Origin of the sequence: Klebsiella terrigena (genome assembly GCF_012029655.1) — a bacterium.
In the GTDB taxonomy this organism is placed as follows: domain Bacteria; phylum Pseudomonadota; class Gammaproteobacteria; order Enterobacterales; family Enterobacteriaceae; genus Klebsiella; species Klebsiella terrigena.
On record NZ_CP050508.1, the window covers coordinates 1,822,972 to 1,938,314 of the forward strand.

The 115,343-nt window shown below is 55.8% G+C and carries 103 protein-coding genes, 3 tRNA genes, 4 pseudogenes and 1 other annotated feature (2 of these 111 only partly in view); of the genes and pseudogenes, 62 read left to right on the top strand and 48 right to left on the bottom strand.

The window, feature by feature from the left end; translation table 11 throughout:
• From rfbA to HCK03_RS08580, 7 genes are all read left to right on the top strand, one after another.
• Positions 1-833, top strand: partial view of a glucose-1-phosphate thymidylyltransferase RfbA gene (gene rfbA / locus HCK03_RS08550; RefSeq protein ID WP_041146377.1) — the 3' portion only. 37 nt of this gene lie to the left of the window's left edge; only the last 833 of its 870 coding nucleotides appear in the window; its start codon lies beyond the left edge, outside the window; it ends in the stop codon at positions 831-833.
• Positions 834-865: 32 nt separating this feature from the next.
• Positions 866-1,756: a dTDP-4-dehydrorhamnose reductase gene (rfbD, locus tag HCK03_RS08555; protein ID WP_076945663.1), complete on the top strand. Its 891-nt coding sequence runs from the start codon at positions 866-868 to the stop codon at positions 1,754-1,756.
• Positions 1,757-1,770: 14 nt separating this feature from the next.
• Positions 1,771-2,325 (top strand): dTDP-4-dehydrorhamnose 3,5-epimerase, encoded by a 555-nt coding sequence (gene rfbC, locus HCK03_RS08560; protein WP_041146375.1) that lies wholly within the window; start codon positions 1,771-1,773, stop codon positions 2,323-2,325.
• Positions 2,326-2,430: 105 nt separating this feature from the next.
• Positions 2,431-3,261, top strand: coding sequence for a glycosyltransferase family 2 protein (locus tag HCK03_RS08565; RefSeq protein ID WP_041146374.1), 831 nt, complete (start codon positions 2,431-2,433; stop codon positions 3,259-3,261).
• Between the two features lie 30 nt (positions 3,262-3,291).
• Complete coding sequence (locus HCK03_RS08570; RefSeq protein WP_041146373.1) at positions 3,292-4,125, top strand: ABC transporter permease; 834 nt, start codon at positions 3,292-3,294, stop codon at positions 4,123-4,125.
• The gene (locus HCK03_RS08575; protein ID WP_167692408.1) at positions 4,115-5,443 is read left to right on the top strand and encodes an ABC transporter ATP-binding protein; all 1,329 of its coding nucleotides are present in this window, start codon (positions 4,115-4,117) and stop codon (positions 5,441-5,443) included. Before HCK03_RS08570 ends, HCK03_RS08575 begins: the two co-directional genes overlap by 11 nt.
• Complete coding sequence (locus HCK03_RS08580) at positions 5,443-8,766, top strand: GT99 family glycosyltransferase N-terminal domain-containing protein (protein ID WP_228283766.1); 3,324 nt, start codon at positions 5,443-5,445, stop codon at positions 8,764-8,766. The genes HCK03_RS08575 and HCK03_RS08580 overlap by 1 nt, the downstream gene beginning before the upstream one ends.
• Before the next feature lie 110 nt (positions 8,767-8,876).
• On the opposite strand, the gene hisIE is transcribed toward HCK03_RS08580, so the two are convergent.
• From hisIE to hisL, 9 genes are all read right to left on the bottom strand, one after another.
• On the bottom strand, positions 8,877-9,476 hold the full coding sequence (gene hisIE, locus HCK03_RS08585; protein WP_041146370.1) for a bifunctional phosphoribosyl-AMP cyclohydrolase/phosphoribosyl-ATP diphosphatase HisIE: 600 nt from the start codon (positions 9,474-9,476) through the stop codon (positions 8,877-8,879).
• Entirely contained in the window at positions 9,470-10,246 is a 777-nt protein-coding gene (hisF, locus tag HCK03_RS08590; protein WP_076945659.1) for an imidazole glycerol phosphate synthase subunit HisF, read from the bottom strand. Before hisF ends, hisIE begins: the two co-directional genes overlap by 7 nt.
• Complete coding sequence (gene hisA / locus HCK03_RS08595; RefSeq protein WP_076945658.1) at positions 10,228-10,965, bottom strand: 1-(5-phosphoribosyl)-5-[(5-phosphoribosylamino)methylideneamino]imidazole-4-carboxamide isomerase; 738 nt, start codon at positions 10,963-10,965, stop codon at positions 10,228-10,230. Before hisA ends, hisF begins: the two co-directional genes overlap by 19 nt.
• Complete coding sequence (hisH, locus tag HCK03_RS08600; RefSeq protein WP_041146367.1) at positions 10,965-11,555, bottom strand: imidazole glycerol phosphate synthase subunit HisH; 591 nt, start codon at positions 11,553-11,555, stop codon at positions 10,965-10,967. The genes hisA and hisH overlap by 1 nt, the downstream gene beginning before the upstream one ends.
• Positions 11,555-12,622: a bifunctional histidinol-phosphatase/imidazoleglycerol-phosphate dehydratase HisB gene (hisB, locus tag HCK03_RS08605; RefSeq protein WP_118842210.1), complete on the bottom strand. Its 1,068-nt coding sequence runs from the start codon at positions 12,620-12,622 to the stop codon at positions 11,555-11,557. The genes hisH and hisB overlap by 1 nt, the downstream gene beginning before the upstream one ends.
• Positions 12,619-13,680 carry a histidinol-phosphate transaminase gene (gene hisC, locus HCK03_RS08610; RefSeq protein ID WP_167691405.1) on the bottom strand — a complete coding sequence of 354 codons (1,062 nt, stop codon included), beginning with the start codon at positions 13,678-13,680 and terminating at the stop codon, positions 12,619-12,621. Before hisC ends, hisB begins: the two co-directional genes overlap by 4 nt.
• Positions 13,677-14,981 (bottom strand): histidinol dehydrogenase, encoded by a 1,305-nt coding sequence (hisD, locus tag HCK03_RS08615; RefSeq protein ID WP_167691406.1) that lies wholly within the window; start codon positions 14,979-14,981, stop codon positions 13,677-13,679. Before hisD ends, hisC begins: the two co-directional genes overlap by 4 nt.
• Positions 14,982-15,038: 57 nt before the next feature.
• The gene (hisG, locus tag HCK03_RS08620; protein ID WP_041146363.1) at positions 15,039-15,938 is read right to left on the bottom strand and encodes an ATP phosphoribosyltransferase; all 900 of its coding nucleotides are present in this window, start codon (positions 15,936-15,938) and stop codon (positions 15,039-15,041) included.
• Between the two features lie 46 nt (positions 15,939-15,984).
• Positions 15,985-16,107, bottom strand: a sequence feature (His leader region).
• Positions 16,083-16,133 carry a his operon leader peptide gene (gene hisL, locus HCK03_RS08625; protein ID WP_115193915.1) on the bottom strand — a complete coding sequence of 17 codons (51 nt, stop codon included), beginning with the start codon at positions 16,131-16,133 and terminating at the stop codon, positions 16,083-16,085. It overlaps the preceding feature by 25 nt.
• A gap of 175 nt (positions 16,134-16,308) precedes the next feature.
• Between hisL and HCK03_RS08630 the strand changes: the two genes are divergently transcribed.
• The 3 genes from HCK03_RS08630 (at position 16,309) to HCK03_RS08645 (ending at position 19,710) form a co-directional block, all read left to right on the top strand.
• Positions 16,309-17,133, top strand: a complete 825-nt coding sequence (locus tag HCK03_RS08630) for an SDR family oxidoreductase (RefSeq protein WP_041146362.1) — start codon at positions 16,309-16,311, stop codon at positions 17,131-17,133.
• A gap of 38 nt (positions 17,134-17,171) precedes the next feature.
• Positions 17,172-18,062 carry a LysR family transcriptional regulator gene (locus HCK03_RS08635; RefSeq protein WP_167691407.1) on the top strand — a complete coding sequence of 297 codons (891 nt, stop codon included), beginning with the start codon at positions 17,172-17,174 and terminating at the stop codon, positions 18,060-18,062.
• A gap of 289 nt (positions 18,063-18,351) precedes the next feature.
• Positions 18,352-19,710, top strand: a complete 1,359-nt coding sequence (locus HCK03_RS08645) for an APC family permease (protein WP_041146360.1) — start codon at positions 18,352-18,354, stop codon at positions 19,708-19,710.
• Between the two features lie 54 nt (positions 19,711-19,764).
• Here the strand turns inward: HCK03_RS08645 and HCK03_RS08650 are convergent, their stop codons facing one another.
• Positions 19,765-20,082 carry an ArsR/SmtB family transcription factor gene (locus HCK03_RS08650; RefSeq protein WP_041146359.1) on the bottom strand — a complete coding sequence of 106 codons (318 nt, stop codon included), beginning with the start codon at positions 20,080-20,082 and terminating at the stop codon, positions 19,765-19,767.
• A gap of 237 nt (positions 20,083-20,319) precedes the next feature.
• Between HCK03_RS08650 and fusA the strand changes: the two genes are divergently transcribed.
• Positions 20,320-22,422, top strand: a complete 2,103-nt coding sequence (gene fusA, locus HCK03_RS08655) for an elongation factor G (protein WP_167691408.1) — start codon at positions 20,320-20,322, stop codon at positions 22,420-22,422.
• A gap of 46 nt (positions 22,423-22,468) precedes the next feature.
• Here the strand turns inward: fusA and sbcB are convergent, their stop codons facing one another.
• Positions 22,469-23,893, bottom strand: coding sequence for an exodeoxyribonuclease I (gene sbcB / locus HCK03_RS08660; protein ID WP_123551662.1), 1,425 nt, complete (start codon positions 23,891-23,893; stop codon positions 22,469-22,471).
• Positions 23,894-24,210: 317 nt separating this feature from the next.
• On the opposite strand from sbcB, the gene dacD reads away from it, so the two are divergent.
• The 7 genes and pseudogenes from dacD (at position 24,211) to cobT (ending at position 29,748) form a co-directional block, all read left to right on the top strand.
• The gene (dacD, locus tag HCK03_RS08665) at positions 24,211-25,377 is read left to right on the top strand and encodes a serine-type D-Ala-D-Ala carboxypeptidase DacD (protein ID WP_076945649.1); all 1,167 of its coding nucleotides are present in this window, start codon (positions 24,211-24,213) and stop codon (positions 25,375-25,377) included.
• Between the two features lie 295 nt (positions 25,378-25,672).
• Positions 25,673-25,927 (top strand): hypothetical protein, encoded by a 255-nt coding sequence (locus HCK03_RS26595; RefSeq protein ID WP_407692381.1) that lies wholly within the window; start codon positions 25,673-25,675, stop codon positions 25,925-25,927.
• Positions 25,834-26,166, top strand: a pseudogene (locus HCK03_RS26600) (capsule assembly Wzi family protein); the annotation flags it as partial. The gene HCK03_RS26595 and the pseudogene HCK03_RS26600, both read left to right, overlap by 94 nt.
• 227 nt (positions 26,167-26,393) lie before the next feature.
• Entirely contained in the window at positions 26,394-26,867 is a 474-nt protein-coding gene (gene sbmC / locus HCK03_RS08675; RefSeq protein ID WP_123551660.1) for a DNA gyrase inhibitor SbmC, read from the top strand.
• Positions 26,868-26,965: 98 nt separating this feature from the next.
• Positions 26,966-28,024, top strand: coding sequence for an FUSC family protein (locus HCK03_RS08680; RefSeq protein ID WP_041146351.1), 1,059 nt, complete (start codon positions 26,966-26,968; stop codon positions 28,022-28,024).
• A gap of 168 nt (positions 28,025-28,192) precedes the next feature.
• On the top strand, positions 28,193-28,516 hold the full coding sequence (locus tag HCK03_RS08685) for a DUF496 family protein (protein ID WP_041146350.1): 324 nt from the start codon (positions 28,193-28,195) through the stop codon (positions 28,514-28,516).
• Positions 28,517-28,689: 173 nt separating this feature from the next.
• Complete coding sequence (cobT, locus tag HCK03_RS08690; protein WP_167691409.1) at positions 28,690-29,748, top strand: nicotinate-nucleotide--dimethylbenzimidazole phosphoribosyltransferase; 1,059 nt, start codon at positions 28,690-28,692, stop codon at positions 29,746-29,748.
• 43 nt (positions 29,749-29,791) lie between these two features.
• Here the strand turns inward: cobT and HCK03_RS08695 are convergent, their stop codons facing one another.
• Positions 29,792-30,901 (bottom strand): adenosylhomocysteinase, encoded by a 1,110-nt coding sequence (locus HCK03_RS08695; RefSeq protein WP_167691410.1) that lies wholly within the window; start codon positions 30,899-30,901, stop codon positions 29,792-29,794.
• Positions 30,902-31,109: 208 nt separating this feature from the next.
• Between HCK03_RS08695 and HCK03_RS08700 the strand changes: the two genes are divergently transcribed.
• Positions 31,110-31,841 (top strand): HPP family protein, encoded by a 732-nt coding sequence (locus tag HCK03_RS08700; protein WP_041146347.1) that lies wholly within the window; start codon positions 31,110-31,112, stop codon positions 31,839-31,841.
• 32 nt (positions 31,842-31,873) lie between these two features.
• Here the strand turns inward: HCK03_RS08700 and HCK03_RS08705 are convergent, their stop codons facing one another.
• Positions 31,874-32,263 carry a tautomerase family protein gene (locus HCK03_RS08705; RefSeq protein ID WP_041146346.1) on the bottom strand — a complete coding sequence of 130 codons (390 nt, stop codon included), beginning with the start codon at positions 32,261-32,263 and terminating at the stop codon, positions 31,874-31,876.
• A 118-nt stretch (positions 32,264-32,381) separates the two neighbouring features.
• On the opposite strand from HCK03_RS08705, the gene HCK03_RS08710 reads away from it, so the two are divergent.
• Positions 32,382-33,305 carry a LysR family transcriptional regulator gene (locus tag HCK03_RS08710; protein WP_135184279.1) on the top strand — a complete coding sequence of 308 codons (924 nt, stop codon included), beginning with the start codon at positions 32,382-32,384 and terminating at the stop codon, positions 33,303-33,305.
• On the opposite strand, the gene HCK03_RS08715 is transcribed toward HCK03_RS08710, so the two are convergent.
• On the bottom strand, positions 33,298-34,038 hold the full coding sequence (locus tag HCK03_RS08715) for a lipoyl protein ligase domain-containing protein (protein WP_167691411.1): 741 nt from the start codon (positions 34,036-34,038) through the stop codon (positions 33,298-33,300). The genes HCK03_RS08710 and HCK03_RS08715 overlap by 8 nt on opposite strands.
• A 44-nt stretch (positions 34,039-34,082) precedes the next feature.
• On the bottom strand, positions 34,083-35,408 hold the full coding sequence (gene shiA / locus HCK03_RS08720) for a shikimate transporter (RefSeq protein WP_167691412.1): 1,326 nt from the start codon (positions 35,406-35,408) through the stop codon (positions 34,083-34,085).
• 301 nt (positions 35,409-35,709) lie between these two features.
• On the opposite strand from shiA, the gene HCK03_RS08725 reads away from it, so the two are divergent.
• The 4 genes from HCK03_RS08725 (at position 35,710) to HCK03_RS08740 (ending at position 39,178) form a co-directional block, all read left to right on the top strand.
• On the top strand, positions 35,710-36,207 hold the full coding sequence (locus HCK03_RS08725) for a putative pterin-binding protein (protein ID WP_041146342.1): 498 nt from the start codon (positions 35,710-35,712) through the stop codon (positions 36,205-36,207).
• A gap of 157 nt (positions 36,208-36,364) precedes the next feature.
• On the top strand, positions 36,365-38,290 hold the full coding sequence (locus tag HCK03_RS08730) for a putative bifunctional diguanylate cyclase/phosphodiesterase (protein ID WP_041146341.1): 1,926 nt from the start codon (positions 36,365-36,367) through the stop codon (positions 38,288-38,290).
• 206 nt (positions 38,291-38,496) lie between these two features.
• On the top strand, positions 38,497-38,829 hold the full coding sequence (locus HCK03_RS08735; protein ID WP_041146340.1) for a TehB family protein: 333 nt from the start codon (positions 38,497-38,499) through the stop codon (positions 38,827-38,829).
• Positions 38,830-38,839: 10 nt separating this feature from the next.
• Positions 38,840-39,178 (top strand): DUF1869 domain-containing protein, encoded by a 339-nt coding sequence (locus HCK03_RS08740; protein WP_167691413.1) that lies wholly within the window; start codon positions 38,840-38,842, stop codon positions 39,176-39,178.
• A 60-nt stretch (positions 39,179-39,238) separates the two neighbouring features.
• Here the strand turns inward: HCK03_RS08740 and HCK03_RS08745 are convergent, their stop codons facing one another.
• Positions 39,239-39,853: a hypothetical protein gene (locus HCK03_RS08745; protein WP_167691414.1), complete on the bottom strand. Its 615-nt coding sequence runs from the start codon at positions 39,851-39,853 to the stop codon at positions 39,239-39,241.
• 1,020 nt (positions 39,854-40,873) lie between these two features.
• On the opposite strand from HCK03_RS08745, the pseudogene HCK03_RS26280 reads away from it, so the two are divergent.
• Positions 40,874-41,089, top strand: a pseudogene (locus tag HCK03_RS26280) (hypothetical protein); the annotation flags it as partial.
• Positions 41,090-41,096: 7 nt separating this feature from the next.
• Here the strand turns inward: HCK03_RS26280 and HCK03_RS08750 are convergent.
• From HCK03_RS08750 to HCK03_RS08790, 9 genes are all read right to left on the bottom strand, one after another.
• The gene (locus HCK03_RS08750) at positions 41,097-42,374 is read right to left on the bottom strand and encodes an OprD family porin (protein WP_143716151.1); all 1,278 of its coding nucleotides are present in this window, start codon (positions 42,372-42,374) and stop codon (positions 41,097-41,099) included.
• A 132-nt stretch (positions 42,375-42,506) separates the two neighbouring features.
• Complete coding sequence (locus tag HCK03_RS08755; RefSeq protein ID WP_167691415.1) at positions 42,507-43,910, bottom strand: FAD-binding oxidoreductase; 1,404 nt, start codon at positions 43,908-43,910, stop codon at positions 42,507-42,509.
• A gap of 27 nt (positions 43,911-43,937) precedes the next feature.
• Positions 43,938-44,753 carry an ABC transporter permease gene (locus HCK03_RS08760; protein ID WP_041146335.1) on the bottom strand — a complete coding sequence of 272 codons (816 nt, stop codon included), beginning with the start codon at positions 44,751-44,753 and terminating at the stop codon, positions 43,938-43,940.
• A 4-nt stretch (positions 44,754-44,757) separates the two neighbouring features.
• Positions 44,758-45,585, bottom strand: coding sequence for an ABC transporter ATP-binding protein (locus tag HCK03_RS08765; RefSeq protein WP_041146334.1), 828 nt, complete (start codon positions 45,583-45,585; stop codon positions 44,758-44,760).
• The gene (locus tag HCK03_RS08770) at positions 45,582-46,565 is read right to left on the bottom strand and encodes an ABC transporter substrate-binding protein (protein ID WP_041146333.1); all 984 of its coding nucleotides are present in this window, start codon (positions 46,563-46,565) and stop codon (positions 45,582-45,584) included. Before HCK03_RS08770 ends, HCK03_RS08765 begins: the two co-directional genes overlap by 4 nt.
• 13 nt (positions 46,566-46,578) lie before the next feature.
• Entirely contained in the window at positions 46,579-47,460 is an 882-nt protein-coding gene (locus HCK03_RS08775) for a creatininase family protein (protein ID WP_041146332.1), read from the bottom strand.
• 21 nt (positions 47,461-47,481) lie between these two features.
• Positions 47,482-47,952 (bottom strand): RidA family protein, encoded by a 471-nt coding sequence (locus tag HCK03_RS08780; RefSeq protein ID WP_115192300.1) that lies wholly within the window; start codon positions 47,950-47,952, stop codon positions 47,482-47,484.
• A 4-nt stretch (positions 47,953-47,956) separates the two neighbouring features.
• The gene (locus tag HCK03_RS08785; RefSeq protein WP_167691416.1) at positions 47,957-49,222 is read right to left on the bottom strand and encodes an amidohydrolase family protein; all 1,266 of its coding nucleotides are present in this window, start codon (positions 49,220-49,222) and stop codon (positions 47,957-47,959) included.
• A gap of 20 nt (positions 49,223-49,242) precedes the next feature.
• Complete coding sequence (locus HCK03_RS08790; protein ID WP_167691417.1) at positions 49,243-50,217, bottom strand: PDR/VanB family oxidoreductase; 975 nt, start codon at positions 50,215-50,217, stop codon at positions 49,243-49,245.
• Between the two features lie 215 nt (positions 50,218-50,432).
• On the opposite strand from HCK03_RS08790, the gene HCK03_RS08795 reads away from it, so the two are divergent.
• The 4 genes from HCK03_RS08795 (at position 50,433) to HCK03_RS08810 (ending at position 55,063) form a co-directional block, all read left to right on the top strand.
• Positions 50,433-51,356, top strand: coding sequence for a LysR family transcriptional regulator (locus HCK03_RS08795; protein ID WP_041146328.1), 924 nt, complete (start codon positions 50,433-50,435; stop codon positions 51,354-51,356).
• A gap of 261 nt (positions 51,357-51,617) precedes the next feature.
• On the top strand, positions 51,618-52,607 hold the full coding sequence (locus HCK03_RS08800; RefSeq protein WP_041146327.1) for an ABC transporter substrate-binding protein: 990 nt from the start codon (positions 51,618-51,620) through the stop codon (positions 52,605-52,607).
• Between the two features lie 11 nt (positions 52,608-52,618).
• On the top strand, positions 52,619-54,046 hold the full coding sequence (locus tag HCK03_RS08805; RefSeq protein WP_167691418.1) for an amidohydrolase family protein: 1,428 nt from the start codon (positions 52,619-52,621) through the stop codon (positions 54,044-54,046).
• Between the two features lie 87 nt (positions 54,047-54,133).
• Positions 54,134-55,063, top strand: a complete 930-nt coding sequence (locus HCK03_RS08810; RefSeq protein WP_407692386.1) for an isopenicillin N synthase family dioxygenase — start codon at positions 54,134-54,136, stop codon at positions 55,061-55,063.
• A gap of 78 nt (positions 55,064-55,141) precedes the next feature.
• On the opposite strand, the gene HCK03_RS08815 is transcribed toward HCK03_RS08810, so the two are convergent.
• A tRNA-Asn gene (locus HCK03_RS08815) sits at positions 55,142-55,217 on the bottom strand.
• Between the two features lie 5 nt (positions 55,218-55,222).
• Between HCK03_RS08815 and HCK03_RS26605 the strand changes: the two genes are divergently transcribed.
• From HCK03_RS26605 to HCK03_RS08825, 3 genes are all read left to right on the top strand, one after another.
• Positions 55,223-55,315 carry a DUF5951 family protein gene (locus tag HCK03_RS26605; protein ID WP_221180788.1) on the top strand — a complete coding sequence of 31 codons (93 nt, stop codon included), beginning with the start codon at positions 55,223-55,225 and terminating at the stop codon, positions 55,313-55,315.
• Between the two features lie 95 nt (positions 55,316-55,410).
• Positions 55,411-56,847 carry an EmmdR/YeeO family multidrug/toxin efflux MATE transporter gene (locus tag HCK03_RS08820; protein WP_041146324.1) on the top strand — a complete coding sequence of 479 codons (1,437 nt, stop codon included), beginning with the start codon at positions 55,411-55,413 and terminating at the stop codon, positions 56,845-56,847.
• 127 nt (positions 56,848-56,974) lie between these two features.
• Positions 56,975-57,050, top strand: a tRNA-Asn gene (locus tag HCK03_RS08825).
• Between the two features lie 144 nt (positions 57,051-57,194).
• Here the strand turns inward: HCK03_RS08825 and HCK03_RS08830 are convergent.
• From HCK03_RS08830 to hflK, 4 genes are read right to left on the bottom strand one after another with little or no spacing between them, the layout of a single operon-like run.
• On the bottom strand, positions 57,195-59,141 hold the full coding sequence (locus HCK03_RS08830) for a heavy metal translocating P-type ATPase (protein WP_167691419.1): 1,947 nt from the start codon (positions 59,139-59,141) through the stop codon (positions 57,195-57,197).
• The gene (locus HCK03_RS08835; protein WP_167691420.1) at positions 59,138-60,208 is read right to left on the bottom strand and encodes an SPFH domain-containing protein; all 1,071 of its coding nucleotides are present in this window, start codon (positions 60,206-60,208) and stop codon (positions 59,138-59,140) included. Before HCK03_RS08835 ends, HCK03_RS08830 begins: the two co-directional genes overlap by 4 nt.
• Positions 60,205-61,206: an SPFH domain-containing protein gene (locus HCK03_RS08840; RefSeq protein WP_167691421.1), complete on the bottom strand. Its 1,002-nt coding sequence runs from the start codon at positions 61,204-61,206 to the stop codon at positions 60,205-60,207. The genes HCK03_RS08835 and HCK03_RS08840 overlap by 4 nt, the downstream gene beginning before the upstream one ends.
• The gene (gene hflK / locus HCK03_RS08845; RefSeq protein ID WP_167691422.1) at positions 61,203-63,104 is read right to left on the bottom strand and encodes a protease modulator HflK; all 1,902 of its coding nucleotides are present in this window, start codon (positions 63,102-63,104) and stop codon (positions 61,203-61,205) included. Before hflK ends, HCK03_RS08840 begins: the two co-directional genes overlap by 4 nt.
• A gap of 262 nt (positions 63,105-63,366) precedes the next feature.
• Between hflK and HCK03_RS08850 the strand changes: the two genes are divergently transcribed.
• Positions 63,367-63,618, top strand: a complete 252-nt coding sequence (locus tag HCK03_RS08850; RefSeq protein WP_041146321.1) for a hypothetical protein — start codon at positions 63,367-63,369, stop codon at positions 63,616-63,618.
• 261 nt (positions 63,619-63,879) lie between these two features.
• Here HCK03_RS08850 and HCK03_RS08855 read toward each other — a convergent pair whose 3' ends face one another.
• The 5 genes from HCK03_RS08855 to HCK03_RS08875 form a co-directional block, all read right to left on the bottom strand.
• On the bottom strand, positions 63,880-64,473 hold the full coding sequence (locus tag HCK03_RS08855) for an NTP transferase domain-containing protein (protein ID WP_266096258.1): 594 nt from the start codon (positions 64,471-64,473) through the stop codon (positions 63,880-63,882).
• Positions 64,474-64,565: 92 nt separating this feature from the next.
• Positions 64,566-65,024 carry a (2Fe-2S)-binding protein gene (locus tag HCK03_RS08860; protein ID WP_041146320.1) on the bottom strand — a complete coding sequence of 153 codons (459 nt, stop codon included), beginning with the start codon at positions 65,022-65,024 and terminating at the stop codon, positions 64,566-64,568.
• A complete protein-coding gene (locus HCK03_RS08865) occupies positions 65,021-68,245 on the bottom strand; it encodes a molybdopterin cofactor-binding domain-containing protein (RefSeq protein ID WP_167691424.1) in 3,225 nt (1,074 codons plus the stop codon). The genes HCK03_RS08860 and HCK03_RS08865 overlap by 4 nt, the downstream gene beginning before the upstream one ends.
• Before the next feature lie 408 nt (positions 68,246-68,653).
• Positions 68,654-70,108: an AMP nucleosidase gene (locus HCK03_RS08870; RefSeq protein WP_143716178.1), complete on the bottom strand. Its 1,455-nt coding sequence runs from the start codon at positions 70,106-70,108 to the stop codon at positions 68,654-68,656.
• 132 nt (positions 70,109-70,240) lie between these two features.
• A complete protein-coding gene (locus HCK03_RS08875) occupies positions 70,241-70,486 on the bottom strand; it encodes a histidine kinase (RefSeq protein WP_041146317.1) in 246 nt (81 codons plus the stop codon).
• Between the two features lie 182 nt (positions 70,487-70,668).
• On the opposite strand from HCK03_RS08875, the gene HCK03_RS08880 reads away from it, so the two are divergent.
• Positions 70,669-72,216 (top strand): alpha/beta hydrolase, encoded by a 1,548-nt coding sequence (locus tag HCK03_RS08880; RefSeq protein ID WP_155397522.1) that lies wholly within the window; start codon positions 70,669-70,671, stop codon positions 72,214-72,216.
• Here the strand turns inward: HCK03_RS08880 and HCK03_RS08885 are convergent.
• The gene (locus HCK03_RS08885; protein WP_041146316.1) at positions 72,208-73,140 is read right to left on the bottom strand and encodes a nucleoside recognition domain-containing protein; all 933 of its coding nucleotides are present in this window, start codon (positions 73,138-73,140) and stop codon (positions 72,208-72,210) included. The genes HCK03_RS08880 and HCK03_RS08885 overlap by 9 nt on opposite strands.
• Positions 73,141-73,365: 225 nt before the next feature.
• Here HCK03_RS08885 and pagP point away from each other — a divergent pair, with 225 nt between their 5' ends.
• Positions 73,366-73,941, top strand: a complete 576-nt coding sequence (gene pagP, locus HCK03_RS08890; RefSeq protein WP_041146315.1) for a lipid IV(A) palmitoyltransferase PagP — start codon at positions 73,366-73,368, stop codon at positions 73,939-73,941.
• A 27-nt stretch (positions 73,942-73,968) separates the two neighbouring features.
• Here the strand turns inward: pagP and HCK03_RS08895 are convergent, their stop codons facing one another.
• The 3 genes from HCK03_RS08895 to HCK03_RS08905 are packed head-to-tail and all read right to left on the bottom strand — an operon-like array spanning position 73,969 to position 79,078.
• Positions 73,969-74,934 (bottom strand): acyltransferase, encoded by a 966-nt coding sequence (locus tag HCK03_RS08895; protein WP_041146314.1) that lies wholly within the window; start codon positions 74,932-74,934, stop codon positions 73,969-73,971.
• Positions 74,931-77,993: an efflux RND transporter permease subunit gene (locus HCK03_RS08900; protein WP_167691425.1), complete on the bottom strand. Its 3,063-nt coding sequence runs from the start codon at positions 77,991-77,993 to the stop codon at positions 74,931-74,933. Before HCK03_RS08900 ends, HCK03_RS08895 begins: the two co-directional genes overlap by 4 nt.
• Positions 77,993-79,078, bottom strand: coding sequence for an efflux RND transporter periplasmic adaptor subunit (locus HCK03_RS08905; protein WP_115192341.1), 1,086 nt, complete (start codon positions 79,076-79,078; stop codon positions 77,993-77,995). Before HCK03_RS08905 ends, HCK03_RS08900 begins: the two co-directional genes overlap by 1 nt.
• Positions 79,079-79,609: 531 nt before the next feature.
• Here HCK03_RS08905 and HCK03_RS08910 point away from each other — a divergent pair.
• The 4 genes from HCK03_RS08910 to HCK03_RS08925 all read left to right on the top strand — a co-directional run bounded on the left by HCK03_RS08910 (position 79,610) and on the right by HCK03_RS08925 (position 83,758).
• Positions 79,610-80,041: a universal stress protein gene (locus HCK03_RS08910; RefSeq protein WP_115192342.1), complete on the top strand. Its 432-nt coding sequence runs from the start codon at positions 79,610-79,612 to the stop codon at positions 80,039-80,041.
• A gap of 50 nt (positions 80,042-80,091) precedes the next feature.
• Positions 80,092-82,779 (top strand): cation-transporting P-type ATPase, encoded by a 2,688-nt coding sequence (locus tag HCK03_RS08915; protein ID WP_115192343.1) that lies wholly within the window; start codon positions 80,092-80,094, stop codon positions 82,777-82,779.
• A gap of 318 nt (positions 82,780-83,097) precedes the next feature.
• On the top strand, positions 83,098-83,451 hold the full coding sequence (locus tag HCK03_RS08920; protein WP_041146309.1) for a type II toxin-antitoxin system RelE/ParE family toxin: 354 nt from the start codon (positions 83,098-83,100) through the stop codon (positions 83,449-83,451).
• 4 nt (positions 83,452-83,455) lie between these two features.
• A complete protein-coding gene (locus HCK03_RS08925; RefSeq protein WP_076945586.1) occupies positions 83,456-83,758 on the top strand; it encodes a helix-turn-helix domain-containing protein in 303 nt (100 codons plus the stop codon).
• 240 nt (positions 83,759-83,998) lie between these two features.
• Here HCK03_RS08925 and fabF read toward each other — a convergent pair whose 3' ends face one another.
• From fabF to HCK03_RS08950, 5 genes are all read right to left on the bottom strand, one after another.
• Positions 83,999-85,273 (bottom strand): beta-ketoacyl-ACP synthase II, encoded by a 1,275-nt coding sequence (fabF, locus tag HCK03_RS08930; RefSeq protein ID WP_123551637.1) that lies wholly within the window; start codon positions 85,271-85,273, stop codon positions 83,999-84,001.
• Between the two features lie 19 nt (positions 85,274-85,292).
• Positions 85,293-86,855 (bottom strand): DHA2 family efflux MFS transporter permease subunit, encoded by a 1,563-nt coding sequence (locus tag HCK03_RS08935; RefSeq protein ID WP_041146306.1) that lies wholly within the window; start codon positions 86,853-86,855, stop codon positions 85,293-85,295.
• On the bottom strand, positions 86,852-87,895 hold the full coding sequence (locus HCK03_RS08940) for an HlyD family secretion protein (RefSeq protein ID WP_228283767.1): 1,044 nt from the start codon (positions 87,893-87,895) through the stop codon (positions 86,852-86,854). Before HCK03_RS08940 ends, HCK03_RS08935 begins: the two co-directional genes overlap by 4 nt.
• Positions 87,879-88,436, bottom strand: a complete 558-nt coding sequence (locus tag HCK03_RS08945; RefSeq protein ID WP_041146304.1) for a winged helix-turn-helix transcriptional regulator — start codon at positions 88,434-88,436, stop codon at positions 87,879-87,881. The genes HCK03_RS08940 and HCK03_RS08945 overlap by 17 nt, the downstream gene beginning before the upstream one ends.
• A gap of 343 nt (positions 88,437-88,779) precedes the next feature.
• Positions 88,780-89,526: an NADPH-dependent F420 reductase gene (locus HCK03_RS08950; RefSeq protein ID WP_041146303.1), complete on the bottom strand. Its 747-nt coding sequence runs from the start codon at positions 89,524-89,526 to the stop codon at positions 88,780-88,782.
• Positions 89,527-89,627: 101 nt separating this feature from the next.
• Between HCK03_RS08950 and HCK03_RS08955 the strand changes: the two genes are divergently transcribed.
• The 7 genes from HCK03_RS08955 (at position 89,628) to HCK03_RS08980 (ending at position 92,467) form a co-directional block, all read left to right on the top strand.
• Positions 89,628-89,996, top strand: coding sequence for a winged helix-turn-helix transcriptional regulator (locus HCK03_RS08955; RefSeq protein WP_041146302.1), 369 nt, complete (start codon positions 89,628-89,630; stop codon positions 89,994-89,996).
• Between the two features lie 424 nt (positions 89,997-90,420).
• Positions 90,421-91,053: a dTMP kinase gene (locus HCK03_RS08960; protein WP_167691426.1), complete on the top strand. Its 633-nt coding sequence runs from the start codon at positions 90,421-90,423 to the stop codon at positions 91,051-91,053.
• A gap of 65 nt (positions 91,054-91,118) precedes the next feature.
• Complete coding sequence (locus HCK03_RS08965; RefSeq protein WP_143992019.1) at positions 91,119-91,325, top strand: hypothetical protein; 207 nt, start codon at positions 91,119-91,121, stop codon at positions 91,323-91,325.
• On the top strand, positions 91,322-91,528 hold the full coding sequence (locus tag HCK03_RS08970; RefSeq protein ID WP_071844950.1) for a helix-turn-helix domain-containing protein: 207 nt from the start codon (positions 91,322-91,324) through the stop codon (positions 91,526-91,528). Before HCK03_RS08965 ends, HCK03_RS08970 begins: the two co-directional genes overlap by 4 nt.
• Before the next feature lie 164 nt (positions 91,529-91,692).
• Positions 91,693-91,821 (top strand): hypothetical protein, encoded by a 129-nt coding sequence (locus tag HCK03_RS26480; protein WP_256870073.1) that lies wholly within the window; start codon positions 91,693-91,695, stop codon positions 91,819-91,821.
• Positions 91,822-91,876: 55 nt separating this feature from the next.
• Complete coding sequence (locus HCK03_RS08975) at positions 91,877-92,134, top strand: AbrB/MazE/SpoVT family DNA-binding domain-containing protein (protein WP_115192355.1); 258 nt, start codon at positions 91,877-91,879, stop codon at positions 92,132-92,134.
• Positions 92,135-92,467: a type II toxin-antitoxin system PemK/MazF family toxin gene (locus HCK03_RS08980; protein WP_167691427.1), complete on the top strand. Its 333-nt coding sequence runs from the start codon at positions 92,135-92,137 to the stop codon at positions 92,465-92,467.
• A gap of 53 nt (positions 92,468-92,520) precedes the next feature.
• On the opposite strand, the gene HCK03_RS08985 is transcribed toward HCK03_RS08980, so the two are convergent.
• Positions 92,521-92,596: transfer RNA gene (locus tag HCK03_RS08985), tRNA-Asn, on the bottom strand.
• Between the two features lie 331 nt (positions 92,597-92,927).
• On the opposite strand from HCK03_RS08985, the gene nac reads away from it, so the two are divergent.
• From nac to ldtA, 3 genes are all read left to right on the top strand, one after another.
• Positions 92,928-93,845, top strand: a complete 918-nt coding sequence (nac, locus tag HCK03_RS08990) for a nitrogen assimilation transcriptional regulator NAC (RefSeq protein ID WP_041146297.1) — start codon at positions 92,928-92,930, stop codon at positions 93,843-93,845.
• Between the two features lie 106 nt (positions 93,846-93,951).
• Entirely contained in the window at positions 93,952-94,902 is a 951-nt protein-coding gene (cbl, locus tag HCK03_RS08995) for an HTH-type transcriptional regulator Cbl (RefSeq protein ID WP_041146296.1), read from the top strand.
• A 114-nt stretch (positions 94,903-95,016) separates the two neighbouring features.
• Positions 95,017-95,958 (top strand): L,D-transpeptidase, encoded by a 942-nt coding sequence (ldtA, locus tag HCK03_RS09000; protein WP_041147688.1) that lies wholly within the window; start codon positions 95,017-95,019, stop codon positions 95,956-95,958.
• Positions 95,959-96,161: 203 nt separating this feature from the next.
• On the opposite strand, the gene HCK03_RS09005 is transcribed toward ldtA, so the two are convergent.
• Entirely contained in the window at positions 96,162-97,727 is a 1,566-nt protein-coding gene (locus HCK03_RS09005; protein WP_167691428.1) for a diguanylate cyclase, read from the bottom strand.
• A 628-nt stretch (positions 97,728-98,355) separates the two neighbouring features.
• Here HCK03_RS09005 and epsC point away from each other — a divergent pair.
• The 10 genes from epsC to HCK03_RS09055 all read left to right on the top strand — a co-directional run bounded on the left by epsC (position 98,356) and on the right by HCK03_RS09055 (position 108,248).
• Complete coding sequence (gene epsC / locus HCK03_RS09010; protein WP_041146294.1) at positions 98,356-99,321, top strand: serine O-acetyltransferase EpsC; 966 nt, start codon at positions 98,356-98,358, stop codon at positions 99,319-99,321.
• Positions 99,322-99,389: 68 nt separating this feature from the next.
• Positions 99,390-100,295 carry a PLP-dependent cysteine synthase family protein gene (locus HCK03_RS09015; protein ID WP_115193923.1) on the top strand — a complete coding sequence of 302 codons (906 nt, stop codon included), beginning with the start codon at positions 99,390-99,392 and terminating at the stop codon, positions 100,293-100,295.
• Positions 100,288-100,716 carry a M67 family metallopeptidase gene (locus HCK03_RS09020; protein ID WP_115192359.1) on the top strand — a complete coding sequence of 143 codons (429 nt, stop codon included), beginning with the start codon at positions 100,288-100,290 and terminating at the stop codon, positions 100,714-100,716. Before HCK03_RS09015 ends, HCK03_RS09020 begins: the two co-directional genes overlap by 8 nt.
• A gap of 58 nt (positions 100,717-100,774) precedes the next feature.
• Positions 100,775-101,065, top strand: coding sequence for a MoaD/ThiS family protein (locus tag HCK03_RS09025; RefSeq protein WP_041146292.1), 291 nt, complete (start codon positions 100,775-100,777; stop codon positions 101,063-101,065).
• Positions 101,062-102,237: a molybdopterin-synthase adenylyltransferase MoeB gene (gene moeB, locus HCK03_RS09030; protein WP_115192360.1), complete on the top strand. Its 1,176-nt coding sequence runs from the start codon at positions 101,062-101,064 to the stop codon at positions 102,235-102,237. The genes HCK03_RS09025 and moeB overlap by 4 nt, the downstream gene beginning before the upstream one ends.
• 37 nt (positions 102,238-102,274) lie before the next feature.
• On the top strand, positions 102,275-103,219 hold the full coding sequence (locus HCK03_RS09035) for a family 2A encapsulin nanocompartment shell protein (protein WP_041146290.1): 945 nt from the start codon (positions 102,275-102,277) through the stop codon (positions 103,217-103,219).
• Complete coding sequence (locus HCK03_RS09040; protein WP_167691429.1) at positions 103,206-104,684, top strand: cysteine desulfurase; 1,479 nt, start codon at positions 103,206-103,208, stop codon at positions 104,682-104,684. Before HCK03_RS09035 ends, HCK03_RS09040 begins: the two co-directional genes overlap by 14 nt.
• A 535-nt stretch (positions 104,685-105,219) precedes the next feature.
• The gene (gene gapS4a, locus HCK03_RS09045; protein ID WP_167691430.1) at positions 105,220-106,146 is read left to right on the top strand and encodes a GapS4a family protein; all 927 of its coding nucleotides are present in this window, start codon (positions 105,220-105,222) and stop codon (positions 106,144-106,146) included.
• On the top strand, positions 106,136-107,293 hold the full coding sequence (gene gapS4b / locus HCK03_RS09050; RefSeq protein ID WP_167691431.1) for a GapS4b family protein: 1,158 nt from the start codon (positions 106,136-106,138) through the stop codon (positions 107,291-107,293). The genes gapS4a and gapS4b overlap by 11 nt, the downstream gene beginning before the upstream one ends.
• Before the next feature lie 223 nt (positions 107,294-107,516).
• Positions 107,517-108,248, top strand: a complete 732-nt coding sequence (locus HCK03_RS09055; RefSeq protein ID WP_167691432.1) for a phospholipase D-like domain-containing protein — start codon at positions 107,517-107,519, stop codon at positions 108,246-108,248.
• Between the two features lie 271 nt (positions 108,249-108,519).
• On the opposite strand, the gene HCK03_RS09060 is transcribed toward HCK03_RS09055, so the two are convergent.
• Positions 108,520-110,205 (bottom strand): DUF262 domain-containing protein, encoded by a 1,686-nt coding sequence (locus tag HCK03_RS09060; RefSeq protein WP_167691433.1) that lies wholly within the window; start codon positions 110,203-110,205, stop codon positions 108,520-108,522.
• A 244-nt stretch (positions 110,206-110,449) separates the two neighbouring features.
• Between HCK03_RS09060 and HCK03_RS09065 the strand changes: the two are divergent.
• The 3 genes and pseudogenes from HCK03_RS09065 to HCK03_RS09075 form a co-directional block, all read left to right on the top strand.
• A pseudogene (locus HCK03_RS09065) lies at positions 110,450-110,905 on the top strand (transposase); the annotation flags it as partial.
• 50 nt (positions 110,906-110,955) lie between these two features.
• A complete protein-coding gene (locus HCK03_RS09070; RefSeq protein WP_167691434.1) occupies positions 110,956-111,984 on the top strand; it encodes an IS110 family RNA-guided transposase in 1,029 nt (342 codons plus the stop codon).
• A gap of 195 nt (positions 111,985-112,179) precedes the next feature.
• Positions 112,180-112,791, top strand: a pseudogene (locus HCK03_RS09075) (integrase core domain-containing protein); the annotation flags it as partial.
• Between the two features lie 125 nt (positions 112,792-112,916).
• Here HCK03_RS09075 and HCK03_RS09080 read toward each other — a convergent pair.
• Positions 112,917-115,343: the 3' end of a DEAD/DEAH box helicase gene (locus tag HCK03_RS09080; RefSeq protein ID WP_167691435.1), read on the bottom strand. 3,414 nt of this gene lie beyond the right edge of the window; the window shows 2,427 of its 5,841 coding nt (coding positions 3,415-5,841); the start codon falls outside the window, past its right edge; the stop codon is at positions 112,917-112,919.

Here is a 115,343-nt window from a genome sequence, read left to right on the forward strand (position 1 = left end):
GCTTGTACCCGATTACTCAGGGCGTGTCGAAACAACTGCTGCCGATTTACGACAAACCGATGATTTACTACCCGGTTTCGGTGCTGATGCTTGCCGGTATCAGGGACATCCTGATTATTTCCACGCCGGAAGATATGCCGGCGTTCCAGCGTCTGCTGGGCGATGGTTCGCAGTTTGGCGTCAACTTCTCCTATGCAATCCAGCCGTCTCCGGACGGTCTGGCGCAGGCCTTTATCATCGGTGAAGAGTTCATCGGCAATGATTCCTGCGCGCTGGTGCTGGGCGATAATATTTACTTCGGGCAAAGCTTCGGTAAAAAACTGGAGGCCGCGGCCAGCAAAACGTCGGGCGCCACCGTCTTTGGCTACCAGGTTCTCGATCCTGAACGCTTTGGCGTGGTGGAGTTTGATGAAAACTTCAGGGCGCTGTCGATCGAAGAGAAGCCGCTGAAGCCGAAATCAAACTGGGCGGTAACCGGCCTCTATTTTTATGACAACGACGTCGTAGAGATGGCGAAGGAAGTGAAGCCTTCCGCGCGCGGCGAGCTGGAAATTACCACCCTCAACCAGATGTATCTGGAGCGTGGCGACCTGCAGGTTGAACTGCTGGGCCGCGGTTTTGCCTGGCTTGATACCGGTACCCACGACAGCCTGATGGAAGCCTCTCAGTTCATCCACACCATTGAGAAGCGCCAGGGTATGAAAGTGGCCTGCCTGGAAGAGGTAGCCTTCCGTAATAAATGGCTGTCTGCAGAAGGGGTTGAGGCTCAGGCCGAGCGGCTGAAGAAAACGGAATATGGCGCTTATTTGAAACGTCTGCTCAATGAGCGTTAATCGTCTGCCGACCAAATACAGGGTATGAATTAATGAAAATTTTACTTATTGGCAAAAATGGTCAGGTTGGCTGGGAGCTGCAGCGCTCGCTGTCCACGCTGGGTGAGGTGGTCGCCGTTGACTATTTCGATAAGGAACTATGCGGCGATCTGACGGATCTTGCCGGGATTGCGCAAACCGTCCGCCAGGTTAAACCGGATGTGGTTGTCAATGCGGCCGCGCATACGGCGGTGGATAAAGCCGAAAGCGAACGCGAGCTATCCGATCTACTGAATGAGCGGGGCGTAGCGGTACTGGCGGAGGAGTCGGCGAAGCTGGGAGCCCTGATGGTGCACTACTCCACCGACTATGTCTTTGATGGAGAAGGCGAGCATTATCGCCCCGAAGACGAGGCCACCGGGCCGCTGAACGTTTATGGCGAAACCAAGCGCGCAGGTGAACTGGCGCTGGCGCAGGCGAACCCTCGCCATCTGATTTTCCGTACCAGCTGGGTCTACGCGACGCGTGGGGCCAACTTTGCCAAAACCATGCTGCGCCTGGCGGGCGAAAAAGAGACGCTGTCGATTATTAACGACCAGCACGGCGCGCCGACCGGTGCCGAGCTGCTGGCGGATTGTACCGCCATCGCCATTCGTGAAGAGCTGCGTAACAGGGCGGTTGCCGGGACCTACCATCTGGTGGCCAGCGGTGAAACCAGCTGGTATGACTATGCCCGCTTTGTCTTTGATGTGGCGCGGGCAAACGGTGTGCAGCTGGCCATCAAAGAGGTTAACGGGATCCCTACAACGGCTTATCCAACGCCAGCAAAACGTCCGCTGAATTCCCGCCTGTTGAATGAGAAATTCCAGCGGGTATTTGGCGTAACGCTCCCGGACTGGCGCCAGGGCGTTGAGCGCGTTGTTGTTGAAGTTTTAGGTAAGTAGGTAAATACACAAGCATGAATATTATTAAAACAGACATTCCTGAGGTCTTAATCTGCGAGCCGAGAGTCTTTGGCGACGCGCGCGGATTTTTCTTTGAAAGCTTCAGCAGCAAGATCTTTGATGAGGCGGTAGGCCGCAAGGTTGAGTTTGTGCAGGATAACCACTCGCAGTCGCAGAAAGGCGTGCTGCGCGGGCTGCACTATCAGCTGGCCCCGCATGCGCAGGGTAAACTGGTGCGCTGCGTTGAAGGCGAAGTGTTCGACGTTGCCGTCGACGTACGTCGCTCATCGCCGACGTTTGGTCAGTGGGTTGGGGTTGTGCTGAGCGCGGAAAACAAGCGTCAGCTGTGGATCCCGGAAGGGTTTGCACACGGATTTATGGCGCTGAGCGAGACGGTGCAGTTTGTCTATAAAGCGACCAACTACTACGCACCGCAGTCGGAGCGCAGCATTCTCTGGAACGATCCGCAAATTGGCATTGAGTGGCCTGAGCTAAGCGGCTGCGCGCTTTCATTGTCAGAGAAAGATATGCAGGCTCATACTCTGGCAACCGCTGAAGTATATGCCTGACCGTAAGTCATTTGTAGATTTGATATGCTTAACGCATCCTCTTTTATTCATTAAGAATTATAATAATAATTAAATAGCGATGTTTACTCTAAAGGTAATAGATTCATGACTTATGAAGCAATGAAGCCGAAGATAATCGCTTCTATTGTATTATTTAATCATTCCTATGATGATATTAAAGATACGTTGATCTCGTTATGTCATGAGAGTGGTGTTGAAAAAATTGTCTTAGTGGATAATGGCGGATGTCAATGGGTTACAGAGCTGAGCGAACCGAAAATCAGTTATATCAAATCTCCTTATAACTGTGGGTTCGGTGCTGGTCACAATTTGGCAATCAAAGCTAATACTGATTTTGATGGTTATTTTCTGATTTGTAATCCGGATGTTAGTTTTGACAGAGGCGAGCTGGATAAATTATTGTCCTTCGCCTGGGATAACCAGTTCCCCTTTGTCTCACCTACCATTCTCTATAAAAATGGGGATCGGCAATACAGCTGTCGCTTACTGCCCACGCCGGTTAACCTGTTTTTAAGGCGTTTTTTACCCACCACTGCGCTGAAGTTTGACGTTGAGTACGAGCTGATGGATGCCGAGTACGATAAGGTTTTCTCACCGCCTTCGGTCTCCGGCTGCTTCATGCTGCTAACGAATAGTTTGCTCCAGAAGCTGAATGGTTTTGATGAGCGCTACTTCATGTATTTAGAAGACGTTGATCTATGTCGCCGCGCGCTGCCGTTCACTAAGATATATTATTTCCCGGATGCGACAATTATTCACCTTTTCAATAAGGGGTCATATAAAAGCAAGCTGTTGCTTTGGTATCATGTTCGCTCTGCGATTTCCTACTTTAATAAGTGGGGATGGTTTTTTGACCGCAAGAGGCATGCGTACAATAAAAAAGCGCTGCTTGAAATTCCCCGGAAGTTAGGTTGATTGTTCAGATAATTTTATTACGAGTTTAAAATGAAAAACCCGCATCAAAAACTTTCATCATCACCCGTAGAGATTGCACGTAGTATTTTTGGCCATCGGGGGATCATCCTCCAGATGGCTAAACGGGATGTTATCGGAAGATACAAAGGTTCGGTGATGGGCCTGCTTTGGTCCTTCCTGAACCCGCTATTCATGCTAACCGTATATACCTTCGTGTTCTCCGTGGTGTTCAAAGCTCGCTGGTCCGCCGGTGGCGATGAGAGCAGAACGCAGTTTGCGATAATCCTGTTTGTCGGTATGATCGTGCACGGTTTCTTCAGTGAGGTCATCAATAAGGCGCCACTGATCATCCTTAGCAACACTAACTATGTTAAAAAGGTCATATTTCCGCTTGAAACCTTGCCGGTGATTTCCCTGCTGGCGGCTCTTTTCCATACCTGCATTAGCCTGTTCGTTCTGCTGGTGGCCTTTGTGCTTTTTAACGGCTATTTGCACTGGACGATTGTGTTCCTGCCGCTGGTTTTCTTCCCGCTAGTCATCTTCTGTCTTGGCTTATCGTGGATCCTCGCCTCATTGGGCGTTTTCCTGCGCGATGTCAGCCAGACTACGGTGATTATCACCACCGTCATGATGTTCTTATCTCCGGTATTTTTCCCGATTAGTGCCTTGCCTGCGAAATATCATATTTGGATTATGCTCAACCCGCTGACCTTTATTATTGAACAAGCCCGAAGCGTTCTGATTTGGGGCGGTATGCCTAATTTCCTGGGTCTTTTACTCTATTCCATGGGCGCCGCAGTTGTCGCCTGGCTGGGTTTTGTCTTCTTCCAGAAAACAAGGAAGGGATTTGCTGATGTCCTCTAATGAAATTGCTATCCAGGTCACTAATCTGAGCAAATGCTATCAGATCTACGCCAGTCCGACCGATCGTTTAAAACAGTTTTTTGTGCCAAAAATTCAGCAGGTTGCCAGAAGAGAGCGCAACTGCTATTTCCGCGAGTTCTGGGCATTAGACGATGTCTCCTTCAGCATCAAGAAGGGAGAAACCGTCGGTATTATCGGCCGTAACGGGGCGGGTAAATCGACGCTTCTGCAAACGATCTGCGGAACCTTAACGCCTTCTGCAGGAGAAGTCCGGGTCAACGGGCGTATTGCCGCTCTGTTGGAGCTCGGTGCTGGCTTTAACCCCGAGTTTACCGGGCGTGAAAACGTCTATATGAACGGTTCGGTGCTGGGGTTAACGAAAGAGCAAATTGCTGCAAAATTTGCTGAGATTGAAGAATTTGCCGACATTGGCCAGTTTATCGATCAGCCCGTGAAGACCTACTCCAGCGGGATGTACGTGCGCCTGGCTTTTGCCGTTCAGGCCTGCGTAGAACCGGAGATCTTAATTGTCGACGAGGCGTTGGCGGTTGGCGACATTGGTTTCCAGTACAAGTGCTATAAGCGGATGGAAGCGCTGCGTGCGAAGGGCGTGACGATCATTATGGTGACCCATTCGACCGGCAGCATTCTTGAATATGCGGACCGCTGTCTGGTGATGGAACACGGTAAGCTTATTGGTGATACCACGGATGTGCTGGCCGCGGTTCTGGCCTATGAAAAAGGGATGATCCTTGCTAACGGGAGCGCGAAGCCAGCTGCAAACCGCGCGGCGGACCAGGGTTCAGCTGAAGAAGTTAGCGTCGAAGAGCTGAAAGCCATCCAGCTGCGCACCACCAATGAGGCCACTGGTGAGAAGCGCTTCGGCAGCGCGCGTGCAATTATTGAAGATCTGACGATTTATAAATCGGATGGCACCACTCTGGCCGAAAAGCCACTGATTAAATCAGGCGAAGAAGTGACCTTTGATTTTACCATTCTGGCTAGCGAAGAAATTAAAGATATCGCGTTAGGCATCTCCATGTCGAAAGCGCAGGGGGGTGATATCTGGGGAGACAGTAATATCGGAGCCGGTTCAGCAATTACCCTGCGACCCGGCCGCCAGCGTATCGTATATAAAGCGACGCTGCCTATTAACTCGGGCGATTATCTCATTCACTGTGGCCTGGCCAAGGTTGGCAACGGCGATCGGGAAGAACTCGATCAGCGCCGTCCGATGATGAAAGTTAAATTCTGGTCTGCAAGGGAGTTGGGTGGTGTGATTCACGCTCCGTTGAAAATTATTTCGAATGGAGAGTAATGATGCTGGCTGTATTTTTACCTCCCTATCCGTTCAGGGGGCTTAAGGCCCCTTATTTATGGATGTTTTATAAATATCTTCACTGCGCAACGGATAGCATTCTGTTTATTACCGGTGAGGATTATCTCAGCGTTACTGATGATGAAGCTCAGCGCGCACGGTGGGAATTTGATCCGGCGTCGATGGCCTCGCTTGGCTATGAACTGCCAAATGCGCAAAGCATGGCGCGTCATGAGTACCTGACGCTCGATAACGCTTTCTACGAAACGCTGCTTTCTCGTCACCATCACGACCCGATTAAATCATTTTCGGCGTTCCTGACCGAGCGGATCCCCGACCTGGAGACAGAACTGCACGCTTTGCTGGATAGCAAAAAAGGCATAATTGACCAGATCGACACTTTTATCTCTATCTGCAACTGTCCCTCCCTGGAGCATGTCGCCAGGACGCTTGGCAAAGAGGTGATGCACATCGAGATTGGCCCGCTGCGAGCACCGATGTATCGCAACACTGCCTATCTGGACTTTGCCGGCGTCAATGGCGGGACCGAAGCCAGCGCTCGCTATGAAAAATGTCAGGCCGAGTTCGATATCAAGGCCTCGCTGGGCGATTTGCACAACTATTTTCTTGAGGTTTTACCGCCCGCAGAAGCGGCCACTCATTCTGCGGCCGGCGTCGTGCTTCAGGTTGAGGATGACTCCAATCTGATCGCCTACAATCACGACTTTACTAACATTTCGCTGCTTTCGTACGTTCGCCAGCGCTATGAAAAAGAGGACATCCTGGTGCGCGCGCATCCGGGTAGCCTGTTCCGCTTAAGGGACGACGTTTTTACAATCGATGACTCAGCCAATAGCCTTGCCTTCATTAATCAGTGCAACGAAGTCTTCACCATTAACTCAAGCGTCGGTCTTGAGGCAATATTAACCGGCAAGAAAACGACGGTTTTAGGTGACTGCTCTTACGCCTTTATCAATGAATTAGCCGGAGCCTCAGCCACGGTCAATGCTGCCGCGTTTTACCTGTTCTCGTATCTGGTTCCTTTCGACCTGGTTTTCAATCAGGAGTACCTCAAATTCAGATTGGGTCATCCGGAAGAGCGCGAGATTGTCGGCAAGCATATCGAATTTTACTCAGCTGATATGCCGGGTAGCCTTTCACAGGCCGCGCATAGCCTGTCATCATTGATAAATGAAGCCATTTCCCAAGACAAAGCGATGAGAAAGATTTTAGAAAACTCCCTGCAAGAACATAACAAACAGCTCGACCTGTTAAAAAACCAGCTGGCTGCAGAAGCGGCCGAACGTGAGAAGCTCGCGGCTACCCTCGCGCAGCTGCAGGATGCGGAAGTCGCCGAACGTGAAAAACTCACCACCACCCTCGCACAGCTGCAGGATAAGGTTGAGGTTGCGGCGCACGCCAAAGCCGGCCTGATGTCGGCTATGGAAACGAAGCAAGAAGAGATCAACCGCATGCGTAACAGCCTGTCATGGAAGCTGACCATGCCGGTACGTATGTCGGGCCGAATTTGCCGCGGTGAATTTTCTACGATAAGGGCGATGACTCGCTATCATGCAACCTCGGGTAACGGGACGCTATCGCGCTTCCTGCTTTCCGGTGGCCTGCTGTCAAAATCGAAGTATAAAACCGCGCTGCGCCTCATTATGTCCGGTAACTGGAAAGGGGCGGCGGACGGTTTTAAACGCGTATTCAACCGCGCGGCGACGGATTCCGCGCCGGCAGCGGCGTTCCTTGATAACGGCGATGTGCGTATTCTCGCAACGCAGCACACATTATTCGTTGCTCATCTTATCGAGAAGAGTCTGCTTGAGAATGGCCTTACTGCGCAGGTCAGTACGTCATACGTTGAGGAACATGACAGCGGTCAACTGCATATCGTCGTCTGTCCGCAGATGTTTAAGCAGCTGCCTAAGCACTATATCGCTTTCCAGATGGAACAATCGGTCAACTCAAGATGGTTTACCGAGGAGTATTTTGCCCGCCTGAATAACGCGGTAGCGATATTTGATTACTCGCTGAAAAATATCGAATACCTTCTGCAGCAGGGAATTCCCTATCAGAAGCTGTTCTATATGCCGATCTCCAGCTACGCGGACTATCCCGCTTATCTCACGCAGATCGGCTATGACCTGAGCGATCGCAAGGGCGATAAGGCTGCTGATGTTTTATTCTACGGCGATCCTAATTGCGAACGTCGTAAGGCGTATCTGCAGGAGCTGAAGAAGCATTTCAACGTCACCGTTGCTTCCGAAGTGTTTGGCGATCGGTTGACCAAAATGGTCAAGGACGCGCGGGTTGTTATTAATATCCATTACTATGAGGATGCGCTGCTTGAGACGACGCGTTTGTATGAAACGCTGTCATTAGGCACGCCGATCGTGAGTGAAAGCAGTGCGGATATTGAAGAACATCAGGACCTGCAGGGGGTGATTGATTTCTGCCCGGTTGGCGATATTCAGGCGATGGTAGAAAAGCTCCAGACGCTGCTGTCTGATGAGCAACACTACCGCGAGAAGCGGGCGGACATTGCGCGCTTCACCGCTGAAGATAAGAAAAATAACGTCTATCTGAAGCGTTATTTGCTGTCGATTGATAAGCTCACGTTCTCACAGTACGAAAGCAGCTACGCCTTCGATGATATCGAGGAAAGCGATATTCCGCGTCTGTGCCTGTCGCTGTCGGAAACGCCGGTGCGTAGAAAGGCCTTCTTTAAAAGTCCTTCCCACGGATTCAGCTTCTTTGACGGTATTCGCTACCGTATTGGCTGGATTGGCTGCGGGATGAGCTATAAATATATGCTTTCCAGGATGCTGGCCAGCAGGGCGAAAATGGGCATTATCTGTGAAGATGACGTTATCTTCCCGCTTGATTACGACCAGAAGCTCAATAAGATTATCGACCACCTGCAGGCCACTGAGATCAAATGGCATATTTTTGCCGGTATCATCGCTCACCTTCATGACGATACCAAAATCATTGATGTCAGGGAGATTGACGGTATTGAATACGTCTACATCGATAAAATGACCAGCATGGTGATGAATATCTACTCCCGTAGCGGGATGGAGTTGATCTCAAATTGGGATGAAACGAACATCGATGCTGAGACCAATACTATCGACCGCTACGTTGAATCGGCAGAAGATCTGGTGGTCGTGACCACGGTTCCGTTCCTGGTGGGCTATGCGGAAGAGCAGCAGTCTACGCTGTGGGGCTTTGAAAACTCGCAGTACACCTCGCTGATCAAGGCCAGTGAAGAGCTGCTGGCGAAGAAGGTCGCGGAGTTTAAGCGCAACCGCTAGCCATCGTCGACGGCCTCAGGTGCCGCATAGCAAAAGGCCGGAAGCTGAACCGGATCCTTCATAAGGATTGTTCAACTTCCGGCCTTTTTTATGTCTTAAATCCGCCGGGTTTACTGATGACGGCTTTTTAAGTTGGCGATGATGTCTTGCAGGGAGAGCTCCTGATCCTGCAGCAGCACCATCAGGTGATACATCAGGTCCGAGGCCTCGTTCTTCAGCTCAAACCGGTCATGCACCGTGGCGGCCAGCGCCGTTTCCACGCCTTCCTCGCCAACCTTCTGCGCAATGCGCTTGGTGCCGCTGGCGTACAGCTTCGCGGTATAGGAGCTCTCCGGGTCGGCGTGCTTACGCTCGGCCAGCAGCTGCTCCAGCTGATACAGGAACAGCCACTGGTGTCCCGCTTCGCCGAAGCAGCTGGACGTGCCCTTGTGGCAGGTTGGGCCAATCGGATTAACCAGTACCAGCAGAGTATCGTTGTCGCAATCCGGCGTGATGCTCACCACGTTGAGGAAGTTGCCGGAGGTTTCGCCCTTGGTCCACAGGCGCTGTTTGGTGCGCGACCAGAAGGTTACCTTTCCGCTCTCTTCGGTCTTCGCCAGCGCTTCCTGATTCATGTAGCCATGCATCAGTACTTCGCCGGAAATAGCGTGCTGTACGATGACCGGCATCATGCCGTCGGTTTTTTGCCAGTCCAGCTGTTCAGTTAACATACCCTAATCTCCACGCCCTGTGCTGCCAGGTACGCTTTCAGTTCACCAATATTAATAATCTGCTTGTGGAACACCGATGCGGCCAGCGCGCCGTCGACGTTGGCGTCGCGGAAGGCTTCAAGGAAGTGTTCCATCGTGCCGGCGCCGCCGGAGGCGATCAGCGGCACGTGGCACACGGCGCGGACTTTGCTCAGCTGCGCAAGATCGTAGCCGTTACGCACGCCGTCCTGGTTCATCATGTTCAGCACGATCTCTCCGGCCCCGCGCTTCTGCACTTCCTCTACCCAGTCGAGAGTTTCCCACTGAGTCACCCGGGTGCGGGCTTCGTCGCCGGTGTACTGATTAACGTGGTACTTGCCGGTATCGGCGTCGAACCAGGTATCGATACCCACCACGATGCACTGCACGCCAAAGCGTTCGGCGAGGCGGGTAATTAGCGTCGGATCGGCCAGAGCAGGGGAGTTAATTGAAATCTTGTCTGCGCCAAAAGAGAGGATCTGCGCCGCGTCTTCCAGCGACTTAATCCCGCCGGCGACGCAGAACGGAATATCGATAACTTCCGCCACCCGGGAAACCCAGCTTTTATCGACCACCCGGCCATCGCTGGAGGCGGTGATATCGTAGAAGACCAGCTCATCCGCGCCTTCGTCGGCGTAGCGCTTCGCCAGCGGGACGATATCACCGATGATTTCATGATTACGGAACTGCACGCCTTTCACTACCTGGCCGTCGCGAACGTCGAGGCAGGGGATTATCCGTTTTGCCAGCATTGAATGGCCTCCGTTACGTTGAATTTATCTTCCAGCAGGGCGCGGCCGACAATGACGCCGCGAACGCCGGTTCCGCGCAGCGCGGCGATATCGTTAAGATCGCCGATGCCGCCGGAGGACTGGAACGCGACCTGCGGATAGCGGGCGCACACCTCTTCATATAAAGAGACGTTAGAACCGGCCAGGGTGCCGTCGCGGGAGATGTCGGTGCACAGCACGTGCTGCAGGCCAACCGGCAGATAGCTTTCTACCAGCTCCTCGAGGGTCACCCCGGAGTTTTCCTGCCAGCCGCTGACCGCCACCTGCTTATTACCCTCGGCATCGATGCGCACGTCGAGCGCCAGCACCAGATGCTGCGGGCCGAAACGTTTGAACCAGCCCTTCACCGTCTCCGGCGATTTCACCGCCGTAGACCCTACCACCACGCGCGCGACGCCGGCATCGAGCAGGGCCGCGACGTCCTCTTCCGTACGCACGCCGCCGCCGACCTGTACCGGTACGTCAACGCCGGCAACCAGCGTTTTGAGCAGCGCAATCTGTCGCTTTTCAGGATCTTTCGCGCCGGTCAGATCGACCAGGTGCAGCACCTCTGCGCCCTGAGCGGCGTAGGACTGCAGGCGCGGCAGCGGATCGTTACCGTAGTCGCGCTGCTGGCCGTAATCGCCCTGGTGGAGACGGACTACCGTGCCGTCAATTAAATCTAAAGCCGGAATTATCATCACATCTCCAGGAAATTTTTCAGCAGCTGGGCGCCGGCGCTGCCCGAGCGCTCCGGGTGGAACTGCACGCCAAAAAAGTTATCTTGCTGTACCGCGGCGGTGAACGGCTCGCCGTAGTTGCACTGGGCGGTGGTGTGCGGATTGACCGGCATCGCGTAGCTGTGGACGAAGTAGAAATAGGCCCCGTCCTCGATACCGCTGAACAGGCGATTCCCCGCTTTCGGGTACACGCGGTTCCAGCCCATATGCGGCAGCGGCAGCCCGTGGTCGGTCATCTTCGGCACGTCTTCATCAATAATGCCCAGCAGATCGACGCCGTTGCTCTCTTCGCTGCGCCGGCCAAGCAGCTGCATGCCGAGGCAGATCCCCAGCACCGGCTGGGTGCAGGCCTTCACCAGCTCAATCAGCTCGCGGTCGCGCAGCTGGTCCATCGCCGCCTGGGCGGTACCCACGCCGGGTAAAAACAGCTTGTCGGCGCGCAGCACCACGTCCGGATCGCGGCTAACCGCCGGCTGATAGCCGTGGCGGAGAATTGCCGACTTAACCGAATTGAGGTTGGCGCATCCGGTATCGAGGATCACCACGTTCATTACAGCACCCCTTTTGAAGATGGCAGCGTGTCGCCCTGGACGCGGATTGCCTGACGCAGCGTGCGGCCAAAAGCCTTAAACAGGCTCTCGACGCGGTGATGATCGTTCTTCCCTTTGGTTTTCAGGTGCAGCGTCACCGCCATGGTGTAGGAGAGCGAGCGGAAGAAGTGCTCCACCATCTCCGTGCTCAGATCGCCAACGCGCTGATAGGCAAAATCGGCCTTATATTCGAGGTGCGGACGCCCGGAAATATCCAGCGCACAGCGGGCCAGGCACTCGTCCATCGGCAGCACAAAGCCAAATCGGTTGATGCCGCGCTTATCGCCCAGCGCCAGCTTCAGCGCTTCGCCCAGCGCCAGGCCGGTATCTTCCACCGTGTGGTGATCGTCAATATAGAGGTCGCCGCCGACGTTAATTTCCAGGCGGAAGCCGCCGTGGGTGGCTATCTGATCGAGCATATGATCGAAGAAGCCGACGCCGGTGTGGATTTTGCTGCCGCCTTCGCGATCCAGCCAGACCTTCACATCAACCTGGGTCTCTTTGGTGATGCGCTCAACGTGGGCGTAGCGGTCGCGGCGGGTAAGCTGCTCGCAGATGGTCGGCCAGTCGAGGGTCTCGCGGTCGTAGCGCAGGCCGATAATGCCCATATTTTCCGCCAGCTCGATGTCGGTGGCGCGATCGCCGATGACGTAGCTGTTGGCTTTGTCCAGCACGCCTTCTTCCAGCCACGGCAGCACCAGCTGGGTTTTCGGCTTGCGGCAGTCGCAGCCTTCCGTCGGCAGGTGCGGACAAATCAGCACCTCTTCAAAGTTCACGCCCTGGGAAGCAAATACCTGCATCATCAGGTTGTGCGGGCCGTCAAACTCATCCTGCGGCAGGCTGTCGGTGCCCAGACCATCCTGATTGGTGATCATCACCAGCCGATAGCCTTCCTGCTGCAGCTTCAGCAGCGCAGGGATCACCTGCGGTTCAAAGGCCAGCTTTTCAAAGCGGTCTACCTGAAAATCAACCGGTGGCTCGGAAATCAGCGTACCGTCACGGTCAATAAAGAGAAACTTCTGGGTCATACATTCTCCGCAGTCAAAGCGTCAATCACGCGCTGGCTCTCTGCACGGGTACCGATAGTGATACGCAAACAGCCGCTTAATGAGGGTTGTTTATTCTGGTCTCGTAAGATAATGCCCTGATCCCACAAAGATTTAAATACCGCGCTGGAGGCTTTAATGCGTGCGAGGATGTAGTTGGTCTCGGAATCGAAAACCTGCTCAATGCAGGCGATGCCGCGCAGCTGGCCAATCAGGTACTCTCGCTCCTCTACGATCTGCGCGACGCGGGCGCGCATGGCGGCAATCCCCTGAGCATTAAGGGCCTGGGCGGCGATATCGGCGACCGGCGTGGAGAGCGGGTAGGGGGCGATAACCTTCATCAGCAGGTTAATCACCTCGGCGTTAGCCAGCGTAAAGCCGCAGCGCAGCCCGGCGAGGGCAAAGGCCTTCGACAGCGTGCGCAGCACCACCAGGTGCGGATAGTCGCTCAGCCAGCCGGTCAGCGTCGCCTGCGGGCAGAATTCGATATAGGCTTCGTCGGCGATGACAATCGCCTTGCCGCGGGTCATCTCCAGCAGCGCGCGCATATCGTCGGGGTTAATCACCTGCCCGGTCGGGTTGTTGGGGCTGCAGACAAAGACCACCTTCACGCCGTCGAGGTTGGCGGCGATGCCGGGGAGATCGAGCTGCCAGTCGCTTAGGCTCGGCACCGTCCGGCAGGCTACGCCGAAGGTTTCAGTACTGACGCCGTACATGCCGTAGGTTGGCGGGCAGTAGAGCACCGCGTCCTCTCCCGGCTCGCAGAAGGCGCGGATCACCAGCTCAATGCCTTCATCGGCGCCGCGGCTGACCAGCACCTGCTCGGGCTTAACCCCGGCATACTGCGCGTAGTTCTCAATCACCGCTTTCGGCTGGCCTTCCGGGTAGCGGTTCAGCGTTTGCTGAGTTAGCTGGAATTCAACCGCGGTCGGGAATTCGTTGGCGTTGAGCCAGACGTCGCCTTTACCGCCCAGGCGGCGAGCAGACTGGTACGGCGTCAGGTCACGGACGTTAGCGCGGGCTAAATCTTCGATGCTCATGCTTGCTCCTTAAGCGCTGCAACGCGCAGCGTAACGGCATTTTTGTGGGCGGTCAGGCGCTCGGCGGCGGCGAGAATTTCAATCGTTGACGCCAGGGCGGAAAAGCCTTCGCGGGACAGCTCCTGCACCGTCATGCGCTTCTGGAAATCCGCCAGACCGAGGCTGGAACAGGTAGAGGTATAGCCGTAGGTCGGCAGCACGTGGTTGGTGCCGGAGGCATAATCGCCCGCCGACTCTGGCGACCAGTCGCCGAGGAATACCGACCCGGCGCTGGTGATGCTGTCAACCAGCTCGCGCGCCCTGCGGGTCTGAATAATCAGGTGCTCCGGGCCGTACTGGTTGGAGATCTCCACGCACTGCGCGAGGTCGCGCGCCACGATAATGCGGCTGGCTGAGAGCGCCTCGCGAGCGGTTTCCGCCCGCGGCAGCTCCGCCAGCTGGCGCTCAACGGCCTGGGCGACGCGGCGGCCCATTTCAGCGTCGGGGGTCAGCAGAATAACCTGCGAATCCGGGCCGTGCTCGGCCTGCGACAGCAGGTCTGACGCCACGAAGTCCGGCGTCGCGCCGCTGTCGGCAATCACCAGAACTTCTGACGGACCGGCGGGCATGTCGATCGCCGCGCCGTCGAGACGCTGGCTGACCTGACGCTTAGCCTCGGTCACGAAGGCGTTACCCGGGCCAAAGATTTTGTCCACTTTGGCAATCGATTCGCTGCCGAAGGCCAGCGCCGCAATCGCCTGCGCGCCGCCGACGTTAAAGACGTTACGCGCGCCGCACAGCTGGGCGGCATAGAGAATTTCATCGGCAATGGGCGGCGGGGAGCACAGCACCACCTGCTGACAGCCGGCGATGCGCGCCGGCGTCGCCAGCATTAATACGGTAGAGAACAGCGGCGCCGAGCCGCCGGGAATATAGAGGCCGACGGAGGCGATAGGGCGGGTGACCTGCTGGCAGCGCACGCCCGGAAGCGTCTCAACGTCCACGCCCGGAAGCTGCTGGGCGTTGTGGAAGGTTTCAATATTGCGTACCGCAACCGCCATCGCCTGCTTGAGCTCGTCGCTCAGGCGCTCGCCGGCGGCGGCGATCTCTTCGTCGCTGACCTTCAGCGCCTTGACGTCGGTCTTATCAAACTTTGCGCTGTACTCGCGCAGCGCCGCGTCGCCGTTTTGTTTGACGTTATCAAGGATCTCAGCAACGGTGCGTGTGATGCTGTCGGAAGCGGAAATTGCCGGGCGCATTAATAGTTGTTGCTGTTGTTCGGCGCTACAGCTATTCCAGTCGATGATTGTGTTGAAGCTCATGATCGTTTCCCCTGTTTAATCTCTGAGACAGGCCCGGTGGGGCCTGAGCTGGCTGGATTACTCCATCATCTTCTCAATCGGCAGAACCAGGATCGAGCTGGCGCCGAGCGCTTTCAGTTTTTCCATGGTTTCCCAGAACAGGGTTTCGCTGCTGACCATGTGCATCGCGACGCGCTGCTTATCGCCCGCCAGCGGCAGGATCGTTGGGCGCTCGGCGCCTGGCAGCAGAGCCACGACTTCTTCCAGACGCTCGGTCGGCGCGTGCATCATGATGTATTTCGATTCCCGCGCCTGGATAACGCCCTGAATACGGGTCAGCAGGCGGTCAATCAGCTGCTGTTTGGCATCGGCGATGTCGCCATCGCGCTGAATCAGGCAGGCTTTGGAGCGGAACATTACTTCCACTTCGCGCAGGCCGTTGGCTTCGAGGGTTGCGCCGGTAGACACCAGGTCGCAAATCGCATCGGCGAGGCCCGCGCGCGGGGCGACTTCAACGGAGCCGTTCAGCAGGCAGGACTTAAACGAAATGCCTTTCTGATCGAGGTAGCGCTTCAGCAGGTGCGGGTAGGAGGTGGCGATACGCTTGCCGTCCAGCGCCGCCGGGCCGTCCCAGCGCTCGTCCGCCGGCGTAGCCAGCGACAGGCGGCAGCCGCCGAAGTCCAGGCGACGCAGGGTGAAGTAGCGCGGGTCTTCGCCCTGAGCGCGGCGGCTCAGCAGCTCTTCTTCCAGCACGTTTTCGCCGATAATGCCCAGATCGACCACGCCGTCCATAATCAGGCCCGGGATATCGTCATCACGCACGCGCAGAATATCGATCGGCATATTTTCTGCCAGCGCAATCAGGCGCTGAGTGTGCAGATTCACTTTGATGCCGCAGCGGCTCAATAATTCGCGTGAATCTTCGCTCAGGCGGCCTGATTTTTGAATAGCTATGCGTAAACGGCTGTTGTCTAACATTCTTCTTTTCCTCTTATACCTGTCTGAATCTGTCCGAATTTAATTCAAAAAAAAGCCCCCGGAAGTAAATCTTCCGGGGGCTCTCTTTGCGTTCATGCACCTCTGGAAGATCCAAACGTCTTCCAGCACACATCGCCTGAAAGACTAGTCAGGATGATGGTGATGATGGTGGTTTTTAGATTGAACGCAGTTCATAAAATTCTCTTTGAATGACTATGCATTTGATGCCTTTAACCTAAACCAGTTCAGCGGCATAAAGCAAGGGCTTTTTACTATCATTAATTCATTTCATATTCACCGAAGAAATTGTCAGCCGCCGCCGGCTGGCGTAGCCTTAAGTCAGCACAGCGAAAGAGCCAGGAGCCAGAGTATGAAAAAGGTCGCGATTGTCGGATTAGGATGGTTGGGTATGCCCCTTGCGCTATCGTTGATGGCGCGTGGGTGGGAGGTGACCGGCAGTAAGACGACGCAGGATGGCGTGGAGGCGGCGCGGATGTGCGGAATTGACGGCTATCCGCTGCGACTTGAACCGCAGCTGGTGTGCGACACCGAAGATCTGGATGCATTAATGAACGTCGATGCGCTGGTGATCACCTTGCCGGCTCGCCGTACCGGCCCGGGGGAGGATTTCTACCTGCAGGCGGTGCAGGAAATTGTGGATACCGCGTTAGTCCACCACGTTCCGCGGATAATTTTTACCAGCTCCACCTCGGTGTATGGCAACGCCAGCGGCACCCTGAAAGAGGGCGCCCCCCGCAATCCGCAAACCGCCAGCGGCAGGGTGCTTAAAGAGCTGGAGGACTGGCTGCATAACCTTCCGGGAACCTCGGTCGATATTTTACGCCTCGCCGGGCTGGTGGGGCCATCGCGCCATCCGGGTCGTTTCTTTGCCGGTAAGTCGGCGCCGGACGGCCAGCAGGGGGTCAATCTGGTTCATCTGCAGGACGTTATCGCCGCGATTGAGCTGCTGCTGCAGGCCCCGAAGGGCGGACACATCTATAATATATGTGCGCCAAAGCATCCCGCTCGCGGCGTCTTCTATCCGCAGATGGCCCGCGAACTTGGCCTGCCGGCACCGGTGTTTGCCGATAACCCGGACGGCGATACCGGCAAGATTATCGACGGCAACCGCATCTGCTACGAGCTGGGGTTTGAGTATCAGTACCCGGACCCGCTGGTCATGCCGATGGAGTAATCAGTCAGCGGGAAATCGCGAACCGTAAGGGGGCGGCGATGAAACCACTGCTGGATGTCCTCGTTATTCTGGATGCGCTGGAAAAAGAGGGGAGCTTTGCTGCGGCGTCGGTAAAGCTTTATAAAACGCCCTCTGCGCTGAGCTACACCATTCATAAGCTGGAAAGCGATCTTAATATTCAGCTGCTTGACCGCAGCGGACACCGCGCACGCTTTACCCCCAGCGGCCAGCTGCTGCTGGAAAAGGGGCGCGAAGTGCTCCACACCGCGCGGGAGCTGGAAAAACAGGCGATTAAGCTGCACCAGGGCTGGGAAAACGCGCTGGTCATTGCCGTGGACGCCACCTTTCCCTTCTCTTTACTGGCGCCGCTGGTGGGCCAGTTTTATCAGCAACACCAGCTGGCGCAGCTGCGCTTTAGCCGCGAGACCGTTAGCGACCGCTGGGAGGCGCTGGTCGAAGGGCGGGCGGATATCGTGCTCGGCGCGTTAAGCGATCCGCCAGCCCTCAGCGGCTATGGTTTCACTTCGCTCGGCGAGCTGGAGCATATTTTTGTCGTCGCCCCGCAGCATCCGCTGGCGCAGCTGCCGGAACCGCTGAGCTGGCGGGTAATGAAGCGCCACCGGGCCATTATCTGCGGCGGTGGCTGGCCGTCCGCTGACGATCAGGAGAATCTGGCGGCGTTTGATTTTCCCGGCCTGCTGGCGCTGGTTTCCGCCGGTCTTGGCTGGGGTTATCTGCCGCGCTACCTGGCCCAGGCCCAGCTTGACCTCGGCGAGCTGATAATGAAGGAGGTTGCCGCCCATCAACCGCTCTACCGGGCGTGGATTGGCTGGCATGAGGATGCTTCCGGTCTCGCCAGCGGATGGTGGCAGAATGCGGTTTTAGCAAATAATGCTATTCGCAGGATATACAATACTAAAATTGTATGAATATTAGGCTATTAAATAATTTCTGCAATTTTTTGGCTCTTCTACGGCTTGTCATCCGGCCAGTAAATGTTGCAAAATACGCGGCCTGAAAAACAGAAACTAGCCGACGCTTTTTAAAGTGTCGGTTATTTTTTTGCTTTAAAGACACATCATTCAATACCAAGAGGCCGGGCTTCGTACCGGATAGATATTTACTAAAAACCGACAGTTGTTGTCGCTGAGGAATACACAGAAATGGGGCAATTTTTTGCTTACGCGATGGCTTTCGCCGTAAAAGGGGATGACCACAATGTCGCATAACGCTACTCCAAAAACCTCTCGCGTGGAATTACGTAAAACGCTTACGTTGATTCCGGTTGTCATGATGGGCCTGGCCTATATGCAGCCGATGACGCTGTTCGATACGTTTGGTATCGTCTCTGGATTGACTGACGGTCACGTTGCGACGGCCTACGCCTTCGCGCTGATCGCAATTCTTTTCACGGCGCTGAGCTACGGTAAACTGGTTCGTCGTTTTCCGTCTGCAGGCTCCGCCTACACCTACGCTCAGAAATCTATCAGCCCGGCCGTTGGCTTTATGGTTGGCTGGTCATCGCTGCTCGACTATCTGTTTATGCCGATGATCAACATCCTGCTGGCGAAGATTTACTTTGAAGCGCTGATGCCTTCCGTTCCGTCGTGGATCTTCGTGGTGGCGCTGGTCGGCTTTATGACCGTGTCCAACCTGCGCAGCATCAAGGCGGTGGCGAACTTCAATACCCTGATTGTGGTTCTGCAGATGGGCATCGTGGCGGTTATCGTCGGCCTGATTATCTACGGTATCATGCACGGTGAAGGCGCCGGTACGCTGACCAGCACCCGTCCGTTCTGGTCCGAAGGGGCCCACGTGGTGCCGATGATTACCGGTGCGACCATTCTGTGCTTCTCGTTCCTCGGCTTTGACGGTATCTCTTCTCTGTCTGAAGAGACCAAAGACGCAGAGCGCGTGATCCCGAAGGCTATCTTCCTGACCGCGCTGATTGGCGGGATGATCTTCATCGGCGCCTCTTACTTCCTGCAGCTGTACTTCCCGGATATCTCGCGCTTTAAAGATCCGGACGCGTCGCAGCCTGAAATCATGCTGTACGTGGCGGGCAAAACCTTCCAGTGGGGCGTGCTGATCTTCTCCAGCGTGACCGTTCTGGCTTCCGGTATGGCCGCACACGCGGGCGTTTCCCGTCTGATGTACGTGATGGGCCGCGATGGCGTATTCCCGACCAGCTTCTTCGGCTACGTTCACCCGAAATGGCGTACCCCGGCGTTTAACGTGCTGCTGGTGGGTGCCATTGCGCTGCTGGCGATTAAATTCGACCTGGTCACCGCGACGGCGCTGATTAACTTCGGGGCGCTGGTGGCCTTCACCTTCGTTAACCTGTCGGTCATTTCGCAGTTCTGGATCCGCGAGAAGCGTAACAAGACTCTGAAAGACCACGTTAACTACCTGGTGCTGCCAACCTGCGGCGCGCTGACCGTTGGCGCACTGTGGGTCAACCTGGAGCAGAGCTCTATGGTTCTGGGCCTGATTTGGGGCACCATCGGCCTGGTCTACCTGGCCTGCGTAACCCGTCGTTTCCGTAACCCGGTTCCGCAGTACGAAGACATTGCCTGATCGCGCATCAGAATGAAAAAAGCCGGGGGGAGACCTCCGGCTTTTTTGTTTCCGTCACTCCTGCGCTTCCTGGCGCATCACTCTGAGTAGCGTATCCAGCAGTCCGGGAAAACGCGCCTCCAGATCCTCCCTGCGCAGCGAAATCATATTCTCCCGTCCCTGCGGGCGCTGCCATATCACGCCGCTATCGCGCAGCACGCGCCAGTGGTGGGTCATGGTGGACTTGGCAACGTCTTCATGGCGCAGGGCGTTGCAGCTCTGTTCGCTGCCGTCGGCGAGGATGCGAATAATCTCCAGCCGCATCGGATTGCCAAGGGCAAAAAGAACATTTTCAAGGCGGATTTGTTCACGTTCGGGGTGATTGGCGATCATAATATTCCTGTGTCGGCGGTTGCTCTGTTCCGCGGAACAGCAGCCCGTATCGGCGGCTGGCCGGTAATATACCCAAACTCAATCGCTAAAGCCACGCGCGGTGCTGCAGCTTCACCGATAGTAACGATAGCAAAAATAGTTCGAATATACTCGTACAGTTGTACTATGATAGAGGCCGTTGAACGAACCGCGGCGATTTCGCCGCTCACTGACAGTCAAAATGACTAAGGACGCATCATGCCCCGACCCATCCCCCTCGAACGTTATCGCAACATCGGTATCTCCGCGCATATCGATGCCGGTAAAACCACCACCACTGAGCGCATTCTGTTCTATACCGGAATGAGCCATAAGCTGGGTGAAGTACACGATGGCGCGGCAACAACCGACTGGATGGCGCAGGAGCAAGAGCGCGGGATAACCATTACTTCCGCCGCGGTAAGCTGCTTCTGGCCCGGCATGGACCGCAGCTTTGAGCCGCACCGGATTAATATCATCGACACCCCCGGGCACGTCGATTTTACCATTGAAGTCGAGCGCTCCATGCGGGTACTCGACGGCGCGGTGATGGTCTACGACTCCGTCGGCGGCGTGCAGCCGCAGTCGGAAACCGTCTGGCGGCAGGCGAATAAGTATCACGTCCCGCGGCTGGCCTTCGTCAATAAAATGGACCGCCCCGGCGCCGATTTCTTCCGCGTGGTGCAGATGATGATCGACCGCCTGAAGGCCAACCCGGTGCCGGTGGTGATTCCCCTCGGCGCCGAGGAGCACTTCGTCGGGGTCGTTGACCTCATCAAAATGCGCGCCATTTTGTGGGACGATGCGACCCAGGGGATGACCTTCAGCTATGCGCCGGTGCCGGATGATCTGCTGGCAACCGCCCGCCAGTGGCGGGAAAAAATGGTCTCAGCGGCGGCGGAAGCCAGCGATGAGCTGATGGACAAATATCTCGAAACCGGCGATCTGAGCGAGGTTGAGATCGTCGCCGGGCTGCGTAAGCGCACCGTTGCCGGAGAGATCCAGCCGGTGCTGTGCGGCAGCGCCTTTAAGAACAAAGGCGTCCAGCGGATGCTCGATGCGGTCATTGAACTGATGCCGTCCCCGCTGGATATCCCGGCGATTCAGGGTGTTGATGAGCAAGGCCGGCCGGCGGAGCGTCATCCTGCCGACGATGAACCGCTTTCGGCGCTGGCGTTCAAGCTGATGACTGACCCCTACGTGGGCCAGCTGACCTTTATCCGCGTCTATTCCGGCACCCTGAAGAAAGGGGATGCGGTCTATAACCCGGTTAAAGGTAAAAAAGAGCGTATCGGTCGCATCGTGCTGATGCACGCCAACGATCGCCACGAGGTGGACGAGCTGCACGCCGGCGATATCGCCGCCTGCGTTGGCCTGAAAGACGTCACCACCGGCGACACGCTGTGCGATCCGAATGCGATCGTCACCCTGGAGCGGATGGAGTTTCCGGAGCCGGTGATTTCGCTGGCAATCGAGCCGAAAACCAAAGCGGATCAGGAGAAAATGGGCATCGCGCTGCAGCGCCTGGCGGCGGAAGATCCGTCGTTCCGCCTGCACACCGACGAGGAGTCCGGGCAGACGATTATTTCCGGGATGGGCGAGCTGCATCTGGAAATTATCGTTGACCGGATGCGGCGCGAATTTGGCGTTGAGGCGAATATCGGCCGCCCGCAGGTAACCTACCGCGAGACGATCCGCAAAACGGTGAAAGAGGTGGAAGGTAAATTCGTCCGCCAGTCCGGCGGCAAGGGGCAGTACGGCCACGTGGTGCTGACGCTCGAACCGCTGGAGCCCGGTAGCGGCTTCGTCTTTGAAGATGCCACCAAAGGCGGGGTGGTGCCGCGCGAGTACATTCCTTCGGTGGAAAAAGGCCTGCGCGAAGCGATGGGTACCGGCGTGCTGGCAGGCTATCCGGTAGTGGACGTCAAAGCGACCCTGACTTTTGGTTCGTACCACGACGTCGACTCCTCGGAAATGGCCTTCCGCATGGCGGCTATTTTCGGCTTCAAGGAGGGCGCGCGCAGGGCCGATCCGGTGATTCTCGAACCGGTGATGCATGTGGAGGTGGAAACCCCGGAAGAGTATGCCGGCAACATTATGGGCGATCTCTCTTCACGCCGCGGCATGGTGCAGGGGATGGAAGAGCGCTTCGGCAGCCAGATTATTCGCGCCGACGTGCCGCTGGCCGAGATGTTCGGCTATTCCACGACGCTACGCTCGATGTCCCAGGGGCGGGCGACCTACAGCATGGAGTTCCATCATTACGCGGAGGCCCCGCGTAACGTGGCGGAGGCGATTATCGCCAGCCGCGCGAAAGGGTAAATAACCGTTCCCGGTCTGCGTCGCGCAGTCCGGGAATTTATTTATTCTAAACAATATCCTGCGCGTACTGCCATAGCGCTTTCACCAGCATCAGCTTCTCATTATTGTCAGCATACTGCTGCTGCAACATCTGCAGCTCATCGGCATAAGCCTGCAAAAACTCCGGCGTAAACACCTCCCGACGATGCTCTAACCAGCGCTGCTGCTCGGCTTCATCAAGGCTGCCCGGGAAGTTTCGCGCGCGATAGTTAAACAGCAGGCGCTCGATACGCTGATCGGCGAAGGTAATGTCCAGCGCCGGCAGGTTGCGCGGATCGGTCTCCAGCACAATCTTCATCGCCGCGCGGTCGGCATCGCTGAAGAAGCCGTTGTAGAGCTGAGTATCGACGTTATCGGAAGGCACAAACGGCTCCGCCTCGGCGAAAATAGCCACCACTTTTTCCCGCACCTGCGGCTGGCCGCGCAGCAGCTGCAGGTTATCGAGGCAGCGCTGGCGGTTGATGCCCAGACGCTCCGCATCTTCCGGGCGCAGCGTATTGGCCTTGGCCAGCACCGGGCATTTATTGAGATGGACCAGCTTGACCGGTACCGCCGGCAGGTCGCCGAGGTCGGCTTTGGCGGTATACAGCCGCTCGCGCAGCGCGTCGGCGTCCAGCTCCAGCAGCGGCGACATATCGCCGGCAAGGTCGACCATGATCACCGCATTGCGATTATCCGGATGCCACGCCAGCGGAGCCACCCAGCTGGTGTTGCCGCGCGCGGCGCCGAACATCCCGGAGACGTGGACCAGCGGCGTCATCTGCGGCACGTCAATCAGCGTCGCCAGCTTGCGCTTATTGCGGAAGGTATACAGGTAGTCGAACAGGCGAGGCTGCTGGGTTTTGACCAGCCTGGCCATGGCGATAGTGGCATACACGTCGGCCATCGCATCGTGGGCGTTACTGTGCTCGATGCCGTTGGCCACGGTCAGATGCTCAAGGCGGAAGCTGGGCAGGCCGTCGTCGTTTTCCGGCCAGTTGATGCCTTCGGGGCGCAGCGCGTAGCAGGCGCGCATCACGTCCAGCAGGTCCCAGCGCGAGTTATCGTGCTGCCAGCTCCAGGCGTAAGGATCGTAGAAGTTGCGATAGAAAATATTGCGGCTGACTTCGTCATCGAAACGCACGTTGTTGTAACCCACAATGCAGGTCTTTGGCACCGTGAACAGGTCGTGAATGCGGCGGGCAAAGGCGGCTTCGTTGTCGCCTTTGGCGATCGCTTCCTGCGGCGTGATGCCGGTAATCATCACCGCCTGCGGCTGCGGCAGATAGTCGTCAGCCGGCTTGCAGTAGAACACCTCGGGCTCGCCGATGACGTTAAGATCCGCGTCGGTGCGGATAGCGGCAAACTGCGCCGGCCGGTCAAGGGACGGACGGGTGCCAAAGGTTTCGTAGTCGTGGAATAAAAATCCGGGCTGATTGGCGCTATCTTGCATAGTCTGTCTATTTTCCGTGGTGGTTGGCGTCCGTACTCTAAATCGTTCGCGGTAAACGACAAATCTGTCCGCAACGGATCTGCACGCCGTGTCGCAGCGGCCCGTAAGGCCGATGCTCAGGGATGAGCCGTGTCATAAAGCCAACGCACAGGCTGCTGAAGTATGACGCGCTATGGTAAACGATTTGCCCGGGCATCAGAAGGGCATCGGCCGCGCAGGGCGTTTATCGTGTCATATTTTCTTGCAATTAAACCATGATATGAAAGGAGAACTTCCGTAAAAAGGACGGCGAATCTGTAAATCTTGAGGATATGCCGTTGAAAGGCCGTTTTTTTATTGCTGTAACTTTGCTCGCTTCGAGCGTTTCTTGCGCCTTTGCCGCTAATGATTTTCCCGTCACCGTGACGCCGCCTTCCATCCAGGCAGGCTCCTGGGTGCTGATGGACTACACCACCGGTCAGATCCTGACCGCCGGTAACGAACATCAGCAGCGCAACCCCGCCAGCCTGACGAAACTTATGACCGGCTACGTCGTCGACCGCGCCATCGACAGCCACCGCATCACCTTTGACGATATGGTCACCGTCGGCAAAGATGCCTGGGCGAAGGGCAACCCGGTATTCGATGGTTCATCGCTGATGTTCCTCAAGCCTGGCGATCGGCTCAGCGTCCGCGATTTAAGCCGCGGGCTTATCGTTGACTCCGGGAACGACGCCTGCGTGGCGCTGGCCGACTACGTTGCCGGCGGCCAGCCGCAGTTCGTCGCCCTGATGAACGAATATGTGCAAAAGCTGCACCTGCAGGATACCCATTTTGAAACCGTACACGGGCTGGACGCGCCGGGGCAGCATAGCTCGGCCTACGATCTGGCGGTCCTGTCGCGGGCGATTATTCACGGCGAGCCTGACGTGTACCATATGTACAGTCAGAAAAGCCTGACGTGGAACGGGATCACCCAGCAGAACCGCAACGGCCTGCTGTGGGATAAAACCATGAACGTCGATGGCCTGAAAACCGGCCATACCTCCGGCGCCGGTTTTAACCTTATTGCTTCTGCCGTCGACGGCCAGCGCCGCCTGATTGCGGTGGTGATGGGGGCCGAGAGTCCGAAAGGGCGCGAGCAGCAGGCGGCCAAACTGCTGCACTGGGGCCAGCAAAACTTCGACACCGTCCAGGTGCTGCAAAAAGGCAAAAAAGTGGGCAGCGAGCACATCTGGTATGGCGATAAGGAGCAGATCCAGCTCGGTACCGACCAGGACTTCTGGTTAGCGCTGCCGAAGTCGGAGGTTTCGCGAATCAAGGCCAAATATGTGCTGGACCAGAAAGAGCTGGAAGCGCCGATCGCCGCCAATCAGCGGGTTGGTGAAATTTCGCTCTACGACGGCGACAAGGTCGTGGCCCACTGGCCGCTGGTGACGCTGGAAAGCGTTGGCAAGGGCGGCGTGTTCTCGCGCATGAGTGATTATCTGCACCACAAGCTGTAGCCCCCGGTGCCGCTCTCCTGCGGAGCGGCACCCTTTCTCGCCCCAGCCGTTGTGGCGCTGGTTGGCGATTCTTTTAGTTTCAGTCAATTACCGTACCTGCTCACCCTTTAAGGACATTCTCCGGCGCCCGTGCGCCTGAAATGGCGCTGGGAAGATGAAATTTTTCGCGCGTAGTGCGCTTTCTCTGGGGCTTGCGGCCGTTTTGAGTCCCGCAGGCTTTGCCTCTGGTCTGGTTCTGGCCGATAACGACGTCCGCAATGATTTAGCCTGGTTATCCGATCGCGGAATCCTATCGTTGAGTTTATCGACCTGGCCCCTGAGCGAAGAGGAGATCGGCCGCGCGCTGGCCGACGCGCATCCGACAACGCCCGCAGAGAGAGCAGTGCTGAGCCGGGTGAACCAGCGCCTGAGGGCGTTAAAAGCCGACCTGCGCGTCACCGGCAACAGCTCAACCTTATCTACAAAGATGGCTACTACCAGCAGGGCTACCCGCCAGGCGACGCGATGGGCGGCGACGGGCGCCTGTACGCCGGCAAGGTCGAACTGGTGACCGAGGAGGATCGGCGCTGGAGCGTACGGCTGATCTACGCCGAGGTGAACCCGAAAAATCAGCGGATTAATAAAGCCTTCCCGCACGCCGATACCCTAAAAGGCGTGCAGTTAGGCTGGAGCGGCGACGCGATGCCCACCGTGCGTCTCAGCACTTCCGTGTGGTATACCGACGCTAACCACAGCGACAGCGACGATCTGGGAGCCAGTATGGGGATTGAGCTTCCTTTTAGGCTGTAACCGCCGGCGGCAGGCATCCACGCCGACGCTAGCGCAGAGGCCAGCCCGGCAGCGCCGGACGGCCCAGCCCCTTGAGTCAATTATCCGTTCTGCGTACCCGCTTCCTGAATCATTTTTTCAACGCCGGCCAATGGCGACTCTGTGAATCCGCGCACATACTGTTTTTTAGCTGCCTGCTACATTGTATGTATATTTATACAGTACTTTCTATCAATCGCGGAGGCAATATGAACTACAGCGTTAAGTCCGTCGGCGCGCGTAAAATCGCCGGTTTTCATATGGTAGGGCCCTGGGAGCAGACCGTTAAGCAGGGTTTTGAGCAGCTGGCGGTATGGGTCAACAGCCGCCAGATCCCGGCCCGGGAGTGGATCGCCGTCTATTACGATAACCCGGATCAGGTTCCGGCAGAGAAGCTGCGCTGCGACACCGTAGTGACGGTGGACGACGACTTCGTCATTCCTGCCAATAGCGAAGGGGTGATTCTGACCGGGATCGTCGGCGGAGAGTACGCTATTGCCCGCGCGCGGGTGCTGAATCATGATTTCTCCACGCCCTGGCTGCAGTTCTTTGAGAACCTGCTGCAAAGCAAAGAGTACCAGTTGGCGGCAAAACCCTGCTTTGAGCTCTATCTTAACGACGGCAATCGCGACGGCCACTGGGATATCGAAATGTACGTGCCCGTTGAGCGTATCGGCGGGTAGGCGCTTACCCACGGAATAAACAAGGTTTCTTACATTAGCGTGATGCTTGCGGTGAAAAAGCAGTTACAATCGGCCTTTTCTTCTTAGCGGAGAGGGTCGTGCGCGCTGATAAATCACTTAAGCCTTTCGAAATTCGCCTGTATCGACATTACCGAATCGTGCATGGCATTCGCATCGCGCTGGCTTTTGTTCTCACTTTTTTACTGGTACGGCTGCTGAACGTACCGGAAGGCACCTGGCCGCTGATTACGCTGGTGGTGGTGATGGGGCCGATATCGTTCTGGGGCAACGTGGTGCCGCGCGCGTTTCAGCGTATCGGCGGCACCATCCTTGGCTCTGCGCTCGGGCTGGTGGCGCTCAAGCTGGAGCTTATCTCCCTACCCGTGATGGTGCTGTGGTGCGCGGCGGCGATGTTCCTCTGCGGCTGGCTGGCCTTAGGGAAAAAACCCTATCAGGCGCTGCTGATTGGCATCACGCTGGCGGTGGTGGTAGGGGCGCCGCCGGGGGACATGAACACCGCGCTGTGGCGAAGCGGCGACGTTATCTTCGGCTCCCTGCTGGCGATGCTGTTTACCGGCATCTGGCCGCAGCGGGCGTTTCTGCACTGGCGTATCCAGATGGCAAATTACGTCACTGCCCTTAATCGCCTGTATCAGGCCGGGATCTCACCAAACCTGGTCGAGCGCCCGCGGCTGGAAAAACACCTGCAAAAAGTCCTCAACGACGTGGTAAAAATGCGCGGACTGATTACGCCGGCGAGCAAAGAGACCCATATCCAGAAGGCCATTTTCGAGGCAATTCAGACCGTCAGCCGTAACCTGGTCTGTATGCTTGAGCTGCAGGTTAACGCTTACTGGGTGTCGCGGCCGGGGCACTTTGTGATGCTAAACTCCCGTACGCTGCGCGAAACTCAGCAAATGACCCAGCAAACGCTGCTGACCATCGCCCACGCCCTCTATGAAGGTAACCCGCAGCCGATCCGCGCTAACGCTGAAAAGCTCAATGAGATCGTCGCCGAACTGCGCCAGCTTATCAAAGAGCACCCGGGCGAAAATCTCTCGGAAACGCCGATACACGGCTACGTCTGGCTAACCATAGAGATGGCGCGCCAGCTTGAGCTGCTGTCGAATTTGATCTGTCGGGCGTTGCGTAAATAAAAACCAGATGCGCGACATCGACCCACAGGTTGCTTCGATTCAGCAGCATTTAGGGGTATGATAACCCTAAAGGAAAAAACATTGTCATCAGCGGCTGCTAACAGTTATGTTAGCCCTATATTGCAGTCGCTTTAGCGAATCCGAATCTCAAATATTAGGGGTATAAAAATGGAAACAACTAAGCCTTCTTTCCAGGACGTACTGGAGTTTGTTCGTCTGTATCGTCGTAAGAATAAGCTGCAGCGTGAAATTCAGGACGTTGAGAAAAAGATCCGCGATAACCAGAAGCGCGTACTGCTGCTGGACAACCTCAGCGACTACATCAAACCGGGCATGAGCGTTGAAGCTATCCAGGGCATCATTGCCAGCATGAAGAGCGATTACGAAGATCGCGTTGATGATTACATCATCAAAAATGCTGAGCTCTCTAAAGAGCGCCGCGACATTTCCAAAAAGCTGAAAGTAATCGGCGAAGCGAAGGTCGAAGAGTAATCTCCTCGACCCAGCCCGGCGGCGGTTCTCGTCGCCGGGAGTTATCCCAGGCATTCCCTCTGAACGACTCCTTTCTTGTGTATGGCGAACCGCCGTATAACGCAGACTTCTGGCCCGAACGCAGAGAATACGGGCGCAATGGTCCGCTCCCTTTAAGCGCTACGAGGAACATCATGGACACACTTTCGGCCCTCATTGCCGACATTCCGCAGCCGGATCGGGCGGCGATGGCCCAGGCGCAGCAGCATCTTGATGGTTTATTAAAACCGCCCGGCAGCCTCGGCCGCCTGGAGGCGCTGGCGGTACAGCTTGCCGGCATGCCTGGGCTGAAAGGCCAGCTGCGGCTGGCAGAAAAAGCCATCGTGGTGATGTGCGCCGATCACGGCGTCTGGCACGAGGGCGTGGCTATCTCGCCCCAGGCAATTACCGCGATTCAGGCGAGAAACATGACCCGGCAAAACACCGGCGTTTGCGTCCTTGCGGCGCAGGCGGGGGCAAAAGTTCGGGTGGTTGACGTTGGGATCGATGCCGATCCGATCCCCGGTCTTGTCGACCTAAAAGTGGCGCGAGGCAGCGGCAATATTGCGCAAACGGCGGCAATGAGCCGCGAGCAGGCGACGGCGCTGCTGCTGGCGAGCATCGGCTATACCCGCGAGCTGGCGGCTCAGGGCGTGACGCTGTTCGGCGTCGGCGAGCTGGGAATGGCGAACACCACGCCGGCGGCGGCGGTGCTGAGCGTGCTGACCGGGCGCGATGCGCAGGATACGGTCGGCATTGGGGCGAACCTGCCTGTGTCGCAGCTGGCGCATAAGGCGGAGGTGGTGCGTCGGGCCATTGCTGTCAATCAGCCGCGGGCTGAGGATGGTCTCGAGGTGCTGGCAAAGGTTGGCGGTTTCGATCTGGTTGGCATGACCGGCGTGATGCTGGGGGCCGCCTCCTGCGGGCTGCCGGTGATACTGGACGGATTCCTCTCCTACGCATCGGCGCTGGCGGCCTGCCGCATTGCGCCAGGCGTTCATCCCTATCTGATCCCCTCGCATCTGTCGGCGGAAAAGGGGGCGCGCATTGCGCTTGAGCATCTGCAGCTTGAGCCGTATCTGGATATGGGGATGCGTCTGGGCGAGGGGAGCGGCGCGGCGCTGGCGATGCACCTGGTGGAGGCAGCCTGTACGGTGTTTAACGAGATGGGGACCCTGGCGGAGAGCAATATCGTCCTGCCGGAGAGTCGCTAAACCGCCAAGCAGGGCGCCGTCAGGCGCCCTGATGCTATTCGGCTTACAGCGCTTTTTGCCACACGCTCTGCGGCAGCAGATAGACCTCGGCCTCGGCCTTCATACCGTCGGTCACGATATGGTTGATACCGCTGGTCATCACCGCCAGGGTCACGTCAAAGGCGTTCAGGCTATCGCCAAAACCGGCGGTCAGGTTGAGCATCGAACCGTTGGCCATCAGGTAAAGGGTTTTAGCGCCCATTTGATAGGCGTTGATATACGGCATCACCTCTTCATGGCTGAACTGGCGCAGGTAGCCGCAGTCAATCTCTTCCGCAACGTGACCAACGTTAAGGATAAATACGCCGTCTTTCGCTTTATCCAGCGCGCTGCTGTTAACCACTTTTTTAGCGCCGGTTGCCGTTGCGACGACGTCAGCTGAAGCCATGGCGTCCTGCAGTTCGACGACATGCCAGCCGTCGTAAGCCGCCTGCAGGCGACGGGCGGGGTCGATTTCGGCAACCATCACCTGGCCCCCGAAGGCCTTCGCGGCGGCGGCAACGCCCTGGCCCACCAGGCCATAGCCGATCACCAGCACTTTTTTCTCATGCAGCGTGAGATGGGTGGTCTGGAAGAAGGTGTGCCATGCGGTCAGGCCGACCATATGGCGGTTATGCAGGCCCTCTTTAACCGGCAGATCGTCCCAGTTAAAAATCGGATAGCCCGGGCGAATATCGCCCAGCCGGCTGACGCCTGAACCGGTCGCTTCCAACCCGGCCACGATATTGCCAAATTCGCCGCGCTGGTGGAGTAGGGTGGTGATATCGGCCCCCATTTCACACAGATGCGTCGGCCCCCAGGCGATGGCCTTTTCCCACGACTGCTGCCAGTCGGCATCGCTCATATCGCGCCAGGCGCTGGCTTCTGCGCCGCGCGCCACCAGCCAGCTAACGACGTCGTCCTGTACGGTGGTTGGGTTGCAGGTTGTTAAAAAGACCTGCGCGCCCTTTTCCAGGATGCCCTGCACCAGCGGGATCATTTTCATATCCAGATGCATACAGCAGGCCAGTCGTACCTGGCTCAGGTCGGGAAGCTCGGCTACCTGGCGCAGGGTGCGCGGCATGTTCTGGCTGGCCCATGCCACTTCTTTCTCTAAATTAATATTATTATTCAACGTATTATGCCTTCAATCCGTAGAGTGGGAGAAATTCCGAACGGGGATGATTCTAGCGCAGTAGGCTGAAATCACATAGCCGGGGTCAATGGCTGGCAGGCGGACAGGGTGAGGGGGAAATAGGCATGATAAATGCGTGGTTGTTAAAATATGGTTAAAAAAAGAAAATAAAATATAAGTAATTTATATGACGTGAGTGAGCAGTGAAATGTTAAGCGTTTTACCTTCCGCGCTGTTTTCGCGGATCCGCATTTTTATCGGTCGCCTGAAGCCGCACGCGCTGCCGGTTGCCAGAAAGCATATTCTCCTCGGCTCCCTCGGCGCAGGGACGGGGCTGGCGGTCACCAGTATGTTCAGCCACTGGCTGCTGGGTGAAGTCAACCTGTGGTTTATCGCCCCTATGGGCGCTTCGGCGGTGCTGCTGTTTGGCGTGCCCAGCAGTCCGCTGGCGCAGCCGTGGTCGATTGTCGGCGGTAACGTGCTGTCGGCGCTGATTGGCGTAACCGTGGGCGTGCTGGTGCCCAACCTTGCGCTGGCCTGCGGGCTGGCGGCCGGGCTGGCGATTGCGGGCATGTATTTCCTGCGCTGCCTGCATCCGCCGGGCGGCGCCGTGGCCCTGACGGCCATCCTCGGCGGCGCCGGCGTACACAGCGAAGGCTATCACTTCGTGCTGACGCCGGTACTGCTGAACTCCGCCATGCTGGCCCTGCTGGCGATCGTATTTAATAACCTCGTTGGGCGCCGCTATCCGCACCCGCTGGCGGCGGAAGAGGTGAAAAGCAAAGTCGTTCCGCTGGGGCTTGCGGTGACCCGCGAGGACATTCACGCCGCGCTGCTCGATGGCCAGTTCCTCGATATTGATGAAGATGACGTCCAGGAGCTGCTGGAAAATATTGAACAAAAGGCGCGCAGGCGCATGGCCGCTGCGCCGAGGGCGTAGCGCCGCCGTCGGCGAGGGCCGGCGGTGAGCGGCTAAAGCTCGCCGGTCAGATACTGCGCCACGCCGCGGCCAAAACTCCAGTCGCCTTTTTGGTTGCTTATCACCGAAACCATTAAATCATCGGGGCTCAGCCCGCAGTGTTCCTGCAGCTCGGCGAGCAGCGTCGCGTAGAACAGCTGTTTTTGTTCTTCGCTGCGTGGGCTGGTGAACACCCTCACTACCACCAGCCGGTGGCTTCGCGTCAGGCCTAAACCGGTATCCTCAATCACCATATGGTGAGGCTTGTTTTCATGAACAATCTGGTAGCGATCGCGTTCAGGTACCTTGAAGGCATGCAGTACGGCGCGGTGGGCGGCGTCGAGCAGCGTTTTTATTTCATCTTCACTGCGACCTTCGATCACGTCAAATGTCAGGAGCGGCATAGCAGGTCATCCTTATTGTCTTATGTACGATGAGTGGACAAAACCGATGCTATCCAATGTGACGACGGGCAAAAACCGCTATATTTGAATTCATTGTTTTTACAGGTGAACAATCGAGATGAGCGATCCGCGCCCCGACGTTTTCTGGACCCATTTGTACTGGCTCACGGTGCTGGAAGAGCAGAAGAGCTACACCCGCGCGGCGGAAAAGCTGGCGGTCAGTAAATCGGCAGTCAGCCAGAAAATCAGCGAGCTGGAGCGGGTAACCGGCAAGACGCTGGTCCACCGCACCACCCGCAGCGTGACGCTCAGTGAAGACGGGATCAGGCTGGTGGCTGAGCTGAACGCCCCCTTCGGCCAGCTGCGCGATATCTTTAACGGCACCCGTGATGAAGAGGGGCCGCTGCGCGGTACGCTGCGGGTGACGGCCCCGGTTGCCTTTTCGCGCCAGCAGCTGGTCCCGGCGATGACGCCGTTTCTGCATCAGCATCCGCAGCTTGAGCTGCAGCTGGAGGTCACCGACCGGCTGGTATCCCTTGCCAGCGAGGGATTTGACCTCGCGATCCGTCACTGCCGACGCGAGGCGTTGCCGGATACCCACGTCGCGTGGACGCTGTGCCAAACCACCACGCTGATTGTTGCCTCCCCGGCGTATATCCGCCGCTTTGGCGCCCCGGAATCCCCCGATGCGCTACGCCATCACCAGTGTCTGACCTACCCGCGCGGTTCGCAAAGCCCGCAGTGGACGTTTGAATCTGACGACGATCGCGCCGAGCGCGTGAGCGTGCCGGTGCGCGGCCCCTTCGCCACGAATAACAGCGAATCGCTTCGCGATGCGGTGCTGTCGGGGCTTGGGATTGCGCTATTGCCCGATTTTAGCGCCCGGGAGGCGATAGCGCGCACAGAGGTGCAGGTGCTGCTGCCCGGCTGGCGGCCGGTGGACGTGTTTGCCGGGAGTCTGTACGTCATCCGCCCCTACGCGCCGCGCGTATCGCGGGCGGTAGAGACTTTCAGCCGCTATCTGAAAAGTACCTTCAGCTAAGATTTTGCAGCTCGATCGCCAGCGCCTGGCGGAAGCGGGAAAGCAGATCTTTTTCACCGGCCAGATGCTGGGCGAGGGTGATGGTTTTATCCGCGTGGTAAATCCGACCGCTGCCCAGCTGTGACTCAAAATCATTGGCCGCCTGATGCGCGGCGATCGGATCGGCATCGATCAGGATCACCGCATGCGCGAGCACCACATGACCGCGGCCCTCCGCCATCGGCCGCCAGTACTGCGCGGTCCCGGCAATTTTACGCGCCTGATCCCCCTGACCGCAGGCGAGGTTATAGCGTCCGTCGCAAAACGAGCCGGTTACCGCCTGGAAGTGGGCATCGACGCCAAAGGTCGCCAGCGCGCGCTGCAGCAGACCGCAGAGCATCAGATAGATAGGTTCAGCGGCCTCGCCCAGCGGCTGATAGACCGGCCAGGCAAGGCTGAGATTGACGATCCCCGGCCCCTGCGGCACGAGGCCGCCGCCGGAGCGGCGCAGCCACACCGGCCAGCCGCGCGCGGCAAAACGTTCGCTAACGGCGGAGAGCTGGCTAAATTTCCGGTAGCTGCCGGGAACCACGAATCCCTGCGGGGCCTGCCACAGCTGGGCCAGCGCTTCGCCGCCGCGGGCCCGCTCGAACAGCGGCAGCTCGGCAAGCGTCGGGTCTGCGTGGTACTGCAGCGGCAGCTGTTGATGAATGAAGCGCTGCGGCCAGCAGGCCGCTCTGTTGTGCTGGTTCATGGGGTCTCCTTAGGGACGACGCTCTTCCGCCGTCCCTGGCGCCGTCAGGCGTGCTGAGGCTTTTTCATCAGCATGGCGGTGATGGCCGAGAGCAGGCAGCCAGCGGTCAGATAGATGGCGACGCTGTGCCAGGAGCCACCGGAGAAGGTGACCAGCGCGGCGGCGATGAAGGGGGTAAAGCCGCCTCCAACGACGCTGGCGACCTGGTAACCCACGCCGGCGCCGCTGTAGCGGTAGCTGGCGCCGAACATTTCGGTGAACATCGGCTGCTGCACGCAAACCACCATATCATGGGCGATATTGGCCAGCATCAGCGCGAAGAACAGGATCCAAAAATAGGAGTGGCTTTCGAGGGCCATAAAGAACGGGAAGCCGCTCAGGGTGCCGATCAGCGCGCCGGTAATATAGATGCGCCGACGGCCAAAGCGATCCGCCAGCCAGGCGAAGCACGGAATGGTCAGGCAGCTGATCCCGCCGACAAGCAGGCCGATGTTGAGGAACAGCTCCCGCGGCAGGCCGAGGTTTTGCGTGGAGTAGTTGAGGGCGAAGGCGGTAACGATATACATCGTCAGCAGTTCGCACAGGCGCAGCGCGATAATCAGCAAAAAGGCGCCGGGATGGCGGAATAACGCTTCGACGACCGGCAGGCGCGTTTTCGCCGCGGTGGGCATCTTTTTCTGCTGCTGCTGATGCTCAAACTCAGCCGATTCGCTCATGCCGTTGCGGATCCACAGCGCTGCCAGCACCAGCACTACGCTGAAGAGGAAGGGGAGACGCCAGCCCCAGCTCAAAAACTGTTCGTCGCTGGTATTAGCGCTGATGAGCGACACCAGGCCGGTTGCGAGCAGCAGGCCGACGCCATAGCCAATCTGAACCCCGCTGCTGTAGAAGGCCTTTTTATTCTTCGGCGCGCTCTCGACGGCGAGCAGCGCCGCGCCGCCCCATTCGCCGCCCACGGCAAAGCCCTGGATCGCGCGCAGAAGCACCAGCAGCACCGGCGCCCACCAGCCGATTTGATTGAACGAGGGCAGCAGGCCAATGCAGGCGGTGGCGATCCCCATCATCCAGACGGTCATCATCAGCATCCGCTTGCGCCCGAGGCGGTCGCCAAAATGGCCGAAGATAATGCCGCCCAGCGGGCGGAATAGAAAACCGACGCCAAAAGTGGCAAAGGCCGCCAGCGTGCCCATGGCCGGGCCTATCTGTGGGAAAAACTCCTTGTTAAACACCAGGGCGGCGGTGATGCCGTAAAGCAAAAAGTCGTACCAGTCGACCACGGCGCCGGCGAAGCTGCCCCACGCCGCTCTTCGCGCGCGATGAAGTGAGCGGGCTTCCCCAGCGGGGCGGGGGGATGTAAGCGTTGAGTCCATACCTGTCCTGTCAATCTGTGCTGTTGCTACGTTATCGTTATTGGAATGAGACGCACTCTTAACGGCGTCATCAAAGAGACTACCGCGCCGCCGGGCGAGAGAAAAGATTTTTACCCGTCGTCATGCATTAACGGCAAAAAATGTGCATTCTACGGCCTGTCATCAGCGGGCGATCGGAAGGTTCTGAAATTATGGATTCTTTTTTAATTGAACAGCTCACAACCTTCCGATGACATCTTTTAAGAATTGCTGTAAATGGTTTACAATTAACAGATCTCCAATCCTGGAAATGGTGAGTTAAATGCGTTTACTCTTCGCAGTTTTATTTTGTTTCATAGTTTTACCAAATGCATTTGCAGAAAAACTGCCCGCGCCTCAGGGCAAGCCCGTTTTAACCATTTCCGGCCTTATTGGAAATACAAATGTAGGCGATACCGCGGTGTTTGATCGCGCGGCATTAGAGAAGCTGGGCATGCAGACCGTCGAAACCACCACCCCGTGGTTCTCCGGGAAAATCCGTTTTGACGGAATTTCCCTTAGCAAGCTCATGGACTTAGTCGCAGCAAAGGGTAAGTCGGCGCGGGTTATCGCCCTCAATGACTATACGACGATTGTGCCGATTGATGATTTCCATAAATTCCCCGTTATTTTGGCTTTAAAAATGAACGGTGAATATATGCGCGTTCGCGATAAGGGCCCGCTGTTTATTGTTTATCCTTACGACAGCAGTCCTGATTTACAAAATCAAATCTATTATTCCCGATCGGCGTGGCAGGTTGCGAAAATTATTATCGAGTAATAGCCTGTCCCGCCAGGCGTAATTGTTGCACAGGGTTTGGACACCGGCAGGGCTCAGGAATCAAGGCGTATACGGCGTACGCAGAAATTTTGAGCTCTGCCCAGGAGCAAACTGATAAATAAAACAGCCTAATGGGATAGGCTCTAAGGGTTTGATCTTGAATCGAATACTCACTGCCATTATTTTGTCGCTTTTCGTTATCACCGGATACATTACCTATCTGGTGCATGAGCGACAGAGCGAGCTGCAAAAGTTGACCCGCTACACCGATTCGTGGTCAATCGCGCAGATAGTCTCTGAGTATATGCGGCTGGAAGCGCATCTGGGCTCCTATGCCCTGGGCGTTGAAGGGGTCGATCGGGATGATGTCCGGCTGCGTCTGGAGATCATGATGGGCCAGATCAAACCGCTAGAGCAGGGGGAGCCGAGCGAGTTTATTCGTAAGGATGCGGGGCGCCGGGCGACGATTGAGAACCTGATCGCGATTCTGTATCAGCTTGATAAGCAGCTGGATACCATCACCCCGCAGCAGGTAAAGCCGATTTTGCAGCGCATGGGCGCGCTCGATGGCCCTATGACCGGGCTGGCGTCAATGTCGCTGGCGCAGGATATTAATATTGTTAACCGGACCCACGATAAAATACAGAATCTCTATTTTATCTATTCGATTATTTCTATTCTGCTGATCACCATGTGTATTTCTTTAGGCCTGTTAATGCTGCGGCAAAATAACAACCTGCGCCGCGCGCACGTCCGCATGAAGCTGCTGGCGAACGATCTGCAGGCGTCAAAAGAGAAGCTCCAGGTGCAAAACCGGCGTTTGCAATACGACGCGTATCATGACTCCTTGACCGGGATGCCGAACCGCCTCTCCTTCTGGCAAAAGCTGCAGGAGATCGTCAATCAGGTTCGGCCATATAACGGCTCGGCGGTGGTGATGCTGTTCGATCTGGACAATTTTAAGGACGTTAACGATACGCTGGGCCACGATTCCGGGGATAAGCTGCTGCAGGATCTTGCCAGCCGGCTCTCCTTTTTCCGCAGAACCTCCGAAACCCTGTACCGGCTCGGGGGAGATGAGTTTGCGCTGGTCTCCTGTGATTTAAGCGAAGAGCAGGCTCTGGCGCGGGCGACGGTGATCCGCGAGAAGATTAGCCAGCCGTATCAGGTCTATGATTCGCTGATCAATATTGATGCCTGCATCGGGATTGTTATCTCTGACCGGGAAACCCGTACCGATTATTTATATAAATGCGCCGATCTTGCGCTTTATGAGGCGAAAAAAGAGGGTTCGGGCACCGTCCAGATCTTCCGCCCGGGGATGCTCCAGCGCCTGCAGGAGAATAAATCCTTTGAGGACGACCTGCTGCAGGCGCTCGATAACGGGGAATTCCGCGTTTACTACCAGCCGATTGCCGATACGATGAGCGGCGAGATTTATGGCTATGAGGCGCTGGTACGCTGGTTCCATCCGGTGCGCGGCATGGTGCCGCCGACAATATTTATTCCCGTCGCCGAAAAGATTGGCATGATTAACCCGCTCGGGGAGTGGGTGCTTAAAACCGCCTGTGAGGAAGCGGCGAGCTGGTCATCGCCGCTCAAAGTGTCGGTCAACGTATCGCCCGTTCAGCTGATCAACAGCTCGTTGACCGATACCGTTATCTCGGTGCTAAAGCACACGGGGCTGGATCCGCGCCGCCTTGACCTGGAAATTACGGAATCAGATGTATTTAATGAAAACACGCGCTCTTTAGAAATCCTCAGCCAGCTGCGCGAGCTGGGGATCCAGATTTCTATTGATGATTTCGGTACCGGATACTCCTCATTATCACGACTCAGCTACTTCCCGTTTGATAAGATTAAAATCGATCGCTCATTTGTGATTAATATTCCCGCGCAGAAAGATGACCTCGATATTGTCCGGCTGATTATCAGCATGGGTAAAAGCTTGCATATGCGGATCGTAGCGGAAGGCGTCGAAACGGATGAGCAATTAAAATCTCTTCAGCAATTAGGCTGCGACCTGGTGCAGGGCTACCTGATTGGCAAGCCGGGGCCGCTGAATACCGCCAGTAATAAATAGCTCAGGGTTAATTCTTTGCTGCGGATCGGCTAATACCGATCCGTCTTACCTTATATTTAATAAAGATAATCCTTGTTGGGTATAAATAGGGGTAGAGTGAAATTTCTTAAAAAATAATACCCGCAGTGATTAAAAGGGGTATATCATATGCAATATATTTCCCCGTTCCCGACCGTGCTCAATGGTGCGGAAAGAGAGGCCGAATCATGCAGCGTATCGTTATTCCTACCCACTACGTGCATACCCGCACAACCCCGCTATGGACCAAAGAAACGGCACCGGCGTCAATCTGGCAGCGACATCTTGATGCCGGCACGCGGCAGGGCGTCTACCCTCGTCTGGCGGTCATGCAGGGCGCTATACGCTATTATGGCTATACGGATGAAACCGCCCCTGAACCTGTCGAAACGATGACGATAGAGGCCGGCCAGTTCGGCGTCTTTCCGGCGGAAAAATGGCACCGTATTGAAGCGTTGACGGAAGATACCGTTTTTAACGTGGATTTCTATGTCGATCCTAAAATTCTGATAGAGGGATAAAGCTGAACTTATGAACAGTGAAAATAAAGGCTATTCATTAGCGGTTGTTAACGGCAACAATGATGAAAAACAGGCTAAAGTCTATCTGAAAGCGATGGCGCTTTATGTTCCCGATATTGCGGTGCAGGCGGTAGCAGAACTTATTGGTTCACTGTCGGTGGATAATGAGCAGGGCAAAGGCTTTGTTCTGTCGGTGACCAATAATAATAACGGCATATCGGTAGATAAAGAATTTGCTACCCTCGTCGAATTACAGGATCCGCTCATTGCCGCCGATGCGGTGAAGGATCTGGTTAATATCGTCCGCGGCTATGAATCGGACGAAGAGACCAACGTCTGCGGCTGGTAATGTCCGCGCCGCAGGCTAAAGCAGACATCTGACGGTGTCTGCCTTTTCCTCATACCCCCTCTAGCCCTCGCCGTTTTCCAGCGCCAGCTGACGCTGCACCGCAAGCAGGGTTCGCCGACGGATCCAGCCGCTTGCCGGGCGGATAACTCCCCAGTAGCAGGCGAAGCGCCGTTTTACCCGTGGGGTAGGGCAGTGCACGAAGGTCTCGGTGACCAGCCGGTGCTCGCCGTCGACCGTGACGACCCGAAAACACAGAATAAGCTTCGCGGCATCAGCCTCGTTAAAGCGGGCGAATGCTTCGGCGTCGGGGAGGCGATGAACCGCCATCGTGGGCCGCCAGAACTGGCCGGTAAGTCCGAGAACCAGCTCCCGGCTGGTTTGATGCAGCGGGGTGAATGTGGCAAAGCCAAAATCATTGACGTCAACGGTGTGGGGGGAGGGATGCTGCGTAAAATGCTGATAGCATCTGCCGGGTAATTTACGCAGTTTTAGCAGCGCGTTAATAATCGGGTCCGCCGTCATGTCCAGGTTCTGTACCGCCTGAATGATCGTGCCGGGCTCAGCCGCAATAGGCGCGGATTGATGATGCTCATAAAAGCTAAAATTGGCTAACCAGCGCGGAGGATCCGGCCAGCGCAGGTATGTCCGCGAAGTGACGTAGCCTAAAAAAATCATGATAACCTCCGTTTAGTGCATGAGTGGCAACGACAGCCAGCAGACTACATCGTCAGCGACATGGTTTAGCATAATACGCCGGCGCGTGCGACTGCCAGCAATGGGGAGGAGCTTAAGGACAGGCGTTGTGTCGGGCTGGAATCAGCTCCGCTCGTGCCCGTACAGGGCTGAATCATCTTAGGGAACGGGGACGAGGTGGTCACTCAGGAGTCGCTTGATAGAGGAGAGCAACGGAGTAGATGCAAAAAGCAGATACAAAAAAGCCCTGACCGTTGCAGCCAGGGCTTTTAAGGAACTACTGATTTAAGATTTAACATTCATGGACTTAATATGGGTACTACTTATGGTACTACTTTAAATGTACACGTTTATCACAGATAATATTGGGTGCTGATACTAACTAAAACCTCCCTCTATTTTCTCGTTACTTTACCCACCATTTTCATCACCTTCAAAAATGGCACTTTAAACAAGTACATCCCCTCGCGACATATACTCTTTGATGCGTGGCTTGACTTCCGTTGCGATCGCTTAACTGAACTAACGTACCCAACTCAATCGCAAGCAATAACTTTAAAAACATAGCCTTACATCGTCGCGCTACTTCCCCAGATTTGCGATTAACGACTCTAACTACGTGGCCTTAAAACATTACCGATGTAAAAAAACGCTTCTTAGCATCCGTAATCCCATACAACAAAATACGTGGCCTTTATCGCAAATTACTTTTGTTACCTTACTAACACTTTCAACTTATAACAGCGAACTACCACTTCACCGCTGTTGAATCCTAATTTACCCATTTTGAAAGTGGTGTCAATACTGTTTTTAATAACATGCTTTTATTTACAGCAAATATAGCTGCAGGGGGCTAGGTTGTGTCTGATAAGTCTCTTATTTTTTGCTTAGATGAGCATGATGCTGAGGTATTTCCTGAAGGCTTCATGAACCACATAAAGCCTAACCGGCGGTGAAGCGCAACAATCACAAAACAGGTTAGCAGGTGGGCTTGAGCGGGAGGTTGGCGCTTTATCCGCCACGCCGGGAATGGGAGCAACGCGGCTGCCACACACGCGTGCCAGTTTGCGGGTTGGCCTGAGCGTCGGGCAACTGCGTCTGCTTGTGCAGGTAGTGCGGGATAGGGGGGAAAGTGCGGCCGCAGCGCGGGCTGAAAAGGCATTGCACAAGGTGCAGCCAGACGCGCAGAAAACCGCTGTGACATTACCGCCGCACTAAGGGATATTTAAAAATCATATTCCAGGGCAAGACGGTTCTGCCAGAAATTCTTGTCCGACGTTGAGGTGGTTTGCACACCGGCAAAATCCGTGATGCTCAACCCTTTGAGTACGCCATCGAAACTGTAGGTACCGTACACCAGATATTCAGACTGATTGCTGCTGGATGCGCCGGCGCTGGCGGTCAAATCCATAAAGGAATAGCGGCTGCCCAAAGAGATATTGTCGGTAGCGGTCCAGTTCAGATCGGTTGAGTAAGCATTGCCGCTGCCGAGATCCTGAGTGCTGGTGAAGAACGGTTGCGCAAAATATGGGCCGGAGGAGGTGTTGTGTGCGTAAGGCGTCACCAGCGCGCCGTTACCGTAGGCATTACCGTTGGCCGCGATGTGGTCGTAGTTCAGGGACCATTTCAATACCGGGGTGAAATTCATCACGAACTGTGCACCGTAGCTGGTGCTGTTAACTTCGCCAGCCAGCGCTTTGCCTTCGCTCAGGCCACGAATAAACTGAACACCGATTTTTGGCTGGGACGGTGAATCAGACCAGGACAGGAAGCTGTCGGCGTACACTATTCTGCTGTAGTTATCGTAATTCTCGTACCAAAGCTGACCGTTAAGCTTTTTATTATCCAGCTTAACGGCACGCCCGCCGCCAACACCCCACATGCCGTTGGTGGTACCGTCGGCATCAGTATAAGCAGTGGTATTGAGGAACTGGTCGTCGCCCCACGGTTTGTAGCGGGTGATTTTGGTGGCGTGCAGGAAGTTGTCGCTGTCGCCGTAATGAGTGTCAACACCGCGGAATAGAATCGGTGTGATACGCCAGTCATAGTCGCCGATAAAGGGAATATTGATGCGCTGGTCACCGGCTGTAATGCGGAAGTCCTGATAGTGGTAGCTCAGATAAGCTTCGCCCACGCCGGTCTGGTTAGGGCCGAGTTCGGCGATCAGATGGTCGTCGTTATGCGAAATACCGCGCTGGAGAATACCGCTGACGCCAAGGCTCAGGCCGTAGTATTCCGCTGTTGCATACTTCACGCTGCCGCCGTAACTGACGGTGTCCTGAGAGTAGCCTGGTGAAAAATAGGCATTGTGGGTGGAGTAATACAGGGTACGCAGGCTGCCGGTGACCGAGCCGCAGGTGAACATTTCGGTCAGGGAATCAGCCACGCCTGCCGTGCAGCCGGATGCGGCAGGCGTGGCCGCCAGCGTATGGCCCATAAACAACGCCTGAGAAACGACGATTGCGCCCAACTTTAGCGGAAAGTTGAATTTATTACTTTTCATTAATATCTTCCTGGTAAAAAAATATAATGCCTTCAGCCGGCAGAGAAGACGGCCAATAATTTTTTTATCGGGTAGCGCACAAACGGTTACTATCCCGATTTTTTATAAAAGGGAGGGAGGTAATAGTTATTTTTATCTGTCAGGCAATAAAAGAGGATCGTTATCTAAAATCAATGTGTTGCGGACTTCCCAGCCTCTGAGCTTGCCAGGGTTAAGTAACCCATTGGGATCAAGGGATTTTTTCACAGAAACAACCTCGGGTTTAATATCTCCTTGTTTACCATCTTCAATTTGATAAACATGGGGGTTGTTTATTTTTACGTCATTGCCACGGAAGGTAGATATTATTTCGTTCAGCCGTTCTTCGCTGGAGTAACGTACTAATTGCAATCCGCTGGCGGTTATATTTCCATCGGTGTCACGGAGAAATTCGATATGCGAAATAACCTCGTCGGCGAATAAATCCGCCATATCGATAATCTGCTGATGATAATTCGTGTAATTAAACGCCGTCTGCAAATAAGTGAGAGAGCTGTCAATTTTAAGGGCGTGCAGCGTTGTGTGGTTCCAGCAATATTCCATCAGTGATGCATTGGCTTCACGCGCCTCGTCGGCGGTCTGACGCACGGCGCTGTGCCCGCGGTATTTTTCCAACAGACCGGCACAGAATCCCTCACTTTCCTGCGCAATAACGCTGATGACGGCATGCTGATTTGCCTGATAGTGCCCGTTCAGGTGACTGAAATAACTCGGGATCGGTGCGGCGAGCAGCGCCAACTGGCGTTTTACCAGACCCGGAGAGCGGGCAAAGGCGTTGGCATAATCCAGCGCGTCGGTGAAATCATCAAACACGTCCAACCGCTCTATCCACCGGTGAAGCGGTGCCAGTGCCAGCTCAACCTCAAGAATGATTCCATTGCTACCGTAGGCATGGTGCAGCAGTAGCGCCTGCGGGGCAGGAATCTGCAGAATGCGCGGCTCGGCCTCCATCGTCATCACTTTTACGCTAAGCACATTACCTGGCGCGCCCAGCGGGCCGTAGTTGATTGAGCCAATGCCGCCAAAGCCGCCGCCGTAAAGGCCGCCGAGGCTGGCAAGCCGATAAGTTGACGGCATGCAGCGTAGCTCCCAGCCCGCAGGGCGCGTGACTGCCTCGATCTCGGCCAGCCGGATACCCGCCTGAGCACGGACCACGCCGTCACCCAGTTCGCATATCTGATTGAGTCCGGTCATATCGACCAACATCCCGCCCTCCAGGGGCACCATCTGACCATAGTTGCCGGTCGCGCCGCCCCGCAAAATCAGCGGCAGCTGGTGTTGAACGCAGGCTTTAACCAGTAAAATCAGCTCTTCTTCGTTACGTGGCCTGACCACGGCATCGGCCTGTTTGTCTTCGAGCCGTTGTTTCAGCACCGGGCTGAACCAGTGAAAATCGCGTGAAAGGCGTTTGACCTTTGCCGCCTGCAAAGTCCAGTCTAGATCGGGCAGCGCCTGCTGTATCAGGGCAAGCGCATGTTTACGTTGTTCACTGTCCATCTTCTTCCTGCCTAATCGTGAGTGAGGTTAATGAGATTGCACGGCTTCGCTTTCATGCCAGGCGCTGAGAACGCGCCTTGAAATCCATGACATCACGCCAAACAGCGCGATGCCGGTGAGGGAAATTAACAGCAGGGCTGCAAACATCAGCGGGATGTCCAGCTGGTATCCTGCCTGCAAAATCTGATAGGCCAGGCCGGTGTTATTGCCGCCAGCGCCTGCAACAAATTCGGCAACGACGGCACCGATCAGCGACAGGCCGCTGGAAATCCGCAGCGCACCAAAAAAATAAGGCAGGGCGGAAGGAATGCGTAAACGGATCAGTATCTGCAAACGGCTGGCGTGGTTGAGCTGGAAATAGCTCAGCAGGCCCGGCGATACGCTGCGCAGCCCCTGCGTGGTATTGGAAATAATCGGAAATACCGCCATCAGCGTCGAACACACCACCAGCGACAGCGTGGTGTCTTTGACCCAAATAATAATCAGCGGTGCGATGGCCACAATCGGTGTCACCTGCAGGAACACGATGTAGGGAAACAGTGCGGTTTCAACAAACCGATTTTGCACCAGCACAAATGCCACCGCTGCGCCGATGATGATCGAGAGTAAAAATGAGATCAGGGTGATTTTCAGCGTAAACAGCAGCGACATCGTCAGCGAACCCAGATTGGTCCACAGGCTTTGCAGCATCACCCCCGGTGAAGGCACCAGAAACTGAGGGATTTTGAAATAGCTCACCCAGCCCTGCCACAGCAAAACCATGATGACCGCTACGACTGCCGGGTAAAGCACTTTGCGAAACGTGGGGTTGTTGATCCACGGAGAGGATTTTTGTGTGTGCATATTTTTACTCCATACCCGATTGGCTGGCTTGCAGCAGACTGTCCTGCAATTGCTTCGCATACCGTGAAAAAGCCGGACTGACGCGAAAATCTTCGCTGCGCGGGAACGGTTCGGAGATGGCGATATCTTCCACCACCCGGCCTGGCCGCGCGGCCATCATGATCACCCGCTGCGACAAAAACACGGCCTCGTGGATAGAGTGGGTGACGAACACCACCGTCAGCCCCTGTTCACGCCACAGGCGCAGCAGGTCGCTGTCGAGCTTATTACGGGTTATTTCATCGAGTGCGCCAAAGGGTTCATCCATCAGCAGCAGTTTCGGGCGCGTCACCAGCCCGCGGGCAATCGACACGCGCATCTGCATGCCGCCCGAGAGTTCGCGCGGCAATACGTTGGCAAATTTCCCCAGTCCCACCAGCTCCAGCGCTTCACTGACGCGGGTGTTGGCTTCGGCACGAGGTACGCCCGCCAGATCCAGCGGTAAACGTACGTTGTTCTGCACGTTGCTCCACGGCATCAGCGTGGCCTCCTGAAACACAAAAGAAAGCGGCACCTGCACTTTTTCACGGCTGTCGCGCCGCCACAGCACCAGCTTGCCGTCACTGGGTTCAACCAGGCCGGCGACCATCTTTAATAGCGTACTTTTGCCACAGCCCGACGGGCCGAGCAGCGTCACAAATTCCCCCTGATTAATCGTGAGATTGACTGGCAAAAGCGCACGCGTGCCGTTGCTGTAAATTTTCTCCGCCGACAGCACCTCAATAGCCGGTATCGGCGAGGGGAGAGGTGAGCGAACATCGCTCATCATGGTCAGTTTAGGGGCTGAATTCATGGCATAACCTTCGCGTTTTTGATCATCTCGAGGGTATAGGTCTGCTCAAACGGCACTTTATCCGCGTCAATCAGCTTGTTTTTCACCAGCATCTCCCAGGTCTTTTTCAGCCGGGGTTCCGTGATGATGCCGATACCGCCGGTTTGCGCATCGCCGCCGGTGACAAGCTCATACTTCTTCATCTGCGCGATACCAAAGGCAATCTGGTCGGCACCCATGCGCGGGTTAGCCTTGGCGATCAGCACGTTGCCTGCGGTCGGGTCCTGCAAATATTCTTTCCAGCCCTGCATAGAGGCTTTTACGAAGGCGGCGACTGCGGCCGGGCGTTTTTTAACCGTATCGGCCATACAGATAATTGAGTTGCCGTAAGGCGGATAGCCCCAGTCGCTGAGCATGTAGACGTAGAAAGGTTTGCCACCTTTTTCGACCGAGAACGGTTCGGAAGTGACATAACCCTGCTGCACGAGATTATTGTCTGCCAGGAAAGGCTGCACGCTGAAGGTGTAAGGGCGAATCTTCGCGGCGGACAGCCCCAGCTCGCTCTTCGCCCACGGCCAGAAGGAGGTGTAAGCCTCCGTGGCCAGCAGGAAAGTTTTATCTTTCAGCTCCTGCGCTTTATCCACCTTGTCATGGCTGATGAAGACGGTAGGTGAATGCTGGAACACGGTCGCCACCGTGACCGCATGAACGCCTGCCTGCCAGGTTTCCAGCGCCTGGCCGTTGTCGCCAAGCGTACAGTCAGCCTGCCCGGCGGCCATCAGCTGCATGACGTTTACCTGCGGGCCACCCATCTTGATGTTGACATCCAGCCCCGCCGCTTTATACAAACCTTTGGCCTGCGCGTCGTAAAAACCCCCGTGCTCCGCCTGAGCGTACCAGTTAGTGATGAATGTGAATTTCTCTTCCGCCATGCTGGCGGTGGAAACCCCGGCCAGCAGCAGGGCAAGGAGGGTATAAGAAGATGTACGCCGTATTTTCATCGCAAGGGTTCCTTTATTTAGAAACAAAAGAAGACGGAGGAGGAGTAAAAGTGGTTTGCACAAAACCGTTCCAGTGGTGTTTCCCCCAGGTTGGCTCGCTGCGTACTTTCCATTCCATATGATGGATTTCGGTAATCGCCTGTGCCCAGCTTGCCGCCAGCGAATCGAGGATCGCGTGCCCCTGTTCGGCGGTAGCGCCGGTCGGGTCGCCAATGACGCCACTCGGGCCAAAATCATAAGAAGCCCACGCCGCCGCCGGGCGACCTGACGACAGCGTGGGACAAGGGAACTCCGGGGGGTAATTGGCGACCGCGCGTTCGATGTGGACGCATTCAGGGGCCAGCGCCAGCATCACCGCCGTTTCGCTGTGACCTGCGTGCATCGCCATCTTCTGTTCCTGCGCGCTCAGAAACTCATTTTCAACGTTGGGCACGCGAAACACGTCGTGAGGGATCATAATCATGTCGCCGTGGCGCAGGCGCATTTCCCGTGATGCCATTTGCAGCACCTGCGGCTGCCCGCCATGACCGTTAATCATCAGCAATTTACGGAATCCGGCGCGGTACAGAGATTCGGCAATTTCTAAAATCGTTTGCAGCAGCGTGTCACCGGTTAAGGTCAGCGTGCCGGGGAAATTCAGATGCTCATCCGATTTGCCGTAGGTTACCGGCGGGATGGCGTAGGCCGGGATCGCCTTCGGCAGCCGTGCCAGCGCATAACCCGCCACCCCCGAGGAAATCACGCTATCAACCGAACACGGCAGATGCGGCCCGTGCTGTTCGATTGCGCCGGTTGGCAATACGATCACGGTATTGGCTTTGTCTGGCAGGGCTGCAATCGCCGTCCAGCTCAGGAAGGGGAGAAACCGCTCTGCGGGAATGTAGCCGTTAATCATGCTGTGCCTCGTGGTCGGACATTATTGGGTTAGGCGGGATTGCGGTAACCAGGCCGTAGCTTCAACTTCAATCAGCACCTCGGCGCTGGGCAGCATTTCACTGACCTGCACGACGGTAGAAACCGGTGGCAGATCGGGGTAAAAAAGTTTTCTGACCCGGCTGTAGTAAGGAAAGTGATCGAGATTGCGGAAGTACTGCACCAGCTTGATCACATCGCTCATTTGCCCTCCGGCTTCTTCAATCGTGAGACGGATACTTTCGAGCACATACCAGCTTTGTGCCAGAACCGGCCCCTGTTTGGCATCGGTTGAGAATTCGCCGGTTTCGCCCAGTAACCGGCGTGCAGGGTCGGGGATATCCTGAAAACCCCGCACGATCGTCGCGCTCTGCGGATTGACGGGAATCATGCCGGAGAGAAAGACAAAATCACCGGCGCGACGCCAGGCGGCATAATTGGCGAGCGGTTTGCCCGCTCCTGCTTCAAGACTCATGGGGTCACTCCTGATTCCACGTGCGCTGGTGGGTCAGCCTGCCATGGTGGATAACCAGACGGGCCGCGCTGTTTAAAGGCCAGGTCAGACTGTCGCTGCCTGGAAAGAGGATCAAACTGGCCTCGGTGCCAACAGCCAGCGGACGATTTGCGGCGACGTCACCGGTCAGTGCCGCCACATCACAGATAAGACGCGATTGCTGGTCAAAGACGTTTTCCAGCTGAAGTGAGAACAGGGCGCAGATCAGCGTATCCAGCGGGTCGTAGCTGCCTGCCGGGCAAAAAGCATCCTGCACGTTGTCGCAGCCCAGCAGCACCGGAATGCCCGCCGCCTGCGCTTCTTTCAACAGCGTGATGCCACGCTGGCGCGGCGTACGGTTTGTCACGGCATCTTGCAACAGCAGGTTGGTCATCGGCATCGCAATCAGCGTGACGCGCTGTGCCGCCAATAAACTGAGCACCTCGTGCGCCTGTTGCTCACTGCCGGAGGATAGCGCGCAGCCGTGGCTGCAGCTGATGTGGCCGCTAAATTCATTCTCCGACAAATAACGCGCCAGCCAGGTCAGGCCGTGCGCCACGTCAGAAAGCTCTTCGTCAATGTGCAGGTCCAGATTCAGTTGCCAGTGGGCGGCGCTGCGCAGCAGATGGGTCATGGCCGCCGGGTCCCAATTTGAGGAGTGGATAAAGCCCCCCAGCAGGCAGTCTTTGCCGCTTTGCGCCACCGCGCGCGCGATGCGGTCAGCGGCCTCTGCGTCGGCAAAAAAACTCAGCGGGACCAGAGCGACGCGTTCCAGGGTGACGCCCGGCTGCCTGATATTTGCCAGCTCGAACCAGGCCATGGGCGGGAGGATGTCGAACCAGTCAATGTGGGTGCGCAAATGCGTTACGCCGTGAGCGGCGGCCCACGTCAGCCCTTGTTTTGCGCGCTGATGAAGGTCTGCCGCCGTCCAGTGCTGGCGGTCCTGATGAATTGTTTCAATGGCGGCCAGCAGACCCGGTTTGGACGGTCGGCTGCGGCCAATAGTGAAGGTTTTATCGAGATGTGCGTGAGGTTCAATCAGCCCCGGAAGCGCCAGTGCGCCGTGGGCATTCCACAAGTGATCCTGCTGCGGCTGGCTGGGCATCAGTGACGTAATTTTCCCTGCGTCAAAGCGCAAATCGGCCGTCACCGGTTCCCCCGCCTGCACGGGCCAGTCGCCGGGAAGCAGCCACGCGGGGAGGCGCACGTTAGCAATGCCATTAAGCGGTGATGTGGGGATTGAGATACTCATCTTGAGACTCCGCGTTGGCATTACAGGTCAAGGACCAGTACGGGGCTTTTGGATCGCGAACAGCACAGCGTAATTTGTGTGTTCGCGGCTTTCTCTTCGTCAGTCAGCACGCAATCCCGGTGGTCAGGGATCCCGTCGATCACGTCGGTGATACAGGAGCCGCAAATACCCTGTTCGCACGACAGCATAATATCGACCCGGGCGCTTAATAAAACTTCGGCAATGGTTTGGTGCGGGCTGACTAAATAACGTTTGCCGGTAGAATTAAGCTGAATATGGAATTCCTGCCCGTCGGTGTCATTATTCATATTGGCGTTGCTAAAACGCTCAAAAGATAAATTTTCGGCTGGCCAGTGGTGTTCCTGCATAATGTCCTGCAAACGCTGAATAAATCCGTCCGGGCCGCAGGCCATCACGCGGGTATTCCGATCGGCCTGACGCAGACTTGGGGGCGTTTTGTCGCGCAGAGAATCGTTTGCCGCGCTGCAGTGCAAAAAAATATGACCGGCCAGTGCGGGCGTATTCAGGCGTGATATAAACGCCGTTTGTGCCGTGTCTGAAATGTAGTAATGCATTTCAAATTCAATCTGTTGCTCAGCTATGTACTCCGCCATGGTTAGCAACGGGGTGATGCCGATACCCCCGGCAAACAGCAGATATCGTCCCGCATCGGGCAACGGGAAATGGTTGCGCGGTGCCGAGATGGTCAGGTTATCGCCAGGGCGGAAATGATGGTGAATGAAGTGCGAACCGCCGGCGGAGTTTTCCGCCAGTTTTACGCAAATTTCATAATATTCCCGGCTGCTGTTTTCGGTACAAAGAGAATATTGCCGGGCCCCGATCTCAGGAATGAAAACATCAATATGGGCACCGGGGGAATAAGCCGGTAATAACCTCTCGTGCTGCGCAACAAGCTGCAATGAAATATTTCCTTCACCATTTATATCGACCGTTTTTATTGTGACAGGAATTACTCCGGCATCTTTCATTGTCATTTACCGTATTTAATTTGATAAGCCATTCATTAAAGGGAAAGTTCAACCCGTTCGCCGCACCATCCGCCGCCATAGTAAGAAGGAGGCGAAAATTTTGCTTTTAAAGCGATGAAACGATTGTTCCCGTTGCAATGAAAGCTACGTTATTGTTATAAAACTGTTGCGTCCAGCGCTTTGATTCGCACGTCCCGTTGCATAAAAGAGAGCACTACACAATGTTCGCATTCTCCCGGTTTTTGCTGTACTTCACTGAGGTTGCCCGCCAGGGCTCGTTTCGCAAGGCCTCCGAAACCCTGCATGTCGCCGCTTCGTCAATTGACCGGCAGATACTGCGGGTTGAAAACGAGCTGGCGATGCCCCTGTTTGAACGACATCCCACCGGGCTGCGGCTGACGGCTGCTGGTGAGCTTTTGTTACATGCCGCCAACAACTGGAAAAAAGATTTTTCCCGCGTTTGCGAACAGCTTGACGACCTGCGGGGGCTGCGCAGAGGGCATGTGAGGATCGCCACCATCGACGCTATCAACCGGCATTTTTTCTCGGCGATGCTCAGAAAGGTGCATCTCGACTACCCGAACATTTCATTCACCCTGACAACGATGAACAACGTCGATATTCAGCAGGCGCTGATGTCGGGCGATGCTGACTTCGGGCTTATGCTGAACCCGCAAAGCTCCAAAGAGCTGCAGGTGCGGGCCTTTGCCGAAATTGAACTCGGCGTCGTGGTGCCGAAAGGGCATCCGCTTGGGGACAAAAGCGGTGTCCGTTTTAATCAGTGCATGGAATATCCGTTCATCCTGCCTTCTGCGCCGCTGATGCTTGCCGAGCCAGTTCAGGCGCTGATGAATATCAACGGGGACATGATTAATGAGGTCGCCGTTTCAAATAACATTCATATGATCCGCTCCCTGATTAAAGAGAAAATTGGCATCGGTATTCTGTGCTGGCTCGATATCATGGATGAGGTACAAAACGACGAATTGCAGTTTATTCCGCTGACCGATCCGCAATTAAAAACCTTCACGCTGTCGCTGTGCGTGGCTCCGGCAAGACAGCTTTCCCTGGCGGCGTCGATGATGCTTAAACAACTGGAAATGCTCTTTAGCCAGATTCAAACGCCCGGCCAGGACCCACGTTAATACGCACTTATTTGGTGCGGCACGCTCCGAGATGAATCAAAAGTTGCAGGTCGATGAAATCCGCTCCCCTGAGAAGGCGCACAGAGAGTGCACCCGCGGAGTTGGCATCCTTTTTGTATAGTTAAAAATGAGTAGAAGCGGTCAGTGCAGATAACTGCGCGGGACATTGCTCAGCAACTATTTCGCGGTTCATTTTGAGCCGGTCAGGGGGCTGAGCTGCGTCTGCTCGTTCTCCCTCCGGCGATGATTAGGAGAGGAGTAATGAAGTTAATATCCCGCATTCCCCTATCTTGCTGCGTGCTGAGCGCGCTGGTTCCTGGCCTGTTTTCACTGCCGGCTCACGCTGATGAGAAACTCGTATTGCTGACGTCCTGGTATGCTCAGGCGGAGCAGGGCGGGTATTATCAGGCGCTGGCGACAGGCATTTACAAACGCTACGGGCTGGATGTCAGCATTCAGTCCGGTGGCCCGCAGATCAACGGCATGCAGCTGCTGTTGTCAAAACGCGCCGATGTGATAATCGGCTACGACCTCCAGTTGCTCGAATCAGTACAGCGGGGTTTTCAGGCCAAAGCCATCGCGGCTCCGTTCCAGTTCGACCCGCAGGGTCTGCTGACGCACGCTTCCGTCACTTCCCTCGACGGTTTGAAGGACAAAACCATTCTGGTGTCCAGCTCAGGGCAATCGACCTGGTGGCCGTGGCTTAAGGCGCGCTACCAGCTCAGCGACTCACAGGTTCGCCCCTATACCTTTAACATTCAGCCCTTTGTTGCCGACGATAATGTTGCGCAGCAAGCCTATGTCAGCTCGGAGGTTTTTCAGGCGCAGAAGGCCGGGGTGAAATCTAATTTCTTCCTCTTCTCGGAACACGGATATCCCCCTTATGGCGGGATTTTGATCACGCGTCCGGATCTTGTCAGCAGCCGTAAAGAAGCGATGGCGAAATTCGTACGTGCGTCAATGGAGGGTTGGGTCAGCTATCTGCAGGATCCGTCGTCAGGTAACGCGCTAATTAAAAAGGATAATCCGAAAATGACCGATGATCTGCTGGCCTGGGGCGTTCAGCAAATCAAAGAGCATCACCTGATTGACGGTGGCGATGCGGCAACGCAAGGCTGGGGCACCATGACGCAAAATCGCTGGCAGAAAACCCGTGATTTCATGGTCAACGCCAAACTGTTAAAGGCAGATACCGACTGGAAACAGGCTTATACCACGGAGTTTGTTGAGCACATGCAGGTTAAACCTTGAGGAGCGTTGCAATGTCATCTCAATCATTGCTGATTAAAAACGCGCACGCGATCCTGACCGGATTAGCGGGGAATGCGGCGCGCCACGCCGGGACAGATATTCGCGTCCGCGATGGCGTGATCGAGGCCATTGGCTCCCTGACGGCACTGGCGGATGAGCGGTTGCTCGACGCACGTGACTGTGTGGTCTATCCGGCCTGGGTCAATACTCACCATCACCTGTTTCAGTCGTTGCTTAAAGGAGAACCTCAGGGGCTGAATAAAAGCCTGACTGCGTGGTTAAGTGCCACGCCTTATCGTTTTCGTGCCACCTTCGACGAGCCGACTTTTCGTTTGGCGGTGCGAATCGGGTTAACAGAGTTGTTGCGTTCGGGCTGCGCCACGGTGGCCGATCACAACTATCTCTACTGGCCGGATATGCCGTTTGACACCTCGGAGATCCTGTTCGATGAGGGCAAGGCGCTGGGGATGCGCATAGTGCTGTGCCGCGGTGGCGCTACGCAGGGGCGGACGATTGAGCAGGATTTGCCGCAGGCGCTGCGCCCGGAGAGTTTTGATCATTACATGGCGGATATGGAGCGCCTTGTCAGCCTCTATCACTGCCCGGAGCCGACGTCGTTGCGCCGCGTGGTGATGGCCCCGACCACGCTGCTGCATTCGGCTCCTGGCCCGCAGCTGCGCGAAATGGCGAAACTGGCACGAAATTTAGGTATCCGGCTGCACAGCCACCTGTCTGAAACGGTGGATTATCTCGATGCAGCGCGCGCCAAATTTAATATGACTCCGGTGCAGTTTTGCGCCGAGCACGACTGGCTGGGGGATGACGTGTGGTTTGCGCATCTGGTGAAACTGCTGCCGCAGGAGATAGCGATGCTGGGGCAGACGCGTACCGGCATTGCGCACTGTCCTCAAAGTAATGGACGGCTGGGCAGCGGCATTGCGGATTTGCTGGCACTGGAACAGGCGGGTGTCCCCATCTCTCTGGGCGTTGACGGCGCAGCCTCGAACGAGGCCGCCGACATGCAAAGTGAGGCGCACGCCGCCTGGCTTTTGCAGCGTGCCAGAAAAGGCATGCAGGCGAAGCCGCGTTATGAAGGCGGAAGCTTTGAGGGCGGCGGTGATGCGGTAACGATTGAAGACGTTGTGCGATGGGGCAGCGCTGGTGGCGCACAGATCCTTGGCCTGCAACAAAGTGGCACCGTGCAGGTGGGCATGCTGGCAGATATCGCGATTTACCGGCTGGACGACCCTCGCTATTTCGGCCTGCACGACATGGCGATTGGCCCGGTGGCTTGCGGTGGGCGGGCTTCGCTCAGGGCGCTGATGATCAATGGTCGCGTTATCGTCGAAAACGATGCGATCCCCGGCCTCGATCTGGACGCAATGCGCCATCAGGCAATATCGGCGGTGCGCACTCTGCAACAGCGCGCAGTAGGCTAACTCTTTTGATTAAGAAGGATAAAAACAGTGGCGCAATCAACTCAAACGCAAAGCTATGCATTACAGGAACTGGAAAAAGAGGCGACGATGGGCGCAATGGGCGAAGAGACTTTTGCCCGTGAGGTTCGCTGTATTGATCTGTCGGATTTCGCCAACCGTAAAGACGAGATTGCCGACGAACTGTGGCGGGCAGCAGTGGAAATCGGCTTCTTTCAGGTGAGTCATCACGGTATCGCGCTGGACGACATCCGGCAGGCATTCAGCATGACGGAAGCCTTTTTCGCGCTGCCGGGGGAGATCAAAGCCCGCTACCCGCTGTCGCGCAACGCCGGGTGGGAAAATAAATCCCAGGTGCGCCCGTCGACCCAAACGCCGGATCAGAAAGAATCCTATCAGATTACCCGTCCGCTGATGGACCCGCTATGGCCCGCTGAACATGAGCTACCGGCGTTTAAACGCACGATGCTAAATTTCGAATCGCAATGCTGGCAGCTGGGCATGAAGTTGCTTTCCTGTTTTGCCCTTCGGTTAGGGTTTCCTGAGCACTTTTTCGAAAAGGCGCACGATCCGCAACAGAAAAGCTATCAGAGTACGCTGCGTATGCTGCACTACTATGCCACCGTGCAGTCGGAGCAGGGGATGTGGCGTGCCGGGGCGCATACGGATTTTGACTGTCTGACGCTGCTTTTCCAGCGTCCCGGTCAGGGAGGATTACAGGTTTGCCCTGGCAAAGATCGCGAAAGCCAGCAGTGGACCAGCATCGAACCGCGTGAGGACGTGATCACCTGTAATATTGGCGACATGCTGATGCGCTGGAGTGACGACCAGCTGCCGTCAAATTTCCATCGGGTGAGAAATCCGTTGCCAGGTGAGTATCAGGGAGCACGCTACAGCCTGGCGTTTTTCTGTCAGGCAAACAAGGACATTGAAATATTGGGGCCGCAGGCGAAATACCCGGCCATCAGCGCTGAAGATTACCTGCAACAGCGTATTCAGGCGAATTTTGCCAAAGAATAACCTGCGCTACGCTAGCATTCAGGATTAATGTAAAAACAAAAAGCCCGCTTAAGTTTCCTTAAGCGGGCTTCTTTAATATGGCTCCTCTGACTGGACTCGAACCAGTGACATACGGATTAACAGTCCGCCGTTCTACCGACTGAACTACAGAGGAATCGTGTGGGGTCGTATCTTAGCGGCGAAAAAATTTTTGTCAAACATCTATTCTGCCCCTGTCGATCAACCGCCGCTTCTATCAACAATTTGTTGTAATTACCGACAATTTAGAAGGAAAAATGCTTTGCAGGATTAGCATTTCTCTATCATCATTTGAAATGTAGTTTCAACTTTTCTCACTAAGGTCTCCCTTGAACGTCACATCCGCAGCACGCAGGGTTGTAGAACGAACATCTTGGTTCAAAAAACGTAAGAGTTATCGCGTACTCTACTGGCGTGAAATCAGCCCGCTGGCGGTCCCCATCTTGCTGGAAAATAGCTGCGTTTTGCTGATGGGAGTAGTCAGTACGTTCCTGGTGAGCTGGTTGGGTAAAGAGGCGATGGCCGGGGTAGGGCTGGCCGACAGCTTTAATATGGTGATCATGTCGTTCTTTGCCGCCATCGATCTCGGTACGACGGTGGTGGTTGCCTTTAGCCTCGGCAAGCGCGATCCGCGACGCGCGCGCGCGGCGGCGCGGCAGTCGCTGGCAATTATGACGCTGTTCTCCATTCTGCTGGCGGTGGTGATACACGCCTTTGGCAAAGAGATTATTAATATTGTCGCCGGCGACGCCTCGCCCCAGGTTAAGGATATGGCCTTAATCTATCTGGAGCTGACGGTGCTGAGCTACCCGGCGGCGGCGATTGCGCTGATCGGCAGCGGCGCGCTGCGCGGGGCAGGCAATACCAAAATTCCGCTATTGATTAACGGCGGGATGAACATCATCAACATTATTATCAGCAGCATCCTGATTTACGGCATTTTTTCGTGGCCAGGACTCGGCTTTGTCGGCGCAGGTTTGGGGCTGACCATCGCGCGTTACATCGGAGCGGTGGCGATCGTATGGGTATTAGCCGTCGGCTTTAACCCGGCGCTGCGCATCTCGCTAAAGAGCTATTTCAAACCGCTTAACTTTGCCATTATCTGGGAAGTGATGGGCATTGGCATCCCGGCGAGTATCGAATCGGTGCTGTTCAACGGCGGCAAGCTGCTGACGCAGATGTTCGTCGCCGGCATGGGGACCAACGTCATTGCCGGCAACTTTATCGCTTTCTCCTTCGCCGCGCTGATTAACCTGCCGGGAAATGCGCTGGGCTCCGCGTCGACCATCATTACCGGCACCCGGCTGGGAAAAGGCCAGATTGGGCAGGCGGAGCGCCAGGCGTGGCACGTATTCTGGCTATCGACCATCATCCTGACGGTAATTGCGTGGGGAACCGCGCCGTTCGCCAACCTGATCGCCTCGTTCTATACCAGCGAAGAGGACGTCAAAGTGGTGGTTAAAGAGCTGCTGTGGCTGAACGCCTTCTTTATGCCGATTTGGGCGATGTCCTGGACCCTGCCGTGCGCGTTTAAAGGCGCTCGCGACGTACGCTACACCATGTGGGTGTCGATGCTGGGGATGTGGGGCTGCCGCGTCGTGGCGGGCTATACGCTGGGCATCGTGCTCGGCATGGGCGTGATTGGCGTGTGGCTGGGGATGGTGCTCGACTGGGCGGTACGCGGCGCGCTGTTTTACTGCCGGATGGTCAGCGGGCGCTGGCTGTGGAAATATCCGCGAAGCAAAAGCCAGGTGCGCGAAACCTAACCATTTTCTGGGCGAAACGACAAATTTCGCCCAAAGTGGAGAATAAATCGGCAAACGGTTTGAAATGTGCGAAACAGCCTTTGACAAGGCCGGGCGTCGCCGTTAATATTCGCCCCGTTCACACGATTCCTCTGTAGTTCAGTCGGTAGAACGGCGGACTGTTAATCCGTATGTCACTGGTTCGAGTCCAGTCAGAGGAGCCAAATTTAAGAAGCCTGCTTAGGAAACTAAGCAGGCTTTTTGTCGTTTGCCGCGCTGTCGTTTCACGGGGGAAACTGGCCTTCGTACGCGATTTCCCGCCTGCCCGCGCCCGGTCTCAAACGGGTCCGGACGGCGGGCGCCTGTTATTACCCTCGCGGTTCGCTACCCGCGCGCTCATCTTTCCCGCGTCGGCCATCGAACTGCAGCAGCCTCCCGGTATTCAGCAGCACCAGCAGGGTGCTGAGATTGTGCAATATTGCCGCTACCAGGGCTCCCGCCGCGCCGAGCAGCCCCATCGCCGCGGCAATTACGATTAAAATCGTCCAGCCAAGGCCGATAAAGACGTTGACCCGCAGGGTGGCGCGGCATCGGCGACTGAGCCTTACCGCCAGCGGCAGACGGCGTAAGTCGCTGCCGGTCAGCACCACGTCGGCGGACGCCAGCGCGATATCGGCGCCGTTGCTGCCCATAGCAATACCGACGGCGCCGGCCTTGAGCGCCAGCGCATCGTTGATCCCGTCGCCAACCACCATTGGGCGCCATCCTTCACTGACGGCCCGCTGCACCTGCTGCAGCTTTTCGGCCGGCAGCATTTCGGCCGCCAGCTCGCCGATGCCGGTCCGTTGCGCCACGCGCTGTGCGACGGCCAGACGATCGCCGGTCAGCAGCAGGAAGCGGCCAATGCCGAGGTTTTGCAGCATCCCGATGGCCTCCGGCGCCTCGGGGCGGATCGTATCATCGAGCAGCAGCCAGCCGAGAAAAACGCCGCCTTCCGCGAGACCGACCGTCGGGCCGTCGTGGTCGGGGAGCGGTGCGACCGCGATCCGATAGCGGTCAAAGAGCTCTTTTCGCCCCAGCAAAGCCCGGCCAGCAGCGGTGGTGGCGACGACGCCCAGCCCCTGAATCTCCTCCACGTCGCGCAGCGTCATCTCTTCATCATCTGCAGGAAGGGCGCCAACCATCGCCCGGCTCACCGGATGATTACTCGCCGCGCCCAGCGCCGAGGCCAGCCGCAGCAGAGACTCGCGAGGGCGCGCGGTTGCCGGGATAACGTCAACCAGCCGCAGCCGCCCCTGGGTCAGGGTGCCGGTTTTATCAATAATGACCGCATCAACGTCCGCCAGCTCCTCAAGGAAGGCCGCGTTGCGGATCAGGATGCCGTGCCGGGCAGCCACCGCGATCCCCGCCATCGAGGTGGCCGGGGCGGAGAGCACCAGGGCGCAGGGGCAGGCCGCGACCAGCACCGCCAGCATCGCCTGGCTGTCGTAGGTCAAAAACCAGGTCGTTGCGGCGATCAGCAGCACGAGGATCAGATAGTGTCCGGCGTAGCGTTCCAGCATTCGGGTGATAGGCGGTTTTGCCTGCTCGGCGTCCTGCATCAGCGCCAGCACTTTCCCGAGGGTGGAGTGCTCGCCCGTATGGGTAATCTCGACGCGCAGCAGGCCGTTGAGATTTAGCGTGCCGCCGAAAACCGACATTCCGGGGCAGACCTCCGCCGGCACCGATTCACCGGTAATGGACGCCACGTCGAGGCTGGCGTTACCGGAGAGGATCTGCCCATCGGCGGGAATTTGATCGCCAGGGCGAACCTCAACCACGTCGCCGGGGCGTAGCTGCTGGCTGCCGATATTTTCCAGCGATCCGTCCTGGCGCAGGCGTCTCGCCCGGCTATGCGCCAGCTTGCTCAGCCCGGCGATGGCCTGGCGGGTTCCCATGACGCTGCGCTCTTCCAGAATATGGCCGAAAATCATGATCACCGGCAGCAGCGCGGCGGTCATCAGATCGCCCAGCGCCCACGCGCCCAGCATCGCCAGTACGATAAGCAGGTCGGTCACCCCGTGGAGATCCGGATGCAGCAGGCTGTGCCAGCCGGCGCGAAATACCGGCACGGCAACCAGCAGCCAGGCCACGCCGGCCAGAATATCGCCGATCGCCGGCTGATCCGGCGCCACGGCGCGCCAGAGCAGGCTGAGCAACAGCAGTCCGATAGTTATCATCGCCAGCGTCAGCCGACGCGCCATCCGCCGCTGCTCCGCCGGGGTCTGGAGATGATTGCTGAAGTGAATATGTCCGTGGCTGCACGACTGGCTCATGGTGATTTCTCGCTGGCCGGCGGCGTGGCCGGCTGGGGTGGAAGGCCCTGGAGGATCAGGCGGCTGTCGTCTCCGGGGGCGACGGTAATAACCTGTCCGGCCTGCGACAGAATGCGGCTGACCGCGTCGCGCCACAGGCGCAGCAGCAGTCCGCCATCGCTGCCGTCGCGCCGGGTTTGCGCCAGCTGCAGGATGGTTCGGGTATCAACGCTGGCCTTCGCCAGGGTCTCCTGGCGGCCGGCTTCTGCCTGCTGGATGGTGCGATCCGCCTGCTGCTGCGCCTGCTGGCTCAGCAGCGTGGCTGCGGTTCGCGCGCTGGCTATCTCTTTATCGGCCTGCTGGCTGGCGGTCAGCACGGCGTTGAAGGCCGCCACCGCGTTAGCCGGCAGGGATGAAACGATATCGACGCGCTCAATGACGATGCCCGGACCGTTGCCGCTGGCGGCCATCTGCGCCAGGCTTTGCGCCATGTTATGCCTGAAGTCGCTGCGCAGACGGATGCGCTCCTCTGCCGAGTGACGGTCGTTCTGCCGGCTCTCCGGTCTGGCAACCAGAATCGCGTCCAGACCGCGCTCCATGCAGACGACCGCGGCGGCGCGTTCGGTCAGGCGATCGATCAGCGGCGCGATATGCGCACGCTGTAGCGCGAAACGGACAGGGTCGCTGACCCGCCAAAATACGCGGACGTCCAGCTGCACCACGCCTTCGTCGCCGGTTAAAAGATAGCCTGCACCGGCGCCGGCATCGCCGTCGCGCTCCCAGTTGTTGATCTGCTCCAGCTGCTGGTCGCGGCGCAGCACCGCCACGTCTCGTTCGAGAATGCGTTCGGCGGCCGGCACCAGCTCAATGCTGTTGACGGGATGCGGCCAGGCAAACAGCAGTCCCGCGTTCGCCACGCGGATCGGCCTGCCAAACTGAAAGACCACCGCCCGGCTGTCGGGGGCCACCGAATGGATACAGGAGAACAGCCACGCGCCGGCGGCGAGGATCGCCGCGCCGTACAGCGTAAAGAAGGCGATGCGGTACGACTGTCCCCAGGGCGTTGAGCCCGGCGATGCTGAGGTCATGGCTGCGGCGTCCCGGTCAACGGCGTGGGGCCCTGCACCAGGGTGCGGAACGGCTCCGCGTCGGTACGCAGCACCAGGCGGGTGCTGGCGTTAACAATCGTGCTCAGCGTATCCAGCGAACGCAGCAGGTCGTACAGCTGCGGGTCGCTGGCCCGCGCCTTGCCGTAGATGCTGGCCGCGTCGCGCTGGGCGTCGGCGCTGATGGCCGCCGCTTTCACCGCAGCGTCGGCCTGCAGAATGCGCGCATCGCGATCCGCCCGGGAGTGGATTTCCGCCGCCTGACGTTTGCCTTCGGCGGTGCGTTCGGTGGCGATGGTTTCGCGCTCGGCGCGCATGCGGTCCACCGTGGCGTTCAGCGTGACGGCCGGCAGGGTCAGGCGCTCGATCCCGGTCTGGATCAGCTCAATGCCGTAGCTTTTCAGCAGCTGGGCCTGCAGCTGCGACTGCAGCTGGCTCTCCAGCTGGGCTATTTTGACCTTTTTAGCATCGACGTTAACGATGTCCGACAGCGCGTAGCTGCTGGCGGTGGTCTCCAGCGCGGAGCCGACAAAGGTGCGGATTTGGCGGGCGGCCTCATCCGGCTGGTTCTGCACGGCGCGGATAAAGCGCAGCACGTTATCGTTATCGGGTTTGACCTTCCAGATAACCCAGGCCTGCACCAGCACCCGCAGGCCGTCGCGGGTGCCCACGTCCTGCAGGCCGCTGGAGGTGGAGCGAATGCGCAGATCGACGTCGAGCGGCGTTTCAAAAGGTGCCGGCAGCCGCCACGCCAGACCGGGCGCGAGCAGGACGCGTACCGGATCGCCAAAGCGGGTCACCACGGTGGCGCTTCCGGCGCGGACCTCCAGCAGGCAGGCGGTTAGCACCGCCAGCGTGACCAAAAATGCCGCCACGGCGAGGCGAATACCGCGCCTGCGACGCTGCGGGGCGGGCGGAGCGATCTGCCGCTTAACGGCGTTTGGGGGGACGTGGGTGGCGGCTATCGCGCGGATCTTCATGGTGTGCTGGCCTTCTGTGGGGCGGTACTGTCGGATAAAGCGGGATACTGACGGAGATCGAGCACCGGCTCGCTGCTTCCCTGGAGATGGCTATCAAGGATCAGCAGCGGCGTATGGGCCAGCGCCTGGCTCAGTATGTGATAGCGTCGCTCGGTAATAAACGCCTCGCCGGCCTGCTGCCACGCCTGCCGTTCCGCGGTGAAGGTCACCGCGGCGGCCCGGGCCTGAGACAGGTTTTCGGCGGCGGAGGCCTCGGCGTTATTCAGGCCGGTCAGGGCATTACGCTGCGCCTCGCGGCTGACCTTCTCCGCATAGCCCTGTTCGCGCGCAATCAGCGCGTTTGCCGCGATCTGCGCGGCCTGCACTCCGTGATAGGCGTTGGCCGCCCCGGCGGGAGGATGAATGGCCTCTATGCGGGTGAACAGCAGCTCCACGCCGGTATGCAGGGCGGTAAGACGCTGCTGGATTTGCCGGCTGAGCTCGCTAGCCAGCGTCGCCCGCTGCTCGTCAAGCAGTTCATCGAGCTGCTTGCTGGCAAACTGGGTCACCAGAATCTGTCGGGCGAGGCTGCGAATCATCCCCGCCAGGTCTTCGGTCTGGTACTGGCTGTTAAGCGCATCGCGATCGCTAAGGCCAATGCGCCAGATCACGCGGATATCCATATTCACGATCTGGAAGTTCTGCTGGTCCATGGCGGCGCTGGCGATGACCTGGGACTGGTCCGTGGCGTGGCTGCTATCCCACAGCCGCCAGCTGCTCTGCGGCGCCGGGCCTTCCGCGACGTCGTCGGGCTGGCGATCCGGCTGCGCTGCCTCGGTGAGATCGCTGAGCTGGAGTTCATGCACCGCACCGTTCTCAACGGCGACCACCCGGCCAAAGGGCCACGGCAGTCCGGCGTGCAGGCCGGGAGGCAGCACGGCGATCGGTCGGCCAAAACGCTCGTATATCCCGCGCTGATGCAGCCCCACCTCCGTTAGCCCGCTGAGCAGCCAGCCCAGCACCGCAATGCCCAGGGTCACCGGTACAAGCCGGCGGCCCATCAGACGAAAGGCGTGGATCTGACGCAGATCGACGCCAAAGCGCTGCTGGAAAGAGTCCAGGGCGTGCAGCAGCGGCCGCGGCGGCCACTGATACTGCGCGGCCAGCAGGCTGCGGGTCAGAAAGCGGGGGGGGGAGCCCGGCGCAGGGGGAGAGGCCAGCGCGACCAGGGCGCGCAGCGCATACTCCAGCGCCACCAGCAGGATCGTCAGGCTCGCCAGCTTAATGCCCCACAGCGCGGGGGCGGGGAACGCCATCGCCGCCAGCAGGGAGAGGGTGAGCAGCAGAAAGAGGCTGAGCATCAAGCGGGCAAGCCCCACGTACTGCTGCCGATGAGGCCAGCCGCGAAGGGGGCGGAAGCTGAGCATGCGTTCGAGCAGCAGCAGCGTAAAGCAGAGCACAATAAACGCGCCGACGGCGATCGGCCGCGGGGCGTCGGCCAGCTCAACGGGCCGGGCATCCGCGATATTGGCGATGGCAAAGGCGCTGGCGAGCGCAGCGGCGATCAGGGTGGTGGCCAGATGCTGATGAAAATGGCGAAGCCAGACCTGCACGCTTTCCGGCAGCAGCCGGCGCAGAAGCGTCGGCTCGTCCTCCGGGCTCCCGGCGGACGGCGAGGCCTGCCTCCCACCGCCTTCGCAGCGCAGCGCGTTTTCGACAAACGCCAGCGCGACCAGCACCGCGGCGAGCATCAGGCGGGTGACGGGAAACCAGAACCCGGTGACGGAAAACAGCGCCAGGAACAGATAAATCGCGCCAGCGACGGCGAGAAGGCAGTACAGAATGGCCTGCGCGATAAGCAAACGTCGGCTTCGCGAAGCGACCCGAGGGCGACTCTCGGGTGAGGGGGGCTGCGCCATAGACTCTCCAGTTGATCCGTCCCTGCCCGACGCAGCCCGGGCAAACGATCTGCTGAAGTCACCGCTGAGACGAAGAACCGATGGTGTTATATGATAACATCCGCAATATAAACAAAGCGCTCCCTCCTGGATAGTCTGCACCCCGCGTAAAGGTGGATGTTATATTGTAACAATGTATTTATTGTGCAAGATAGCGCTGGCACCGAACGGGCGCTGTGGTAGGGTTTTCGCATCAATAACTGGGCCGGGACGCGTTTCTAAGATGAAAATTTATCGCATAGTACTTTTAACCGTTGCCGTGAGTTCCCCGGCCGCCTGGGCCTTCCAGGCTAAGAGCGTGGCTTCTGCCGAGGTTAACTCCGCCCAGTTGAAAAAGGCGGAAGAGAGCCTCGTCAGCAACTTCTACAGCCACAACGCCGCCGGCTTTCAGACCTCAATACTGGGAACCTGCAGCGCAACGCCGGTTCCCGGCTGCCACTGCGCCTTCTGCACGATGCTGCGCGGCGGCGCGTAACCCGTTTTTCTCCTCAGAGCCTTAGCGGTTATCGCTGATCGCCGGGTTCGCTTTTTCTCAGATGGCGTGCGGATTGAACGCCGGAACCGTTGTACCCGTCTCCGGCGATGCGAATCGCGGTGATTTTTAGTCGCTATCCCGGCGGGGCTGCTTCGCCACCGGCCCGGTTGAGCCGCGAAGCCGCAGGTGCAGATCGAGGCCCATCTGGTGAATCCGGACAGCCGGGGGGCGATTTACAACCTCGGCTGCTATCCGGCTTCATTAGCGCATCTGGTGATGCAGCACCGCCTCGGTGACCCTCTCCGGCGGCTCGCCGCTGGCCCGGCAGCGGGCCAGCAGCTGCTGATACTGCTGCGGGGTATCAACGTCCCAGTGAATGCCATTTTCTGCCACGCCGACCGCTTGGCTACCAAACTGACGCATAACCGTTTTGAGGCTATCGTCGGCACCGGCAGCGACTATTTTTTCAATAATCGAAAACGGCAGCAGTACCGGATGGCCCCGACCCTGCTGATACTCGGGGATCAGGCACGTCTCTTTGCGCTGCCGCCACAGGGTCGCATAGACGCCAGCGCCGGCAGCCGGCATATCGCCGAGGGCGATAAAAAAATGGCGCGCTTTAATGTGCTTCACGCCCGCCCGGATAGATGAAAACATCCCCTCCTGATAGTTCGCGTTATGAACCAGCTCAATATCTGGATGCTGCGCGTAGCGCTGATGCAACTCGGCCCCTCTGAATCCGGTCACCAGGATAACCCGATCGCAGAATGAGAGCGCATCGGAGATGGCGCCATCGAGGACGGTCCCCTCTCGCCATGGCAGCATCATTTTCCAGGTCCCCATTCTGGTTGACATTCCCGCCGCCAGAATCAAACACTCTTTAACAGGCATAGGTCCTCCGCCACTATCGGCGCCCCGGATATCAGCTCGTCCGGGGCGTCGCAAACTCAGGCCTTCAGAATCGCTTTTATCGAGGTGATAATCGGCTGATAGCCGGTGCAGCGGCAGAGGTTACCCTCCAGCGCCTCGCAAATTTCGCTATCGGAAGGTTGAGGGTTTTGATCTAACAGGGCCTTCGTGCTCATCAGTACTCCCGGCGTACAGAAGCCGCACTGGACGCCGCCGTGGCGCACGAACGCGTTTTGCAGCTTCTTCCCGACGGCGTCATGCTGCAGGGCCTCAATCGTGGTGATTTCCGCGCCGTGGCACTGGGCGGCCAGCAGGAGGCACGAGCAGACCGATTTTTCGTTCATAATCACCGTGCAGGCCCCGCACTCGCCGACGGAGCAGCCCTCCTTGGTGCCGGTTAGCCGCAGATCCTCCCGCAGGAAATCCAGCAGGCGGGTGTTATCGTCCACTTCGCGACTTATGCGAATGCCATTAACCTTCAGCTCAATTCGGTTCATTTTTTTGCCACCTTCTGCTCTGCCAGCGTTTCCTGCATCATTTGTCGGAACATATCTTCAAATACCGGTATTTTGTAAGGGGCCGACCAGCGTCCGCCTATCGCCTCATGCATGATTTTGTTCAGCGCCTGGACCGCATCCTCAATTCTCTTCTCGTCGAGGACAAACCCCGTCAGGCAGGCCTCAACTTCCGTCAGCCGCTGGGGTTTACTGAGCAGAGCGCCATCCACCAGGCGGCAGAGCGCCAGGGTGCCATCGGCAGAAAAGGTGAACAGGCCCGTCAGGCTTTGGCGGGTGATATTCAGCGCGTTGCGGCGGCCCAGCTGTAAATAGCGCTGCTGTGATAGCGGCGCGGGCGGGGCAGGTAATATGACTTTGGTGACGATTTCGCCTTGCTTCAGCGCCGTGCGGTAGCCGCCGACGATAAAGTCGCTGAGCGCTATCTGCCGCGCGCCGCTGGCGCTGCGCAGCTCCAGCCTGGCGTCATAAATAATCAGCGGTGGAACCGAGTCGGCGCAGGGCGCGGCGTTGACGATATTCCCGCCAACCGTCGCCTGGTTGCGCAGCTGGAGAGAGCCGATAGTTTTGCAGGCCGTGACCAGCAGCGGGTAGCGCGCCTTGATCTGCGGGTGCCTGACCAAATCGGTAAAGCAGACCCCTGAGCCGATAATCAGCTCGTCGTTAAGCTCTTCTATCTGCCTGAGCTCCTGAAGCCCCGCAATATTCACCAGCCCGACCTCGTCGGTTTTCAACCGCGCCTGTACCAGAACGTCGGTCCCGCCGGCGATGGGCTGGCTATTTTCCCGCGCCAGCATCTGCAGCGCCTCGTCCAGATTTTTCGGTGTCGCCATTCGCAGCGTATTGAGGCGCAGAACCTGCTTATGCTCCGCTCCCTCCGCCATGAGTTCGCTCTGGCGCTCGGGTTTTTTCAGGTTATAGCCGAGGCGCACGCGCTCGAGGGTCAGGGGAAGCTGACGGTTGCGTTTCTCCAGGGCGAAGCTGACCGCGTTGTTAAGCGCCGCCGCTCCCAGCTCAAGGACCGGCTCGCCGATAACCTTGGCGCCTAAAGGCCCGGCGCGGTCGTGGTTTTCGACGGCGATAATATCGATATTGGGCATATCCTGGATGGTGGGCAGCAGATAGGTGTCAAAATTCTCGGATTTCACGGCCCCGTTTTCGGTATTAAAATCCTCCAGCATGCCGTATCCCACCATCCCCTGCAGCACGCCGCCGTAGACCTGACCGGCAAAGCCGACGGGATTTATCACCTTACCCACATCGTGGGCGGCGACGACGTGATTGATGGCGATCTTGCCGGTGCGGGTATCCAGCGCAATATCGGCGATCTGGCAGCCATAGACCCAGGTGAAATAGGGGCTGCCGCAGCCTTTTTCCTCATCCCAGTGGATAGCCGGCGCCACGTGCCAGCCGTAGGAGGAGAGGTTGGCGCCCGTCGCCCGGGTCAAATCGACAACCTCCTGAAAGGTCAGGGTAGTTTGCGGCTGGTGCCGATTGAACACTTTCCCCTCCTGCCACACCAGATCGTCTATACCGGCGGCCCCAAGCCGCTGGCTGACGGCGTTGGCCATCCGTTTCTTGATTTTATTGGCGGCGCTCAGGATGGCCTGACCGCCCATCAGCGTGCCGCGGGAGGCGACGGTAGAGCCGCCGTCGGCGATCATTGAGGTGTCAGGCTCAGAGAACATCACGCGATCCAGTCCGATGCCGAAGGCTTCCGCGGTAATCAGCGACATGGTGGTTTGCAAACCCTGGCCGTTTTCAGAGACGGAGGTCGAAATGTTGATGCTGCCATCGGCGTTCACCTGCATCAGCGCCGATGAGGCGTCCAGGCCCTCCGCGCCGAGGGAGCACCCGCGGTGGCTGAGCGCCAGGCCGATACCGTAGCGCACCGGCCCGCCCTCGGCGTTGAGCTTGCGATAGTGCTCACGCCTGGCGACGAACTCCGCTTTCGCCATGGCTTTTTCGAGGACTTCCTGCGCGGAGACCGTATGATTATCAAACACCTGCCCGGCCATGCTGGTATCGCCCTGGCGGAGAATATTGCGCAGGCGCAGCTCGACCGGGGAGAGACCCATCGCTTCGGCGACCTCATCCATCAGCGATTCATTGGCAAAAATCACCTGCGGAGCGCCGTAGCCGCGATAGGCGGAAGTGTAGTTATTGTTGGTATAGACCCCCGTCACGTCGACCCGCACGTTGGGAATGTTGTAAGGCCCGGCGGCCTGCACGGAGCTGCGCCAGGTCACGAACATGGTCTGCCCGGAGTAGCTGCCGCCATCGGCGATAATATCGACCTTAATCGCCTGAATGCGGGCCTCATCATCGAGGCCAATCTTGTACTTCATCTTATACGGATGGCGTTTATAGCTCTCCCGCATCGACTGTTCCCGATTGTAGGAGATCTTGACCGGGCGAGAGGTAAGATGCGCCAGCAGGGCGGCCCGGCAGGCAATATTGTCGATAATATCGTCCTTGCCGCCAAACGACCCGCCCAGTATCGAGCGCTTAACGTTGACCCGCGACTGCGGAAGGGCGAGGTATTTTGCCACGATCCCGCGTATGCGGTGGGCGTTCTGAATCGAGCCGGTAAGGGTCATCACCTGCTCGTTATTATCGATCCAGGCGGTAATGGATTCAGGTTCTATATAGCCATGCTCCTGAAACCCCACCTCGTACTCGCGTTCAAAAATATGCGTAGAGGCGGCAAAGCCGCTGTCGATATCGCCTTTGACGGTGTGGTGGTGATTAATAATATTGCTGTCGAGTTCGCTATGAATTAAGCGTGCTCCGGGCTTCATGGCCTCTTCTGGCGACACGATGGGCTGCCATGGCGTATAGGTTATGGCGATCTTTTCTGCGGCAAGGCACGCCGCTTCATAGGTTTCGGCGGCGACGACCGCAATCACATCACCGCGATAAGCAATTTCATCGCGAATGATGGGGGGATAGTCGGGAATGATAACGCCAAGGCTCTTCTCGCCGGGAATATCCTCCCACGTGGCAATACGCACCACGCCAGGAACGTTTCTTGCCTCAGATAAGTCGAGTGAGTCAATGCGTCCTGCAGGAATATCGACAAAACGACAAACGCCGTACAGCATATTTGCCATTTTAATATCATCGCCGTAAATAGCCTTGCCGCTCACCTTGGCCAGGCCATCAACGCGCGCGACTTCATTGCCAACCAGCGTAGTGGTCATATTTTTCTCCGTTTCCAGGGTCCTGTCCCTTATACGAACGACGCCCGACGGATGGTGTCACCGTAGGTCGCACTGCCGCAGCTGCGGGGGATGTCTGTTGCGCGGCATAACGATCGTAAAGACGTTTTTGCCTATCGGGCGAGAAGTAGCAATAGGTATGCCAGCTCAAAGGAATGGCGTTTTCGGGGGTGTCAACTGTGATGCCGATCGAACTTATTGGCGAAACGACGCTGCCTGCAAGAGAGGCCGCCGCCGTTGCCGCGGGATTATCACCTGCCGGGCGATAATTATTATCATAATGATAAAGGGCGGTGATGAAGAGATAGCCTTTCGGCGCTCCGCGGGCGTTTCTGGAAATGAGTGCCCCTGGGCGCCGGGTTGCGCCCAGGGGAGTACGGGGAAGGGAGGCTAGCGGAAAGGCGGTTCGTTGAAGGTGCGCAGCTTGCGCGAATGCATATGATCGCCTTCGGCCCGCAGGAGGTCGATGGCCTTAATGCCAATCTGTAAATGCTCTGAAATAGCCCCTTCATAAAAACGGTTGGCCTGGCCGGGGAGCTTTATCTCACCGTGCAGCGGTTTATCAGAGACGCACAGCAGCGTGCCGTAAGGGACGCGGAAGCGGTAGCCCTGAGCGGCGATAGTCGCGCTTTCCATATCAATCGCGACGGCGCGGCTGAGGTTGAAACGCAGCGCCGAGGCGGAATAGCGCAGCTCCCAGTTGCGATCGTCGGTGGTGACCACCGTCCCGGTGCGCAGCCGCTGCTTAACCTCTTCGCCCGGCATGCCGCTGATCTGCTTGGTGGCGTCGTACAGCGCGCGCTGGACCTCGGCGATGCTGGGGATCGGGATATCCGGCGGCAGCACCGCATCGAGCACGTGGTCGTCGCGCAGATAGGCGTGCGCCAGCACGTAGTCGCCGATGGTCTGGCTTTCGCGCAGGCCGCCGCAGTGGCCAATCATCAGCCACACGTCAGGGCGCAGCACCGCCAGATGATCGCAGATATTCTTGGCGTTAGAAGGGCCAACGCCGATGTTAATCAAGGTGATCCCTTGGCCATCTTTGGTGATCAGGTGCCAGGCGGGCATCTGGTGCTTTTTCCATGCCAGGTCGGACACGGCCTGCTCCGGCGCTTCGGTATCGGCGGTGATCCAGATCCCGCCGGCGCAGGAGAGCGCGATATAGGGGCTGTCGGGATCGAGGATCTGGCTGCAGCCCCAGCGCACGAACTCATCCACGTAGCGGGTGTAGTTGGTGAACAGGACGTACGGCTGGAAATGATCGACCGGCGTGCCGGTGTAGTGGCGCAGGCGGGCGAGGGAGAAATCGACGCGTCGGGCATCGAAGTGGGAAAGCGGGTGGTTTTCGGTCGGGTGGAAAATCCCGTCGGCGGTTTCATCGCCAATCTGCGACAGCTCGGTGGTCGGGAAATGGCGGGTCAGGCCCGCGCTCATCGAGCGATCGAGGGTCAGCTCGGAACCGTCGATCACGTAAGGGTAGGGAATTTCATGCTGCGAAAGCCCAACGCTAATGTGCGCGCCGTAATCCTCATACAGCAGGGTGAGCTGTTCGAGGAGGTAGGTGCGAAATAGCTTAGGATTGGTAATGGTGGTGCTGTAGCAACCGGCGTGGGTGAAGCGGCCCCAGGCGCGGGTTTTGAGGGCCTTGTGATCGGCGCCATCCCAGGATACGGACAGCAGGGGATAGACAAACAGCCCCTGGGCACGGACGGTCTCGTCAGGGAGCACGTTGTGGTTGATGTACTCGCCAATGGCTTTACGTAGCGCATTGACCGACTGCTCATACTGCGTTTCTAGCTGACTCAGCGCTTGTTCTGGGGTCAGACTGGCGGCCTTGTGGTTCATCATTCGCTCCTTGTTTCAGGTCTGCTGACGTGTTCGATAGTATGTCACAGACCGAAAAGAGCGAAGGGGAATTTCACCGGCTGAGCGATGAAAATACTGCAAATAGAAACAGTTGGTGATGATTACTGGCGGCTATTCGGCGACGGAATGCGCGCTATCGGCCCAGCGCTCGGCGCTGAAGTGCGTCGCCTTTTGTACCTTCAGGGTTACCGCGGGATCGTCGTTGATGCTGTAGCGGGCGTTCGCCAGCGGCGTGAGCTTATCGCCGATTTTTAAGCCGCAGCGGCAGGGTTCAATCTCGGCAATGATCAGCAGCTGGCCGCTTTGTAAAACCACGCGGGTCGTTTCGGTGCAGACCTTTTTTACCCACCACTCCATCTCTTTCTCCCTGGCCTGTTATATTCCTGGCGATAATTGTCTTTTGCTGCTCTTCTGACAATAAGAATAGCCTTTCGGTTTAGTCTATGTTTAAAAAGCGTCTCGCAGGCTTTAATCACATAGACACCAATGCGCTAATGCGCAAACGGTCGTCATATACGGCAAAGAAAATGGACAGCGATATGGCAATGATGCGCTTTACCCGATACCTGAATAAAGCTGGTTTAAAAGTCGCCTCGCTGGTGAAAAAAATCGCCGTGGGCCTGCTTATCGTGATTGGCGTTTTTTTTGCCGGACGTATTTATGAAACCCAGCGCGGGCCTGCGCTGCATTCGTGGCATACCTGGTCCGCCGATGAAATGTCGGCGGCTGAGATTGACCGCACCACCTTCGCCGGATATCTGGCGCGGGAGGGGGCTATTTTTCAGCAGATGAAAACCCAGCTGACCGATGCGCTTCCTGATGATGAAAAAACGCCGCTCAATCGTTTTTATGCCCAAAGCGAGGTCTACCCGGAGAAGTTTCAGCCTAACTGGAACCGCTCCTTCGTGCTGCTGCCGGAGGGAAAACCGCGCGGTACCGCGGTGCTGCTGCACGGGCTGACGGACTCGCCCTACAGCGTGCGCTATCTGGCAAAAGCCTATCAGCAGCAGGGGTTCGTAGCGGTGGTGCCGAGGCTGCCGGGACACGGCACCGCGCCGGGATCGCTGACCGCCGTTGACTGGCAGGCGTGGATGGCGACAACGCGGCTGGCGGTACGCGAAGCGACGCGGCTGGGCGGGCCGAAGGTACCGCTGCACGTGATCGGCTACTCCAACGGCGGCGCGCTGGCGCTGAAGTATGCGCTCGATGCGCTGGATGATAATGCCCTGCCCGAGCCGCAGCAGATAGTCCTGCTGTCGCCGATGATCGGGGTGACGGCATTTGCCCGTTTTGCCGGGCTGACGGGGCTGCCGGCGGTGTTTCCGGCCTTTGCCAGGGCGGCATGGCTGAACGTGGTGCCCGAGTTTAATCCTTATAAGTACAACTCGTTTCCGGTGAAGGCGGCCCGCCAGTCGTGGCTGTTAACCCAGGCGCTGCAGGAGCAGATAGTCCAGGCCTCCCGCAGCCAGCGGCTTGCCGCGCTGCCGCCGGTGCTGACCTTCCAGTCGGTCATGGACTCCACGGTGAGCACCCGGGCGGTGGTTGATTCGCTGTATCGCTATCTGCCGCAAAACGGCAGCGAGCTGGTGATTTTTGATATCAACCAGGCCGCCAACCTGCGGGCGCTGTTCCGTCCCGCGCTCTACTCTGCGGTCAGCGCGCTTCTGCCGCCCGCGCCGCGGCAATACAGCACCACGGTGATCACCAACGCCTCGCCCACCACCTATGAGACGGTGGCCCGCACCACGCCGGCAGGAGAAAAAGCGGAGCGGGTGACGCCGCTGAACCTGGCGTGGCCGCAGGATATGTATTCGCTCTCGCACGTGGCGGTGCCGTTCCCGCTGAACGACTCCCTGTACGGCCGCGAGCCGACGGAGAAGAACCTTTACGGTATTAGCATCGGTACGATTTCGCTACGGGGAGAGACCTCCAGCCTTAGCGTCGGGCTGGATACGCTGATGCGCGTGACCTCCAACCCGTTCTTCCCGTTTATGATGGCGCGCATTGACCAGCGCATCGGCTGCGGCTTCCAGCCTGATATGCGGGCCTGTCTGCAGCCTGAAGCGCGGGTTGAGGCCTCAAAATAGCGAGACGTGCATCAGGGTGCGCACCGCGATGCCAACCATGGCGCCAGGCGCGACAAAGCGGAACAGGCGGACAAACCGCGAGCTGACGCCAAGAAAAATGCCGATTCCCGGCAGATCAAAGGTTTGAATCAACAGCCCGGCGGAGGCGTTAATCTGGTTGGCGGTGACCTTGCCCTGCTGAAGCAATTCAGAGATCACGCCAAAGTAGGCCGTGCCGCCGGCCACGCATTTTACCAGCGCCGGCAGGACGAAGTTTTCCGGGATATGCAGCCACAGCAGCAGCGGCATCAACAGGCGCTGCAGCATATCAATCAGCCCGGCCGCCTGCACCAGCCCGACGATGGTGAGCGACAGGATCAGCATCGGCACGGCGCCGAGGGCCAGACGAATCGCGTCGGAGCCGGCGCTGTTGATAACGGAAATGATCCCCTGGCTATTTTGCTCCGCGTTGGGTAGCGCCTCCGCGCGGGCGTTTTCGACGGTCGACAGCCGCCGGCCGGTGAAGTACCAGGTTGCCGCCGCCGCGCACAGCCCGCCAACAATCGAAATGATTATCGAGGCCATCCAGTGCAGGCCGAAGGGCGCGAGAGGGTAGAAGACGTTGCCTTGACCCATAGCAAAGACCATGGCCAGAGTCGCGGCCATCTGCCGGTCCGAGACGCCGCGTTTATCCATAATCGACAGGGTTGCCAGCGGGGCGGCAAAGCTGACGAAATTCATCTGGATCAGGGCAAAAGCGCTCATTCCGGTTAAACCAAACGGCTTGAGCAGCGGCGCCACCCAGCGGACGATAACGTCGAGCACCCCGCGTACTTCCAGGTATTTCATGATGATCAGCATCACTACCATAATGGGTAGTAGGGTATAAAGCGCGACGTTAACCGAGGACTTTCCCGCCGACATAATAATGCTTATGACATCCATTTATTTTACGAGCACCGCCTGCAAAATCATTCATTAGCGTCATGATAATCCCCGCTGCCGTGAAATGATATGCTCTGCCGCTATTGGCAACTGCCCTGCCGGTTGTTATATATACTGTTCATAAGGGGCGCGTATTACCGGTAAAATGCCGCCACGACATTTGCAAAGCGCGGTTATTATTCCCGAAATAAAAACCCAGTGGAAATTATCTATAAGGAAAAGCCTATGCAACGTTGTCGGCTGATGGTATTGGCAGCTCTGATTATTTTTGCCTCTGCGGCGCGGGCTGAAAAGGGCGTTTACGGTGAACAGCGCATCAGCGGCTGGTGGGACTGGTTAAAAAATGATGTTTCGCAAACCTGGAATGAGCCGCAAAACTATGACCTGTATCTGCCGTTTCTTAGCTGGCACAACCGCTTAACCTACGATAAAGAGAAAACGGATAACTACAATGAGATGCCCTGGGGCGGCGGCTTCGGCTTCTCTCGCTACCACGATGACGGCGACTGGAGCTCGCTGTACGCCATGATGTTTAAGGATTCGCATAACGAGTGGCAGCCCATCATCGGCTACGGCTGGGAGAAGGGTTGGTATCTGGATAGCGCCCGCGATTTCCGCCTCGGGCTCGGGGTGACCGCCGGAATTACCGCGCGCGATGATTTCGCTAATTACGTGCCGCTACCGATTATCCTGCCGCTGTTTTCCGCAAGCTATCAGCGGCTTAGCGTGCAGTTTACCTATATTCCCGGCACCTATAATAACGGTAACGTCCTCTTTGCCTGGCTGCGCTATGGTTTTTAAACCCGGCGCCAGGCCGGGTCGGAAGGCTTAAAGGGTGATCACCTTTTTAGCGACCGGGTTTGATAACACCAGCATTGAAATCAATACCGAGGCGACAAACGTCAGGGCAATCAGCATTAATTTTGTGCTCAGCGAACCGATCGGGATAAGGGAGCTCAGGAGATGAAAAACTGAGTAGTGGAGGATATAGACCCCGGTCATCGTTTTGCTGATTGCCGCCAGAATACTCTCCTTAAACTCGCTGTTTTTACGAAAACGAACGCCGTTAGCCGCAATAACCAGCGCCACCACCAGAATATAAATTTGCGAACCGGTGAGCAGGAACGCATTTCTGTCGGCCTTAAACAGAGCGAAAAAGAAATGGCGTTCGTAAAACCAGGTGAAAAGATAAATAAACGGTATGGCACACATCGCGGCTTTTACCACTTTATCGCGAGTCAGCCAGCGCACGACCATTGGATCGTTAAACAGCTGGCCGGTTAAATAGAACAACAGCCAGGTCCACAGGCGATACTGCGGCGCCAGGCTTAGCACATGAACGTCGGGATAGAGTGCCGCCAGCAGATCGTAGCCGTAGGAGAACAGCAGCAGGGCAAACACCGCGCTAAAAAAGATCCTTCTGCGCAGGCTTAGCCACTCGATCAGCGGGTGGAAGGTATAGATCACAATAAAGGTGAAGACAAACCACGGCTGAATCAGATAGCCGCGCTGGTAGGGCTCAAAGAGGTAGTAAATCGTCATCCAGAAAAGGAAGACTATCACCACGCTTTTAATTTTGCCCATCTGCCAGCGCTCGCCGTGTCGGGACTGGGCGTCGAGATAGCCCGCCACCACAAAAAATAGCGGGGTGGCGATGGTCGAGACAAACGTCAGAAAGCCGAGGATCCAGTGATAATCGTAATCATACAGATCCCAGGTGTTATAGATGGTAAAGAACGTTACCGCCGTCATGCATCCCAGCGTTTTAATAATATTTAACCCGGTGGTGTTCATTGTGCTTGCTGCATATCCTTAGGGTGGAAACAGGCGTAAATAACCGGAAGAACCAGTAGTGTCAGGATGGTCGCAAAACCCAGTCCAAACATGATAACAACCGCCATGCTCTGGAAGAAGACGTCCAGCAGCAGCGGCGCCAGCCCGAGCACGGTGGTGAAGGCCGTGAGCAGTATAGGGCGTAAGCGCGAGGTTGCGGCATAGATAATTGCCTGGTGCTGCGGTTTTTCCTGTTTCTGCTGTTCAATCTCTTCCACCAGCACGATGCCGTTGCGGATAAGCATTCCGCTCAGGCTGAGCAAACCGATCAGCGCCATAAAGCCGAAAGGTATGCCGGTAATTAAAAAGCCCGGGGTCACGCCGATAAGCGCCAGCGGCACGGTCAGCCAGATGGCAACCGCATTTTTCAGCGAGCTGAACATCAGCACGGTGATGACAAACATCACCAGATAGCCTAGCGGCAGGGTGGTGAAGAGCCCCTGCTGCGCTTCGCTGGAGTTCTCGGCATCGCCTCCCCACTCAATGCTGTAGCCGTGCGGCAGGCTGATCGCGTTAATCTGCGGCTGCACCCGCGCCAGAATATCCCCCGAGGTTTGGTTGCTCAGAGGGTCGGGGTCGGTCATCACCGTCAGTACGCGGCTGCGGTCACGGCGCAGAATCAACGGATCTTCCCATTCAAGGGTAAAGTCGCTGACCACGTTGCTCAACGGGATGTACTGCTGCCGGCTCTGGCTCCACACCAGCACGTTGTTGAGATGGTTAGCATCCTGACGTTCGGCGGCCGGCGGACGGACCACTACCGGCAGCAGATCGGCGCCTTCGCGGTACAGCCCAACGCGGCTGCCGGTGAAGTTCATCTGCAGCGCGCTGTCGATATCCTGTTTATCCACTCCCAGCTCGCGCCCGAGGGTGGTCGAGTACTGCGGTCGGATCGTTTTACTGCGGTTCTGCCAGTCGTTACGCACGCTGCCGGCGGCCGGATCCGCGGAGAGGATGGTGCTCACCTGGCTGGCTATCAGCCGTAATCTGTCGGGATCCTGGCCTTTGATCCGCACCTCGATCGCGCTGTCGCCGGACGGACCGAACATCACCCGCTTGCTGCTGGCGTTGACCTGCGGATAGTTGCGCGCAATATAGGCGTCAACGTGGCGCGTCAGGGCGTCGATGCTGCGCCGATCGTCCATGCGAACCATAATCTGCGCATAGTTGCTGTACTGCCGCTGGCCGCTGTAGGTGAGGATAAAGCGCATGCTGCCCTGGCCGACGGTAGCCACGGTGGTGACGACCCCTGGCTGGCCGTTAATCGTCGTTTCGATATCGCTGGCCATTTTTTCGGTTGCCGCAATATCGGTACCGTAGGGCAGCCACAGGTCAACGAAGAAGATCGGCGTGTTTGATGAAGGGAAAAAGTTCTGCCGCACCGAACCGAATCCCCAGATAGCGCCGCCCAGCAGCGCCGCCATCAGCACGAGGGTGATGGTTTTGCGCATCAGCAGGGCGTTAAGGATCTGCTGATAGCTGCGGTAAAAGCGCCCGCGGTAGGGATCGGCCTCGGCGGCCGGCGTCGGGGACGCCGCGCCTTTAAACAGCCACCATTTGATCAGCACCGGGGTGATGGTGAGCGCCGAGAACCAGCTGAGCATCAGCGAGATTAACAGCACCTGGAACAGTGACTTACAGTATTCCCCCGTCGAGTCCTGCGACAGGCCGATCGGTGCGAAGGCGAGGATCGCAATCACGGTCGCCCCCAGCAGGGGCAGGGCGGATCGGCGGATAACGTAGTTAACGGCGGTCAGCAGCGTCGATCCCTGCTGGCGGGCAATCAGCACCCCTTCGACGATGACGATGGCGTTATCGACCAGCATGCTGAGGGCGATAATAAGCGCGCCCAGCGAAATCCGCTGCAGCTCAATGCCCCACAGGTACATAATTAGCAGCGTGCCCAGCACGTTAAGCGCCAGCGAGAAAGCGATAATAATGCCGCTGCGCACGCCCATGAAGATCAGCAGCACGCCGACGACAATGGCCAGCGCCATCAGGAAGTTGGTGATAAATCCGCTAACCGACTGGCCGACTTCGGCCGCCTGATCGTAGAACAGATCGATTTTAATCCCGGCAGGTTTTTCCGCCGACATTTGCTCAAGCCTCGCCTCCAGCGCGTGGCCAACGTCGATGACGTTGACGCCGGGGATGAACGAAACGCCCATCGTCACCGCCTGGCGACCGTTGGCGTGGTAGATGCTGGAGGGCGATTCGCTCAGCCCGCGCGAGAGGGTGGCAATATCCCGCAGCCGGGTCGTCGCCCCGGTGCCGTGGGGGTTGATGGGCAGATCGCCCAGCTCGTCGAGATTCTCAAATTCCCCGGTCGGATGCAGGCGAATGGACTCGCTGCCGGATTTAATCTCCCCGGCGCTGGAAACGACGTTCAGGCGGCTGAGAATGGCGGAAAGCTGATTCAGCGTAATGCCGCGGGCCGCCATTTTGGGCAGCGAGATATCAATATTAATTTGCTGCGGGATCGCGCCGCCGATGGCGACCTTGCCGACGCCGGGTACCAGTACCAGCTCCCGGCGCAGCTGCTCGGCATAGCGAACCAGTTCCGGATTGGTAAAGCTGTCGCCGGAAATGGCAAAGAAAAAGCCAAACACGTCGCCGAAATCATCGTTTACGAAGGGGGCAACCACGCCGGGCGGGAAGAGCCGGGCCGCGTCGCCCACCCGGCGCCGCAGCTCGTCCCATATCTGCGGCAGCTCGCTGGAGTGATAGTTCGAGGCGATGTTTACGGTTATCTGCGACAGCCCGTTGGAGGAGATAGAGCTGACGTTATCCAGGTAGGGCAGCTGCTGCAGGGCATTTTCCAGCGGCAGGGTGACCTCTTCCTCGACCTGCTGAGCCGATGCCCCCGGATAGTGGGTAATGACCACGGCGGTTTTAATCGTAAACGCCGGATCTTCCAGACGGCCGATATTGAGCAGGGCGAAAATACCGCCTACGCCCAGCAGCAGAATGGTCAGCCAGACGCGGACGGGATTATTGATAAACTGGCGGGATATATCCATTAAAGGCCTCGTTCACGCGTCCAGATTCGAACCGGCTGCTGCGCATGCAGTTCGCTTACGCCAGCGGCCACTACGCGCTCGCCGGCGCTGAGCCCGTCTGTAATGACGACCCCCTGGGTTGTCACCTGCCCGACGCTCACTTTGCGATCCTCGAGATGCAGCTGCTCGCCATCGCCTTTAATCACCCACACGTGCGGCTCGTTGCGCTGATGATTATCGGGATTGAAGACCGCCTCAACCGGCACCACCAGCGCCTCGCGGCCGGCGTTGGCGGGGAGGTTTGCCAGGTTTATCGTCACGGTTCCGCTAACGCCGCCGACCGTTGGGAAATCGGCCGGGCGCGGCATGGTCAGGATCACCTGCCAGGTGAGGCTGCTATTGTCGCTGCTGCCGGAATGCTCTTTGTACTGCGCGGTGAACTGGCGGTCCGGCAGGGAGTTGATTCTGACGATCGGGCGATACTGGGCGTTGCGAATATCAAAGGCGCTAAAGAGGTTTTCCGGGATGCTAAAGACCACGTCGAGCAGATCGGTGCGCGTCAGGGTCACCACGGTTTGCCCGGCGGCGACGACCTGATGATTGCGCACCGGCACGCTGGCCGCTACCCCGCTAAAGGGCGCGTTGAGCGTCATCTGGCCGAGCTCTTCGCGGGCAATTTTCAGCGCGGCGTTGGCCGAGTCGCGGCTGGCGCGCTGAACGTCCATTTCCGCTTTTGAAATAGCCTGACGGCCGGCGAGGGTCTGGAAGCGATCGAACTGCCGCTGCGCAAGCGTGGCGGCGGTTTGTCGTTCATTGACGCGCTGCTGGGCTTCGCGCGCGTTGAGCCGGGCGAGGACCTGCCCTTGCGTAATGTTAGCCCCCTGGCGAACGTCGAGCGATTCAACCTGGCCGCCGCGTTTAAAGGAGAGTTCCGTGGAGTCCCCGGACTCGATGCGCGCGGGGAAAATACGCTGCTGTGAATCACCCACCGCGGCCACCTCAGCGGCTTTCACCATCCGCGGCAGCGGCGTAACCTGCGGCGCTTTCTGGTCGCAAGCTGTTGTTATTAAAATAACAACAGGAATGAGAGAAAAATAACGGTTCACTGTATTCCCCTCAGAGCTAAAAGATTTATTTTAAATGTTAGTGATAAACGTCGAACTTATTCAGCCAGGGCAGAGACGACGACATAGGTGAATAATCCTGTAGCCGTACAGGCAATTATTGCCAGGGCAATAAACAGGCTCAGGCGAAACAGGCTATAGCCAAACATCGTTCCTCCTAATAGTACTGGTTATAGAGTAAGTAAAGTCTTATCTACCTAATTCTTGAGTGGTTTTCAGAAGCTCCAGAGCTCCTGATAATGAGCATAGTCGCAGAAAAGCGGAAATGTTAAAAAGAGTAAAAATTGCCCTTATGTCGACGGTTTAGGGTGGTTTGCAGATGAATTGTCTGAGGGCGGCTATCTCCGTGATATTTTTCAATATATTAATTGGTGGCTTAAAAATGTTAACAGTCCTGTGCTACGTTTAATCATACCGACTTCTGTGCCCGCTTTCGTTCCTGAGATTTTCCTCAACGCGTCTCGTTGGGAGATATTTGCGATCTATTCTATTGGTAATAAAAGGATTGTCTGTATGTATAAAAATATTCTGGTCCCGGTTGATGTCTTTGAAATCGGCCTTGCCGACAAAGCGCTATCCCACGCTCAGTTCCTCGCACAAAGCTCTGCCGGGAAAATTCACCTGGTGCACGTAAATCCTCTCTTTTCCCCGGCGCTGACGCGGGGATTTATTTCCGATGCGCGAAAAATGGAAGACTATCTTGTTAAAAACTCTCAGGAAAAACTTGCTGAGCTCGTCAGAAAGTCGGGCCTGACGGAAGGTGACGTTGAGATTCACGTTCGCAGCGGCAACGTTCGTGACGAAGTGACGAAGCTGGCCGACGAGCTGCAGGCGGATGTGGTGATTATTGGCTCGCGCAACCCCAATATTCAGACCCATTTGCTGGGTTCCGAGGCGGCCAGTATCGTTCGTTATGCTCACGTTCCGGTTTTTGTTGTGCGTTAAGGGCGGCCTGATGCTGTTCTGATTTCCGTTACAGGAGTGAGGAGATAACTATGAGTACAGACAAACCGGGCGGCCCGTTCTACAAGCTCTCCGTCGATGAAACCCTGTCCAGCACCAACAGCTCCCCCGAGGGGATTAGCAGCGCGGAAGCGGCATCGCGACTCCAGAAATTCGGCGAGAACGCGTTACCGCAAAAGCCGGGCAAACCCGCCTGGCTGCGCTTCCTGGCCCACTTCAACGATGTTCTGATTTACGTCCTGCTGGCGGCGGCGCTGCTGACCGCAGTCATGGGCCACTGGGTCGATACCCTGGTGATTCTGGGCGTCGCGGTGATCAATGCCCTGATTGGCCATATTCAGGAAAGTAACGCCGAAAAATCGCTGCAGAGCATTCGCAATATGCTGTCCAGCGAAGCGGTGGTGATCCGCCAGGGGAACCATGAAACGATTCCGACCACCGCACTGGTGCCGGGCGATATTGTGGTGATCCGCGCGGGCGACCGTATTCCTGCCGACCTGCGGGTTATCGAAGCCCACAACCTGCGCGTGGAGGAGGCGATTCTCACCGGTGAATCAACGGTGGTTGAGAAAAGCACTGAGGCGCTGAGCGGCGAGCTTCCTCTCGGCGACCGCACCAACCTGCTGTTCTCGGGTACCACGGTGAGCTCCGGCGGCGGTAAAGGCCTGGTGGTGGCGACCGGCGGTGATACCGAGCTGGGCCATATCAACCAGATGATGGCGGATATTGAAAAGCACCGCACGCCGCTGCTGGTGCAGATGGACAAGCTCGGGAAAGCCATTTTTATCATCATTCTGGTGATGATGGCCGCGCTGTTTGTCTTCAGCCTGCTGTTCCGCGATATGCCGGTTTCGGAGCTGATGCTCTCGCTGATTAGCCTCGCGGTGGCGTCGGTGCCGGAAGGGCTGCCGGCGATCATCTCGATTATTCTCTCTCTGGGCGTGCAGACCATGGCCCGGCAGAAGGCGATTATCCGCAAGCTGCCGACCGTTGAGACCCTGGGGGCGATGACGGTGATTTGCTCGGATAAAACCGGGACGCTGACCATGAACGAGATGACGGTCAAAGCCGTCATTACCGCGGACACCATTTATCGGGTCGAAGGGGATAGCTATGAGCCGATCGGTAATATCCATCCGGTAGATGATTCCGGGCCGGTGGTGGTGGCGCCGGGCACGCTGCTCGAGCGCTATCTGCGGACCATTGATTTATGTAACGACAGCCAGCTCATCAAGGATGAAAGCGGATTATGGAAAATTACCGGCGGCCCGACGGAAGGGGCGCTGAAGGTGCTGGCGGCGAAGGTCGCGCTGCCGGCGGTAGCGACCGAGCTGCGGAGCAAAATTCCTTTCGACTCGCAGTATAAGTATATGTCGACGCTCTACCGCATCGGCGACGAGGAGATGATCTTAATTACCGGCGCCCCGGACGTGCTGTTCCGGCTCTGCCAGCAGCAGCAGACCGATAGCGGCCTGCAGCCGCTCGATCAGCCGTACTGGGAGGCAAAAATTGAAGAGTACGCGCGGGAAGGGCTGCGCATGGTGGCGGCGGCGTGGAAGCCTGCGGCCAGCGGTCAGACCGAGCTGACCCACCAGGATTTGCAGGAGGGGGTCATTCTCCTCGGTATTGCCGGGATGATGGATCCGCCGCGTCCGGAAGCCATTACGGCGATCCGCGACTGCCTGCAGGCGGGGATCCGCGTGAAGATGATCACCGGCGATCACCCGCAAACGGCGATGAGTATTGGACAAATGCTGGGCATCGGCAACGCCGGCACGGCCATTACCGGGCGCGAGCTTGAGGTAATGGACGACCAGCAGCTCAGCGAAGCCGCGCAGAAGTTTGATATTTTTGCGCGTACCAGCCCGGAGGATAAGTTCCGCCTGGTGCAGGCGCTGCAGAGTAAAAAAGAGGTGGTCGGGATGACCGGCGACGGGGTGAACGATGCGCCGGCGCTGAAGCAGGCCGACGTTGGGATCGCCATGGGCATCAAGGGTACCGAAGTGACCAAGGAAGCGGCCGATATGGTGCTTACCGATGATAACTTCGCCACCATCGCCAGCGCGGTCAGGGAAGGGCGGCGGGTGTACGATAACCTGAAGAAAACCATCCTCTTTATTATGCCGACTAACCTGGCGCAGGGGCTGTTGATTATTATTGCCCTGCTGGCGGGGAATTTAATTCCGCTGACTCCGGTGCTGATCCTGTGGATGAACATGGCGACCTCGGCCACGCTGTCATTTGGCCTGGCGTTTGAGGCCGGCGAAAAGAACATCATGAAGCGTCCGCCGCGCGATCCTAAGCTGCACGTTATGGACGGTTTCGCTATCTGGAGGGTTATTTTCGTCGGCTCGATGATCGCCGTGAGCGCTTTTGTACTGGAAGCCTGGCTCCAGCCGCGAGGCTACTCGCCGGAGTTCATTCGTACCGTCCTGCTGCAAACGCTGGTCACCGCCCAGTGGTTCTATATGCTCAACTGTCGCGTCGCCGACGGTTTCTCTCTGAGCAAAGGATTACTGGCCAACAGAGGCATCTGGATCGTCAGCGGCGTTCTGCTGGTGCTGCAGCTGCTGATCATCTACGCGCCGTTTATGCAGATGCTGTTTGGTACCGCCGCGCTGCCGTTCCGCTACTGGGTGATCACCTTTATCATCGGATTTGTGATGTTCCTGATTGTCGAAATCGAAAAACCGTTAACCCGGAAATGGCGTACGTCCTGACGGGCGGCGAGCAGGGTTAAAAACGCACCTTTCAACTTAAGGGGGCAGGCCGTCCGGTCGCCCCCTTCTTAATCAGGTCTGGCCGCTCGGTCGCTCCCTTCTCAATCAGAGCGGGTATCCTCCCCGCTGGCAAACGTGCCGATGCTTATGCGGCCCGCGCCGCAAGGCGACGATCGGTTTTCATCTTATTCAATCAATGACTGGAATATGCCTTCCTTTTGCTGGCAAAAGGGTATGCGTTGCGTCCGGCCAGGCGTCATTATCTTCACTATTGCTTTGCATCTATATAGTTTGCGATCTATATTGTGAGGAGGTCCCGTGTGGATAATTAAGACGACGGATCGGTTTGACGGCTGGTTTAGTGCGCTTTGCGCAACCGATCGGGCATGTGTACTGGCATTGCTACTGGTTCTGCGGGAAAGAGGGCCGGGCTTGTCCAGACCTTATGCCGATACGCTCAAAGGCTCATGCTACGGCAACATGAAAGAGCTGCGGGTTCAGAGCCGGGGCGATCCCATCCGGGTGTTTTTCGCCTTCGACCCATGCCGGGCCGGCATCCTGCTCTGCGCGGGTCACAAGGTCGGTAATGAAAAACGCTTCTATGAGCAGACGATCCCAATTGCCGATCGGGAATTCACAGATTATTTGAATACGTTAGATGATAAGGAGTAATGCAATGGGCAGAACGCTCGAACAGCTTCTTGCGGATGAGAAACCGGAGGTGGTGGCCGACGCGCAGACGATGGCGACGGACATCCTGCTCAACATCCATCTTGCCGAACTGCGTGAAAAGGTGCAGAAAACGCAGGTAGAAATGGCGCAGGCCCTGGGCATCCGGCAGCCTACCGTCGCCAGCATGGAAAAGCAGGGGCGCGATTTGAAACTCTCCACCCTTAAGCGTTACGTTGAGGCGGCAGGCGGTAAACTGCGTCTTGATGTGGAGCTGCCTGACGGCTCTCACTTCGGCTTTGCTCTGTAAAGACCGTTCAGCGCCACGCCCGGTGCAGCAGGCTCTGGCTCACCTGGCTGTGCATCTGGCCGTTGAAGTGCAGGATGATTAATCCACAACTGGAGCCGCGATGAAAACGATGGGTTATGCCGCATCTGAACGCAGGGAAAACGTAATTATCAACAAGCGAAATTAAGCCGTGAGTATCAATGCGCGTTTTGCTCTGGCGGAAGTCCCCCGCCGGCCTTTGCCAGAGGGGGAACTGAACAATTATTCCCAGCGTTTCAGCAGCAGGCTGGCGTTGACGCCGCCAAAGCCAAAACCGTTCGACAGCGCATAACGCATCTTCTGCGGGCGGGCCGCCAGCGCCACCAGGTTCAGGCCTTCCGCGTCTTCATCGGGGTGATGCAGGTTCAACGTCGGCGGCACCATCTGGTCACGTAACGCCTGAACGGTGAAGATGGCCTCAATCCCGCCGGCTGCGCCTAACAGATGGCCGGTTGCTGATTTCGTCGACGTAACGGCGACGGGATGCGTGCCAAACAGGTTTTTAATCGCCGCCAGTTCGCCTTTGTCGCCTACCTGAGTCGAGGTGGCGTGGGCGTTGATATGGTCAATCTCCTCTGCTGTGACCCCCGCCTGACGAATGGCAGTTTCCATGGCCCGACGCGCGCCGTTACCGTCTTCCGGGCCAGCGGTCAGGTGATAGGCATCTGCGCTGGTGCCGTAGCCGACCAGCTCTGCCAGCGGCGTGGCGCCGCGCGCCAGCGCGTGCTCCAGCGACTCAATCACGATAAGTCCGGCGCCTTCTCCCATCACAAAACCATCGCGGTCGCGGTCAAAGGGGCGGGAAGCCGCTTCCGGCTGGTCATTGGATGCGCTGGAGAGCGCCCTTGCTGCGGCAAATCCGGCAAGGCTAACGCGATGAATCGCCGCTTCTGCGCCGCCGCAGAGGGCGATATCCGCCTCGCCGCTGCGGATCATCCGTGCCGCATCACCAATGGCCTGAGCGCCTGCCGCGCAGGCGGTTACCGGCGCGCCGATGGGGCCACGGAAACCGTGGGCGATAGACACATGCCCGGCGGCCAGGTTGGCAAGAAAAGAGGGGATAGTGAACGGAGACAGGCGACGCGGCCCGCGCTCATCCGTCGTATGTACCGCATTGGCGATTTCGCTGAACCCGCCGATCCCGGTGGCGATGACCGTTGCGGTGCGATCTTGTTCTGCCGCTGATGCAGGCGACCACCCGGCCTGCGTCAGCGCCTCACGCGCGGCGACCAGCGCAAACTCGATAAAGCGATCCATCTTTTTGCGCTCCTTGGCCGGGATGGTTGCCAGCGGATCGAAGCCGTGCAACGGATCGCATTCAATGGACGGAACCTGTCCGGCCACTTTGCAGGGAATATCTTCGACCATTTGCTCGCTAAGCTTTGTAATACCTGACTTCCCTGCCAGCAGTGACTGCCAGACGTGCTGTACGCCGCAGCCCAGAGGGCTAACAATCCCCATCCCGGTCACGACAATGCGTTTAGCTGAAACGCCCATAATAAACTCTCCTGTAATATCAGTGTGCCGGCGGCTTTTTCATCAATGGAACCAGCAGCGCAGCAATCAAAAAACCGATCATGATGAGGTAAAAAGCATCGGAAAATGCCTGTGTTCGCGCCTCCCGCAGTGTCAGAGCGGAAAGATTCTTCAGCGCCGCCGTATGAGCGGCATCCGGCGAGATCCCCTGAGTGACAAGGTTTGCCGCGCTGCGCTGAACAAAATCGCTCATCGCCAGGTTGGCGTTATTCAGACGATCCGCCAAACGGCTGTAATGCAAATTGGTCCTGTCGTTAAGCACCGTTCCGCACAGGGCGATGCCGATGGCGCCGCCGAGGTTGCGCATTAAATTAAACAGCCCGGAGGCCAGTTTAAGGCGCGCGGGAGGCAGGCTGCCCAGCGTCAAGGTCACGGTAGGCGCGACGGCAAACTGCTGCGCCAGTCCGCGAAAAGCCTGTGGTAGCAGCAGCTGGTCCGCACCCCAGTCGTGGGTTATCGGGACAAAGCTGTACATCGAAATCGCAAAGCCGATCAGCCCGGCCATAAGCAGCCAGCGCAGGTCGACGCGGTTGGCGAGCCACGAATAAAACGGGATCGACATGACCTGGAACAGGCCGGTGGAAAATACCGCCAGGCCAATCTCCAGCGCGCTGAAACCGCGCACGCTGCCGAGGTACAGCGGGGTTAAATAGATGGTGGCGAAGATGCCGACGCCGGCCATAAACGAGAAATAGCAGCCGAGGCTGAAGGTTCGGTCCTGCAGGGCCCGGAGATCCATGACCGGCTGCGGATGGCGCAGGGTGCGGATAATAAACGCCACGCCGCACAGCAGGGCGACCCAGGCGGTCATCGTCAAAGTCGCGTCGTCAAACCAGCCCCAGCGCGGGCCTTCCTCCAGGGTATATTCCAGGCAGCCGAGCGATAGCGCCAGCAGCAGAATACTGAGGTAGTCTGCACCGCGCAGCAGCGAGAAGTCGGCGGTATCCACTTTCACCAGCAGCGGTACGGCAACCGCGATGTAAATCCCCGGAATAACGTTGATAAAAAACAGCCAGTGCCAGCTGAAATTTTCGGTGATCCAGCCGCCCACCGTCGGGCCAAGCGTGGGGGCCAGGGAGGCCAGGCCGCCGATCGTCGCGGCGGCAATGACCCGCTGTTTGCCCTGGAAAAAGGTGAAGGCGGTGGTGAAAACCAACGGGATCATCGACCCGCCAGCCAGTCCCTGCAGGGCACGGAAGGCGATCATACTCTGGATGTTCCACGCCCAGCCGCACAGCAGGCTCATCAGCGTGAACCCCGCCGCGGAAGCGGCAAACAGCCAGCGCGTCGACATGACCCGTGCCAGCCAGCCGGAAAGCGGGATAATAATGATCTCGGCGATCAGGTAGCTGGTTTGTACCCAGACGGTTTCATCGTCGCCCGCCGACAGGCCGCCGCCGATATCCCGCAGCGAGGCAGACACGATCTGGATATCGATAAGCGCGATAAACATCCCCACGCACATGCTGGCGAAAGCGAAGATCTTCTTCGCCATCGGCATCGACAGACCCTGCGGGGCGGACAACGCCTGAGCGGTGCTCATCGGCGGCTCTTTTCGTTCACTGTGACGATCGCCGATAGCCCCGGGCGCAGTACGTCAAGTTTTGCCCCTTCTCCTTCCAGCGCAATGCGGACCGGCACGCGCTGAACGATTTTAGTGAAATTCCCCGTCGCGTTCTCTGCAGGAAGAATGCTGAAGCGTGAGCCGGTCGCCGGTGCCAGGCTGACAACATGGCCCTTAAAGGTATGGTTCGGCAGTACATCGGCCACGATGGTCACCGGTTGGCCGGGACGCATATGCGCCAACTGGTTTTCCTTGAAGTTGGCGTCAATCCACAGGCCGTGCGCGGGAACCAGGGAAAGCAGCTGCGTGCCGCTGCTGACGAACGAACCGGACCACGCGCGTCGGTTGCCAATCACCCCATCGAACGGCGCGCGAATTTCGGTATAGCTGAGATTCAGCCTGGCCATCTCGAGGCTAGCCTGGGCCTGCGCCAGGGCGGCCAGAGTTTGTTGCTGGCGGGCATCCAGCACCGCCAGCTGGCGTTCAGCCGCGGTTTTATCCGCTTTTGCTTTATCCTGCTCGGCGTGCGCCCGGCGGTAATCGGCGGAGGCGTTATCGCGAATTTGTGCGGCAATCGCGCTCGACGCGGCCAGGGCGTTATAGCGCCGGTTGTCGTTAGCCAATTTTTCGGCCGCCGCCGTGGCGGCCTGTAACGAGGCCGCAGAGCCGGCAATCATCGCCTGTTGTAGCTGCCGGGTGGCAATGATATCGGCCAGCGCGGCCTCCTGCGCCGCCACTTCTCCGGCGGCTTTTGCCAGGGCGGCGCGATAATCGCGGTCGTCAATGCGAATCAGCAGGTCGCCTTTTCTCACCGCCATATTGTCCTGCACCGCTAGCTGCTGGATATAGCCGGAAATTTTGCTGGAGATGGCGCTAATGTCACCGCCAACATAGGCATCATCGGTCGTCTGCATAAACCGCCCGGTATGCCACCAGTAAGCGCCGTAGCTCGCTGCCGCCAGTGAGGCGACGCCGACCGCCGCCAGGACGAGGGCTCTTTTCTTACTGGCCGGATTCATTGCTGGCATCTCTGTAGGATTCGGGTTGGAATTTTTGCCCGCTATCACCCTCGCGTTTGCGTAGCAGATATTCGTGACGGTATTTCATCATCGGCGAGGCTGCGGGTCCCGGCACCATGATGTATTTACCCGGGATAATCTCTTCGCCGGTCGCTTTATCTACCATGATCGGCTCCACGCGCCGCTGGGTTTCACTTTCCACCAACTGCATCTGACGGCCTTCGGGTGCGAAGTGACGGTTTCCCCATTCCGCCAGCGCCAGCAGTACCATGCGAAAATCGCGGCCGCTTGGCGTGAGGTGGTATTCATAGCGCGGCGGTGTGCTGCTGTAGCAAATCTTCTCCAGCAGTCCGTCATCTACCAGCGCCTTCAGGCGGCGCGAAAGAATATTGGGCGCGACGTTGCTGCTTTTCTGGAACTCGTCAAAGCGGGTAAAGCCCGCGAAGGCGTCGCGCAGGATCATTATGCTCCAGCTGTCACCGATGCGGCCAAGGCTGCGGGCGATGGGGCAGGGAGCGAGGCAAAGCGGTTCATTTTTCATCGGCTGGCCTGGATGGATTGGTGGCTTTCGGGAGCAAATTGCCATAGTAACTATCAAAATGCAAGTTACTTGAAAACGATCTCTCAGCAGATTCATGCGCAGGGGCTAAGGTAGAGAGGCGATACATCTTAACGGGGTGATCATACGGTTTAGCGGCAGGAACAGGCTTATTATCAGCGGGGTATGGATTTCGAGGATTAAGTTAATGATCAGACGCCAACGCAAACCAAAAGCATCCCTGGAACGGATTTGTTAATCCGGCATCTGACCATCGATTTTTTTAAAAAGAGATATTTTGCCGTTACTCTGAAAGGCACGGTTTTCTTAATCGCCGGCGGCCATGTTATACAGGCCAGTTGAGAGCTCGATTGTTATCAATGATATTTTCATGAGTCGGTGCCTCCCCCAGCTTACCGAAACTGGCATAAAGTGAAGGCAGACGGGCCAGGCCTTCTCCCTTTTTCGCCAGAGGGAAAGCACGCAGCATGGTAGCAGCCTCCCAGTCGCAGCAATAGGAAGGTGTGCACGGCTGCTGACGCCATGATTCAGCGACAGACCCGGAAAAAACGGGGTCAAAGCCGGTATCGTTAACCAGCGACATAGTGACCTGTACTGCGGCTGGATGATCTCCTGCTACTGCAATCGCCAGGCGACCGCGGCTCCCCTCAGGCAGTCCCAGTCCTGCCAGAGAGTCGGCAAGTATATTGTTAAAGGCTTTGATAACTGGATGCCCAATCTGCTCCTGAACCCATTCGCTTTCCGTCTGACCTTCATCCAGTGCAGCAATCTGCGGATCGCGTAGGCCTGGATAATAGTTGCTCGTGTCAATTACAGGGACATGTGGAGGTAAACCCGAGAAAAGCTCATCAGGCAGACTACTCAGCGCCGGGAGTGGAATTGACAGAATAATGGCATCCACGTCAGTAACTACACCATGTATGTCCGCGGGCACTGCGTTAATTTCACGGGCAAATTCCCTTACAGCGTCTAAACCGCGTGAATTCGCCACTTTTACCTCATGCCCAGCTTCGCTTAGCTTACGTGCAAGCGTACCGCCAATATTGCCTGTACCAATTATGCCGATTTTCATATTTAACGCCTGAAGTTGAATGCAATAGGGGATACACTAATTCCTTACTGTAAAAACGACAAGAACACACAAAATAGTGGGTTGCTTACTTTGAGGTAAGTATGGAAAGAGACTGGCGTTGCGATATACCTGAACAACGACTTGTATGGGCGCAGGCTACCAGCGAAGCACTGAAGATTATTGAAGGCAAATGGAAGACAATAATCTTATGCCAGCTTTTCGCCGCGAAAGCCCCACTGCGTTTTTCTGAGCTTGAACGTAGGATAGAGGGCATAAATCAAAAGATGCTCATACAGCAGCTTAAGCAGCTGGAAAAAGATGGGATTGTATTACGTACGCTTTACCCTGAAGTCCCACCTCGTGTTGAATACTCCCTCACGCGTCTGGGAATAGCACTGGGGCCATCTATGGCTGCACTGATTGAATGGGCTCTGCTGCGTCGGGAAACTCTTGGCCTTGAGCCTGGTTGAGATTATCAGGCCGGTATATCCCGACTTGTTTATATTTTCCGCAATGATCTTCGAGACTTTTTCGTGATAACCGACGTGCGCCCCTCGCTCAAAGCTGCCCGTCAACGCCTGCCTGCTTCAAAAACGGCCTAGTGTCGGATGTTTTCCGTTTTCTACGCGGATCCCTTAAACTGCATCCCGCAGGTCATAACATAGGGATAATGACCATAAACGGCTCTAATCCTGGGTGATTAAACCAGGGAGGTCGCACCACTGGCAGAATGTTCATCAGTGTCTGTTTATCAGATCCCTCTATCCGATTCGCGCTGACGCGCCAGCTGCCCCGACGAAAGAAGAAGGTGGGCAGCTATTCATACGAAGGAAGTAAGATGCTTTTGCCAGATTCAAGCTTTACAAAAACCCTGTATCAATCGTCATTTGCAGCATGAGTCGTCAGCTGTTTGTTGCTCTGGATGGGCCCAAGGGAGCCGGTAAAACCACGCTGTTGGAAGCCATTACGAAGGTACTAAGGGCAGACAACAAGAAGGTCATCCGACTTTGCGAGAAAAAAAGCGATCCCTACAGGGGGGAAACAATGGCCCTTGTTAACAAACTCGCCAGAAACCCCGCCCTGGATTTGGAATGGGAGGTCTGTGAGCGCTTTGCTGATAGCCGTGCATGGATTTCCCGGCAGGTACTGACGAAACAGCCAGCGGACAGCATTATCCTGATGGATCGCTGGTATCCCTCGGATGCCGCGTTTCGTCGGTTGGTGCCATTTGCCGAGATTTTACAGCTTAATATGGAACGAAACGTGCGCACGCCGGACCTGCATGTCGGGGTGGTTACTGCGCCTGATATCTCATGGACGAGGGCCGCAGGCCGATCGCGTGGGCTAAGTAGTACGGTGATTCATAAGCTGGAAGAGCACGTTGCTTGCACCCGGGCGTTTGAGCGAGAAATTGCACATCACGGCTGGTTTTTATGCCGTAATGAAGGCGCGATCGAAGACGCAACGATGCAGGTGGTTTCTGAGATCTACAGAGTGGCTGGATGCCCTGACCTGCTCGCCGTTTAGTCCGCCACCCATGAGATTGGAACCTCTGGTGGTGGGTTTTAAACCCGTTACAGGAGGCTGCCTCTATGGCTACGATCCCCACTCAAGAACACCCGTCACTTGCTGTTCCTTTCAGCGCTACTACGGATTTCACCGTACTCGCTGGTCACTGCGAAACTTTTGCCGAAACCCTGATTGAAAGCAACGATCCCACGCTGAAAATGAATGCCCCGCGCTGGCTGCGTACCGCTGGCGGCGCGAAGTTTATCGACGGTGTGGAGGTCAAAGCATAATGCAGTCTGACTGGCATCCCGCCGACACTATCGCCGGGCTGAAAAAACGTGGCACTTCGCTGTCAGCGCTTTCCCGTCAGGCAGGGCTGGCATCCTCCACGCTGGCAAATGCGCTCACTCGCCGTTGGCCCAAAGGCGAAAGATTGGTTGCTGAAGCGTTAGATGTTGCGCCTGAGAACATCTGGCCATCATGCTACCGCTGAGGTTCCTACGGCGCAGACCATATACGGAAGCTGCGCCGCATTTCGTTTATCCGATCCGCGATAATCCTTTGAACCACAAAAACAGTTTTCTATTATCGGCCTTCTTTGTCACGCACTCAGCTCCCGCCTGTACGAATTGCTTCATGATCTTAAAGAAGCACCTGATGTATCTGGATGGTCGCCGTTTTACTGGCAATGCCGCCTTTGAAAACGGCCGGCTCTGCCCTTCGATGGATAACACCTTTATTCATGCTTTATTACGCAAAGGAAATCACCATGAATCTGATGAATAATTGTGCATCGCCAGCCGCAGATGTTATATTAAAATATAATATCCGGAGGTGTTCTATGTATACAACTCGCCTGAAAAAAGTCGGCGGATCCGTCATGCTGGCGGTTCCTCCCGCCGTGCTGAAAACGCTGGCGCTGTCGACGGACAGCGAAGTGGGTATGACCATTGATAATGGCTGCCTGATTATTGAACCCCAGAAACGGCCCCATTATTCGCTTGAGGAGCTGCTGGCGCAGTGCGATCCGCACGCCGAAATGAGCGAAGAAGATCGGGAATGGATTGATGCGCCTGCGGTGGGCAAGGAGATCCTGTAGATGGACAGAGGGGAAATCTGGCTCGTTTCACTGGATCCTATTGCTGGCCACGAGCAAAGCGGAAGACGACCGGTACTCATTGTATCGAAGGCATCGTTTAACAAGCTGACCAGGCTACCCGTCGTTGTTCCCATCACCAGCGGCGGAAACTTTGCTCGCACGGCAGGTTTCACCGTTTCACTGGAAGGGGCAGGGACAAAAACGATTGGCGTTATTCGCTGCGACCAGCCCAGAACCATTGATATGGCTGCCCGGAACGGCAAGCGGCTGGAACGCATACCAGACGCTGTGATAAATGAAGTGCTTGCCAGGCTGGATGCTATTTTGAGTTAACGCCAGGATGCAGAAAAGCAAAAAGCCTGCTTTAAAAGCAGGCTTTTCAAATTTGGCTCCTCTGACTGGACTCGAACCAGTGACATACGGATTAACAGTCCGCCGTTCTACCGACTGAACTACAGAGGAATCGTGTGAACGGGGCGCATATTAACGGCGGTGCTCCACCTTGTCAAAGGCTGAATCATCGGAATGAGTTTGACTGCTGACAATTTCAGCAGTCTGCGGAGGTTCACCCACTTTTGCGCCGTTGCGCACCGCGATGGTGCAAATGTACCCCTTATGGGGCATATCGTAATCCGCTTACCGGGCAAAAAAATCCCCTGCAGCAATCGGAATCGCTTATTACGCGGCGTCCAGCGGCTTTTGCGCCAGGGATAATAAAACTGGCAAGTAAATTGCAAAACCTACTGTATCTCAACTGCCAGCGTTGGTACTGGCGTTCCTTACAGGAGGCAAAATGAACTTAAGACGACTGAAGTATTTTGTGAAAATCGTCGATATTGGCAGTCTGACTCAGGCAGCCGAAGTCCTGCATATCGCACAGCCCGCGCTGAGTCAGCAGGTTGCGACCCTGGAAGGTGAACTGGACCAGCAGCTGCTGATTCGCACTAAGCGAGGCGTCACGCCGACGGAAGCAGGGAAAATCCTTTATACCCACGCCCGGACCATTCTGCGCCAGTGCGAGCAGGCGCAGCTGGCGGTCAATAACGTGGGCCATATCCTCAGCGGTCAGGTCTCTATCGGGCTTGCGCCGGGAACCGCAGCATCCGCCATTACGATGCCGCTGCTGCAAACGGTCCGTAACGAGCTTCCTGAAGTGATGGTGTATCTGCAGGAGAGCAGCGGGACTATCCTTAACGATAAGCTGCTCAGCGGTCAGCTGGATATGGCGGTACTGTACGAGCGGTCGCCGGTTGCCGGTATCGTCAGCCAGCCGCTGCTGAAAGAGGACCTCTACCTGGTCGGTACCCGAGATTGTCCGGGGCAAAGCGTTGACCTGACGGCGGTCGCCGAGATGAATCTGTTCCTGCCCCGCGATTACAGCGCGGTGCGGGCGAGGGTCACCGAGGCCTTCACGCTGCGTCGCCTGTCGGCAAAAATCATCGGCGAAATCGAGTCGATTACCACCTTAACCGCGGCAATCGCCAGCGGAATGGGGGCCACCGTGCTGCCGGAATCCGCCGCTCGCTCGCTGTGTAGCGCCGCTAACGGCTGGATGGCGCGAATCAGCACGCCGTCAATGAGCCTGTCGCTATCGCTGAATATGTCTGCCAAGGGCAGTCTGTCGCCGCAGGCGCAGGCGGTGAAGGAAATTTTACTGTCGCTGGTGAGCCGCCCTTCGCTGGAGAACCGTGAGCTGCTGCTGGTAAGTTAGCGTATATTCCAGAATGGAATAAGTTGCTGGTTTTTATTATTTGTTAGCAAGGACAACAGACTTTAACAATAGAGCATATGTTATGTCTGATAGCCCGGAGGAAAGGGTGAATTTCCAGCAGCTAAAAATAATTCGTGAAGCGGCCCGTCAGGACTACAACCTGACGGAAGTCGCCAATATGCTCTACACATCGCAATCGGGCGTCAGCCGTCATATTCGTGAACTCGAAGAAGAGTTGGGGATCGAAATCTTTATCCGGCGCGGCAAGCGTCTGTTGGGGATGACGGAACCGGGTAAAGCGCTGCTCTCGATTGCCGAACGCATTCTTAATGAAGCCAGCAACGTCCGCCGTCTTGCGGACCTGTTTACCAACGACGCCTCGGGCGTCTTGACCATCGCCACGACGCATACCCAGGCGCGCTACAGCCTGCCGCCGGTAATTAAAGCGTTTCGCGAGCTGTTTGCCGACGTTCGCCTGGAGCTGGTGCAGGGGACGCCGCAGGAAATCGAAGCCCTGCTGCATAACGGCGGCGCCGATATCGGCATCGCCAGCGAGCGGCTGAGCAACGACCCGACGCTGGTCGCCTTCCCCTGGTTCCGCTGGCACCACAGCCTGCTGGTTCCAAAAGATCATCCGCTGGTCCAGGTGAATCCGCTCACTCTGGAGGCCATTTCTCGCTGGCCGCTGATCACCTATCGACAGGGGATTACCGGACGCTCGCGTATCGATGAGGCCTTCAATCGCAAAGGGTTGATGCCGGATATCGTGCTCAGCGCCCAGGATTCCGACGTCATTAAAACCTACGTTGAGCTTGGTCTGGGAGTTGGGCTGGTCGCCGAGCAGTCGGGTGACGCCAGGGAATCTGACACCTTCACGCGTCTCGAAACCCGGCACCTGTTCGATGCCAATACCGTCTGGCTAGGCCTAAAGCGCGGGCAGCTGCAGCGTAACTACGTCTGGCGCTTTATCGAGCTGTGTAACGCCGGACTGTCGCTGGATGAAATTAAACGCCAGGCGATGGAGCCGGAAGAGACGGCGATCGATTACCAAATCTAACGGCGTACCGGCAGTGGACAGGGGAACATGGCCCACCGCCGTGAGCTGGTATATAAGATTTCGATAATAAAGCTATAATTCATTCACGATTGTCGCGACTGAGGAAGGGAAATGGTGCGGCGTGTGAAACTGCTTTGTTCTCTGTTATTTATCCTGTCAAGCCAGAGCGTTCTGGCCGTTAGCTACCCGTTGCCGCCGGAAGGAAGCCGCCTGGTGGGGAGTCCGCAAACCATCATCGTCCCGGACGGTAATACGCTACCGCTGGAGGCGTTTGCCGCGCAGTACGGGCAAGGGCTGAGCAATATGCTCGAAGCCAACCCCGGGGTGGATGTCTACTTACCGAAGTCGGGTTCGACGCTGATCGTCCCGCAGCAGCTTATTCTGCCCGATACGGTGCGCGAGGGGATTGTGGTCAACGTCGCGGAAATGCGCCTTTACTACTATCCGCCGGAGGGGACCACGGTTGAGGTTCTGCCGATAGGCATCGGCGAGGCGGGCCGTGAAACGCCACGCAACTGGGTGACTGCGGTGGAGCGTAAGCAGGAGGCGCCAACCTGGACGCCAACGGCCAATACTCGCCGCGAATATGCCAAAAGAGGGGAAAGCCTGCCGGCATTCGTGCCAGCCGGCCCGGAAAACCCGATGGGTCTGTATGCTATCTATATCGGCAGGCTGTACGCCATTCATGGCACTAATGCGAACTTTGGTATTGGGCTGCGCGTAAGCCAGGGATGTATCCGTTTGCGTAACGATGACATTAAGTATCTCTTCGATAACGTTCCGGTGGGGACGCGGGTGCAGATTATCGATCGGCCGGTGAAATATAGCCTCGAGCCGGACGGCAGCCGCTGGCTGGAAGTTCACGAGCCGCTCTCGCGCAACCGCGCGGAATACGAGTCGGACCGAAAGGTGCCGCTGCCCATGACGACGGGGATCCAGGCGTTTGTGCAGGGCGAGGGCGTGGAGACGAACCGGGCCAGCGAGGCGATGCTGCGTCGTTCCGGAATGCCGGTAAATATCGGCTATTCAGCGGTACAGTCCACGTTCGGCGGCTAGCGTAGCTGAGCGGGTAAGCGTTTAGAAAACAAAAGCCTGCCGGGTTCCCTCAGCAGGCTTTTTTAATGGGCTCATCAGGCGAAGAGCGTTCTGGCTTTAAGAAGCGCTTGTTCTGCCGATAGCCGCGGCAGGCGTCGCTATGGCCGGGGGATAATCCCGGAGCGCCGGAAACACAGGCCTGACGGTCACTATCCCGCTGGTGCTCATTGACTGCCGTGCTCAGGGATTATCTCGCTGAATACGACCTGATTTCGTCCCTGCTGTTTGGCCTGATAGAGAGCCTGGTCGGCCATGCGAAGGAGCTTTTCCCTGTCGCCACCGCATTCCCGCAGCCCGGCCACGCCCGCGGAGATGGTGATATGTCCTGCGCGAGAGAAGGTGGCCCCGGCCATGACTCTGCGGATCCTTTCCGCCATGGTCATTGCCCCGTTACGCGTCGAGTCAGGGAGCAGAACAATAAACTCTTCCCCGCCGAAGCGGCTAATGATATCCCCATCCCGACAGGTCTGCTTCAGCAGGTCAGCAATACGAACCAGCACGAGGTCTCCCGCATCATGCCCGAACCGATCGTTAATGGTTTTAAAATGATCGATGTCTATGGCGATCGCGTACTGATCCTCTGCGGCCCCAACGCGCGCCGACTGCTCATGAAATCCCCGGCGGTTATAGAGCCCGGTCAGCGGGTCCGTCATCGCCTCATCGCTCAGCGTGGCGAAGCGGGCCGATACCGAGCGGAAGCTGTTCTGCATTGCGTTTCGCAGCATGTCGGCTTCCTGGTACCAGGCCTTGATAGTCGAGAGTTTTTCCGGCGATGTCAGGCTGTCCGTGGCGCGAACGCGCCCTGCAAGCTGCTCCAGCGGGCGCGCAATGCAGGAGGATAAAAGGGCCACGCTTCCCGCAACCAGCACAAGGATAACGAGAACAAACCCGGAGATTTTTTCGACCGTCCGCCATAGCATGCGGGTGACCGTATTGGCGGGTGTAGAAACGAAAATATTCCAGCTGGTTTGGTTAAGGCTGGCATAGCCGACCAGGCTCTTATGCTGCCCATAGAGTCCGGTATAGTGCCCGCTTTTGTTCGCCTGTAACGCAGTCCGGATCTGTGCAGGCATGGAGAGGAACGAACCCTTTTGGGACGTATCTCTGCTGAAGATAATCCGGCCATTGTTATCGACGACGCTGATGGTGATGTTGTCTTCATAGAAATGGAGGCTCAGAATATCGCTCAGCAAACTCTGCTTTTTCAAATAGATACTGCCCCCCAAATACCCCAGATAGCGGCCATCGGGTGCCAGAATGGGCTGCGAGAGCAGGATCATCTCGTTCCCGGCAACCGACGTGAACGGGTCTGAAATCAAGGGCGATCGCGCGGCCAGAGCCCGTTGGTTAGCCTGTGAATGCAGCGTCACCCCCGTTAGCGCCGGTAAGTAGGGGGAGGTCGAAACCAGCACCGACTGGGCATTGACCACCCCCACGGAGTTAAACATTCCGGACTGAAGGCGAAGCCGATCTACTTCATTCTGGCTGTAAGAGGTGCTGCGGACCGACGCAGCGCTCCAGGCGAGCTCACGCTGGGCAAACGTCAGGTAGCGGTCGGTGGTGTCGGCAAGCTTTCGCGCATAGGCCTGATTGCTATCAAGGAGCGACTCCTCAATATTGTTCCTTTGGAAAAGCAGCATCGTTCCTGACAACAGGAGTGACGTGAGTACAACGCCTCCGGTTGTGAGCAAAATAAGCATAGGTCGGAGAAAGGGTTTTTTGCTGAACATCAGTTCACCTGTAATTCAGACCATCCCGTCAAACCGGCTGCGGATAGTCCCGTCCCTGGAGAGGTCAAAAATTTTCCGATATGTATATAGCTAAGGAACAGCGGTAACGCCAGGATTCTCCTCACCTGAGACCTGGCATCCTCAGGGCAGGATGGCTTCACCTGCTTGCGGCGAACCGCCTTCATCGCTACAGGCTGTCGGTTAAGACGCTTCATATAATACTGCGATATGCATTGAGACATAAATAAATATGAGATAGCGGACGGCGGATAGAGCACGCAATTCGCTGCTGGTTAAAATTTGCACATTCGGCGCTATGGTCGACCTCACGCCCTCTGCAGCAATCTGACTCCAGGTTATCCACAGAGTTAGCTAGCCACTTTGTGGACAGACTCGGCGCCGTGTCCGCCGGCCTGGCCGGCGCGTTGACTGCGGGTGGAAGCGCGCCTGTCATATTGAATAGCGCTGGCTTAAGGCCATTCTGAATTTAGTATCTTGATTCGTAAGTATTTATTCTTTTCAGCTATTCAAAGTCAATAAGGTTATTTGTTTTTAATGTGGGTAATGCATAAAAGTGAGGTAACACAGAAAACAGATTTATCGATGTGCTGTTAAGAAGGATATTATTATGCCGGAAGCGGGTGAATTGTATCTCCTACCGAAAAGAGAAAATAACTGGCATTTAAATAATGTCGTCGATGAACTGCGCCACGTTCGTCAGGCGTGGCGCGATGAACATTCGAAAAATAACTATCGTAATAAACGCAGTTTGCCTTCCCGTGAAAGCGTTAATTCCGTTACCGATACTTTGATAAAAGTGCTTTATCCGATGCGGCTGGGCGATGTCGAGTTACGCAAAGAGGGCGAGGATTATTACGTCGGCCACCTGTTAGGCACCTCGCTTGACCGGCTGACCGAAGAAGCGCTTCTGGAACTCTACTATCAGTCCGATGAGCAGGATGAGCAGGGCGCGAGCCACGCGCTGACGCAGGAGGCGGTCAGGCGAGTCCAGCAGTTTGCTAACCGCTTGCCGCTTATCCGCCAGCGCCTCGACAGCGATATCCTCGCGGCCTATCAGGGCGATCCCTCCGCGCGCAGCATGGATGAGGTGCTGCTCTGCTATCCGGGAATTCATGCCGTGATCCACTATCGCCTGGCCCACGAACTGCATCAGCTCGATCTGCCTCTGCTGGCGCGCATGATAACCGAGAAAGCGCACGGCCAGACCGGGATAGATATTCATCCCGGGGCGCAGATTGATGACGGATTCTTTATCGATCACGGGACCGGCGTGGTGATTGGCGAAACGGCCATCGTCGGTAAGCGGGTGCGTATTTACCAGGCGGTCACCCTGGGGGCGAAACGATTTATTGCCGGTGAAGACGGGCAGTTACTAAAAAACTACCTGCGCCATCCGATAATAGAAGATGACGTCGTTATTTATGCCGGCGCAACAATATTAGGACGAATTACTATCGGTGCGCGTTCGAGCATTGGCGGGAATATATGGCTAACTCGCGATGTTCCGCCGGACAGTAATGTGCAACAGGCGCGAGCTCAGCAAAAACATTTCAGCGACGGCGACGGGATTTAATTCTGCCGAAAATAAAATGGAATGGCCGGCGCATCGGGATAGATAAAAATAACGGCGTGATAATCATTATGAATTTACTTGAAACGATCGGCGCTACGCCGTTAATAACCTTGCCCTCTTTTGCCGCAGAGTTGCCAGGCGTAACGCTGCTGGCAAAGGCAGAGTTTATGAACCCCAGCGGCTCGGTGAAAGACCGCGCGGCGAAAGCCATGGTGCTGGACGGGATTGCGCGGGGTTTATTAACGCCGGATAAAACAATTATTGATGCGACCAGCGGCAATACCGGCATTGCCTACGCGATGATTGGCGCGGCGCTCGGATATCGCGTCCGGCTGTATCTGCCGCAGAATACCAGCCCGGAGCGCAAACGTATTATTCGCCATTATGGCGCCACGATTGTGGAAACCGATCCGCTTGAAGGCTCTGACGGCGCCTATATAGAGGTTCAGGCGCAGGTCGCGGCGCACCCGGAACGCTATTTTTATCCCGACCAGTATAACAACCCCGTCAATCCAGATACGCATTTCGCAACGACCGGAAAAGAGATCTGGGAGCAGAGCGGACAGCAGGTCACCCATTTTGTCGCCGGTATGGGCACCTCCGGCAGCTTTGTCGGCACCGCGCGGCGGCTTAAGTATGAGGATCCGCAGGTGAAAACGCTCGCCGTGCAGCCCGCCTCGCCGTTCCACGGCATTGAAGGAACGAAGCATATGGGCAGCAGCATCAAGCCGGGCATTCTCGACGAAACCCTGTTCGACGATGTTATTTCCGTCACTACCGAGGAGGCCTATGCGAGCGCACGACGCCTCGCCCGGCGGGACGGCATTTTTGTCGGCATTTCATCCGGGGCAAACGTTGCCGCCGCCGCCAGGCTGGCCCGCACGCTGCCAGCGGGATCGGTGGTGGTCACGCTGCTGTGTGATGTCGGCTCGCGTTATCTGGCTGACTCTTTCTGGAATGAAACCAATGATTGAATTAACCCGCGAAATTGCAAAGCAGATTAGCGCTGAAGGGGAAAAGGCCTACCCCAACGAGTGCTGCGGCGCGCTCTTTGGCCATTTTTCCGCCCAGGGTGATGCCCGCGTGACGGCGATTTTTCCCATCGTCAATGCCCGTGAGTCGGAGGAGCAGTACCACCGTTTTGTCATCACCGCCGACGACTCCCTGCGGGCGGAACGCGCCGCGCTGGCTCAGGAGGTGGACGTGGTCGGCTATTACCATTCGCACCCCGATCATCCGGCCATTCCGTCGGAATTTGACCGCGAACACGCGCTGCCGTTTTACGCCTACATCATCGTTGCGGTTGCGCAGCGGCAGGCGGGCGCGCTCACCAGCTGGCGATTGACGCAGGACCGCCAGCGCTTTTTGCCGGAGGACGTGCGCACCGTTCCATAAGGCGAATAACGGGCAGCACGCTGCCTGAATCCAGAAAAAACACGGAGAGATTACCACTATGGCATCGACATTACTGATTCCCACCGCACTTCGCGCCTTCACCGATGGCCAGGGGAAAGTGACCCTCGAAGGCCACACCGTTGGGCAGCTGGTCGCCGCGCTGGCGGAGCGTTTCCCTGACATTCAGCCGCATCTGTACGACGACGCGGGGGAGCTGCGCAGCTTTATCAATCTGTACGTGGGGGAGAACAATATTAAGACCACCGGCGGGCTGGAGACCCCGATCGGCGAGGGCGCCGAGGTGCTGCTGGTCCCCGCCATTGCAGGCGGCGTCGGGAAGGCGGTATGAGCAGACCGAGCATTATTGCTGACGACCGTCTGACGGAGCTGACGCATGCGGAAATTGCCCGCTACAGCCGCCATCTGCTGCTGCCGGAAGTGGGGCTTGAGGGGCAGAAGCGTCTGAAAGCGGCCCGCGTGCTGATTATCGGCACCGGAGGACTGGGGGCGCCGGTGGCGCTTTATCTGGCCGCTGCGGGGGTCGGGACGTTGGGGATTGTCGATTTTGATTTTGTCGAAATCTCCAACCTGCAAAGGCAGATCATTCATAGCACCAAAGATCTCAACCGGCCCAAAGTCGCCTCGGCGAAAGACAAGCTTAAAGCGATCAATCCCGACCTTCAGGTGGTGACCTATAACACCACCCTGAGCAGTAAAAACGCGCTCGAGATTATTCGCGAATACGACCTCGTGGTTGACGGTACGGACAACTATCCCACCCGTTATCTGATCAACGATGCCTGCGTTTTGCTGGGGAAGCCGCTGGTCTACGGCTCCATTTTCCAGTTCGAAGGGCAGGCCAGCGTCTTTTATGCCGGGGAAGGGCCGTGCTACCGCTGTCTTTATCCCGAGCCGCCGCCGCCGGGGCTGGTGCCTTCCTGCGCGGAAGGCGGCGTGGTTGGCGTGCTGCCGGGAATTATCGGCACCATCCAGGCGGCGGAAGCGATCAAGCTTATCGTCGGCGGCAGCGAGAGCCTGATTGGCCGTCTGCTGCTCTTCGACGTGTGGCAAATGAAGCAGCGCGAGCTGCGGCTGGAGCGGGATGCCGGCTGCCCGGTGTGCGGTGAGCATCCGTCGATTCATGAGTTGATTGATTACGAAGAGTTTTGCGGACTGAAGCCCGATGAGGCGGAAATTCCGGTTGAAAGCGTCACGGCCAGGGAGCTTCACGCCTGGATAGAGGAGGGAAAACCCCTGCAGCTGATCGACATTCGTGAGCCCCACGAAAGGGCGATTGCCAAATTCCCGCAGGCAAAAGTGATGCCGCTGGGTCAGATAGTCAGACGCATCGGCGAATTCGATCCGACGGTCGATGCGGTGTTTCTGTGCAAGATAGGGCAGCGCAGTATTTTCGCGATTCGGGCACTGCAGCGCGCGGGTTATCAGGGGCGCGTGATGAATTTAAAAGATGGCCTAAACGCCTGGGCGCGGGATGTCGATACCCGTTTGCCGCAGTACTAACCTTCAGCTCCACTATTTCAAACACTAAGGAATCATCATGGCAGAACAAAAAGGCATTAATGCACTGGGGCGTGAAGCCGCGTATCAGTTAGCGAACGTGACCAAAACGGCTCCGCAGTTTGCGGCAATTACCCCGCGCTGGATCAGCCGTTTCCTCGATTATAAGGGCCTGGAGTCGGGGATTTATCGGGTCAACAAGGTCGTGGAGGGCGAAACGCCGCTCGACGCATTGTGCAGCCAGGACCCGACCCGCGTTGAGATACCGCAGGGCTATATCGAATATCAGACCACGCCACGTGAATACCAGCTCGATTCCATTGCGACCATTATCAACGTGGATACCAAAATCGCCGATCTCTACAGCTCGCCTTACGATCAGGCGTCAGAGCAAATTGCGCTGGCGATTGAAAGCCTGCGCGAGCGCCAGGAGAGCCAGCTTATCAATAACGATGAATATGGATTGCTGAAAAATATCGCTGATTCGCAGCGTATTCAGACCCGCAACGGCCGCCCGACGCCGGATGACCTGGATGAGCTGCTGTCAAAAGTGTGGAAGGAGCCCTCCTTCTTCCTGGCCCATCCGCGCGCGATTGCCGCATTTCAGCGTGAAGCCACGCGACGCGGCGTCCCGCCGGTTACCGTGAATTTACAGGGCGGTACTTTTATCCTGTGGCGCGGTATTCCGCTTATTCCTTCAGATAAGCTGTTTGTTGATGGCCTGAAAAACCCGAAAGGCCAGGGCGGGAAAACCAATATCCTGCTGATCCGTTCCGGTGAAAGCAAACGCGGCGTGCTGGGGCTTTATCAGGAAGGGCTGCCAAACGAACAGTCTCGCGGGCTGTCGGTACGCTTTCGCGGGATAGACGATAACGGCGTGGCCTCCTATTTACTCTCACTTTACTGCTCCGCCGCGATCCTCGCCGATGACGCCATTGCCGTGCTGGAAGACGTTGAGGTGGGGGAATATTATGACTACGAGTAATCTATTCACGCTTCCCCACGCGCCGGGCGGATGGCCCGGCGAGGCGCCCTCCGCGCGCGATTATGGCCTGCCCGACGCGCGGGATCTGCAAGGCCTGTCGGGCGATTCGCCCGCACGCCCGCGTGCCGGAGAGGCCGCTTACGCGCCGAGGGTGGTTCCGCTGGGCCAGGAGAGCAGGGCGGACATCGCGCCTCGCGGGTTTGCCGCATTGCCTGCTTCCGGCACCCAACCTGCGCCACCGACGCGGGTCGGGCAGATCCCGGTTGAGCGGATCCGCACAGACTTCCCGATCCTTGCCGAGCGGGTGGACGGTCATCCGCTGGTCTGGCTGGATAATGCCGCGACGACCCAGCGCCCGAAGCAGGTTATCGATCGCATCAGCCACTACTATTTACACGAGAACTCGAACGTTCATCGGGCGGCGCATGCGCTGGCCGCACGTTCCACCGATGCGTACGAAGCCGCGCGTGAGAAAGTGTCGCGCTTTATCGGCGCCCGCGGTCCGGAGAATATCATCTTCGTGCGCGGTACCACCGAAGGGCTCAACCTGATTGCGCACAGCTACGTGAAGCCGCTGTTACGACCGGGGGATGAGATTATCCTCACGCAGCTCGAGCATCACGCCAACATCGTGCCGTGGCAACTTATTGCGCAGGAGACGGGCGCGACGATCCGCGTTGCGCCGGTTGATGAGCACGGGCAGCTGATCGTTGAGGAATACATTCGGTTATTCAATGACAAAACCCGCTTTGTGTCCGCCACTCACGTTTCCAACGCGCTGGGTACCGTCACGCCGGTTCATGAGCTGGTACAGATTGCCCATCGGTTTGGCGTGCGCATCGCCATTGACGGCGCGCAGTCTATTTCGCATATCCCGACCAACGTCACGGCGCTGGATGCCGATTTCTTCGTCTTCTCCGGCCACAAAATTTTTGGACCGACCGGGATCGGCGTCGTGTACGGCAAACAGGACGTGCTGGAGGAGGCGCGCCCGTATCAGGGCGGGGGGAATATGATTGCCGACGTGACCTTTGAACTGACGCGCTATCAGCCCGCGCCGAATAAGTTTGAGGCGGGAACGGGCAATATTGCCGATGCCGTCGGGCTGGGGGCGGCTATCGATTACGTCACTTCCCTGGGGATAGAAAATATTGCGCACTACGAGCATGCCTTACTGGAGTATGGCATTGAGAAGCTGTCGGCTATTCCGGGCCTGACGCTGGTCGGCACCGCGGCGAATAAAACCAGCGTGCTCTCCTTCGTGCTGGCGGGGCATGAAAATGAAGCCGTGGGGCGCTATCTGAGCCAGGTCGGGATTGCCGTGCGATCCGGACATCACTGCGCGCAGCCGATCCTGCGCCGCTTGGGCTATGAAAGTACCGTCCGGCCTTCGCTGGCTTTCTACAATACGCCGCAGGAGATTGATTTTCTTGCAGAGCACGTCGCCCGGTTTGCTTCGCGCTAGCGCTGTCCGACGCGGTCAGCCAGGTGTTCGGCGATAAAACGGCCTGTAGATTGAGCTCTGGCGGCGCCCGGGCGTTGCCAGGCTATTTGAGATGCCGGAGAGGTGAACCGTCTGGAGGGGATAAAAAGCAAAAAGCCTGCGTAGTTTCCTAAGCAGGCTTCTTAAATTTGGCTCCTCTGACTGGGATCGCCTTTGCCAGTAACTGGCTAATAAGTAAGCTAAACCTGAATTGCCGCTCTGTCAAGACCACCAGAATGACCACCCATCGTTGCCGTTTACTTAAAGCAGGCTTATACGCTTCGCTTCATGTGTTGATCGTTCTATGGTGAACTCTATATATGAAGGATGGGTAGCTAAAGTGAGCATCAAAAAGTCTGCTTTGTGCCAGAAGCAGAAGCAGAAGCAGAAGCAGAAGCAGAAGCAGAAGTTGAGTGTTGACTCACTTCAAATTCGACTTGCTTACTCCTAATGTTGCTAAATGTGAATAAGATTAATACTATAAGGAATCATAATTTAACAGACGGCGGTTTAGGCAATGGGCGAGTTTTCAAAATATGTTGGAGAGGTGGGAGAGGAGATAGTCAATGACTTTCTAAAACTCTTTGGATGGAAAAATCTATGTAGTAACAAGCAATTAGATTGCTGTGTTGGAGAGCATGCTAAAAAGACACATGGGATAGATGCTTTGTATGTCTACAACTCTATGCTTCAAAAGCAATCATTAGTAAGTGTTGTTGTTTCCGCAAAGTATTCATCAGTTCCTTACGATAAAGTCAAAACCACTTTTCGTTCACATTTTAAAGACTTGGCCCATACCATTGAATGTTATTCAAAATCCCAGTTTAAAAGAGCTATAACAAGACAATTTCCAGGTAGTTCAAGAAAAGAAGATATTGGGGTTTTGTTTTATTTAAATAATGATGAGAGCGATTCAAATGATAATATTAAAAGTCAAATCATCAATCATAGAATCGATACGACCCTCAAATTCAGTGCCATACACCTTATTGATAATGCAAGAGCTAAATTTTTATACAACTCGATAAATTTTATCAAGAAAAAGCATGGTGAAATAACATTTTTCTGCCTTAACACAACGTTAAATGTTTCATCTTCAACAAGACATTCTAAAATAATGCCTGTTGAATATATTACCTCTCCAATAATTCCTATTTCTGTGCCTGATGATAATGGGCGAAAATTTATATTAATTTGCGATTTTAATTATAGTAAAGAATCACTGGGATTGGTATATAAACTAGCTAGAAAGCTTTGTTCCGATTTCGCAAATCATTATGAGATTTATTTCAATAAATATAATAAACTCACAGACTCCCCTTCAGTTGATGAGGTAAAAATGGCGCAGAGCTGTGAAGATGGCTCTGAGGATGTCGTAGGAGATATTACATTAATCGTTGATTCTTATAACAGCACTTTCAGGAGCATTTCTGATGAAAAATGATATTGATTTCATTCCCTCCGGAGATGAACTGAAAAATCTTGTGAGTCAGCAAAACTGTAATTCTACAATGATCAATAATCTTCTTAAAGAAAGAGGGCTTTTTTGCGGAGTGTCTGAAAAATCGGGCACAGTTCCAAACTTGATTACCTCTCTACTAAGCCCTGATGAATCTTATGATTTATTAACTAGCATTAAAACAAAGGAAAAATTAGATAAAGTAAATTTCAGAAACTTTAATCTCAAGCAAGATGTTGATTTGCTTGAGGAAGTTAGTGGGTTTGTAGATGTCGGTAAAATTACAAAAAATGGTTATATCAATTATGAGATTTCTGATTTTAGCGATTTCACATCCCTAGATGGTAGAAGTAATAACTCTGTAATAATGGAGTTCGAAATTTGTAAAACAGATATTTTAGATGATTGGTATATAACTGAGAAATTCTTTAAAGGATCGGTGGAAATCAAGAAAGACTTGAATAGCATCACTGGTGATTCCCAGCTTTTAATGAATGTCAAACTAAATCACACATCTCCTGAAACTAAAGAAATAGCTGAAAATGTCATAACCTTAATAGAGGGGCATTTGGAAAACAATAATATAATTGAGCACTCGCCTCATCGAGGTAGAGTTTTAATGGATGATTTTGAAAATGAAAAAAGAGTGAAATTCCTTAATGAATTAGCTTCCCTTCATATTGGATACTTATTCTACCATCAAAAAATAGACGATGTTCATTTTAACCCTGACCATTCTACTGGTTATGAAAAACAATCAGATGCAGTGACTAATTTCCTCGAAAAAGATATTGACCAGTATAGAGTTAAAGGGAATTTAGAGAATATAATATCGATTAAATGGAAACATATACACCCGTATGTACGTGTTACTAAGGTTGTGGCAAGTTATACGATTAGCTATGAATCTTATTCTGGTGAATGCAAGGTTGCATACGAATTCAGTGAATATGGAAGAAAAATTCCAGTGAATCCTGAATTGTGCATTACCTTTATAAATATAAAGGTTAAAGGTGCGTCGCCTTCTAAAATACATGATATTCAATCAAGCATTATGCGTGAGATTGAATTACGTAAAGTAGAATTGCTTACTAAATATAGAAGAGTTGCTGATACTGCATCAAACTGCTAACTCTATGGTTCTGCTCCCCTAGTTAATACCAAGTATTAACTAGGGGAGCAGATTCTTGACCCTGACCCCGAATATGATCCATTCATAATCAGGAATAACCGGCTTCATGTTGGCTGCGTATTCAGGCAACCGGAAGATTTGAATGTTAAAATGTCAATCATTACTTATAATGATGACTATCTGCAGTTGTGCAATCCAATAGCTTATAAAATGGAAATTTTAAATGACCATAAATAATCTTAATGAATTATTGATACCTGACGCTGACGGAAAGAGTCAAACTTTAGACAATTTTAATACTCAATCAGCTACAACAAGTGTTTATTTCAGAGATTTGGAGAAGCATTTAATTAACCATATCAAGTCAGCAGATATTGTGCTTGGTGCTGTTGCATGGTTAACAAGTTACTCAGTGCTTGATGCTTTAGCCCAAGATGATAAAGAAGTGGTTTTTGTGATTCAAAAAGAGGACTTCTTAAGACCGGATATTGAGGCAAAAAATGATTTTAAAGAAACTCTTAGAAAAAAATATAGCAACCTAAAAAACTCGCTAACACGCTATGATTTTGAAGGGACAATTCTTCCAAATATGTCTTATGCTGGTGATCCTTCAATTGACTCTGTGACATGTATCGGTAATGTGAATAATGCTAAGGCTGCGGCGTTCCCGCGAATGCATAATAAATTTATTATTTTTTCCAAAAAGGATGTTGATTATAATGTTCCAGAAGACCCTGAAAGTGGTTCAAGGATAAAAATTAGTCCATATGCTGTTTGGACTGGGTCATTCAACATAACTAAAAATGCCGGAATGTCGTTCGAAAATGCACTTTACATAACTGATATGGCCATAGTTAATGCTTATTATCAAGAATTTGCTCAAATAACAGCATTATCAGAATCACTCAATTGGTTTAAGGATTGGGTAGAACCGCAATGGCGTATAGGCACATAGATCATGAAAATTAAACTGATTATAGGTAACCCTATGAAAAGGTCTGCTTGAGCGGGTCTCATCAGTTAGCATATTGCAATACTCATGTCCGCTCTTCGCTCCGTGCCAGGAGCGGACATTGAGTACGTCACAATTTGTTAATCAATAAAGGGCAGGTCAAAGGATGACACTGATACATAGGGAAATCCCAGGCTATTACCTTCCATAGTTGCACTTAGCAAATTTGGGCAATTTAATTCCAGTACATTCATGCCCGTATATTTCAGGTTATTTACTCCTCAGATTCCAGCAGCCCAATTTCAGCTATACGTTCTTGGATCAGTTGTTTGCGCTTTTCGATAAAGCGTCTGTAATTTTCAATTTTCCAGAGTGTTTTCGGTGAAGAGGGGATGCAATGTAACTCTAAAAAATCGGCTGATTGATTTCTCAGCCATTGGTCCAGCGGTTGTGCACCTTTATCACCTGAGCCATTCTGATGCGCAGGCAAAAGCATACAATTTGCTAACTGGTCAATTTCCCAGTTTTCGTAGGTTCGGATCTGGCGACCGGTTTTTTCGTTAAGTTCCTTCTCAGCTTTCAGTATGCTACGTGCGAAGATATGGTCAATTTGTGGTTCGTGCTGGAATCCGGAGGATTTGTACTCTCCCCCATACCACATGTTGAACAGAAGGTGAATATGTCCACTACCATAGCCGCACCAGTCGAAGAGACGTTCCTCAGTTAAATGCAAGCTCCGGTTGGACGACACAATCGCAGCACGAATTTTTTTAACGTCAAAACTTTGTTGCTCATCAATCAACTTTACCAGTTTATCAATGATGCCATCAGGCTGACCGGAAAATACTCCATTGAGAAGCGCAGGTATCAGATACTGTTTTAAGGCTTGCGATTTTTCGAGTTTCTTGGGGAAATGATACTGCAGATATACCAACGGGATAAGTGCATTATAGGATGTAAGGGCTTTTCCGGTACGGATATAGGTTTTACTGACGATCTCGCCTTTTACAAAGAGCAGCGCTTTGGCTATTGCTGGCCAGTTCTCACTGATTTTTCTGCGGACTTCATCGTCACGTAATTTATCTACATCGTACTTAGCGCCGTAACCCAGAATAGTAGTACTCAGCTTGATGAGAAAATCACGAGAGAAGTTGAAGCGATCGTTATCGTTAATTTGCTCGAGAAAATCCTCAAAAATCACATCTGCTTCAGACCATTCTGTGGAAAGCAGGGTAAACATCAGGTCTGACTTACTTAAACGCGTACCGCCTGAGTTTGCGCGAATAAAAACTTCAACCACATCGTCAAAAGTAAGATCGCTTTCATCGTCACTGCTGTCAATCACATGATATAGCAAAGCGCCTTCATTGCTGAACTCCATACGCGCTCTGCTGAGGTTAATTGTTGCCAGCTCACGTTCTCCACCACTCAGCTCCAGTCCTTCTTCCTTGATGCGCTGGCCGAGGATCTGCTCAGGCAATTTCTTGTTGTAGATAATGTCGGACATTGCCATCCACGGCCAACCGGTACTAGACATATCCATAAACTCAAAGCGATAACGTAGTTCTTCTTTACTCGTTTGCTCACCACTCAGTAAATCAAAATGCAATACCCGGCCGTCTATACTCCCTTTCAATGCCAGATAGAAGCTCTGTAGACGCTGTTGACCATCGAGCACGAGCCATTTTGCCTTAGTTTTACCATGATGATAATGGTCCTTTAAATCAACCTTACCGCCATTAAAGTTCTGTATAAATTTACGGTGTTTTATCGCTTCGCGGGTTTTCCAGAAAAGCATTGAAGACAGAGGGTATTGGCGCATCACCGAGTCAAAAAGGCGGGCAATTTGATCTGTATTCCATACAAACTGTCTCTGAATATTTGGTAGCCAAAGTCCGCCTCCATCAGCTTCATCGTTGTTGATTTCCTGAACTATTGCCTTTATTGATTTACTTGGCATCGTATTCTTCCTTGTTGTCAGATCGTTGGTGCATACTTGAAATTGGCTCGCTTAAGCACATTAAGTAGGATTATCGGCAGAGAGATAATAACATTTAGGTTAAATGGGATCTTTCTAAGTATCTGTAAGTATCCCACCCAAGCGGCCCATTCACTTTTAGTGATTTTCCGACATACTGATTATGCCCCCCTGAGGAGATCGCTATGCGTAAATTCTATTCACCGAGCACCAGCTCATCGCCGTTATGAAGTCTGTCGAAGCGGGCAGGACCGTCAAAGACGTGTGTCGCGAGGCCGCTATTTCCGAAGCCAGCTATTACAACTGGAGGGCGAAATATGGCGGGATGGAAGCCGCTGATATCAGAAAAATCAAAGTTCTTGAGGACGAGAATCATCGCCTGAAGCAGATGTTTGCCGATCTGAGTCTGGAATGCCGGGCGGTGAAAGACGTCATCGAAAAAGCTTTAAAACCAGCGATACAGCGTGAGCTCGTCAGTTATCTGACCGCGCAGTTTACGATGAGCGTACTCCAGGCATGCAGGACGTTATCGCTGAGCAGGACGGAGTATCGTTATCAACCGGATACGCGACGTGATGAAGCGGTGATCCAGGTGCTGACCGAGGCGGCCGAGCGCTATCCCCGCTACGGATTTAAGAAGCTTTTTCAGGTGCTTCGCAGGCAGGAACACGTCTGGAACCACATGCTGTAATCTTAATACGATCCCAGTCTGTGATATCTGAGGTGATTGCCATGAAAACTTTCGTTGGACTTGATGTTTCCCAGAAGAAAACAAGCATCTGCGTTATAGACCATAACGGTAATAAAATTCGGATGGTTAACGTCGATACGCATCCTGGTGTTATAGCTGATTATCTCTTTTCTGAAGGATTTGATAAGTCGAAAGTGGGTCTGGAGACAGGGCCGCTTTGCGTCTGGCTTTACCATTCTCTCAGGAATTTTGGTCTGGACGTTGACTGTATCCACGCACGACATGTTCATGCGGCTTTATCTATGCAGTTAAATAAAACCGATCAAAATGATGCTTTTGGTATAGCAAGACTGGTTCTTTCCGGCTGGTACAAGCCAGTACATGTCAAAAGTCTTCAATGCCATCAACAACGACTCATTCTTACCAGCCGGGAAAAATTGGTCCAGCTTCGTGTTGCCGTAACGAATCAGATCCGCGGACTTTTGAAAACCTTCGGGGTTGTTCTTCCACCCGGGAAAAATAGTGTTTTTGAACGTGCCGTACTCGAGTCATCACCTTCGCTGGAAACAGTTAAACCTGCAGTTATTATGTTGCTTGATACTTGGGAACATCTTTCCGGGCAAATAAGAAAATTTAACTACATGCTAGAAAAATTAGCCCGAAAAGATCCGGTTTGCCAGATATTGCAATCTATTCCGGGTGTGGGTGTTCTGACTGCATTAAGTTTTAAAACGTCAATTGACGACCCCTCTCGCTTCAGACGGGTCAGCGATGCAGGAGCTTTCCTCGGATTAACGCCCAAAAAGTATCAATCCGGCGAAGTTGACAGAAATGGGGGAATCTCAAAGCAGGGAAACAGAATGACACGCACGCTTATCTACGAAGCAGCATCCTGCCTGTTAACGCGTTATGGTACTGATACAAGCCTGGCAATATGGGCAAATGGACTCCGACGCAGGATGGGTTACAAGAAGGTTATTGTTGCCCTGGCTCGAAAACTGACGACATTGATGTTAAGTATGTGGAAATCAGAGACATTTTATAATGAACGTCTTAAAGCGGCAAATTAAAGAACGAAAATTCATAATCAAATCAGATTGAGCTCGTCGTACACTTCAATTCCGGGACACGCTTTGCAGGGCAATATCCCTGCGGGAATCACATAGGAATGAAGACGACGTCTGGCAACATGTTGTAGCATCTAAAAAATGACTACGAAGACGACAAAGACCCCATCTGATTCAGATATTGACTGATTAGACGACAAGCGGGTACACCGAATTTACTGTCTATTAAAACTGAATTTTCGTCGTAAGGGTAAACTACGCCTGCCGGTGCGCAATCCGGCTCCGCTGGCCACGCCGGAAGCGCTCAACCAAAGTTTGTCGATTGATTTTATGCACGACGTCCTGACATGTGGCCGACGTTTTCGGACTTTTAATGTTGTGGATGATTTTAACCGTGAAGCTCTGGCTATCGAAATTGATCTGAATAACCCAGCGTAGCGGGTCGTGCGGGTGCTGGATAGAATAGTGGAAAATCGTGGATATTCAGTGAAGGTGCGGATAGATAACAGACCGGAACTAATATCACTGGCGCTGGCGCAATGGGCTGAAGACCATGGTGTGATGCTGGAATTTATCAAGCCGGGTAAGCCGACGCAGAATGCGTTTGTCGAACGTTTTAACAGGACGTACCGGACAGAAATACTGGATTTCTACCTGTTCAGAGCGCTGAACGAAGTATGGGAAATAACGGAACGCTGGCTGAATGAGTACAACAGTGAGCGGCCCCATGAATCCATGAATAACCAGACACCGGAAGAGTACCGGCTGATGGCCGAGAAACCGGAAATCTCAAAAAGTATGTGGAACTGAAGCTGGCATACTTACATCATGTCATGTCATGTCATGTCATGTCATTGCATAAATGCGCTTTCATATCGAAAGCGCATCCAGCAAAAAAACATCAGCCAGTAACTATCAGCATTATTGCGACATTTTTAACTCCGTTTAAGGTTAGCAAGCGCGCGTAATGGCCGTCTTTCCAGCTCGAATGTATCAATGAACCGCAGCGAAGAATTCCCATCAACTAGCCCCAAGGAGTCAATCAGAACATTTCGCTCAGGTTCTCTACATTGCCACAGAGGATGCGTAACGACTGCGCGCCAGAGTTCTTTTCCATCCTGAATTTCGGTAAGAACCGGTAATGAGTACTCTTTAGACAATTTGATTGTTCCAGGCCGTAACGCCGCGACGTCTTCCGCCAGCTCAAATGCTCTGTCTCGCCATCCGATCATTTCAGGATGAATCCAGTCATCATCGTTCAGACCGCAGGCAAATTCAGGTATAACCATTGCTCGTAAGTATGCCATTCCTAAACGCCAGTCCAGTAAACCGTGATACCGGCGGTTACCGTAGCGCTGTATGCACTTGTAACAGGCAGTTTGACACTGAGCGGGATGATCCTTCTTAAGAAAATCAACCATTGGCCAGACTCGCTTATCTTCCAGAATCTCATGCAATAATGTGACTATCAAAGGCGGCCCACCAACGACGACTCGCTCGGCAAGCCGTCTGCATAATCCTGAACCGTTGATCAACGCGTCTGCGATTTGCAATATAGGTTTCTCATGATGGAGTCGGGGTTCAAGCGTTTCGAATTCGTCTGGAGAGACATCCAGATAGAGCGCAGCTTTGTGCGTTAATATTTGAGTCGCGCTGATAGCCGCCGCGCGCGTAGGCAAATTCATGTATTCGCCGTATCTGGCTATCATGTTCAAATTAAGGCGAGCATCAAATTGCATTAACTCCAGGTGGAGCGACTCAGTCTCTTTGCTTGATACAAGCCCAAAGTTTTCTTTTTCGCCAGTACACCGCCATCTAAAGTTATTGCGTAATCCAGCCCAGTTTGTATCAATCGCTTGATTCCCTTTAATTGGCGAGTAGTAGGTAGCTAAAGGAATAGGAGCCTTTTGATCCGTCGCTAAATCAACGGAAAATCGTTCACCTTCCTTCTCTCCGTTAATCGGCCCATCATTAAGACGCAAAATAGTGACGCCACCACGTCGTACGTTAAAAGTACCGCAATTTTCTGGGATATCTTTATGCAATACGGTTGCAGTAGTTTTTAACGACATACGAGTAAAGCTGTCCATGTCATCTTTTGGTTCGAAATCCGTACGGAAAGCGGCAGGCGTGATATAGAGTTCGAATTCTTCTGGGCTAATAGGTGTATCGCAATCCTCACAACCAATGTCGTTAACAGGTTTATTTTGCTCAAGTTTAGCGGATCCGCATGAATGGCAAATTGCAACATAGTGACTCGATTCTTTCCATGAACATACCGTTGAGAGATCTGAAACTCGATTATCTCGGACTTGAGGTTCTCGGTAGTTACCGGTAAAGCCGATCACTTGATGCTTTTTTTTATCCTTAATTAACACCGAGCCAGGAGCATACTCAAAAACTGCAAGATCAAGATCGCGATCCATCGTTGACCATTCGTATTCCGTCTCACCATTTGCCCCTTTTGTTTTGCGCAATCCCAGATAAAGATTACGTACCCGAGTCGGCATTCCATACATCGGCAACAGACCTCGTTCGGCCAGAAAACGAGCAAGGCCCGTACTGTCGTCAGGCGCGGAAGGCCTTAGTTTTTCAATTTCTTCAATTATTCTTTCGGTGTTAATTGCGGAATAAAGGCGTCGGCGCTGATCGGGGTCAAATGTTGCTGCTTCAATAAAGCGTTCTCGTATGTTCTGATTTACTTCCAACGCGCGATACAATAGTTTGGCCCAGTCAACTTTATTATCATGATAGTAGTCATGCGTTGAAATATATTCACCATGAACATCTGGCGGAACGAGCTTATCTCCAGGGAATATCATTTTGTTTTTTCGGCATTCTTCGCGCATATCGTTAAACGCGCTCTTAAGCCAGATTTTCCGCAAAAGTCTTTGGGGAATTGCGTCGTGATCTACTGCCAGGAAAGGAGGAGGCGGTGGATCGCCGGTGATCGCATGCGGATGAGCAAAGTAATAAGCATCGTGAGTTCGTCCGCGGCAGAATGTGATCACAAAAGAAAATGCCTGGCCGCGTCGTCCTGCGCGACCGACGCGCTGTTGGTAATTAAATCGCTGGGGCGGCATGTTAGCCTGATATACTGACTGAAGCGAACCAATATCAATCCCGACTTCCATCGTCGTGGTGACGGCAAGCATATCGATTTCAGCATTCAGTTTTTCAAGCTCGCTCATCTCATCAACGAAAATCCCCTTGAATTTGCGTAATCTGTCTGAGAAATCATCCGTTTGTCCCGTCAACTCCTCGACGTTCAACCGGAAGCGTTTAACGCCGTCCCGTTCGCCTCGCACTATACGTTTGCCAAGAAAATTGTCTTCCCATAACTTTTCAACGACGCCTTTGGA

Bases quoted from the DNA above. Each gene is read 5' to 3' on its own strand.
- HCK03_RS08780 (WP_115192300.1), bottom strand. From the start codon at position 47,952: ATGAGTCTTGAAGCAGGAGCGGGCAAACCGCTCGCCAATTATGCCGCC.
- hisD (WP_167691406.1), bottom strand. From the start codon at position 14,981: ATGAGCTTCAACACAATCATCGACTGGAATAGCTGTAGCGCCGAACAA.
- HCK03_RS08795 (WP_041146328.1), top strand. From the start codon at position 50,433: ATGTTCGCATTCTCCCGGTTTTTGCTGTACTTCACTGAGGTTGCCCGC.
- HCK03_RS08960 (WP_167691426.1), top strand. From the start codon at position 90,421: ATGAGTCGTCAGCTGTTTGTTGCTCTGGATGGGCCCAAGGGAGCCGGT.
- HCK03_RS08645 (WP_041146360.1), top strand. From the start codon at position 18,352: ATGTCGCATAACGCTACTCCAAAAACCTCTCGCGTGGAATTACGTAAA.
- HCK03_RS08565 (WP_041146374.1), top strand. From the start codon at position 2,431: ATGACTTATGAAGCAATGAAGCCGAAGATAATCGCTTCTATTGTATTA.
- HCK03_RS08830 (WP_167691419.1), bottom strand. From the start codon at position 59,141: ATGAGCCAGTCGTGCAGCCACGGACATATTCACTTCAGCAATCATCTC.
- HCK03_RS08810 (WP_407692386.1), top strand. From the start codon at position 54,134: ATGGGCGCAATGGGCGAAGAGACTTTTGCCCGTGAGGTTCGCTGTATT.
- fabF (WP_123551637.1), bottom strand. From the start codon at position 85,273: ATGGGCGTTTCAGCTAAACGCATTGTCGTGACCGGGATGGGGATTGTT.
- HCK03_RS08635 (WP_167691407.1), top strand. From the start codon at position 17,172: ATGAAACCACTGCTGGATGTCCTCGTTATTCTGGATGCGCTGGAAAAA.
- moeB (WP_115192360.1), top strand. From the start codon at position 101,062: ATGAGCAGACCGAGCATTATTGCTGACGACCGTCTGACGGAGCTGACG.
- HCK03_RS08705 (WP_041146346.1), bottom strand. From the start codon at position 32,263: ATGCCGCTCCTGACATTTGACGTGATCGAAGGTCGCAGTGAAGATGAA.
- HCK03_RS08870 (WP_143716178.1), bottom strand. From the start codon at position 70,108: ATGAACCACAAGGCCGCCAGTCTGACCCCAGAACAAGCGCTGAGTCAG.
- HCK03_RS08575 (WP_167692408.1), top strand. From the start codon at position 4,115: ATGTCCTCTAATGAAATTGCTATCCAGGTCACTAATCTGAGCAAATGC.
- HCK03_RS08955 (WP_041146302.1), top strand. From the start codon at position 89,628: ATGGAAAGAGACTGGCGTTGCGATATACCTGAACAACGACTTGTATGG.
- hisA (WP_076945658.1), bottom strand. From the start codon at position 10,965: ATGATAATTCCGGCTTTAGATTTAATTGACGGCACGGTAGTCCGTCTC.
- HCK03_RS08900 (WP_167691425.1), bottom strand. From the start codon at position 77,993: ATGGATATATCCCGCCAGTTTATCAATAATCCCGTCCGCGTCTGGCTG.
- HCK03_RS08935 (WP_041146306.1), bottom strand. From the start codon at position 86,855: ATGAGCACCGCTCAGGCGTTGTCCGCCCCGCAGGGTCTGTCGATGCCG.
- HCK03_RS08915 (WP_115192343.1), top strand. From the start codon at position 80,092: ATGAGTACAGACAAACCGGGCGGCCCGTTCTACAAGCTCTCCGTCGAT.
- rfbC (WP_041146375.1), top strand. From the start codon at position 1,771: ATGAATATTATTAAAACAGACATTCCTGAGGTCTTAATCTGCGAGCCG.
- HCK03_RS09060 (WP_167691433.1), bottom strand. From the start codon at position 110,205: ATGCCAAGTAAATCAATAAAGGCAATAGTTCAGGAAATCAACAACGAT.
- HCK03_RS08885 (WP_041146316.1), bottom strand. From the start codon at position 73,140: ATGGATGTCATAAGCATTATTATGTCGGCGGGAAAGTCCTCGGTTAAC.
- HCK03_RS08805 (WP_167691418.1), top strand. From the start codon at position 52,619: ATGTCATCTCAATCATTGCTGATTAAAAACGCGCACGCGATCCTGACC.
- HCK03_RS08875 (WP_041146317.1), bottom strand. From the start codon at position 70,486: ATGGAGTGGTGGGTAAAAAAGGTCTGCACCGAAACGACCCGCGTGGTT.
- shiA (WP_167691412.1), bottom strand. From the start codon at position 35,408: ATGGACTCAACGCTTACATCCCCCCGCCCCGCTGGGGAAGCCCGCTCA.
- HCK03_RS09035 (WP_041146290.1), top strand. From the start codon at position 102,275: ATGGCAGAACAAAAAGGCATTAATGCACTGGGGCGTGAAGCCGCGTAT.
- HCK03_RS08710 (WP_135184279.1), top strand. From the start codon at position 32,382: ATGAGCGATCCGCGCCCCGACGTTTTCTGGACCCATTTGTACTGGCTC.
- HCK03_RS08910 (WP_115192342.1), top strand. From the start codon at position 79,610: ATGTATAAAAATATTCTGGTCCCGGTTGATGTCTTTGAAATCGGCCTT.
- HCK03_RS08790 (WP_167691417.1), bottom strand. From the start codon at position 50,217: ATGACAATGAAAGATGCCGGAGTAATTCCTGTCACAATAAAAACGGTC.
- HCK03_RS08855 (WP_266096258.1), bottom strand. From the start codon at position 64,473: ATGTCAACCAGAATGGGGACCTGGAAAATGATGCTGCCATGGCGAGAG.
- HCK03_RS08765 (WP_041146334.1), bottom strand. From the start codon at position 45,585: ATGAATTCAGCCCCTAAACTGACCATGATGAGCGATGTTCGCTCACCT.
- HCK03_RS08650 (WP_041146359.1), bottom strand. From the start codon at position 20,082: ATGATCGCCAATCACCCCGAACGTGAACAAATCCGCCTTGAAAATGTT.
- HCK03_RS08975 (WP_115192355.1), top strand. From the start codon at position 91,877: ATGTATACAACTCGCCTGAAAAAAGTCGGCGGATCCGTCATGCTGGCG.
- HCK03_RS08755 (WP_167691415.1), bottom strand. From the start codon at position 43,910: ATGGACAGTGAACAACGTAAACATGCGCTTGCCCTGATACAGCAGGCG.
- HCK03_RS08630 (WP_041146362.1), top strand. From the start codon at position 16,309: ATGAAAAAGGTCGCGATTGTCGGATTAGGATGGTTGGGTATGCCCCTT.
- HCK03_RS08580 (WP_228283766.1), top strand. From the start codon at position 5,443: ATGATGCTGGCTGTATTTTTACCTCCCTATCCGTTCAGGGGGCTTAAG.
- HCK03_RS08965 (WP_143992019.1), top strand. From the start codon at position 91,119: ATGGCTACGATCCCCACTCAAGAACACCCGTCACTTGCTGTTCCTTTC.
- sbcB (WP_123551662.1), bottom strand. From the start codon at position 23,893: ATGCAAGATAGCGCCAATCAGCCCGGATTTTTATTCCACGACTACGAA.
- HCK03_RS08750 (WP_143716151.1), bottom strand. From the start codon at position 42,374: ATGAAAAGTAATAAATTCAACTTTCCGCTAAAGTTGGGCGCAATCGTC.
- HCK03_RS08800 (WP_041146327.1), top strand. From the start codon at position 51,618: ATGAAGTTAATATCCCGCATTCCCCTATCTTGCTGCGTGCTGAGCGCG.
- HCK03_RS09070 (WP_167691434.1), top strand. From the start codon at position 110,956: ATGAAAACTTTCGTTGGACTTGATGTTTCCCAGAAGAAAACAAGCATC.
- epsC (WP_041146294.1), top strand. From the start codon at position 98,356: ATGCCGGAAGCGGGTGAATTGTATCTCCTACCGAAAAGAGAAAATAAC.
- HCK03_RS09055 (WP_167691432.1), top strand. From the start codon at position 107,517: ATGACCATAAATAATCTTAATGAATTATTGATACCTGACGCTGACGGA.
- HCK03_RS08860 (WP_041146320.1), bottom strand. From the start codon at position 65,024: ATGAACCGAATTGAGCTGAAGGTTAATGGCATTCGCATAAGTCGCGAA.
- HCK03_RS08835 (WP_167691420.1), bottom strand. From the start codon at position 60,208: ATGACCTCAGCATCGCCGGGCTCAACGCCCTGGGGACAGTCGTACCGC.
- cobT (WP_167691409.1), top strand. From the start codon at position 28,690: ATGGACACACTTTCGGCCCTCATTGCCGACATTCCGCAGCCGGATCGG.
- hisIE (WP_041146370.1), bottom strand. From the start codon at position 9,476: ATGTTAACTGAACAGCTGGACTGGCAAAAAACCGACGGCATGATGCCG.
- HCK03_RS08770 (WP_041146333.1), bottom strand. From the start codon at position 46,565: ATGAAAATACGGCGTACATCTTCTTATACCCTCCTTGCCCTGCTGCTG.
- HCK03_RS08940 (WP_228283767.1), bottom strand. From the start codon at position 87,895: ATGAATCCGGCCAGTAAGAAAAGAGCCCTCGTCCTGGCGGCGGTCGGC.
- HCK03_RS08980 (WP_167691427.1), top strand. From the start codon at position 92,135: ATGGACAGAGGGGAAATCTGGCTCGTTTCACTGGATCCTATTGCTGGC.
- HCK03_RS08840 (WP_167691421.1), bottom strand. From the start codon at position 61,206: ATGAAGATCCGCGCGATAGCCGCCACCCACGTCCCCCCAAACGCCGTT.
- hflK (WP_167691422.1), bottom strand. From the start codon at position 63,104: ATGGCGCAGCCCCCCTCACCCGAGAGTCGCCCTCGGGTCGCTTCGCGA.
- HCK03_RS09025 (WP_041146292.1), top strand. From the start codon at position 100,775: ATGGCATCGACATTACTGATTCCCACCGCACTTCGCGCCTTCACCGAT.
- HCK03_RS08850 (WP_041146321.1), top strand. From the start codon at position 63,367: ATGAAAATTTATCGCATAGTACTTTTAACCGTTGCCGTGAGTTCCCCG.
- sbmC (WP_123551660.1), top strand. From the start codon at position 26,394: ATGAACTACAGCGTTAAGTCCGTCGGCGCGCGTAAAATCGCCGGTTTT.
- gapS4a (WP_167691430.1), top strand. From the start codon at position 105,220: ATGGGCGAGTTTTCAAAATATGTTGGAGAGGTGGGAGAGGAGATAGTC.
- HCK03_RS08570 (WP_041146373.1), top strand. From the start codon at position 3,292: ATGAAAAACCCGCATCAAAAACTTTCATCATCACCCGTAGAGATTGCA.
- HCK03_RS08925 (WP_076945586.1), top strand. From the start codon at position 83,456: ATGGGCAGAACGCTCGAACAGCTTCTTGCGGATGAGAAACCGGAGGTG.
- rfbD (WP_076945663.1), top strand. From the start codon at position 866: ATGAAAATTTTACTTATTGGCAAAAATGGTCAGGTTGGCTGGGAGCTG.
- HCK03_RS09005 (WP_167691428.1), bottom strand. From the start codon at position 97,727: ATGTTCAGCAAAAAACCCTTTCTCCGACCTATGCTTATTTTGCTCACA.
- HCK03_RS08735 (WP_041146340.1), top strand. From the start codon at position 38,497: ATGCAGCGTATCGTTATTCCTACCCACTACGTGCATACCCGCACAACC.
- HCK03_RS08715 (WP_167691411.1), bottom strand. From the start codon at position 34,038: ATGAACCAGCACAACAGAGCGGCCTGCTGGCCGCAGCGCTTCATTCAT.
- HCK03_RS08685 (WP_041146350.1), top strand. From the start codon at position 28,193: ATGGAAACAACTAAGCCTTCTTTCCAGGACGTACTGGAGTTTGTTCGT.
- hisH (WP_041146367.1), bottom strand. From the start codon at position 11,555: ATGAACGTGGTGATCCTCGATACCGGATGCGCCAACCTCAATTCGGTT.
- HCK03_RS08700 (WP_041146347.1), top strand. From the start codon at position 31,110: ATGTTAAGCGTTTTACCTTCCGCGCTGTTTTCGCGGATCCGCATTTTT.
- HCK03_RS08760 (WP_041146335.1), bottom strand. From the start codon at position 44,753: ATGCACACACAAAAATCCTCTCCGTGGATCAACAACCCCACGTTTCGC.
- hisF (WP_076945659.1), bottom strand. From the start codon at position 10,246: ATGCTGGCAAAACGGATAATCCCCTGCCTCGACGTTCGCGACGGCCAG.
- HCK03_RS08775 (WP_041146332.1), bottom strand. From the start codon at position 47,460: ATGATTAACGGCTACATTCCCGCAGAGCGGTTTCTCCCCTTCCTGAGC.
- HCK03_RS08895 (WP_041146314.1), bottom strand. From the start codon at position 74,934: ATGAACACCACCGGGTTAAATATTATTAAAACGCTGGGATGCATGACG.
- fusA (WP_167691408.1), top strand. From the start codon at position 20,320: ATGCCCCGACCCATCCCCCTCGAACGTTATCGCAACATCGGTATCTCC.
- hisG (WP_041146363.1), bottom strand. From the start codon at position 15,938: ATGTTAGACAACAGCCGTTTACGCATAGCTATTCAAAAATCAGGCCGC.
- gapS4b (WP_167691431.1), top strand. From the start codon at position 106,136: ATGAAAAATGATATTGATTTCATTCCCTCCGGAGATGAACTGAAAAAT.
- HCK03_RS08785 (WP_167691416.1), bottom strand. From the start codon at position 49,222: ATGAGTATCTCAATCCCCACATCACCGCTTAATGGCATTGCTAACGTG.
- HCK03_RS08880 (WP_155397522.1), top strand. From the start codon at position 70,669: ATGGCAATGATGCGCTTTACCCGATACCTGAATAAAGCTGGTTTAAAA.
- HCK03_RS08865 (WP_167691424.1), bottom strand. From the start codon at position 68,245: ATGACCACTACGCTGGTTGGCAATGAAGTCGCGCGCGTTGATGGCCTG.
- pagP (WP_041146315.1), top strand. From the start codon at position 73,366: ATGCAACGTTGTCGGCTGATGGTATTGGCAGCTCTGATTATTTTTGCC.
- HCK03_RS08725 (WP_041146342.1), top strand. From the start codon at position 35,710: ATGCGTTTACTCTTCGCAGTTTTATTTTGTTTCATAGTTTTACCAAAT.
- HCK03_RS08950 (WP_041146303.1), bottom strand. From the start codon at position 89,526: ATGAAAATCGGCATAATTGGTACAGGCAATATTGGCGGTACGCTTGCA.
- HCK03_RS08740 (WP_167691413.1), top strand. From the start codon at position 38,840: ATGAACAGTGAAAATAAAGGCTATTCATTAGCGGTTGTTAACGGCAAC.
- HCK03_RS09040 (WP_167691429.1), top strand. From the start codon at position 103,206: ATGACTACGAGTAATCTATTCACGCTTCCCCACGCGCCGGGCGGATGG.
- nac (WP_041146297.1), top strand. From the start codon at position 92,928: ATGAACTTAAGACGACTGAAGTATTTTGTGAAAATCGTCGATATTGGC.
- HCK03_RS26480 (WP_256870073.1), top strand. From the start codon at position 91,693: ATGTATCTGGATGGTCGCCGTTTTACTGGCAATGCCGCCTTTGAAAAC.
- hisB (WP_118842210.1), bottom strand. From the start codon at position 12,622: ATGACCCAGAAGTTTCTCTTTATTGACCGTGACGGTACGCTGATTTCC.
- HCK03_RS08745 (WP_167691414.1), bottom strand. From the start codon at position 39,853: ATGATTTTTTTAGGCTACGTCACTTCGCGGACATACCTGCGCTGGCCG.
- HCK03_RS08945 (WP_041146304.1), bottom strand. From the start codon at position 88,436: ATGAAAAATGAACCGCTTTGCCTCGCTCCCTGCCCCATCGCCCGCAGC.
- HCK03_RS09015 (WP_115193923.1), top strand. From the start codon at position 99,390: ATGAATTTACTTGAAACGATCGGCGCTACGCCGTTAATAACCTTGCCC.
- HCK03_RS09020 (WP_115192359.1), top strand. From the start codon at position 100,288: ATGATTGAATTAACCCGCGAAATTGCAAAGCAGATTAGCGCTGAAGGG.
- hisC (WP_167691405.1), bottom strand. From the start codon at position 13,680: ATGAGCATCGAAGATTTAGCCCGCGCTAACGTCCGTGACCTGACGCCG.